We start from the raw sequence: 112,525 nt of genomic DNA on the forward strand, positions 1-112,525 counted from the left end.
ACAAAGGCATTGGGTACTTTGGTGGCCTTTTCCTGATTCTTCAGCAGGAAAATGTCATCACGGGTAACCGGGGTGTTCAGGGGGGCGCCTTTCTCTTTCCAGTCCGGGAAGAGTTCGTTCAGGGCCGTGGGCTCGAATACGGTGCCGGCGAGGATGTGCGCGCCGATCTCAGAACCTTTTTCAACCACACAAACGGTCAGTTCTTCGCCGGCTTCCTGCGCCAGTTGCATCACGCGGCAGGCTGCCGACAGGCCCGCAGGGCCGCCGCCGACGATCAGAACATCAAATTCCATCGATTCGCGTTCCACGTTGGTCTCCTCAAACAGCTTTTTTTAGTGGGTGTTGTATGCCCGCAGGCCTAACTCAATTCATTCAGGGGCGACATCATACCGATAAAAATGCCTATAGACGACAGCCCCGAGCCCTGAATACGGGCCCTTTGTCCCGAAAGGATAACGTATTTCAGGAATCAAACAAACGTTTGTTTGAAATTTGCGTTTACCTTTGGCATTGTACGTATACACCGAAATGTCGTGTGTTTTGAGTCGATTTTTAGTATCGTCTCATTGCCAGGCCGGGTCAACCCGGTCTATTGGCTGTGAAGGCAGTCCTGATGCGTCGAATGGGGCTATTGACCCTGTAGACAGTAGCCTGCAGTATTACTGCGCACTATCCAGCAGGCTCCCCGTTAAGGATTGCGAGTCATTAAACCCATCGTAGAAGAACGAGGAATCTATGAAGGTTCTGGTCGCTGTAAAACGAGTTATCGACTACAACGTGAAGGTGCGCGTCAAGCCGGACAACACCGGTGTTGACCTCGCCAACGTCAAGATGGCAATGAACCCGTTCTGCGAAATCGCTGTTGAAGAAGCGGTTCGTCTGAAAGAGAAGGGCGTTGCCAGTGAAATCGTTGTTGTATCCATTGGACCGAAAGCTGCTCAGGAGCAAATCCGTACTGCTCTGGCTCTGGGTGCTGACCGTGGTATCCACATCGAGACTGACGAAGAAGTTCAGTCCCTCGAAGCGGCCAAGCTGCTGAAGGCTGTCGTTGAGAAAGAAGAGCCGAAGCTGGTTATTCTTGGTAAACAGTCCATCGATTCCGACAACAACCAGACCGGCCAGATGCTGGCTGCTCTGACTGGCATGGGCCAGGGCACTTTCGCTTCCGAAGTGGTTGTTGATGGCGAAAAGGTAAACGTAACCCGTGAAGTAGACGGCGGTCTGGTGACTGTTGCTCTGAACCTGCCTGCGGTTGTTACCACTGACCTGCGCCTGAACGAGCCGCGCTACGCTTCTCTGCCGAACATCATGAAAGCCAAGAAGAAGCCGCTGGACTCCATGTCTCCGGCTGATCTGGGTGTTGAAATCGCCCCGCGCCTGACCACACTGAAAGTCGAAGCTCCGGCTGCACGCCAGGCTGGTATCAAGGTGGCTGACGTAGCTGAGCTGGTGGATAAACTGAAGAACGAAGCGAAGGTGATCTAAATGAGCATCCTGGTAATTGCTGAACACGACAACAGCAGCCTCAAGCAGGCTACCCTGAATGTTGTAGCGGCTGCCAAGGCCATCGGTGGTGACATCGACGTGCTGGTTGCCGGTGAGAACGTAGGCGCCGTCGCTGAAGCCGCTGCCAAGGCAGAAGGCGTGAACAAGGTACTGGTTGCCGACAACGCTGCCTACGGTCATTTCCTGGCCGAAAACCTGGGCGAACTGGTTGCCGAAGTAGGTAAAGGCTACAGCCACATCCTGGCGGCTGCCGGTACTACCGGTAAAGACTTCATGCCGCGCGTTGCTGCGCTGCTGGACGTTGCTCAGGTGTCTGACATCGTGCGCGTTGAATCCGAGGACACTTTTGTTCGTCCGATCTACGCGGGTAACGCCATCGCCACTGTTAAGGCAAACGACGCCATCAAGGTTATCACGGTACGCCCGACCGGTTTCGACCCGGTAGCTGCCGAAGGTGGTTCCGCATCCGTTGAGCAACTGGACGTTGTAAAAGACGCCGGCCTGTCTTCCTTCGTTGGTGAAGAGAAAGCCCAGTCTGACCGTCCGGACCTGGCTTCTGCCGGTATCGTTATCTCCGGTGGCCGCGGCATGCAGAACGGTGACAACTTCAAGATGCTGGAGCAGGTTGCTGATCTGATGGGCGCTGCCGTTGGTGCATCCCGCGCCGCGGTTGACGCTGGTTTCGTACCCAACGACATGCAGGTTGGCCAGACCGGTAAGATCGTCGCTCCGCAGCTGTACATCGCGGTCGGCATTTCCGGCGCCATCCAGCACCTGGCCGGTATGTCTGATTCCAAGGTGATCGTTGCGATCAACAAGGATGAAGAAGCACCGATCTTCCAGGTTGCTGATTACGGCCTGGTTGCGGATCTGTTTGAAGCCGTACCGCAGTTGGAAGAAGAGCTGAAGAAAGTCCTGTAACTTTCTGATAGTTGGATCAAAAAAGGCGCCTCAGGGCGCCTTTTTTGGTTTTGACGCAATGCGCTTTTCCGCTTTGCTGATAATCAGTGTGTCTGCCAGGATGTGCAGGGCGCGATTGGTGGTTCTCACCGCCTGATAAACCTGCTCACTTTTCTGGTGATGGGTTTGCCGGGCTTTGCGGGTGCTGTCTTTGAACTCCTCATCCTTGGAGAACATGTCGATCAGACCGAAGGTGGTGTTGGCTATCGCCTTATGAACCTTCTCAACCGCAGAAGCGCCGCCAGAGACGGTATCTTCGAGAAGTCGGGCCCGGTTGCGCACTTCCGCCAGGTCCATCCTGCTCTTCTGGATGGCGCTGCGGGCCGCAATTCGATGGGCATTGAGGATCAGTAACCGTTTTCGGGTTTGGTTCGACAGACGGAACCCCGAAAAAAGAAGCGTTGCAGCGCCGGCGAGGCAAATGATGATTAGAACCTGAGAGACCATAGCCGTGCTCCTCAGCGATACTCAATGTGCATTTCGACGTCGATATCCCGCTCAAACAGCTCGCTTTCCAGTTCTTTCATGACTTCCTGATAGACCATTTTCCGGGTCATAACCGGCAGTTTGTCTGCCAGCGCCCGGCCGGTTCGCGATTCGCGCTTTGCCAGGGCAATCGGATCCAGCACCCTCAACGTAAGCACCAGTTCCGGTTCGCGATGGATATCACTGATATCCTCGTTCTCGAGCATGTTGTTGATCATTTTGCGCTGTTCAAGCAGTTGCCAAAGCAGCAGACCGCTGATGGCCAGCAATATCAGGCTTGTGATGGTCAGAAAGATGATCAAGGGATGCCTCCACACTTGTGTCATTATGCGCCACAGTGTGCAACAAGCTGTATGACAAACGATTGGCCGGCCGGACGCCTGTCATGGTGTATCCGGGAAAGTCGTGCCGGTTTTAAACCTGTTACCATCAATTCAATGAAACTCGAAAGGAATCCAATATGGTCTGGATAAAGGCGTTTGTTGCGGGCTTTCTGGCAACACTGATTTTCCATCAGGGGCTATTTGCCGTGTTTTACCTGGCAGGTGCCGTACCCGCAGCGCCATTTAACCTTACTCCCGTGCCGCCATTGGGGGTACCATCGGTGATCTCCCTGGCATTTTTCGGCGGGTTATGGGGTGTCGCGATATGGGCCATCGCCGGCCGCCTGAAAGGAGCGTTGTATTGGCTCGGCCATGTGATACTGGGTGCCGCTGGCCCAACCGCCGTAGCGATGCTGGTTGTCTTTCCGATGAAGGGTTTGGCAGTATCAGCCCAGACTTGGGTAGGTGGTCTCATTCTTAACGGCTTCTGGGGGCTGGGAGTGGCCGTATTTATGGTGCTGATGGCAGCAAAAGCGTCTCGCCAACCCTGACCGATCCGAGATATTCGTATACGCAAACCAAAAAGGACATGTAATGACGAATTCCAAGCAGGCAGACTATGATCTGGTGGTATTTGGTGCCACCAGCTTTGTGGGCCAGATTCTGACCCGATACCTGGTAGAGAACTATGGCGCGGCCGGCAAGGTGAAGTGGGCTATCGCTGGCCGTTCAGAGGGCAAACTGAATGCCCTCAAAGCCGAACTGGGTGCGCAGGCTGCGGACTTGCCGGTTCTGGTGGCTGACGCGGCCGATGATTCGGCACTGGCGGGCATGTGCCGGCAGACCCGCGTGGTGATCTCCACCGTTGGCCCATACGCCCTTTATGGTGAACCGCTGATCAAGGCCTGCGTGGACACTGGCACCGATTATTGCGACCTGACCGGTGAGGTGCAGTGGATTCGCCGGATGGTCGAGGGCTATGAAGCCCAGGCCAGGAAAACCGGTGCACGAATTGTCCATTGCTGCGGTTTCGACTCAATACCGTCCGATATGGGCGTCTGGTTCCTGCAGCAGCAGGCTGAGAAAGCCTTCGGCAAGACCTGCCAGGACGTGCGCATGCGGGTTAAGGTCGCCAAGGGTGGTTTGTCCGGTGGCACCGTGGCATCCATGATTAACGTGGCCAAAGAAGCCGGCGCGGATCCGAAACTGCGCAAGGAGCTGGCCAATCCCTTCTCGATCTGCCCGGAGGGCCACCGCTCCAAGGTACGCCAGCCCAGCCTGAAAACCGCAGAGTACGACAAAGACTTTGACGTGTGGCTGGCGCCGTTCGTGATGGGCGCCATCAACACCCGCGTGGTGCACCGTTCAAATGCGCTTCAGAAGGCCCGTTACGGTCAGGAGTTCACGTACGACGAGGCCATGATGACCGGAAAGGGCGCCAAAGGCCGCCTGACCGCTTACGGCATCACCGCCGCACTCGGCGCTTTCTTTACCGCTTCCGCCATCAAGCCTACCCGGTGGGTGGTTGAGAAGCTGGTGCCCAAGCCTGGTGAGGGCCCGAGCCCGGAAGACCAGGAAAACGGCTTCTATGACCTGCGTTTTGTGGGGCGTACCACAGACGGCAAGACCATCATCACCAAAGTCACCGGCGACCGGGATCCGGGTTACGGTTCCACGGCCAAAATGCTTGGTGAGGCGGGGCTGTGCCTGGCGTTTGATTTGTCAGACGATGACCAGGGCGGTTTCTGGACGCCGGCTTCCATGCTGGATGGCAAACTGCTGGAGCGACTGACCAGCAAAGCGGGCCTGACCTTCGACGTGCTGGAAACCCGCTGAGGGTCAGTTCAGGTGCAGGGTATGGCCGGAGGAAGGCAATAGCGCCTCCGGTCCATGCCCCAGGCAGATTACCGCCCGATCTTCCAGCCATCGATTGATCTGGGGAGCGATGCGCTCCCTGGTGTCTGTATCCACGCCGGTAAACGGTTCATCCAGAATCACCAGAGGCGCCGTGCTCAACAGAACCCTCGCCAGCACCAGCCGCCTTGCCTCACCACCAGAAAGCCGGTTACCGGCACTGCCCAGCCAGGTGGATAAACCTTCCGTTTCACGGGCAAACCTGTCTGCCAGCTCTACCAGTTCCAGAACACGCCATAGATCGCCATCGGTAGCATTGGGGTTGCCCAATAACAGGTTGGCTTTAACCGTGTCTTCGAACACCACCGTTGCCTGTGTGAGATAGGCGCAGGGCAGGGAGGCGAGCTTCCCTTGCCGGGGCGGAATGACGCCGGCGAAGGTATCCGCCAGGGTGGACTTACCGGAGCCCGAGGCGCCAACAATACCGAGGCGTTCTCCCGCGCCAACCTTGAGGCTGAAATGGGTCAGAACCGGCGGCAGCCCTGGGTGGCCAACCGAGAGATCCCGCACTTCCAGTGCATTAGCGGTGGTTTCTGCCGGCTGCCTGCCAAGGGCTGGAGAATACTCGGTTCCCGGAGCGGGCTGCACCTCCTGGTTCAGACGCCGGGCTGCAGACAGAGTGGCGCCGAGCTTGGCGAAGGCATCGGGCAGCATGGCATAGACCTCCAGCAGTCCCATCAGAGCGATGGGCAGCAGAACCAGCACGGGACCGGTTACCGATCCCTGGTCAAACAGGGTAATACCAACCCACAGTGTCACCACAACCGCCAGATTCACGATTAACTGTGTGGCTGCCTGGTGCCATCCGGCATGGCTATCCACCCTGGCCTGGGTTCTGGACATTGACAGCGCTTGCCTCATCAAACGGCCGGAGTGCTTGCCCGTGCGCCCGGCCGCAGTGAGTTCGGCAAAGCCTTCCAGGTGTTCAATAACATCGCCACGGAGTTTCTCCTGCTGGTCACTTAGCTGGCCTGATAGGTGTTTTGTACCGGCGAACACTCGCCAGCTGGAAAGCAAGAGAGCCGTCGCCATCATTACCAGAAGCATCAGGGCCAATGAACCCGAGAACAGCAGCCAGGCGGAGAGCACCAGCAACACGCTGACGACCCCGGCCAGGGCCGTGGGCGCTATCACCCGAAGGTACAGGGTATCCAGGGCATCCACATCTGCCGTTAGCCTGGATAACCACTGGGCGCCAGATTTCTGGCCCCGATCACGGTGGCCGGCTTCGGCCATTCGGTTAAACAGGGCAACACGAATATCGGTTAGCAACTGCAGTACCGTGTTGTGGTTGTATACCCGTTCAAGATAGCGGGAGACCGTGCGGGACACCGCGAAAAATCTTATGCCGCCGCCCGGAACGTACAGGTTGATGTAGGCTTGTGTGCCAGCGGCCAGCAGCAGGCCCACCAGTGCGGTCTCGGTCAGAAACCAGCCCGACAAGGCCAACAACCCGATACCGGAGAGCAGGGTAGCCAGTAACAACAGGGCACCAACCACCAGGCGGCCGCGCCGCTGAAGAATCAGGTCCAGCCAGGGCTTGAGCTCACGCATGGCGAACCTCGCCGTCATTGACAATCAGCACCTGGTCCGCGAGGGCCAGCAGGGCCTGGTGGTGTGTTGAGAAAACCAGCGTTTTGCCTGCTTCCGCCAGTTTGTGAAGCGCTTCCAGAACCAGAATCTCGCTTGTCGCATCGAGCCCGGCTGTGGGTTCATCCAGCAGGATCAGGTCGTAATCCGCCAGGAAAATACGTGCCAGGCTAAGCCTGCGAGCCTGCCCGCCGGACAACCCCTGGCCATCTTCTCCAATCAAACTGTGAATACCCTGGTCCCGGCTTTCAAGCACACTGCCCAGGCCCACCAGGCGCAGCGCGTTCTCAATGGCAATGTCTGAGGCCTCCGGACTGGTCAGGCGGAGGTTGTCTGCCCAGGAGCCCTGTATCCAGAACCCGCGCTGGCCAAGCCAGCCAAACGGGCACTGGCCGGGTGCCTGGCCGAACACACTGATGGTACCGCTATCTGGCTGGATAAACCCCGCCATCAAGTGTAGCAAAGAGGACTTTCCGCCTCCGGAGGCCCCGGTCAGCGCAACCGCCTTTCCACGCTCGATGGTCAGGTCAAGGTTGGCGAGTACCGGCTTGCCGCCCTGGTAGCTGAGGGTGACGTTTTCCAGGCTAAGACCATGATCCGGCAACGATGCGGGCTTGTCGGATGCAGGCTCCCCGCCAACGGGGGTTGCCAGCCGAGCAAGGATTTCAGCGCCGGCGCCAAGAGCAGCGGCCCGGTCGTGGTAGTGTTGGGACAGCGTTCGCAGCGGCTGGAAGAACTCCGGCGCCAGCAACAGAATCAACAAACCGGAAAAAAGTGTGAGGTCCGCGCTGGGACCGTAAGTGATATAGCCCAGCAAACCAAAACCAATGTAGATGGCAATAACGGCAATGGCGACGGAGGCAAAAAACTCCAGTACAGCGGAAGAAAGAAAGGCCACCTTGAGGGTTTTCATGGTGATCTTGCGGTATTGGTCAGACCGCCGATGCAGGGTGCGGGAAGCATCCTCCGTCTGACGAAACAATTGCAGGGTTGTGAGGCCGCGGACCTTGTCCAGAAACTGGCCTGATAATCGACTGATGGTCTCGAAATGCTGCTGGTTGACCTTCTCGGCACCCATTCCCACCAGTGCCATGAAGATCGGAATCAGCGGCGCGGAAAGCAGCAAAAAAATGCCCGCAAGCCAGTCCAGCCAGAACACCAGAATCAGAATGGCCAGTGGCACAATCACCGACAACGACATTTGCGGCAGGAAGCGGGCGAAATAGCCATGTAATGCTTCCACATGGTCCAGCCATTCCCGGGCCAGGGTGCCGGCGGAGCTGTCGGCGAGCGCTACCGGGCCGGCATCCCGCCAGTGGCGGTGAATCTGTCGTCGGGCATCGCGCCGCACCTGTTCGCTACAGCGCGCCGCAAATTGTGTCTGGAAACCCTGGCCCAGGGTGCGAACCAGCAGTGTGGCCACCAGGGCGACGAACCAGGGTGCGAGAGTAGGCGCATTCTGGCCCTCAATGACGATTTGATGCACCAGCCAGGCCAGCAGAGCCATCTGAACGATGGTTGCCAGCCCGACCAGTGCTCCGGCTACGACCGTGGCGCGAATCCACCGCTGGTTTTTACGGGCTAGCCCGGAAAGCCATTGGCGAATATCAGCCTGAGCCGGTTCCGCCACTCAGTGGTACCCCTCACCAGCACGGACCTTGCCGCGGAATACCCAGTAGGTCCAGGCGGTGTAAGTCAGCACGATGGGGATAACGAATAGCAGCCCCAGCAGCAGGAACAGCTGCGATTCATAGGCGGAGGCGGCATCCCACAGGGTGTACTCCGGGGGAACCACATAGGGCCAGCGGCTGACAATCAGGCCAAGATATGTGGTGATAAACAGCCCCATGGTCGCTACAAAGGGCATGCCCTCGAATCGATTGCGCACCGAGCGCCAGATCTGGAACGCACAGAGCAGAGTCAGTGCCGGCAGAACCCAGATTACTGTGATGTGATCAAACCAGCGCTCACGCACCATGTCATCCACGAACGGGGTCCATACGCTGATGATGGCGAAGATCACGAGCACCGCGATCAGCAGAGGTGTAGTAATACGGTATGCCCACTCCTGCAACCGGCCTTCCGTCTTCATGATAAGCCAGGTGGAGCCCAGCAAGGCATAACCGGCAAGCAGGCCAAGACCGGTCAACACCGTAAAGGGTGTCAGCCAGTCAAGAGCGCCACCGGAGTAGGCACCGTTGGTAGTTTCAAAGCCCTGGATATAGGCGCCAACCACAGCACCCTGAGCAAAAGCAGCGATGGTGGAGCCGCCGGCAAAGGCCCAGTTCCAGAGGTAGCGGGAGGTCCTGGCCTTAAACCGAAACTCGAAGGCTACACCCCGGAAAATCAATCCGGCAAGCATCAGAAATACGCCAATATAGAGCGCAGGCAGGATGATGGAATATACCAGCGGGAAGGCTGCTAACAAGCCGGCGCCACCAAGCACCAGCCAGGTTTCGTTGCCATCCCATACCGGAGCTACGGTATTCATCATGGTGTCTCGGTCGGTCTCCGTTGGGGCGAAGGGGAACAGGATGCCCACACCCAGATCGAAACCATCCATCAACACATACATGATCACGCCGAAGCCAATAATGAATGCCCAGATCAAAGACAGGTTAAAAAGTTCCATGATCAAAGACCTCCTTTATCAGCGGCCGGCCGGGCATGACTAACGGCACCTGAGCCGGATTCAATTTCAAACGGCACATGGGCGGCAGACAGGGGCCGTGCAGGGCGGTCAGATTCGTGCTCACCTTCGTCTTCGTCTTCGTCTTCCAGGCCTACATAGAGCACCCGTAGCAGATAGTAGACGCCGGCGCTGAAGACAAGTCCATACACCACGACATAGCCAATCAGGGTGAACAGAGCCATGCCCCCGGTAAGCGACGGTGTCAGTGCCTCGGCCTGGTTCATCATGCCATACACCAACCAGGGCGAACGGCCTATCTCAGTCACAAACCATCCTGCAATCACCGCAATAAACGGGGTGATACTCATGAACCGCAAACCCTGAAGGAACCAGCGCTTCTGGTAATAGGCGCCATTGCGTCTGAGCAACAGACCAGCGAGGGCAAAGGCAATCATCAACAGTCCCAGGCCAACCATCACCCGGAAAGACCAGAACACGACACCCACTGGCGGCTGCTCTTCTACCGCAACCTCGTTCAGGCCAGGCACCTCACCATCCCATTCGTGGGTCAGGATAAAGCTGGCCAGGTTAGGAATACCAATCTCGAACCGGTTGGTCTGGTTTTCCTGGTCGGGAATAGCAAACAGCAGCAGCGGCACGTTTCGAGAGGTTTCCCAATTACCTTCCATGGCTGCGACTTTGACCGGTTGATGCTCCATGGTATTCAAACCATGAAGATCACCAATCACCGCCTGGATCGGGGCCAGGAACAACAACATCCACAGGCACATAGACAAGGCCTTGCGGTTTGCTTCCACCTCTCGCCCACGAAGCAGGTACCAGGCGCTGACGCCAGCTACCACAAAGCCACCAGTCAGGAACGACGCCACAACCATGTGGGCGAACCTGTAGGGGAAGGAGGGGTTGAATATCGCCTGAGACCAGGAGGTGACATGGAATACGCCGTCTCTCAATTCCACACCCGCGGGTGTGTGCATCCAACTGTTGGCAGACAAAATCCAGAACGACGAAATAAAGGTGCCAACCGCCACCATAATGGCTGCGAACAGGTGAACGCCCGCCGGCACCTTATGACGACCGAAAAGGAGCACACCCAGAAATGCGGCCTCCAGGAAAAACGCCGTGATCACCTCATAGCTAAGCATGGGGCCGAGGAAGTTGGCTGAGGCCTGGGAGAAGTTGCTCCAATTGGTACCGAACTGAAACGACATCACGATGCCGGATACCACTCCCATCCCGAATGCCACGGCAAACACCTTGGTCCAGAAGGCGGACAGTTTTTCCCACAGCGGATTGCCGGTTTTGAACGCCAGGCCTTCAAGGACAGCAATGAAAGACGCCAGACCGATGGAAAACACCGGAAAAATGGCGTGAAATGACACCACAAATGCGAACTGGATTCGCGATAGGATGAGAGGATCGAGCTCCATAGTACCTCCGGTAACTCAAACATAGTCAAAAAACGGGTCAGCGCGCCCGTTCAGCCGCTGCCTTGGCTCATCTTGTCTATTGTTATTACCGGCAGTTCATTACGATGCTACGCAAATTGTAGCAATAATGGATGGGGCAGTTTGTCGCACCCGTTGATCAAAAGCAATTATGGTGAGCCGCATGAGCTTTTACGAGGATAGAGTGTTACCTCACATTATCGACAAGGCATGCTCTATGGGGCAGGTAATGAAACTCCGCAGCGAGATTGTACCGAGGGCCCGTGGCAGAGTGCTGGAGGTTGGTATGGGCTCCGGAATCAACCTGGAGTTTTATGACCAGAGCCAGGTTGAAATGGTCTATGGCCTGGAGCCCTCGGAAGGGATGAGGCGCAAAGCATTACCAAATCTTAACCGCTCGCCCATCGCGGTGGAGTGGTTGGACCTGCCCGGTGAAAAGATTCCGCTTGAGGACAACTCCGTGGATACGGTATTGCTGACGTTCACGCTCTGCACGATCCCGGACTGGCATGCGGCTTTGCTGCAGATGAAACGGGTACTGAAGCCCGGCGGCGACCTTTTGTTCCTGGAACACGGGGAGTCTCCCCATGAAACCGTCCGAAAATGGCAGCATCGCATAACCCCGGGCTGGAAAATGTTCGCGGGTGGTTGCCACCTTAACCGACAAATTGCAGATCTTATTCGCCACGCCGGCTTTGAGATTCAGGAGCTGGAAAACCTGTACATGCCCAATGCGCCGAAGATAGCCGGGTTCATCTACAAAGGGCGCGCCATCAAGCCGGTTTGATTCAAGTTGGCGGGAAAGTGAGCGATCAGGGCTGAGGTAGTGGAACAGAATTGCGTTACGCCATCGGGCCTTATACAATTCCGCCCTTCAAGAATCTCCCCTCCGATGCCCGGATGGTGAAATTGGTAGACACAAGAGACTTAAAATCTCTCGGCCGCAAGGCCGTGCCGGTTCGATTCCGGCTCCGGGCACCACTATTATTTCTCTTTGCTTAAATCCGGACACAAAAAAACCGCTACATCAGCAATTGGAGTGCCTGGGCTTGAAATTCCTTGGATTAACGAAAGGAAAGCGGGAAGTTGCCACTCAATTCATCACTGATCCTGCTCAGCTCTTTCCTCGGGCTCCTGGTACTGTGATTCCTGGGCAGGCATTACCGGGCGTATCTGGTTGATATCGCCGGTGGGCACCCTGGGGTCATCTTTTATCAATACTATGAGGGCGCCACCCAGGATCAGGACCAGAAGTGCTATTTTGATCAGTACATTGCGAGACATAGATTCTCCTGTTTGCGTTCGCCTCCTATTACCCTGAGGGCTCTGGCGGTAATTACAAGCATTGTCCGAAGGTCGGTTCGACACAGGCGCAGGGTTTGGTGATACTGCCCGGAAGTGTTTTGAGGGAGGAGCAGGCTATGACACAAGCAACCGGTAATCTGGTGCGACAGCGCACAGAGAATGGCATCACCACCGTAACGCTGAGCCATCCGGAGCGGCGAAACAGTCTGTCGATGGCCATGCTGGAGGCATTGTCAGATGTTTTTACAGCCATAGAACAGGATTCCGAAACCCGTGTGGTGGTACTAGCTGCCGAGGGGCACGTATTCTGCGCGGGGCATGATCTGCGGGAGATGCGTTCGCAGTTCGACAGCCATGAATTTCAGCTGGCACTGTTTCAGCAATGTAGCAAGGTAATGCAGCAGATCGTGAACCTGCCGCAGCCGGTGATCGCCAGGGTGGCCGGGGTAGCCACGGCGGCCGGTTGCCAGTTGGTTGCCAGCTGTGATCTGGCCGTGGCGGAGCAAGGGGCCCGGTTTGCCACTCCCGGCGTGAATATTGGCTTGTTCTGTTCCACGCCAATGGTGGCGTTGTCCCGAAACGTTTCCCGCAAGCACGCCATGGAAATGCTGCTGACCGGGGAGATGATTGATGCGCCCAGGGCGGAAGCCATCGGGCTGGTCAACCGGGTGGTCGCTGCCGACGTTCTGGATGAGACGGTGTACCGAATGGCGGCAACGATTGCCAGTAAGTCCGGGCATACCCAGAAAATTGGCAAATCTGCGTTCTATCGCCAACTGGAAATGCCGTTATCGGAAGCCTATGAATACACCGCTGAGGTGATGGCGGCGAACGCCTGCACGGATGATGCCCGGGAAGGGATCTCGGCCTTTCTGGAAAAGCGCGATCCGGACTGGAAGCACCGATAACCCTATCCTGCCTATGGCTGGCACGCCTCTGCTGCTGGCCAGAGCAGTTGGTCGCCCGGAGTTATGTTCCGGGCGGCGAAGTACCCCTCGTTCATTTCCACTGCATTCCAGAACGGTTCCCCTGAGGGATAAGTGGGGCAGTTCCGGCCTTCGGATGAGGGGCAGGGAGTCATGGTTCGGATGCTCACGATAACGCCCTGTTGATCAAGATACGCGATGTCCAGGGGAATCAGGGTCTGGTACATCCAGAACCCATGGTTGGCTGAGCGTTCAGCCTGGTAAGTGAACAACATGCCGGCATCCTCTGGCAGTGTGGCTCTGTTCATCAGCCCCCGTTGCCGTTGCTTGTCCTTACTGGCCACCTCAAGCACCACTGTATGGTGTTGGCTGTCTGAGAGAAAGCAGGCCTCAAGCGTGGGTAGTGTTTCTGGCGCGTCAGCCAACCCTGCCGGCGCCCAGCCTGCCGCCACCAGCGTGACGACAGCGGCAATCCGCCACGTGTTCATGTGCGCAACCGGTAACCGGTTTTGAAGATCCACCACACGGCGACCATACACAAAGCCAGGAAGACCAGGGTCATACCCACGCTGATCGCCACATGCACATCTGCCACGCCATAGAAGGCCCAGCGGAAACCGCTGATCAGGTACACCACCGGGTTGAACAGGCTGATGGTTTGCCAGATGTCGGGCAGCATGTCGATGGAGTAGAAGGTGCCGCCCAGGAACACCAGAGGCGTGACAATCATCATGGGTACAATCTGCAGTTTTTCAAAACCGTCCGCCCAGATGCCGATGATGAAACCGAACAGGCTGAAGGTAATGGACGTCAGTACCAGGAACGAGAGCATCCAGAATGGATGCAGAACCGAGTAATCCACGAACAGCCGGGCGGTGGCCAGGATGATAAGGCCGAGGATGACAGCCTTGGTGGCGGCGGCGCCCACGTAGCCGAGCACAATCTCGAAATACGAGACTGGCGCAGACAGCACCTCATAGATAGTGCCGGAGAACTTGGGCATATAGATACCGAAGGAGGCGTTGGAAATGCTTTGCATCAAAAGTGACAGCATCACCAGCCCTGGGATGATGTAGGCGCCGTAGTCGATACCGCCGATCTCGCCCATGCGAGAGCCGATGGCTGAGCCGAACACCACGAAATACAGGCAAGTGGAGATCACCGGCGACAGCACACTCTGCATGACGGTGCGTTTCATGCGCGCCATCTCGAACTTGTAGATTGCTTTTACACCGTACAGATTCATTACGCTCTCCATTCGTACCGGCGGCTATTCGTGCACCAGGCCAACAAATATTTCTTCCAGCGAACTTTCCCGGGTTTGCAGATCCCGGTATTCAATACCCAGATCCCCGAGGGTGCGAAGCAGGCGGGCAACGCCGGCCTGCTGTTGCTGGGCGTCGAAGGTATAGATCAACTGGTAGCCGTCATCGGATAACTCGACCGGCTCCAGGGTAAGCTCGCCGGGAATCTTGTCCAGCTTGTTCTGGAGGTGCAGGCGCAACTCTTTCTTTCCGAGCTTGGACATCAGGCGATCTTTGTCTTCCACCAGGATGATTTCACCCTGGCGTATCACCCCGATGCGGTCCGCCATTTCTTCGGCTTCTTCAATGTAATGGGTGGTGAGAATGATGGTGGTGCCGGTCTCACGAAGTTTGCGCACCATTTCCCACATGTCACGGCGCAGTTCCACATCCACCCCGGCTGTGGGCTCGTCCAGGAACAGGATACGAGGCTCGTGAGACAGCGCCTTGGCAATCATCACCCGTCGTTTCATGCCGCCGGAGAGAGACATGATGCGGTTGTTGCGTTTGTCCCAGAGTGAAAGATCCTTCAATACCTTTTCGATGTGGGCGGGTTTGGGTGGTTTGCCGAACAGCCCACGGCTGAAAGACACCGCATGCCAGACCGTCTCAAAGGAATCGGTATTCAGCTCCTGAGGCACCAGGCCGATGGCCTCCCGGGCTTTGCGGTAGTCTTTCACGATATCGTGGCCGGCGGCTTTTACTTCGCCGTCGCCTTTGTTGACGATGCCGCAGATGATGGAGATCAGGGTGGTTTTGCCGGCACCGTTGGGGCCAAGCAAGGCGAAAATCTCACCGGGGTAGATTTCGAGGTTGACGTCTTTCAGGGCTTGAAAACCGTCGCCGTAGACCTTGTTCAAGTGCTTTACGGAAATGTCCGGTTGCACGGGCGTGTCCTGTTTTTTTGAGTGACTCAGACCAGAAAGCCCGACATTTTCTCATGCTGGCAGCAGTTTAGAAACCTTTGCTATGTCGGGATTTATCCCCATAATGCCCACTTCGGAACAACTGGGGGCGGAGAATGGTACGAGCCATCGTGATTGCAGGTTTAGTGGCGGGAGTAATTGTTTTTGCCCTGTTCGGTTCACGCCTGCTCGATACAGCGGCTGACACCACTGACCATCCCGAGTGCGATCTTCTGGCAGGTGAGTGTGGCTGGACCACCGAGCAGGGGGAATGGCAAGTGAGGTTGCAGGAGGCAGAAGAGGGCGCCCAAGGCATGGAATATGTTCTTCAGGTTTCCGTCCCGAAGGCACCTGACCGTTTTCTGGCTGTCCTGAAAGGCCAGTCGATGTACATGGGGGAGTATCCGGTGCCACTGGTACGGGAAGCTCCGCTTGAGTACCAGGCGAGGTTTGCCGCACCGTTCTGCACAACCGGCGCCGATATGATCTGGCGAATCGATTTTCAGGATGGTCAGGAAAGAATGGAAAATGTGCCCTGGACACTGGTGTTCAAAGCGCAAAAATAGTTAAATTCTGCAAAATTACAGTTATTTCCAGGGAATAGTGATGGATTACGGGGAAAGTGTTCAGAAGGTTCTACTGCGCAAGATTACGAAAGCCGAGCAGGACCTGTTACAGCTTAAACTGGATTACTGCCGGTTTGTTTTTGGCTTGTCTCATCGCGCCCGGGTAACCGCCAAGGGTAAAACCTGGCTTGTGCGCTCAGTAGACGTGCAGTCCATGACCTACACAGACGATGGCACGTTCACCAAGCCGACTGTCAGCGGCACTCCTGAAGAAGATGATACCGGGCGGGAGGTCGTTACCCTCGGCACCGATTGGGAATTGGCAACGGTCAAATAAACGCGTTGCCGGTCACCACCTCATAGAGGCTGAACGCCGGTGGTACGAACTGATGCTCCGCCCAGAACTCTGCTCCTTCCAAACCTGCACGATAACAGGCCAGCAGTTCGCAGCTTGAGGTAAGGGTGGCGATGGCCTGAACGGCCGCTGGCTGACGAATCCCGGTTTTCCGATGCACAATTCTGGCAACCAGCCCTGCAAGCGTGTCGTTATGGCGATTGGTACGTGGACTGAGAGCGCAGGCGGCGCCGTACAGCCAGGCAGCCATGTAGGCGCGCACCACCTCTGGAGCCTCTGTTAGCGCAAGTCCTTTGACCCGGCAGTCACGCTCTTGCAGTGCGGCCAGGATATGCAACTTGGTAAACAGTTCCGTTTTGTCGGAAGACTCCACTGATGGTGATTCCGACTTCGGCCGGGCAGGGTGTTCCGGGGCGGGCGATGGAGTAAACGGTGCTCCCTCAATACCGCCACCATTTCCGATAACGCCACCCTGAACCAGGGATTCCTGCCGAATGAGCGAAAACATTCGCAATCCCAGCAACGCCATCAAAATTACGAGCCCAACTTGGGTAATAACGACCAGTCCATTGACCATCATGGGTGTGCCTGCCTTTCAAACATTCGGTTAACTGCTGATGCTGCAAATTGTAACAGTGTGTAACTGAATGGCGAGCCAACTGGCCAGCAGAATGGATAAAAGCTCGTGACATACTCTGAAATTGTGAACGGTATCCCAGCGCTTTAGCAGGTGGGCATGGTTTGCAGTGCCAGTTTGCGACGTATGTAACGGCCGAGGATATCGACGCCAATGTTCAGCAAGGCCGTGATCAGAATGAGGATCATGGCGCGGTCAAACTGAATGTTCTGGATGGCGGAATCCACATAGAATCCCAGGGTGTAGATACCCAGAATGCCCAGAATCGCGGTTTCCCGCATGATGATTTCCCACCGGTAGAACAGAAACGCCAGGAACGATCGATAAACCCGGGGCACCAGTTCCCAGCTGTAGCGGGCGAAACCCTGTGGGGCGTCCGGGCGCAGGTGGATGGTGTTGGTCTGGCGGCCAATCAGGTGCCCGATGATGCCGCCGTTATGCAGCGCCAGGGCCACCACGGCTGGCAACATGGATGGCCCCCACAGCTGCAGCAGGATGTAAGCCAGAATGTATTCCGGGGTGGAACGGGCGATCACCAGGAACACGTGGCCGGAGGTGCGGCGCACCGGCCCGCCAAAGTGTTTCGAGATCAGCGGGAATGCCAGTAGCGACAGGATACCGGTGGCCACCAGGGCGATCTGGGTGAGTATCACCGTGTTCCATATTCCAGGCAAGGCCTCGCTGACCATTACATCACCCAGCCAGCTGGAGAAAGCCGCCAGGCCTTCGCCATTGCGCAGGGGGGCCGGCACTATGTCTTCGGTAAAGAAACGCTCTACATTACCCCAGACAATCGGAAAGCCTTCTCCCAGAAAGAACGGGGCGGCCAGTATATAGACAGGCAGCACTTTGGGCCTTACCCAGAGCGGCATGGTAGCGATCAAAACGTAAAACAGAATAAGCATCGCCCCGGCATCGGAATACATACCCTGGGAGAAGGATGACTCAAGATAGAAGCCAAGGGTAGGCAGCCCAACAAACCCGAGGATCGCGGAAGACCGCAATCCGCATTCAAGGCGATAAGCTGTGTAGGTGCGCAACTGAACCCAGCAGTCCGGTATCCGGGCGTACAGGAATGCGGCCACGGCATGGGTACCATTAGGCAGGAGCTGCGCCGGTTCCGGGTCAGACTCATCGAGTATTTCTGAATACACCTTGGCAAAGATGCCGGAGTAGGGAATGGCAATCGCCAATACCCCGGTCAGCGGATGAAAGCCAAAGAACTGCAGGAAGATCAGCGCCCAGAACAGTTCATGGATTGCCCGGATGAACGCGCAGAAAATCCGCACTGGCATAAAACGATACAAAAGCGCCAGCAGAAAGCCGAAAAAGCTTCCAAGAGTGACGCCTACAAAACCAAAGGCAACGGTGCGCAGCAGCGCGGTTAACAGGCCTTCGGTACTGAAAAAATTGGGCGTAACCACACCCAGAAAGAACTGCCCCAGGTCCCGCCATGGGTTGGCGGTGGTAATGGCAATGTCGGCAACCAGCAGACCTGCCAGGGCGATGGCAAGAAACAGAAAGCTGGCGCGAACGGTGGGGTACGAGAACATGTGGGGTGCCGGCGCTGCCTGTCAGTAAAGCGTCATGATATCAGACGCGTTCAATTTGCTGGCCGGTTGGTCCAGTGCTACCTGACCATCCTGAATACCCACTATCCGATTGCAGTAAGCAAGTGCCATATCCACATCGTGGAGTGCGATCACACTGGTGTTGAAGCGATCGATCAACGCATTCATAACCAGGTGAGCCATGGGGCCATCCAAAGCGGAAATGGGTTCATCGGCGAGCAATATCGGAGCATGCCGGTACAGGGCTCTGGCAATGGCAACCCGCTGGCGCTGGCCGCCAGAGAGCGAGGCCGTGGGGGCCCACTGCTTTTCAGCAATACCGAGCTGATTCAACAGTTCGCTGATGATGGCTCGGTCCTTGCGGAACGGCCGTAGCAGAGTGAGGGTGTTGTACCACAGCGGGTGTTGGTCCAATTGGCCCATAAACACATTGTGAAACACCGGCAGCGCATTGACCAGCCCAAGCCCTTGGGGCACCAGGGAGGCGTCACGGGTCAAACGTTCATACAGCAGTTTGATCAAGGTGGACTTGCCGGCACCGCTCTTGCCCACCAGGGCGACATGCTCTCCCTCATTTACCTTCAGAGACAGCGGGCCTATCACCCGCTTGTCTCCAAAACTTGCACTTAGCTGATCAAATGAAAAGCCTGACATCAATCGATGATTCCAATGTCTTTGGCAACGCTGCGAATGGGCTCATAATCGTCGTTGGAGGCGGGAATAAAGCCTTCACGGGGGAAGCTCTCCAGTAGCGCGGGGTCGTCCAGATCAAGCAGGGCCTTGCGAACCCTGTCCTTGAAGCCTTCTCCAAAACGGGCATCAACATCGCCACGGATCGTCCACTGGTAGTTGGGGAAGCCAGGGGTTTTCCAGATAATCCGGACGTCATCTGTGTTGACGTTGCCGTCCTCCAGTTCCTTCTCCCAAACTTTGTAGTTAAGGGCACCCACTTCATAGGTGCCGGATTCGACCAGCCTTAATGTGCGGGTATGGTTGCCGCTATAGCCAACACGGCTGAACACAGTTTCCGGCGCTTCGCCGAAACGCTGGCGAATGTGGTACTCGGGAATCAGGCGGCCGGAAGTCGAACCCTTGGAGCCAAACGTGAAAGTTTTGCCGCGAACGCCCTCGGGCAATTCGTCACCGCGCTCAAGACCGGTGCTCTTGTGGGCGATGAAGTAGTTGTAAAACGCCTGGTCTTCAACGCCCTGAGCCAGGGCTTCTGAGCCTGGAACCAATGCCCGGGCCTGAACACCCGACAACCCGCCAAACCAGGCCAGCTGTACCTGGTTGTTGCGGAACGCTGAGATGGCGGCGGCGTAGGACTTAACCGGAATATAGCGTACATCTACCTCCAGTTGCTCCGACAGGTAATCCGCAATGCCGCGGAATCGCTCCACGAGTTTGGTTTCGTCCTCATCGGGAATCGCGGTAAAGACAAATGTTTGTGCAGACACAGTGCCGGAGGCAAGCAGGATCAGGAAACCGGAAACAAGCCATTTCCGTATTTGCTTGGTGATCATAATCTTTCCTTCTCAAAGAGGGTGATGATGTTGCAGTGGAATGCTACCTGCAGAGGATAACGTGATTACGGTCAAGTCTGAACCGATATACGGTAGAACTCTTTACCTGGAGCATCCCGGGCGACAGAATTGTACGAAAACTTCCTGGCAGGCCTATGAATATTAGCATTCTTACCCCGGCGGGGCCGGACTCAAAAGCGGGGAACCGCGCAACCGCCTTGCGATGGCAGCAGTTGCTGGAGCAGGCTGGCCATCAGGTAACGGTGGTGACCGGTTATGATGGAGAGCCAACAGAATTGCTGATAGCCCTGCATGCCTGGCGAAGTGCAGACGCGATCCAACAGTTCCACACCGAATGGCCTGAAAAGCCACTGATCGTCGCCCTGACCGGCACCGACATCTATCACCATCAGTACGAATACCCGGAACCAACCCATGCCTCTATGGCAGCGGCATCGGTATTGATTGGCTTGCATGATCTTGTTGCCCAGGACATTCCTGAAACCTTCCGGCACAAGCTGCTGACCTTGCGGCAGTCCGCAGCCAAGCCTGCGGTTCGCGGTGGGTCCCGGTCAGAGCCCGGGCAGTTCAATATCTGCGTTATCGGGCACTTGCGGGCTGAGAAGGATTCCCTGCGAGCTGCCTGGGCCAGCCGGCTATTACCGGAGGAGTCTGCCATCATTGTGTCCTGTGCCGGAAAGCCTCACAACGATGAGTGGCGGGAACGGGCATTGAGCGAAAGCAAGGATAACCCCCGTTTCCACTGGCTGGGAGAACTGGACAAAGCACAGCTGGAAAACCTGATGGCGGTGAGCAGCCTGATGGTGATCAGTTCTGTGATGGAGGGTGGCGCCAATGTAGTGTCTGAAGCCTGCAGGGCAGGGTTGCCGATTCTGGCTTCGGATATTCCGGGTAACCGTGGTCTGCTGGGTGAGCACTACCCCGGGTATTATCCGGTCAAGGATGAGGTCGCGCTGGCCCGGCTGATGCGCAAGGCCGAAACCGAACCGGAATTTCTGGCACAACTGACGGCCTGCGTGAATGAGCTGGCAGAAACCTTTACCCCGGAGCGCGAACGCCAGAGCCTGGAACAGGCCGTGGCGCTGGCGCTCGCTGCGGTTAATCCCGCAGGGTAATGGGTTCTATCGGGCCGTTTTCATCCTGAGCGAGTACCCGGCCGATAATCACGGTGTGGGGATAACCCAACGCCTTGAGCTCCCGGACGCAGGCTTCCGCGACATTGGCGGGCACACTGGCTAGAAGTCCTCCCGCGGTTTGCGGATCAAAGATCAAGGGATAGCGGGGGTGGTTAACCCAATCTCCCTGGTCCCGGATACCCCGGCGCAGCCTCACGTTCGCCGGCTGCAGTGAGCTCAGGATGCCCGCCGCCACGGTTTCTTCCGCACCGGGCAGAATGGGGATAGCGGTCAGGTCCAGCTCGGCATCGACACCGGAAGGCCTGGTCATTTCCACCAGGTGCCCGAGCAGGCCAAACCCGGTGACATCAGTGCAGGCCCTTGCCCCGTGGCGCAGCAAGCACTCAGCCGCCGCTTTGTTGGACTGGACCATGGAGGCCAGCGCAGCGTCAATCCAGCGGCCCTTGGCTGCCAGTCGGGCATGGGCTGCAAACAGGGTTCCGGTACCAATGGGCTTGGTCAGCAGCAAGACATCTCCGGCCCGAAGGCCGCCCTTACTCATAACTTTGTCCGGATCGATCAAGCCGTTCACGGCAAACCCGAGTGCAAGCTCCTTGCCCTCGCCGGTATGGCCGCCAACCAGCGCACAGCCCGCATCGTTCAGAACTTCCACCGCACCCGACATCATCTGGAACACGGTATCTTCCACTTTTGATTCGATACCGTACGGGACAGTCGCCACCGCCGTCGCGCTCTGGGCTTCCGCTCCCATGGCAAATACATCCCCCAGGCTGTGATTGGCGGCTACCTTTCCGAAGATGTAGGGGTCATCGATAAACGCGCGGAAAAAGTCCACCGTGTGGACCACGGCCTTGCCCGGTGGCACTTTCAACACCGCAGCATCATCCGGGGCGTGCAGGCCAATGAGGATGTCGTCGCGCTCAATCGGACGCAGCTCACCCAGTGCCCTGGACAGCACCGTGCTACCAACCTTGGCGCCACAACCGCCGCAACGCATGGCAACGGCCGATATGGCCTGGGAGGCTTCCTCGGGATTCTGGGCGGCCGAGGTGTCTGGCAGTGTTGCGCTGTCTTCCATGGCCGGCAGGTCAGTGAATTTCTTCATGAACCGGCGGTCAATCCAGTCTTTCCAGCGCCAAACCCAGGCACCCGAGAACCCGTAATTGCCTTTGGAGGCGACGGCGAACTGGTCACCGGTGCTGATCAATGCCAACCAGGTTTTCTGGGGATTGAACGGCCTGGGTGGTTTGCCCAGGGCCATGCGCTTGAGGTTATCCGCAAGGGGTGGCCCTTGGCGCACCGCAAACACCCCGGCTTTTTCACGGGGATGGTTCACCACGTTGGCGATGTCGCCGGCAACAAAAATGTGGTCGTCGTTCGCCGTCTGCAGTGTGTCCCTGGCCCGGATAAACAGGCCGTCATCCAGCTCCAGGCCGGTGGATTCCAGCCAGGCCGGGCCACCGGCACGGGTAACCCACAGCACTTCGTCGGTTTGCAGTGTCTGGCCGGACTCGGTGGTCAAAAGCCCTGCGTCCACCTGGGAAACCGCGTCGCCCAGATGCAGCTTTACGCCCCGGCGAACCAGTTTGTCCCGGAATACGGCACGGACCTTGGCGTTATGGGTGGGCAGAATCTCGTTTGCGGCGTCGAACAGATGGAAGTGCAGTTGGTCCGGGTCTTTGCCCCGATTTGCAAGTTCATTGCGCAAGCGGAACTGCATGGCCAGGGTGAGTTCCACCCCGCCGGCACCGGCACCCACAACGGCGATGGTCATGGGGCCATCGTGGTTCTCGATGCGTGACAGCAGCGATAACCATCGGTTATTGAACCCGGTAATGGGCTTTACAGGTACCGCATGTTCCGCCGCACCGCTTACCTCAGAAACCCGAGGAGAGGAGCCGATATTGATCGACAGGATGTCATAGGGAACATTCGGCCGGCCTTTGCAGATGACGCGTTTTGACGCTCGATCAATGCCGGACACTTCCGCTCGGTAGAAACGGGCGCCGGCATACTCTGCCAATCGGCTCAGATCAATGTGTACATCGTCATAGCTGTAATGGCCCGCTACATAGCCGGGAAGCATGCCGGAGTATGGGGTGTGGGTATCACGGCATATGAGCGTGAGCCGAACGCCGGGGACCGGATTCATGGCGAATCGTTTGAGGACCCCGACGTGGCTGTGCCCGCCACCTACCAGGACAATGTCCCGTAATACAGGTTGATCGGGTGTTTGCATCAGATGACTTTCTTGGCTTCAGCAGACAGCTCATTGAAACCCTTGATGCTCTTGAAGGCTTCGAGTTTCTGTTTATCGGCATCGCTCGGGTTGGCGATTTGGTCAATGGACGTAATGCCGGCCTCTTTCATCTTCTTGGCCGTAGCCGGGCCAATTCCCTTTATGCGGGTCAGGTCAGACTTGTCTGCCGGCTTAGCGGCTTTGGCGGCCACCGTTTTCTTTGCCACTGGCTTTTTGGCGGCGGCAGGCTTGGCCTTGCTGGCGGTCGGTTTTTTCGCAGCCGGTTTCTTGGCCGCAGGCTTCGCAGTGGTTGCCTTTTTAGCGGCAGCCGTGGCTTTCTTGGCGGTGGTATCTGCGGCTTTCTTGACGTCTTTGCCAGATTCCTTGGCAGCAATACCCAGCTTATCCAGCAATGAGCTCTGCAGTTCGTGGAATTCGTTCATCCGGCGTTCGAACTCTTCATTGAAGCGCTTTACCTCACGCTCACGGAGTTCGTCCATTTCCTTGAGCAGTTTACGAACCGGGTCCTGTACCTGGTGCTGCAGATGATCGAACTGTTTCAGGGCATCATTAATAAGGGTTTCAATCTGAGCCGTGGTTTTCTCGAACTCTTTGTTCACTTTTTTGACAATCTTATCAACACTGGGTTTGGCTTTCTTTGCCATAGGGCGTCTCCTTACAGAGGGGGATAGAAGGGTGGAGCGGTTATCAGGCCAATTGCCTCATTCCGTTAGTCGTATTCGAGCTTCGTCTGGATTTGAGGCTTTGCTTCTTCAGAAGTACTTCACGAATACGGCGTAGCTTGTCCGAAAGAGGGGAGTTATCTCCGGATTCAAGTTGAAAGAAATCAATAGAGTAGAAGAAATTGCTACAGTGCTTTCTCTTTTCGGTAACGAGTCCGGTAACCCCCTCTGCACGGATTTCTTCAAACGGCATGTCCATGATGAGGTCGAGCGTAATGGTATCGCCGGGGTTGAACAGCTTGTCGGTTTTCATCACGCAACCATAGCTGTCGAGCTCATAGAGGCGAGCTTCCACGGTTTCTTTGCGAAACAGGCCGCGGCGCACGCGGAAACGGGCAACAAGATCCGGTAGTTCTTCGTTCATGAAATGCTTTCTCTGCCTCTGAGATCAGCCAGATTAGTTGAGCATAAATTAAACAATAGACGGGCTATTTAATTTTGGCAATGCCATCAGCTGTCTACCGTAACCCTTTCATGGAATAGTTCAACATCCGCCCCCCCGCAAAGGGGGCCAGATGCGGTCGTTATCTGGTTTTCAATTCGTACAGATCAACACGACGATCTTTCAGGTTGGTGACTGAGCCTTCGTTACGCACCAATTTGAGTTTCTCCAGGTCCATATCCGAGAACATGATCATCTCGGTGTTCGGCGTGGTCTCCGCCATCACCGCATCGTGCGGGAATGCGAAGTCAGACGGTGAGAATACGGAGGATTGCGCGTATTGGACGTCCAGGTTCTCCACCTTGGGCAGGTTGCCAACACTGCCGGTGATCACCACATAACATTCGTTTTCGATGGCGCGGGCCTGGGCACAATGGCGAACCCGCAAGTAGCCGTTTTTGGTGTCGGTCCAGAAGGGTACACAGATGATGTCGACATCCTGGCTTGCGGCGACGCGCCCGAGCTCCGGAAATTCGATGTCGTAGCAGATCATAATGGCAACCCGGCCGGCATCTGTATCGAATACCTGGAACTTGTCACCGCCTTCAATAACCCAGTCGCGGCGTTCATGGGGCGTGATGTGGATCTTGCGTTGCTCATCCACGCGGCCATCCCGGTGGCACAGGTACGACACGTTATAAACCCGGTCGTTCTCGATCAGCGGCATGGAGCCGGTGATAATGTTGATGTTGTAACTGACCGCCATTTCCGACATTTCATTACGGAACTGCTCGGTAAACCCGGCAAGAAAACGAATGGCGCGGGTCTGGTCCATCTGGTCGGTCAGGCCCATCAGGGGAGCGTTGAAGAATTCCGGGAAGAGGGCAAAGTCACTTTTGTAATCAGACAACGCATCCACGAAATACTCTACCTGCTTGAGTACTTCCTCCACCGAAGTGAACTCCCGCATCTGCCATTGTACGGCGCCCAGGCGAACCTGGGTTTTCTTCACGTTCAGCACCGAAGACGGCGGGGTGTACAGGATGTTGCGCCATTCCAGCAGGGTGGCATAACCGAGTGACTTTTCGTCCTCCGGAAGATACTTGTGCATCAGCCGGGTTACCTGGAAGTCGTTAGACAACTGGAAGGTGAGAATCGGATCGTAGATCTCTTTGCGGTCGACACGATGGATGTACTCTTCCGGCGTGTACTGGTCGGCATACTTGAAGTAGTTGGGAATACGCCCGCCGGCCAGAATCGCTCGCAGATTCATGGAGCGGCAAAGTTCCTTTCGGGCCTCGTAGAGCCGCCGGCCCAGCCGGTAGCCCCGATACTCAGGATGGATAAACACATCCAGGCCATAGAGCGAATCGCCGTTGGCGTTGTGCCAGATCTTCTCGTTGCGCAGGATCAGGTCGTCATAGGCGTGGGGGTTACTGAAGCGTTCGTACTTCACGCAGACGGTCAGAGCCACGGCTACCAGATGGCCGCTGTCTTCAATGCAGATCTGGCCATCCGGAAACTGCTCAACCAGCGCCTTGATGGTTTCCTTTGGCCATGCACCACCGATATCGTCGTAAACCTCGTCCATCAGCTCCTGGAGCTGGCTGTAGTCTTCAAGCGTCAGGTTCCGCAGATTCAGGTGGAGCTCTTCATGGGCCATTGGGTGTGTCTCCTTAGGTTTGGCAGCATTTCACGCCTGTTTGTCCATTCTATCAAAGAGTTCTAAAGACTTCGCTCAAATTGCCGTTAGTCAATTAATTCACATCTATAATGGATGAGAAGCTGATCGAAACAACCTCAGTCTTATCGGAGGGACTCCCCTTGCAATTCTCATTTTCCCAGAAACTGCTCGTTGCCGTGGGCGCTCTCATCATAATGTTGATGGCTGCGTTGACTGTAGTAACGGATATCAGGCTTAGATCAACAACGGATCGTTATGTCGAGGCCCTGATGGCCGACGCGGTGGAGCAGAGTACGTCCAGTATTTCCGATTGGCTCAACACTCGCCTGGATATGGCTGAGGCAACAGCCAGCGCCCTTGAGGGCATACGCACCGACAATATGGCCCGTACCCTGATGGAAGCAATGACGCGCGGCGGCAATATAATGGATGTCTATGCCGGCACTGAGGACGGACGGATGCTGATGCGAAGTCCAGAGGTGGAAGCGACATTGCCACCTGACTACGACCCACGCACCCGGCCCTGGTACCAGGGCGCCCAGCGGTTAGGGCGTTCATCATTCACTGAGCCCTACCAGGATGCCAGCACTGGCGCGACCATTATCTCCGCCATGGCCCCAATCAAGTCCGGTTTGTATAAAGGAGCTGCCGGCATGGATATCGGGCTTGGCACGATTGACCGCATGCTGTCGACCATTACGCTGGCCGATACCGGGTTCGCTGCACTGGTAAACGAGAAGGGTACTGTGCTCTTTTACCCGGACTCAGAGGTGGTCGGAAACTCCATTTCGGATGTTATCGGTCAGCGGCCCGCTTTTGATGGCAGCCAGCATCAGTTTGAGATGGACGGTGCCCGCTGGAGTGTCAGTTTTCATCCGATAGCCGATGCCCGGGCTGTGGAGTGGTACCTGGTAACGTTTGTGAACGAGGACCTGATCAACGCTCCGATTGTTGAGGCCCGGGTAGGCGGCCTGGTCATTGCCGCTGTGGGTTTGATTGTTGCCCTGGTGGCGCTGTATTTCGGAATACGAGTGCTGATGGTGCCGGTGCGTCGCCTGAACAGCGCCATGTCCAGTATTGCTTCGGGTGACGCAGATCTTACCCGGCGGCTGGACGATTCCGGCTCGGACGAGTTTGGCGCACTGGCGCAAAGCTTTAACCGATTTGTAGAGAATATTCAGCAGGTTGTCCGCGAAGTTAAAGAGGGTAGTGATGACCTCGATGAGAATGTAACCGCCCTGCGCAAAACCTCCAGTACCAGCCGTTCGAGTGTTGAGAGCCAGCAGAGCGAGATCGACATGATTGCGACGGCCATCAACGAAATGTCTGCTGCTGCCGGGGAGATTGCCCAGAACGCACAGCAAACAGCGGAGGCGGCTGAGAATGCCGATCAGGAGAGTCGCGAGTCGTTGCTGACGGTGACGGCGTCGCGGGATGCGGTGCAGAAACTTTCCAATGAGGTTAACGCAGCAGCTGAAGTCATCGACACTCTGGGTAAGGATGTGTCGTCCATCACCACGGTGCTGGAGGTTATTCAGGGCATAGCAGAACAGACCAACCTGCTGGCACTGAACGCCGCAATCGAAGCCGCAAGGGCAGGGGAAGCAGGGCGTGGCTTTGCGGTGGTGGCAGACGAAGTACGCAACCTGGCCCAGAGAACCCAATCTTCCACTGAGGAAATCAATAACATGATCGAGCGTCTGCAGAAAGGCGCCGGCGATGCGGTGGAAGTGATGAAGGCGTCAACGGCAGTGTCTAATGTCAGTATGGAAAAAGCCCAGGACGCCATGGAATCCCTTAACCGGATTGCCGAGGCCATCACCGCCATCAGCCAGATGACGTCTCAGATTGCCACAGCATCTGAGGAGCAAACCTCGGTTACCGAAGAGCTGAATGCCTCCATCACCCGGATTGCGGACCAGGGCCAGGAAGCAGCCAAAGCCGCCAGTGAAAACGATGTGTACAGCGGGCACATTGAAACCATTGGCAGAACACTGAATGAAAAAGTGACCCGCTTCCGCGTATAGCGGAGGCTGGCCATGGACGGCCAGCGGGTCATAACCTTTCAATCAGGTGAGGCAATCTGGCTCAGATAATCGAGCCGGCGACGCAGGTTTTCCAAAGTGTGCCGCCCCACATACATGGATTCCTCGCTTAGGTACGGGTTGTCCAGAATGATCACCGTGCGCTTCTCCAGCCCGAGCTCTGTGACTGCGCGACCAAACCAGCGCTTCAGGTAAACTGCAAAACTGCCATCTTTGATCGCGCGTTCTATTCCTAGCTGTAACCGATGGGCGGCCTCCTGGTCATTGGGCGCCACAAAGAGATAGGAAGGCATGTGGTAGGCGAACAGAATATTGGGCTCGATGACCAGATCGTCTGCCCGATTGTGTTCAACATCAAACAGCACTTCTCCGATGCCACGGGCAAAGCACTCAAAACGTTCGTTACGCAGCATGCCAAACAGGATTTCATAGCGGGTGTGGGTAACCACCTGAAGGCCGTTGGCTTCAAGAATGGGTGTGTCTGGCCAGTGAGAGCCCTGGCCAATGCGGATTTTCCTGGAAATCAGGTCATCAATGTTCTGGACGCCTTCGAACTGGGGCAGGTGCTTTGGCAACACCAGACACACCCGAAAGCCCAGCAAGCCGCCGTCTACCGGCAAAGGAATAGGATTGAGAAACTCCTCCCGTTCAGCGGTGGTCGCAACATTGGCAATATCCACCAGCCGGTGATTATTGTTGGCCAACTCTCGCAGTACCCGGCCCTGGCTCAGTTCCTCACTGCGAACGAGCTTGAAGTCGCCGTATTCTGAGGTTTTGGCCAGGGCCAGTTCCACCAGTGATCGAATGGCTGGGTTGTCGTAATTCCGGTACCACAGAATGAAGGTGCGTTCGTCTTCCGATTCGACTGACATGGCTGGCGCGGGCAAAGACAAACATAGGGCCAGAACAAACCCCGGCAGATAACGATGAATGAGACGAATTCGTGCAACCAATGCCTTGTTCCTTAAGTGGCGCGCCCTCTAACTGTAGAACAGAATCTGGTAATTAAACCGGACAACTTTCAAAAATACTGTAAAAGATTCTTGAAGCACGTGCGTTCGGCTGCAATTATCCCGAAAACACATTCTCTGGAGCCCTAAATATGGCACTTATTGATACTCTTATCGGCACCGCCGGCCAGTGGGTAACCGCGAGCGACCCGAAAGCCACGCTTCTGCAGCCCGTTGAATGGCTGAAGAAAACCGGCAGCTATGCCACGGTTAACCGGCTGATTGGACTGGCCATTCCCTTCGCGCCGCGAAACGGCTTCAGTGTCGAAGAGATGCGCCCGGGGTATGTTCGGGCAAAAATAAAGCTCAAGGGCAACAAGAACCATTTTGGCAGCCTGTACGCGGGTGCCTATTTCCTGGTGGCGGAGATTCCCGGTGGTGTGCTGTCGCTGTTTGACCTGGGGCCGGCCTACACGCCCATCCTCAAGGAAATGACCTTGCAGTTCCTGCAGCCGGCCAATTCGGATGTCACGGTGGAGTTCTCACTGGCGCCAGAAGAGGTTACCGCCATTCTGGCGGATGCCGATGCCACCGGCCGGGCCAAGTTCACCCTGGAAGGCAAGCTGAAAGACAAAGAGGGCAACCACGTGGCCACCTCGCTGGCCCATTACCGGGTGCGCAAGAAGGGTTTCAAGCCTCAGGACTGAGCAATTTCCCGCAGGGTTTGCAGGAAGACCTCGCCATATTTCTCCAACTTGGCGGCCCCTACGCCGCTGACCTCTGCCAGTTGCTCCAGGGTTTCCGGGCGACGTTCCAGCATATCGAACAGGGTGGTGTCGTGGAAAATCACGTAAGGCGGCACGCCCTGTTTGTCTGCCAGTTCCTTCCGGCACGCCCGTAACGCATCCCAACCGGCCTGGTCGGTAATTTGCTCCCGTATTGCCGGGCCCGCACGTTTGCCAGCAATTCTGGCCGAAGAGGTTTTTTTGGCCACCGGGTCTTTGCGCAACTCGATAGCCTGTTCACCCTTCAGCAGCGGGCGACACTGCTCCGTCAGCTGTAAGGCACCATAGCCCTCCGGATCTGCCCGCAGGTAGCCGTTGGCAACCAGCTGGCGGAACACCGATTTCCACTCGTTAGCGGTGAGTTCGGTACCAATACCGTAGGTGGAAATGGCCTGATGGCCAGATTGAAGAATACGTTCGTTCTCGGAGCCACGCAGCACGTCAATCAGGTAGTTAACGCCAAAACGCTGCCCGGTACGATACACGCAGGACAGCGCCTTTTGCACGGCCACCGTGCCATCCCAGGTCTCAGGGGGCGTGAGGCAGGTATCGCAATTACCACAGGGCTGCTCCAGTTCATCACCAAAATAACGCAACAGTACCTGGCGGCGGCAGCGGGTCACTTCGCAGAGGCCAAGCATGGCATCGAGCTTCTGGCGTTCTACCCGTTTAAACTGGTCGTTGCCCTGCGATGCCTCAAGCATCTGTCTCAACTTAATGACATCCTGCAGGCCGTAAACCATCCAGGCGGTGGACGGCTTACCGTCCCGGCCTGCACGGCCCGTTTCCTGGTAATAGGCCTCCAGGCTTTTGGGTAAGTCCAGATGGGCCACAAACCGAACGTCTGGTTTATCAATGCCCATCCCGAAAGCAATGGTCGCCACGATGACCACGCCGTCTTCGCGCAGGAACCGTTCCTGATGGCGGGCCCGGGCTGTGGCATCCAGCCCCGCATGGTAAGGCAGGGCGGTGTAGCCTTTGTCCGCCAGCATCCTGGCGGTGGCGTCTACTTTGTTGCGGGACAGGCAATAGACAATCCCGCAATCACCTTCATGTTCTGCTTTAATAAAATCCAACAACTGCTTGTTTGCATTTGTTTTTGGTGTGATTCGATACTGAATGTTCGGGCGATCAAAGCCACTGACAAAGTGCCGGGCATTGGTCAGGGACAGGCGCTCGGCAATCTCTTTGCGGGTTCGTTCATCCGCCGTTGCAGTGAGTGCAATTCTTGGGATACCCGGAAACTCCCGGGCGAGCATGCTTAACTGAAGATAGTCGGAACGGAAGTCATGGCCCCACTGGGATACACAGTGGGCTTCGTCAATGGCAAATAACGATAACGACGCGTTGTGCAGCAGGTCGATGGTGCGCGGCTGTATCAGCCTTTCCGGGGCGCAGTAGAGCAGATCAAGCTCGCCGGTCATCAATGCGTATTCGGTTGCTCGGGCATGCTCATAATCCATGGTGGAGTTGAGGAATGCCGCTCTCACACCGAGTTCCCGCAACGCAGCCACCTGATCCTGCATCAGTGCGATCAGGGGCGAAATAACAATGGCCGTGCCGGGGCGGACCAGCGCGGGCACCTGGTAACAGAGCGATTTACCACCGCCGGTGGGCATCAGAACCAGGGCATCGCCGCCATTCACGACTTCCTGAACGATTTCACCCTGTAGCAGGCGGAAACTCTCATACCCGAAAACCTCATGCAGTACCTGCTCCGGGCTGCGGTTAGCGGAGGAAGGCGGTTCGCGGGTCAGTTGCTCGAAGTCCTGGTCCGGATACATGGTGCTTGTCAGCCTTTGGGCGGGTGAAGTCAGGGGCGGAATGATACCAGATACTGCCGCTGGATTGGTCAATACGCCTTTTGGGATGGAGGCAAAGCGACAAGAGAAAGGATACAATAGCGCCCCTTCAGAGACTGTGATTAACCATTTCGAAAAACAACAGGGCATGCATGCAGGAATTTGACGCGATCCGACCCTATTCGGATGAAGAAACCGCCCCCGCGATTCAACGCCTGGTTAACGACTCGGATTTCCTGGATATGGTCGGCCGGTTCAAATCACCGGTTGCGGCCAAGTGGGCGCCTGCCTTGCTGAGGGTATTTGTGAAGCGCTGGCTGGTTCGAAATTTCGGCCACTACCACCGGGTGGATGACCTGCAGGCTGGATTGTCGGGCTACGTGGGCGACCTGGTTGAAAGTACCACGTCCAGAGTGACCCACAGCGGTCTGGAAAACCTGAGCAAGAACACCGCGCACCTGTTTATTTCCAACCACCGGGACATTGTTTTTGACCCGATGGTGGTGAACTATCTGCTGTTCCAGAACGGCTTCCACACCACCCGCATTGCCATCGGTGACAACCTGCTGGCAAACCGCGTGTTCGCGGAGATGATGCGGCTGAACAAGAGTTTTGTGGTGCGCCGAAACATGACCAGCCCCCGGGAAATGCGGGATGCCTATCTGACCCTCTCTGGCTTCATCAATCACAGCATTGATACCAACCACAGCATCTGGATTGCCCAGCGCGAAGGCCGCGCCAAAGACGGCATTGATGTGACAGACCCGGCCATCATCAAGATGTTCTACATGAGCCGAAAAAAATCCGGACTGGAATTTGGCGAGGCCATGAATCGGCTGCACATCGTTCCGGTTTCCATCGCCTATGAATACGACCCATGCGATGCGGACAAAGCCCGGGAACTGGAAGTACGCGCCCGGACGGGCAGCTACCGGAAAACAGAGGGTGAAGACACGAATCAGATCATGAAAGGCCTGACCGGGTACAAGGGGCATGTTCACGTGCATTTCGGCGCGCCGATCACGGATGCGGAAGATAACCCTAAGGCGTTCGCGTCACGGATCGATCATGAAATGCATGCCAATTATCATCTGCACGCGTCTAATCTGGTGGCCTATCAGATGCGGGGTGTTCATCCTGAAGCCCACGAGACACCGGGCAGTGTGAGTGAGACCGTTGTGACGGCGGAAACCTGGTCACCGGCCGACCTGGAAGCTGCCAAGGCGGAAATGGAGCGGCGGCTTGAGGCGTGCGATGCGGCCATCCGTCCATACCTGCTGGATATGTACGCCAACCCGGTGGTGAATGGCCTCGCCGCGAACAACATCGGCGAGGCGGTTCTATCGCCGGCGGAATGATTCACGCCCAGAGCATGGCGCCCATCTCCAGAGGATGGGTTAGGGCGTCATGGTGCGGGTACATACGCACTCTGAGGGTCTGCAGGCCTGGGTAGGGCGGCTGTACCCGGGTTTTAAACAGAGTCTGGCCATCTTTTTCGCCACCCGGCTCCAGAATAAACCGATCTGGCCCGGGTTCAGCGTGAGTACCGGCACATTCCGGTGTGACCAAGCATTCCACCCGAACGTCCCCGGGCGCCAGGCCATTCAGGCTAACGCCGATGCTCAGTTCCACGGATTCATCCCAGGCACACCGGTCCTCCACGCAGCCCCGGACGTGAATCGACACACCATCCCAGGCGGCCCTGACTCGTGCTTTCCATTCGGCCAGCTCGGTGGCCAGGTTAAAGCCATCGGCAGTCAGGCGTTTACCTTGCGCTGTGGCGGGCTGGTAATAGTTGCGAACGTAGTCCATCACCATGCGCTGGGCGTTGAATCTCGGCGTGATGGTCTTCATGGAGGCTTTTGAGCGGGTTACCCAGCCTTTCGAATAGCCTTGTGACGCACGGTTGTAGTAGAGCGGGATGATGTCCTGCTCCAGCAGATCGAGCAGGTCCCTGGCTTCTTCCCGATTACGAAACTCCTGGTCCAGCCCGGTATCCCTTGGGGTAATCGCCCAGCCATTGGTTTTGTCATAACCCTCGCCCCACCAGCCGTCCAGAACACTGAGGTTGAGGGCACCATTCAGCGCGGCTTTTTCTCCGGAGGTGCCGCTGGCCTCTTTCGGATACTCGGGCGTGTTCAACCAGACATCCACGCCGCTGAGCAGCCGTCGGGCCATGGCCTGGTCATAGTTTTCCAGCAGGATGATGTGGCCCATCAGGGAGGGCTGCATGGATAGCCCATGGATGACCTTGATCAGTTGCTGGCCGGGTTGGTCCTGGGGATGGGCCTTGCCCGCGAACACCAGTACCACGGGGTGATCTGGATTGGTCAGCAGTCGTTCCAGCCTGGCCAGGTCGGAGAAGATCAGGGTGGCCCGTTTGTACGTGGCGAAGCGCCTGGCAAAGCCGATAACCAGGGCGTCTTTTTCAGGCGAGGCCAGCTGCCGGGCCATGCGCTCGGTCACCGAATGCCCGGTGCCGTTTCGTTTGTGCTGGCGCTTGAGCCGGCGCACGGTGTATTCGGCCATCTGTTGTTTAAGCGCCTTGTGAACGCTCCAGTAGTGATAGTCCGGAATCTTGTCGATGAAGTGCCAGAAGTCCGGGTTCAGCAATTCGCTCTTCCAGGTTGGGGCGTGCATGTCGAACAGGCTCGCCCACTCCGGAGCCAGGAAGGTTGGTACATGCACGCCATTGGTGATGTACTGGATTGGGTTGTCCCTGGCTGGCACCTGGGGCCAGATATCCCCCTCCATCTCCGAGGCCACCCCGCCGTGAATGCGACTGACACCATTGTGAAAGCGGGAGCCACGCAGCCCCAGACTGGTCATGTTGAAGCTGTCGTCGCCATTTTTTGAGCCCAGCGCAAACACTTCTGCAAAGTCCAGCCCTGACTCCTCTAGATAGGCCCCAAGATGATGGGCAACCAGATCCCGCGGGAAAATGTCGTGGCCAGCGGGTACGGGTGTATGGGTGGTGAACAGGGTTGACCCTGCAACGGCTTCCAACGCCGCACTGAATGGCAGACCTTCCGCCATGGCCATACGGCACCGTTCAAGAATCTGGAACGCGGCGTGGCCTTCGTTGATGTGCCAGGCTGTCGGTTTGATTCCGAGTTCAGATAGCACCCGCACACCACCGATCCCGAGCAGCATCTCCTGACTTACGCGTGTGCTGAAGTCGCCACCGTAAAGCTGCAGCGTCAGCGCCTGGTCGTCTGCGTTGTTTTCCGGCGTGTTGGAATCCAACAGGTACAGGCGAATATGCCCGACCCGCGCCATCCAGACTTTGGCGTGGACATCGCGGCCAGGGAAGGGCACGGACACCGTCAGCTGTTTTCCGTTTCCTTCCACCGGGGTAATGGGCAATTCATCGCTGGAATGGCTCTGATAGCGCGCGATTTGTTGACCCTGGGCATCAATGGTCTGGATGAAGTAACCTTGCTGATACAGCAACCCGACGGCCACGAACGGCAGCCCCAGATCACTGGCAGCCTTGCAGTGATCGCCGGCCAGAATGCCGAGCCCGCCGGAATAGATGGGAAAGCTTTCATGGAAGCCAAACTCTGCGCAGAAATAGGCCACCAGGCTGGTCTCTGGGTCGAGTGACTCCAGAACACCGGCCCCGGGCTCGGATTCAAGGTAGGCATCGTAACTGGACAGCACCCGGCGGTATTCCGCCATGAAGGCTCGATCTTCTGATGCCTCATTCAGCCGGGTCTGAGACACCCGGCGGAGGAACAGTTTCGGGTTGTGCTCAACCTTTTGCCACAATCGAAGATCGATACGGGCGAAGAGGCTACGTACCCCATGGTCCCAGCTATAGAACAGATCGTTAGCCAGAACCTCAAGCCCTTCAATAGCCTCCGGAATATGGGGGCGGGCTTCCAGCCGGAACTCCGTTGCCTTGTGCATGATCATGACCTCCTTGCGGCCACTGGCACTGTCTCAGTCGTCGTGTATCCGGCCATTGCCGGTCAACAGGTTCTGATAGAGCGTTGCGTAATCCCTGGCGCGCTGTTTCCAGGAATAATCTGCGCTCATTCCGTTTTCCTGCAGTCGCCGCCATGTCTTCCGGGTGCCAATAGCCTGCAGGGCGCGCTCGATCGCCTGGAATAGCGCATCGGGAGTGGGCTCCCGGAACACGAAACCATTGGCTTGATCGGCAGTGACTTCTGTCGGGTCGAATACGGTGTCGTTCAGGCCGCCTACGCCGTGGACGACCGGCACGGTGCCATAGCGAAGGCTATACATCTGGTTCAGCCCACAGGGCTCGAAGCGTGATGGCATGAGAAACAGGTCTGCACCGGCGGTAATGCGGTGAGCCAGGCCCTCGTTGTAGCCCAAGGTCAATGACAGCTGCCCGGGCCATGCCCTTGCCAGTTCCTGCAGCCGCACCTGGTAGTGGCTTTGGCCCGACCCCAGGATGGCAAACTGGCAGCCGCGTTCCAGCAAGGGCACCATAACGGCTAACAGCCAATCGAGCCCTTTTTGTTCCACCAAACGACCTACAAAACCAAACAGTGGAGCACTGCTGGCCTCAAGCTTGAGCTCCTGGGCCAAGCGCGCCTTGCACTGTTCTTTGTTTTTCAGGTGGCCGGGGCCGTAATGAAAGTCCAACCATTGGTCCTGTTCCGGGTCCCAGGCGCGGGTGTCAATGCCATTAAGAATGCCGTGCAGGTGCCGGGAACGATGGCGCAGTAGGCCATCGAGTCCGTAGCCAAACCACGGTGTCTGAATTTCCTCGGCATAGCCGGGACTGACCGTGGTGATGACGTCACTGAACACCAGGCCGCCTTTGATGAACGATAGCTGGCCGTGGAATTCAAGCAGCTCCAGGCGCCAGAGAAAATCCGGCAGGCCCAGGGCCCGATAGGTTTCATGACTGAACAGCCCCTGATAAGCCAAGTTATGAATAGTGAACACGCTCTTGGGCGGGTGTTGGGCGTTCTCCAGAAACACTGGGATCAACCCTGCTTGCCAATCGTTGCAATGCACTATATCGGGTTGCCAGGACAGCCCGAGCTGTCCCAATGCCATCATGGCACCTATTCGGCCAAACAGATGAAAACGGTGGGCGTTATCCCACCAGTCTTCTCCATCATCGTTCTGGTAGGGGCTGTCTCCGGGGCGATCAAACAGCGCGGGGCAGTCCACCAACCACAGGCTGACCGCTGTTCCTGGCAAACGTGTTTGCCACAAGGCAACATCGTACTGACCACAGCGAAAACGGGCTTTTCGGCGCGAACCGGCCTCCCGGGCCGCTTTCAGCGCTACCGGATAACCCGGCAACAGTATCTGGCAGTCATATCCGAGCTTGCACAAAGCCTCCGGAAGGCTTGCGGAAACATCCGCCAAACCACCGGTTTTCACCAGGGGATAGACTTCGCTGGTAGCGAACAGGATTCGGGTCATGGTTCGGCCCTCAGAATGACCAGACCCAGCGGAGGCAGGGTGATCTCCAGTGAGCACGGGCGTGCCATCCACGGCTGGTCATCAGCATGCAAGGGCAGGGGATTGCCAAGATTGCTGCCGCCATAATACGTAGAGTCGGAATTAAAGATTTCCTGCCAGCATCCGCCGTTGGGAACTCCAATGCGGTAATGGTGCCGCGGGATTGGGGTGAAGTTGACGATCACAACCAGAACCTGCCCCTGCTGGCCACCCCGGCGTAAATAACTGATCACCGATTGCGGCGAGTCGTGGCAGTCAATCCACTCGAACCCCGAGCTGGTGAAGTTGCGGCCATGCAGAGCCGGCTCCCGGCGATACAAACCGTTCAGATCCTGAACCAGCGTTTGTATGCCCCGATGCCCTTCGTGTTCAAGCAGGTGCCAGTCCAGTTCCCGCTTCTCGCTCCACTCACGGCGCTGTCCAAACTCCCCGCCCATGAACAGTAATTTGGCGCCGGGGTAGGTGTACATGTAGCTGAACAACAACCGGAGTGAGGCCCGCTGCTGCCATTCATCGCCCGGCATTTTCTGGATCAGGCTGGATTTGCCGTGGACCACTTCATCATGGGACAGGGGTAGCAGGAAGTTCTCGGAGAACGCATAGAGCAGGCCGAACGTGAGTTTTTCGTGGTGATACTGTCGGTACACCGGATCTTGCTGGAAGTAACGCAGGGTGTCGTGCATCCAGCCCATGTTCCACTTCAGGTTGAAACCCAGCCCGCCAATTTCCGGCGGCCGCGTTACTCTGGGCCAGGAGGTGGATTCCTCCGCCATCATCAGGGTACCGGGGAAGCGGCTTTGGCACACCCGGTTGAGATCCTTCAAAAATTCGATGGCTTCGAGATTCTCGTGGCCGCCATAGTCGTTGGGCAGCCACTCACCTTCCTCGCGGGAATAGTTCAGGTACAGCATGGAGGCGACGGCATCCACCCGCAACCCGTCCAGGTGAAAGGCGTCTAGCCAGAACAACGCGCTCCCAATCAGGAAATTACGGACTTCGTGGCGGCCGTAATTGTAGATCAGAGTACCCCAATCCTGGTGCCGGCCACGGCGTGGGTCTTCATGTTCGTAAAGTGCGGTGCCATCGAAGCGGGCGAGGGCGTAATCATCGTCGGGAAAATGCCCGGGCACCCAGTCCAGTATCACGCCTATGTTGTTCTGGTGACACTGGTCTATCAGGTAACGCAGATCGTCCGGGCTCCCGTACCGGCAGGTCGGGGCGTAATAACCGGTGGTCTGGTATCCCCAGGATTCGTCCAGTGGGTGCTCGGTAATCGGCAATAATTCGATGTGGGTGAAACCGGTCTCCAGAACATAGGGGATAAGTTGCTCTGCCAGCTCCCGATAGGTCAGCCAGCGGCCAGAGCCATGATGGCGCCAGGAGCCAGGGTGTACCTCGTAGATACAGATGGGGCGATGCTGCCAGTCGAACCGACTCCGATTATCCTGCCAGTCACCATCGCACCATGGATAGCGACCACGTTCGGTGACCACCGCCGCGTTGGAAGGCCGAAGCTCGAACGCCTGGCCGTAGGGATCGGTTTTGATCACCTCGCCCCGAGCAGTTCTGATGGCGAACTTGTACAGGGCTCCGGGTCGTATTCCCGGCACAAACAGTGACCAGACACCATAGCCGTCGTTTGGCTGCATCACATGTTGGTTGGCATCCCAGTTATTGAAATCGCCGACCACACTGACTGAGCGTGCATTAGGGGCCCAGACTGCAAAGCGCACACCTTCTTTGCCGCGAACAGTGATGGGGTGGGCTCCCAGCACGTTGTAGATGTGCCAATGGCGGCCTTCGGCAAACAGGTGGAGATCAAACTCGCTCAGGGCAGGGCTTTCCATAGACCTCGGGTTCCCGATCAGAATGGCAGTGTGCTTCAGCACCATTGAACGCCGTCGCGCCTGTATAAAAAATGACCCAAGACAATCTTACGTCATAATCTCGTGCTAGTGTTCTAATATTAGTATCGGTGTCAAATTGATGTCGTTTCCCCCTGCATCTTTAGCAACGGGGGCGGAAGACCTCACAGGTTTTCAGGGAAGGTGTCATGCATACAGCGAAGCGTTTTGTCAGCCGCCTCACGCGGCAAACCCTCGCCCTCGTGCTTGCCGGTGGGCGAGGTTCCCGGCTCCATGATCTCACCAAGTGGCGCGCCAAGCCGGCGGTGCCCTTCGGTGGAAAATTCCGGATTATTGATTTCCCGCTGTCTAACTGCATTAACTCCGGGATATCCCAGGTGGGTGTGATTACCCAGTACAAATCCCACTCCCTGATTCGCCATATCCAGCGGGGGTGGGGCTTCATGCGTGGCGAACTCGACGAATTTGTTGAATTGCTGCCAGCTCAACAGCGCATAGAAACCTCCTGGTACGAAGGAACTGCAGATGCCGTGCTGCAGAACCTCGATATCATTCGCAGCCATGAGCCAGAGTATGTGCTGATCCTTGCTGGCGACCACGTTTACAAAATGGACTACGGCACGATGCTGGCCGCCCACGTAGAGAAAGAGGCGGACATTACCGTCGGCTGTATCGAGGTGCCGATAGAGGACGCCTCGGCCTTCGGCGTTATGTCAGTGGACGATGAGTTCCGGATTACCGAGTTCGAGGAGAAGCCAGCGGCGCCGAAAGCCCTGCCCGGACAACCCGGAAAGGCACTTGCCTCGATGGGCATCTACGTGTTCAGCACCAAGATTCTCTTCGACGAATTACTCAGGGATCATCAACTTAACAGTGATTCTTCACATGATTTTGGTAAAGACATCATTCCCTCGGTCATCCGGCGACTCCGGGTATGTGCCTTCCCGTTCCGGGACCCGGTCAACAAAAAACCGGCCTATTGGCGTGACGTAGGCACCATCGATTCACTCTGGCAAGCAAACCTTGAACTGATTGACGTCAGCCCTGAACTGAATCTGTACGATGCCCACTGGCCGATCTGGACCTATCAGGAGCAGCTCCCGCCTGCCAAGTTCATATTCGACGATGAGGACCGCCGGGGAACCGCCGTAGATTCCATGGTCGCCGGCGGCTGCATTGTATCGGGGGCCCGAATTCGCCACTCGTTGCTGTTTTCGCAGGTACGGGTACATTCGTTCACTACCATTGATGATTCGGTGATCTTTCCGGATGTGGATGTCGGCCGCAACTGCCATATTCGTAAAGCAGTCATTGACCGGGGATGCAGAATCCCGGACGGCACCCGCATCGGATTTGACAAGAAAGCAGACGAAAACCGTTTCCATGTCTCGCCCAAAGGCGTTGTTCTGATCACCCCCGAAATGCTCGGGCAGGATTACCCCCATGGACTCTGACCAACGCACACCGGTTGTCCTTTGCTGGCACATGCACCAGCCCGTCTATCAGGACCAGCACACAGGCGAATTCCTGTTTCCCTGGGTTTATCTGCATTGCATTAAGGATTATGTCGATATGGCCGCGCACCTGGAGGCTCACCCGGAGGCCAGGGCCGTGGTCAATTTTGCTCCGGTTCTGCTGGAACAGATTGAAGAATATCTGCTGCAGATTGAGCGCTGGAGACACAAAGGCACGCCTGTTGGCGACCCGGTGTTGGCAGCCATGGTGTCTGATTCGTTGCCTGAACCGGGCTCTCCTGGCTTTCTGGAACTGATGGAAAAATGCCTGAGAGCCAACGAAAACCGCATCATTAAGCGGTTCGCGCCCTATCAGCGGCTTTCGGAGCTCGCCCGCTTCTACCGCACCCGACCGGATCTCCAGCGTTACATCTCACCGCAATTTCTGGCCGACCTGCTGGTTTGGTACCACCTTGGCTGGATGGGAGAAACGGTGCGCCGTAAACACCCCGTGATTCAGGCGTTGCAGGAAAAAAGCCATCATTTCAGCATGGAAGACCGAACCGCGTTATTAGACGTCATCGCAGACCTGATGGCTGGCCTCGGCCCCAGGTATCGCCATCTGTCCCAAACCGGACAGGCAGAGCTCGCCATGAGCCCCTGGGCACACCCTATCGTACCGCTGTTACTGGATTTCGGTTCCGCCAGGGAGGCAATGCCCGATATCGGCATGCCGGAACACGCCCTCTATCCTGGCGGCAAGGAACGGGCGGACTGGCACATTCATATGGGGCAGCAGGTATTTCAGCGGTTCTTTGGTGAGTTGGCCACAGGCTGCTGGGCGTCTGAAGGCGGCTTGAGCCAGAATACGCTGGCATTGCTCGGGGAACACGGCTTTAAGTGGACGGCGAGCGGCGATTCCGTGGGCCACAATAGCTTACGCCTGGCCACGGAGCAGGGAACCCTCAAGAAAGAGCCACCGATTCACCGCCCCTTCCGGTTTTCGGAACTGCCAATCACCGTGTTTTTCCGGGATGACGGCCTATCTGACCTAATCGGCTTCAACTACGCAGACTGGCATGCGGAAGATGCCGTTGGTGACCTTGTGCACCACATGGAGAATATTGCCAGCAACAGCGAGCCAGGGCAGCGCCCGGTCATTTCCGTGATTCTGGACGGTGAGAATGCGTGGGAGTACTACCCGGAGAACGGCTACTACTTTCTGGATGCGTTGTATCGGGTACTGAAAAACCACAAGACCCTGCGGCTGACCACCTACCAGACATTGCTGAGCGAGCCCGTTTGCGACCCGGTGAAGTTGCCACACCTTGTCGCCGGAAGCTGGATTTACGGCACCTTCTCAACCTGGATTGGCGACCCGGACAAAAACCGCGCTTGGGATCTACTTTGCGAGGCCAAGCAGCACTTTGATCGTGTTATGGACAACGGCAGCCTGACTGTCGAACAGAAAGAAAAAGCGAGTAACCAACTTGGCGTTTGCGAGGGGTCGGACTGGTTCTGGTGGTTTGGTGACTACAACCCGGCACCGGAGGTGCGTGATTTTGAGCACCTTTATCGCCGGCATCTGACCAACCTTTACGACGACATTGGCTACCCGCCGCCTGCTCGCCTGTTCCAGCCACTCAGTCAGGGCGGGGGAGAGCCTGCCCGCGGTGGCGCCATGCGACCAGGACATGAGGCTGGGGGGCAGGAATGAGTGCTGAACTGACTCCCGCTCCGGTTTTCTGCCGCCGCCGGACGGGTGTGCTGCTTCACCCAACCGCCTTACCCGGTAACGCCGGCAAGCTCGGCCAGCACGCCCGACACTTCGTGGACTATCTGGCAGAAGCCGGCGTGACGGTTTGGCAAACCCTGCCAACAGGCCCCACCCATGCAGATTTATCGCCTTACCAATCGTTGTCCGCCCACGCCGGTAACCCTGAGTTTATCGACCTGTCGGAGCTTGTTTACCTGGGCTTACTCAGTACGGATGAACTTGCCTTCGAGCCCAGAACCCGTGCTCTTGAAATCGCCGCTGGGCGATTTCTGTCAGTTACCGACCAAACGTCTGTAACCGCTAATCAGGACACCTGGCGACAGTTCCTGTCTGACCACAAGGCGTGGCTGGATGACTTTGCTTTGTTTATCGCCATCCGAGATGCCCATGGCGGCATTCCCTGGTACGAATGGCCAATGCCGTTACGATGCAGAGAGGCACAAGCCCTTGACGCTTTCCGAACCCGGCATGGGAGCGCCATCGAACAGGTCTGTTTTGAACAGTTTGTATTCCACCTGCAATGGCAGGCCATGCGCCGCTATGCCCGGGAACGGGGTGTGCTGTTATTCGGGGATATCCCCATTTTTGTCGCCCACGACAGTGCCGATGTCTGGGCCCATCCTGACATGTTCAAGCTGGATGCGCAGGGCCAGCCTCTGGTCGTCGCTGGTGTGCCACCAGACTACTTTTCTCCCGATGGCCAGCACTGGGGTAATCCACTGTACGATTGGCAAGCCATGGCCGCTGATGGTTATCGATGGTGGATTGACCGGCTGGCCAGCCAGCTGGAAAAGTTCGACCTTCTCAGGATTGACCATTTCCGGGGCCTACAGGCGTTCTGGGAAATACCTGCGGCAGATGCCCGGCCGGTGAATGGGCACTGGGTGGCGGGCCCGGCCGATGCTTTTCTGTCAGCGTGCTTTGAGCAACTCCCGGAACTGCCGCTGGTTGCGGAGAACCTGGGCATCATAGGGGCGGATGTTGAGGCACTGCGGCAACGGTTTAACTTGCCCGGTATGACGGTCATGCAGTTTGGTTTTGACGGCAGTGCAAGCAATCCTCATTTGCTTCATAACCATAAAGAGCACGACCTGGTGTACACCGGCACCCACGATAATGACACCACCCTGGGCTGGTACCAGAGCCTGGATGAAGGTACCCGGAATCATGTAAACCAATACCTTCGCCTCTGCGACGACAACCTTCCCAGGCAGATTATCCAGGCGGCGCTGGCGTCTGTATCGGGACTGGTGATGATTCCAATGCAGGACCTCCTCGGGCTGGACTCCAGTGCGCGATTCAACACTCCTGGCACAACCTCCAATAACTGGATCTGGCAGTTACCGGTGAACTATCAATCACTGGCGCAGCCAGAATCCTTGAGGTCGCTGATTAACCTTTACGGGCGTTAAATTGGGCAGCTGGTCATTAATTGATCAGAGTCAAGATGATTAATCCTTGACCAGCTATAACTAATAAAAGCGGGTGTATATACCGAGGAGATGTTCTACGTTGAGTGAATACAGGGGGATATCATGGAGCATCGGCTTAGTCAGCGGATTGAAGGCGAGCTACCCATACTTGTCTACAAAAGGGGAATGCCCGTAGCCACCGGGCAAATCCAGGACGCCTCCCGGCGAGGTTTGTTTGTGGCAACCGATTACGCCGACATCCGGTTGAACCAGCCTATTCAGCTGGCCTTCAAGTTTCCGGACCAGCGGCACGACTGCCACCGGGTCTTGAACGCGCACGTTGTTCGCAGGTCTTCCGGTGGGCTGGGTTTGGGGGTTGATGTAACAGACAACGACGCCAGTGTGATCGCAGAGTTAGTGAAGTGGCTGCAAAGCCAATCTTTGCTCACTGAGTTCAACGTTGGGGGCAGTACAGAACGCACTAACAGAATAGCCGCAGGGAGGAATGGATAACATGGCACGATTGGCAGGCAAGGTAGCAGCAGTGACTGGAGGAGCCGTTGGCATTGGCAAGGCTGCGGTTCACCGTATGGTGGAGGAGGGCGCAGCAGTTGGCATACTGGATGTCCTTGACCAGGCCGGTGAAGCACTCGCCACGGAACTGGCCGCCAAGGGTTACAAAGTGGCCTATTGGCATTGCGATGTAGCAGACGAAGCCCAAGTAAAAGAGGCTATCAATAACGTTGCGGAAAAATTCGGCAAGCTCGACGTATTGGTGAACAACGCCGGCATATCCGGCACCAACAAACCGACCCACGAACTGACAGAAGAGGAATGGGACAAAGTGCAGGCGGTTAACGTTAAAGGCGTTTTCTTCTGCACGAAGCACGCAATTCCGCATATGAAAAAAGCGGGCAGCGGCAGCTTGATCAATCTCTCATCCATTTACGGCCTGGTAAGCGCACCAGATGTTCCGCCTTACCATGCGTCAAAAGGCGCCGTAAGATTGATGACCAAGACCGATGCGATGATATATGCACCAGATCGGATTCGTGCCAATTCGATTCACCCGGGGTTTATCTGGACGCCCATGGTTGAGAATCACCTGAAAACCACTGGCATGGACCCGGAAGAAGCCAGGCAGGCGACTGCCGCCCTGCATCCCCTGGGACACATGGGGGAGCCGGACGACATCGCCTGGGGCATCGTTTACCTGGCGTCTGATGAGTCAAAGTTCATTACCGGCAGCGAACTGGTCATCGACGGCGGCTATACAGCGCACTGACACCGAGCCAAGATCATGACGCTCGCTGCATACACCATGCGGGCCCTGCCAGCCCAGCTGTCGGGGCTTATTTCTCTGGCGCTGGATTTGCGCTGGAGCTGGCATCATGGCAGTGATCAGCTCTGGCGGTTACTGGATGAAGATGTCTGGGAGTCCACCCAGAACGCCTGGCTGGTGCTCAATAGCGTGTCTTCTGAGCATTTGCAGGCCTTGGCGGAAAATCCGGCTTTCCTCGAGGTTTACCAGGCCCAGATAGGTCATCACCAGGCGCTCAACACGGCGGAAACCTGGTATTCCGACACCTGCGACGGCCAACTGGGCGAAGGCGTTGCCTGGTTCTGTATGGAATACGGGGTTTCTGAATCGTTGCCGTTGTATAGCGGCGGGCTGGGGGTATTGGCCGGGGATTACCTGAAAGCGGCCAGTGACCTCGGAGTGCCGGTGATGGCCGTCGGCCTTCTTTACCAGCAGGGTTATTTTCGCCAGGCCCTGAGTGCTGACGGCGAACAGCTGGAGTTTCACCCCTACAACGACCCAACCATGCTGCCGGTGGCACCTGTAAGAGACCCAAATGGAGAGTGGGCGAGGGTGACGGTGCCCTTTCCCGGCCGGGCTGTTCGCCTCAGGGCCTGGAAAGGTCAGGTTGGCCGATGCGAGTTGTTGTTATTGGACAGCAACGACCCCCGCAATGAACCCGGCGACCGGGGCATCACCAGTGAACTCTACAGTGGCGATCCCGAAAAACGTATTCAGCAGGAAATGGTGCTGGGCATAGGCGGTTGGCGATTGCTGGAACTGTTACAACGCAAACCCACGGTGTGTCATATCAATGAGGGGCACAGTGCGCTGGCATTGATCGAAAGGGCCCATTACTGGCAACGGGCAAACCAATCAGATTTTCCAACAGCCAGGCTGGCGACCCGAGCCACCAATCTTTTCACAACCCATACGTCCGTGGCTGCCGGTTTTGATCGATTCGCCCCGGGGCTGGCAGAACTCTACCTGACACCTTGGCTTTCCGAAAACAACAACTCACTGCAAAATCTATTTCAACTCGCCAACGGTGGCAGCCGCGACCTGAACATGGCCGGTTTGGCGCTTGGTATGAGTGGCCGCTTTAACGGTGTAAGCCAGATCCACCGCAAGGTAACCCAGGCGATTTTCCAGCCCTGGTTTGGGCGCTGGCCTGCTGACGACATCCCGGCCGAGTTCGTGACTAACGGCGTGCACACCCCAAGCTGGGATTCACCCGAATCCGACGCCTTGTGGACCAGGGCCTGCGGCCAGGAGCGGTGGCGCAGGCCGTTAACGCAATCCTGCCCGCTGCAGTCCATCACGGACAACGAGCTTTGGCAAATGCGGCGAAACCAGCGCAAGCGTTTGGTCAGTTACCTGCGCAAACGCTTGCAAAGCCAGCACTGCGAACACAAGGTTGGTTCCAGTGTCGAGGCCGCATGCGGCCTGCTGCTGGACCCGGAAACCCTCACGCTCGGGTTTGCCAGGCGATTTACCAGCTATAAACGCCCGGATCTCCTGCTCAAAGACCCGCAAAGGCTTCTGGCGTTGCTGTGCTGCCGGGACCGGCCACTTCAGATCGTCTTGGCGGGAAAAGCTCACCCCCACGATGCCGCAGGCAAGGCGTTGATCAAGCGTTGGAAGGAGTTTTCCCGGCGCCCAGAGGCTGAGGGCCGGGTGGTGTTCATTGAAGACTATGACCTTGCCGTGGCCAACCAGCTTATTCAGGGGGTGGATGTGTGGCTCAATTGCCCGAGACACCCCTGGGAGGCTTGTGGAACCAGTGGTATGAAAGTGCTGGTGAACGGTGGCCTGAACTTGTCTCAATACGATGGTTGGTGGGCAGAAGCCTGGAACGAGAACGTGGGCTGGGCCATTCGGCCTGGCGCCACGTTTGAAGAACTCAGCCATTCCGACCAGCATGATGACGCCGACGCAAACGAACTTTTCGCATTGCTGGAGGAACAAGTGATACCCGAGTTCTACCAGCTCAACAGCGAGGGCCTGCCGGCGAGCTGGTTGCAACGGGTGCGGGCCAGCATGGACCAGTTAACGGCCAGCTATTCCGCCAATCGCATGGTTCGGGAATACGTTGATGCCTTCTACCTGCCGATGATCGCCAAGGGCAACCAGAGGAACCCCGAAACCGCCAGGCAATTGCTCCAATGTCAGCAACAAATTGCCCAGCATTGGTCAAGATTACGCTTTGGAAGACTCACCAGCCAGCAGGAAGACGGCACGCGGGTGTTTACCCTGGATGTGTACCTGGACGGACTAAGCCCAGAACAGGTGGAGATAGAGCTGGTGGCGGAAGCTTCGGAATACGGTGGGCGCATAGTTCAGCCCATGACGCTTGAACGAAGCCTGCCCGGTGCTGAGGACAGCTACCTGTTTTCAGTATCGGTGCCAGACCGGCCGGAGGATCACTACACTCCAAGGATTCGCCCACACCACCCGCTGCTCCATATCCCGTTAGAGGATCAGCACGTGCTCTGGTATCGCTAATCGGTGTTAGCCGCGCCAGAACCCGGGTGAAAGCACGATCACCACACTGAGAATTTCCAGCCGGCCCATCAGCATACCCACCGACAGAATCCACTTGGCGGCATCTGGCAGGGGAGCGAAGTTACCCGACGGACCAATAATGTCACCAAGCCCCGGGCCAACGTTGGTCAAAGAGGTGAGGGCGCCAGACAGGGCTGTCACGAAATCGAGCTGAAGTGACGCCAGCAGCACCGTGATAATCAACAGGCACAGCAGGAAAATGAAAGTGTAGGCAATCATCGATGAAATAATCTCGTCGCTGACCGCCCGCCCGTTGTAGTTCCGGGTGAACACCGCCCTCGGGTGTAACAGTCGCATCAGCTGCTCCCGAAGAATGATCAACGACAGTTGGAAACGGAAAATCTTCATGCCGCCAGAGGTCGAGCCGGAACAGCCACCTACAAACATCAAAAAGAAGAACACCACAAAGGCCAGCGGCCCCCAGGCGGCATAGTCTTCTGAGGCGTAACCGGTCGTGGTCACCACAGACGTTACGTTGAACAACGTCGCCACGTAATTGTGTAGGGGATCAAACGGAATCGGCGAAACCCACCAGCGGTAGAGTGTCAGCAGTGCCGGCACGGTGAAAAGAATGGTCAGAAACAGTCGGACTTGCTGGTCTTTGAACAGAACACCGTGTTGCCCGTGCAATTCCCGTACGAACAGAAAAAACGGCAAACTGCCGATGATCATGAACAACGTGGCTTCCATCAGGATCAGATCGCTGAACTTGCCCATCGACAGATCAGAGGTGGAGAAACCACCGGTGGCGATGCTGGTCAGGCCATGGTTGAAGGCATCAAACAGACTCATGCCTGATAGCCAGTAGGTAACCACCGCAATCACGGAGAACACCAGGTAAACGAACAGAAGGCCACGACTGAGGGTTTTCATTCGGGGCAACGCTTTGTCTGTCCATTCGGAAGATTCTGTTGCGAACAACCGCATACCACCAACACGCAGAAACGGAAGCACCGCAACGAACATACCGATGATGCCGATGCCGCCGATCCACTGAAGAATGGACCGCCACAGCAGCAGATCCCGATCCATGTCATCAAGACCACTGAGCACCGTGGCACCCGTTGTGGTTATGCCGGAGGTACCCTCAAAAAAAGCATCTGCCGCGGAAATCCCGTTATCACTGAGATAGAAGGGTATTGAGGAGAGCAGGGCGATGATAAACCAGCTGGAAACGGTAAGAACGAACATGTAGCGGGGCTTGAGATCCCTGGGTTGCCGATACATTGACAACACGCCGACAGCACCAAGCACAAATACGATGCCGGCCGATTCGGCGAAGGCCACCGCGTTTGGTACGTCTTCCCCCGCAAGAGCGAGAAGTACAACAGGTAAGGTCATGAAAACACTAAGAAGTATAAACATGACGCTGATAATAAATATGACAGGGTAAAGGTTTCTCAAGGTGCGCCCGCGCCAGCTGACAAAGAGACGGCGTCAGGATACCCCCGGTACCGGGCTTCCGCAAGGAAACAGGCGGACGCACGGGCCATTAACACCAAATTAAATCCCTGTAAAAGCAACGTAAATTCGGAACCTGGCTATGGCAAACATCGTCTGTGTGGTGCAAGTTGTTAAAAGGAGCGTTACCCATCAGCTCCCCAATAAGGAACAAGGAGAACCGGTTATGAACGTAAAAAAGACTCTGTTACTCGCGTCCGTTGCGTCTGCAGGCATCGCTTTGGTTGGGACGGCATCTGCACAGGATATGTATAAGAGCGGTGTGGGTGGCCTTTATGCCGGGTTGAACTATACGTTTATGGATCTGGATTATGACGGCGTTTCAAGCGCTGACGTTGGAACGCTGTCCGGCAAAGTTGGTGTGATGGCCAACGAATTCCTGGGCATTGAGGCCCGCGCGGGTTTCGGTGTGGATGATGATCGGGTGTTTGGCCAAAAGGTCAAACTTGATAACTTCTTTGGCGGGTATGCCACCATCAACATGGCGAACCAGAGCCCCGTAACACCCTATGCCGTGGTTGGTTTCACCCGCATCGAGGCCGAGTTTGGTCCTGTATCTGACGATGAATCGGACTTCTCATACGGCGCCGGCGTCAACTTCAAGTTCGCCCCGAATCTGTCGGGTAACCTCGAGTACATGCGCTACTACGATGACAGCGACCTGACGGTCGACGGCATTGGTCTTGGTGTTCAGATAAACTTCTGATTCCGGAACAAAGACCTGAAACGGACCCCGCTGGCGCTAAAGGCGCGAGCGGGTTTCGTGGCTTTGATAGAGTGGTAAATTAGACCAAAACCAGTAATCCAGAATAATGTTTAAGTCGTATTATCACCATCTCCTTGATAGGTGAGAAAGCGATGAAAAAGTCCCCCCTGCAAACCGTCATATTTGTTGGCGCTCTTTCCTGTTTTGGATCAGTAAATGCGGCTGAGTCGAGAACCGCTCTCGTTCCACTTCCTTCCATCGACGATTTTACAAATGGCGATGGTTGGGGATTTGGGCTTGGGTTAGGCGTTGAGTACGAGACTGCCTACGAGGGGTCCGACGAATTTGCATTTGAGGTCGACCCAGCGGGCGGTGTTCAGTACCGGACCGGTGATCACCTGCTTTTCTGGGCAGGTGAATCAATTGGCTGGCGGACACGGGTAAAGGATACCTGGTTGTTTCAATCATCCATCGGCTACGAAGAAGGCCGTGAAGAAAGTGACTCAGACGATGGCAGACTGGACGGTTTAGGTGATTCACGTTCCGGAGTCACAGTGCTGTTGGAAGTGCGCCATGCGCTCACGGAAGACTGGCGTTACTTTCTTGATGGCCGGGTCTTAACAGGTGAGGTCGGTACACTGGGCATTTTCGGGGCAGGAACCTGCCTGGCCTGCAAGCCCGACGGTACTGGCTGGGAAGTGGGTGCAGTGGTTACGTTCCACGATGGCAAGCTTGCCAACCGTGACTTTGGTGTGACCACACAACAATCCATAGATTCAGGCCTTCCTGCAACCGACGTTGATAGTGGGTACAGATCAACTGGGTTCAATGTTAGCTACCGTAATTACTTGCACAAGAACTGGCAGATCTTCGGTGAGGCTCTTTACGAAGCATTTGGGAGCGAGGTTTCAGACAGCCCGATCACGCTCAACAACTACGAGGCGGAGATTGGTGTTGGCTTCATTTATGTTTTCTAGTTTTGGCTGAGGGTGACGTAAACGATTGTGTGTCTCCACTAAAAGCGTAATGGGGGGTTTATACCGTATTTAACATAATATACATTATGCGCAGTGGCCAACATCAAGAACGGGGCGGATTTTACCAACTTGGACGACCACACAAAGTACTAAACAAACGCCACGTAAAGTGCTAAACCTCCACATAAAGTACTAAACTTGTTGTCCAGATCGGTAACTCCATGTATTTATTTAGCAATTCGAATTTCGCTGGGAAAGTCGTGTTTCACGTTAAAAAGAGCTACTCTTCCGAAAAAGAACGTCAGTTGAAGCGACGCTATGAGCACCAAAGCACCGATCACTAGCGGTGAGCGACACTTTCTCTATCGGTAGGAGTATGGGCTCTGATCAGATGAATGTTTTCTTCGAGCTCACCTGGCCCCGCGAATTCTCAATTTCGAAAGGGATAACGCGAGATGGCGTTATCGATAACCTAGCCGTGAAGATTCCGGCCGATTTTATGGATGACATTGCGATCGCCTGGATAAAGAAGCGGAAACTGCAAGTCGCTGTCGGCGGTCCCGTTGGGAATGAATGTGGAAGCCCAGACTGCCCCTTGGGAGTGAGAGTTCTCTTTCTACCTTTAAATCCGTTAAAATAACATTATTACGGATTTTATTTCCGCTCCCCCTTCTATGCCAGCGCATTACCAGGAGCCTCTCTAAATGAGTAAAACTGGCCAGGCACGCGTGTTGACGCCCGAACAGTTCGGCCACCTCTTGAGCGTGATCCGGGAACATCGCTATCCTGAAAAGAATACGGCCCTGGTTCAGATCAGCTTCAAGCTCGGGCTGCGAGTCCAGGAAATCGCGCTTTTACAGATCAAAGACGTTGCCGAACTCGGCCCTGACACTACTGGCCAGCGTTCGTTCAAGCTCAAAGAAATCCTGGCGTTGCCTGCGGCTTACACTAAAGGTGCCGATGCGCTGAGGCGATCCAAATCAACTTATCAACGCCGTCGGATCAGTTTCAGTGTTCACGATTTTCACCAGCTTGTTCAGCGAATTGAAACCATGGCTAAGGCCGGCGCCGAGATCAAACCGGAGGATTTTTATCCTGAGGTGAACAAGCACCGTGGTAAATCGCGCGATCTTCCGATGAATGACGCAGCACTGAGAACGGCTATCGAAAATTACCTTGCGATCCGTCTGGCAGCAGATCCTTCGGTGAAAAAGACTGATCATCTATTCCTGACTCAAAAAGGGGGCCCCTACTCTCCCAACACTCTCCAGGAACACTTAGCTCTGATGCAGAGGCATTGGGCAGGTATTGAGCGAGCCAGCTCCCACAGTGGCCGGCGGACGTTAATGACAAATATCATTCATGACCAAAAGAAGTCAGTTAAAGTTGCTCAAAAAATCGCTGGCCATGTGTCACCGTCAACAACGCTCATATACGAAGAACCTCCTGAGGAGTCACTGAAGGAAGCGTTGCAGGATGCCGGGTACAAATATGTTGGTTAGTACGGCAACCGAATCAACTTTAAAGGGCAGTCGTTATTATTTTCAACCACCCCAGATGCACCCCGGTTTGCGTACCTATCAGGTTAAAATTTTCAGCGCACTTGTTATGTGTCTTGTTGATAGCGCCGGACACCGACAGCTGCCCTGCCCCCTCCAGATCACGACTCATATGTCGATTCTCGCCAACCAAACGCGGATTTCATGACGATTGGGGATGTATCGGTGCCTGAGTGCGAAGTTGGGTTTGGTCGCAAAGCGAACATTCAGCTTGGAAGATAGCGCCAGCCTAACGGGCCGATTCGTGGAATTGCACTGGAACACTCTGGTCCAGTTGACGGACTTTTTGAACTCGGAGCATCCCTTTCGCACCATCAAGCGGCAGTTAAGTTATGCCAAAGTCCGCGATCGCAGCCTGTCGAAGAACACCAACCTGTTCTACCTGTTCGCGGCGCTCAGCAACATGCGGAGTGACAGGTTCGCCGTTTTTAAGCCATTTTATGCGTCCTTCACCGCAGTAGTTCTTGTACTCTTCCGCCACGTCGGGGCGGCGGCTGCTTCGAATGCTTCTTTGGTCTTCGTGACACGCGCATGGCCCTGTTCTTCATGGAGCATCCATTGGTCGTCGCCGTAGATAATAGGCAGGTCCATGAAGGTCTTAACCCTCCATTAACCACCTCCTAGATAGTCTGTATCCCGTCGTTTACCGCAGATTTGACCGCGCCCGAATGGACTTTACCTATGTATCGCTTGCCCTGCTCGAAAGTAGTGCTGACTGCTTTATGCTGCCTGGTTATTGCAGGCTGCAGTTCGTTGTCCACGAGAACGGACTATCTCGCTCAGGCCGATTCCGAGCGTCAGAACGTCGTCTCCAAGTTTGAGATGGAGGTTGGTCTCGAAACAGCCTACCTGAATGAGCTGGTCAACAGCCATGACCTGGACGCGCTTATTGTCGAAGCGCGCGCGGCCAATCCTGATTTCCAGCAAACACGGCTTTCACTCCAAATTCTCCGTGCTCAATACCGAGCGACTCAGGCGGATCAACTCCCCGACGTCGAGGCTGGATTCGTCGCGAATAACACTGACGGTCTAGATACTGCCTACACCGGCACCGTCAGCATCAGCTGGGAGCTGGATTTGTGGTCGAAGATTTCTGATGAGGCGTCGGCTGCCGCCAGTGACGTTGCTGAACAGCTGGCTCTCTACCAAGCTGCGCGGGATACGCTCGCAGCCGAGGTCATGCAGGGCTGGTTGAAACTGGTGAATCTGAATCGCTCCGTTGCCATCGAAAAGCAACGCGCGGAGCTATTGGAAAAAAACGAACAGTGGATTCTTCAGCGTTACCGCTCGGGACTGGGTGACCTTGAAGATCTGGACAGCGCCCAAAGCTCTGCGGCCAGTGCCAGGGCGACATTGATTGCAGTTCAGGAATCCCTGCAGCAACAGCAAAGGGCGTTGAACCTGTTGCTCGGGCGAAGCCAGGCTAGCACGGTCATTTCCGCCGACTATCCGCAGGTTCTTTTACCCCTGTCCGACCTTGCAGAGCAAACATTGCAGCGTCGCCCGGACCTTAAAGCGGCCTATATGGCTATCAGGGCAAATGATTTTCGAACGTCCGTTGCCTACAAGGACATGCTGCCATCCATCAACCTGGAAACAGCGCTTAGCGAAACAGGCACATCGCCCAGTGACGCCCTATTGCGCAACCCGGTGTGGTCATTGCTCGGTCAGCTACCGCGTTGTGCCCTGGATCGACGAATTGATGGCAACGCATCCAGGTTTGAATCTCAGAGTTCAGATTACTGACACCAACGTGGACTTTTACCGGGATTCGGTCGACATGGCGCTTCGCTACGGCGCGCCCAGTGACACCAACCTGTATGGCTTCAAAATTTGCGATGTGCCGCGCCTGCTTTGCGCATCTCCTGATTACCTTTCGCGTCATGGTCGCCCCATTCATCCTGATGACCTTGAGAACCACAACGGACTGTTCTATCAGTTGCAGGACATCCCATTTGACCTCTGGACGTTCAAACGGGGAGACGAGGAATATCGAGTCAAAATGACGGGCGATCGCGCCTCAAACGATGGCGATCTGGTTCGCCGGTGGTGCGTCGCTGGTCGCGGTCTTGCGATAAAATCGTGTCTTGATATGTCGGATGATCTGCTTGCAGGCCGTGTCACCACAATCATGCCGGACTATGCGCCGCCGGTATCCGAGCTGTGGCTGATTTGTCCTACCCGACAGTCAATAACGCCGGCAATGAGGTTGTTGAGGGATGACCTGCGTGCAAAAGTAGGCGAACTGATGAATGCAATGATTGCCGGAGGCTTTTTTCCTCCGGATCGCTTGTCCGGAGGAAAAAAAGACGCCTGAAAAACAGCGGGTGCGTTATTGATGATAAGAAATTCTCATTAACGTGCAGTACACCACTGGCAGCACCACTAACGTCAATACCGTTGCAACACCCAAACCGAACACGATAACCAGCGCCATGCTCGCGAAGAAGGCATCGCTGAACAGAGGAATCATTCCCAACATGGTGGTTACGGCCGCCATAAGCACAGGTCGTACCCGGCTTACCGCGGCCTCAACCACCGCAGTGAATGCATCATCCTGCTGTTCTAACTGAATATTGATCTCCTCAACCAGCACAATGGCATTCTTCAGTACCATACCGATCAGACTCAGAGTCCCGAGCAGCGCCATGAATGTAAAAGGCGCGCCGAGCAATACCAGTCCACCAATGATTCCAATCATCATGAGAGGAACAATCATCCAGATAGACAGAGCCTGTCGGAAGCTACCGAACAACAGCATCGAAATAATGAACATCCCCAGCAGTCCAAGAGGCAGCGAGGAGAAAAGCGAAGTCTGAGCTTCGGATGAGGTCTCGTACTCTCCACCCCACTCAATCGAATAGCCGTGGGGAAGCTCCAGCGCGTCGACCTGCGGGCGGATCCTCTCCAGCACACTCGCCGCCGTCTCCCCCGACAAAGGCATGGGTTCGGCATAAACCGCCAACATCCGCTCCCTGTTTCTGCGTTTTATCAACGGATCCCGCAGTTCCGTATTGATGGCATTGATGACGTTGCCCGCGCTGACATAGCGGCCCTGCTCTTCACTCCAGACATTGATCGAGGTAAGGTTTTCGATGTCAAAACGCTGCTCCTCTCTTGACCGCATAATGATCGGAATGAGGTCGCTCCCCTCACGGTACACTCCAACCTGCTGCCCCTGATTATTCAGCAACAACGCCTGGTGCAGTGATTCGCGAGATACGCCAAGGCGCCGGGCCTGTTCTTCGAGGAACTCCGGTACGATCACGGCTTCCCGATTACCCCAGGACAAGCGCACGCTGTCGGCCAGAGGTTCATTTTCAAAAATTGCCTGCACGCGCACACCGATTTTCCGGAGTTCTTCGGGATCTTCTCCAAAGATACGAGCTTCAAGACTGGCTTTGGCTGAGGGCCCCACCTGCAAAGCCTGCACTTTGTAATGCACGTTCGGGAAGTCTGTACGCAGTTGCTCAATGACTTCCTCCATACGGGCCTCTCTCGACGCCTTATCCCGGGTCTCTACGATCAATTGGCCAAAACTGGCGTATCGCTGCTCCGGTGAATACGTCAACGTAAAACGCTGGGCTCCGCCACCGGTGACACTGGTCACCTGAACGACCTGGTCCATGTCATTCACGCGCGATTCCAGCCGCTTTACGGTCTCTTCGGTTTGCAAGATGTCGGCGCCCTCGGGCAACCAAAGGTCAACAAAGAAGAGTGGCGTTGTGGCATTCGGGAAGAAAGCATTCTTAACCTGTCCCGAGAACGATAGAACCCCAGCCAGAAGCGCGATCGCAAGTGTTAATGTCACGAAGCGATAATGAATCGCGTAGGTCAGCAGGCGGCGGAAGACGACGAAAACAATTCCCTTATAGGGGTCGTTATCGGATGACTGCCCGACACTCTCGAGCTTGTCGGGATAGAACATATCAAAGAAAAACGGGGTCAGAGTGAGTGCCGTCAGCCAGCTCAGGAAAAGCGAGTAGCACAGAACCCAGAACAGGGAGCCAATGAATTCTCCGGTGGTGTCTGGTGAAAGGCCGATAGGAGCAAAGGCCGTAATGGCAATCACGGTAGCGCCGAGCAGCGGGTACCGGTTCTGCGAGACCACTTCTTTGGCTGCCTGCCTTTTGGACTTGCCCTTGGAAAGGCCAATCATCATGCCCTCGGTGACGACGATGGCATTATCGACCAGCATCCCCAGCGCAATGATCAGCGCACCCAATGAAATCTTCTGGAGCTGAATACCGTGTATTGCCATAAGCACGAATGTACCCATGATGGTAATCAGCAGGATCAGCCCCATGAGCAGGCCACTTCGCAGCCCCATGAACAGCAAAAGCACAATAATGACAATGCCCACCGCCTGAGCAAGGTTCATGAGAAAAGCAGATACTGCCTCCTCGACTACTTCAGGCTGGTTATACACTGTGTTCAGTGTCATGCCGATGGGTTGCTGTTTTTCCAGGCGTTTCAAAGCCTCATTGAGACTCTCACCTACATCAACAACGTTGGTGCCCTCTGCAAATGACACGCCGATGGTCAAAGCAGGCAATCCGTCAGAGTGGTAAAGCAAGGCGGGTGAGTCATTGGTCACCCTGCGAACTTCGGCCAGATCGCTGAGCCGGATAATACCCGAATCAGCGCTTCCAACTGCCAGTTGCTCAAGTGCCTGAACGGAATCAAGCTGACCGGTTGGCTGAACGGATAACGACAGCCCTTCACTGCGCAGGTGGCCAGCGTTGCCCACCGTATTCTGCGCATTCAGAAGGCTTGCCAGGTATTCTGGCGAGATGCCAAGAGCACGCATACGGTCACGGTCCAGTGACACGATCATCTGCTCGTCGACACGACCACCGATACTGACTTTTGCGACGCCCTCCAACAATCGCAGTTCTCGCTGAATGAGATCCGCATGGTCACCAAGATCTTTCAGCGAGTAGCCGTCACCACGCAACGTGAGCAGCAGGCCGAAGACATCGCCAAAGTCATCGTTCACGATGGACGTGTTCACGCCTGGTGGCAGACCAGGCTGGGCATCATTAATCTTTCGCCGAAGGATATCCCAATACTGGTCTAACTCCCCTTCTCTGACCGTCTTCTTGAGTTGGACAGTAATCTGCGACAAGCCGTCCGAGTTCACCGAAGTAATGTCATCGATGCCCGGCATCTGCTGGATCGCTTTTTCCAGAGGCAGCGTAACCTCCTCCTCGACTTCAAGAGGCGTTGCTCCGGGATATTGGGTGGTCACCAAGGCGGAACGTAACGTGAACTCCGGGAATTCAAGCTGGCCAAGACCCAGAAACGCGAACATGCCCCCAACCCCAAGCAACAGCGTGACCATCCAGCTGATGGACTTCCGATCAAGAAAATAATCGACCATCTCAGAGCCCGCCCTCTTTTTCCCAGGGACGGACCGAACGATCCCTGTTCATCCGGTGAGCGCCGGCAACCACGATTCTGTCGCCCGGGCTGAGCTCTCCCCGAACAAGCACGCCATCGTTCATTTTCTTACCCGGCTCGACATCCACCGGCTCGACGCTGCCCGTGTTATCGCCATTCTCACCATCGGCAGCAGCCACGTATCGCCAAACCACGCTAGTGCCGGGTTCTGCGTCAGGTGTTACAAGCGCCGCGGTTGGTATCAGCCACGACGGGGCGCTCTCTCCAGCCAATGTGCCGTAATCAAGCAGAACGGTCGCGCTCATCCCCGAAAGCACTGTGATGTCCTCGGGTTCAGGGAGCGTTACGGTAACCTCATAACTGAGCGACCCCTGAGAGGCATTGCTGTCATGCTCTTTGTAGCTCGCGGCGTAGCGTTTATCGGGAAGCTCGGGAAACTGTACCCACGCGATAGTGTTGCCATTGGCGCGAACGTTCCTGGATCTCTGTGGTTGAAGGCGGCGGACCTGTTGTTCAGGCATCTGGAACGAGACGTCGATAGAGCCGGGCCGTTGCAGTTCGGCAATGGCCTGCTGCGCTGATACAACCTGAAAGACATCCACCGGCACCCGTGAAATGACGCCATCAAATGGCGCTTTGAGAACGGTATAGGAAAGTTGGTCCTCCGCGCTGGCCAGTTGCGCTCTGGCAGAGAGGTACTCGGCCTCGGCCTCATCGAAACGGGCCTGACTGATGGCCTGGCGCTCCAACGATATTCGCATTCGCTCGAAGGTGGCCTGTGCCAGATTGAAATTTGACCGGGCGTTTTCCAGGCGGGTTCTTGCGTCCCGATCGTCCAGGCGGGCAACGACCTCCCCTTTTTCCACAGTGTCGCCTGCTTTAACGGCCAGCTCCGTCAGCTCTCCTCCCACTCTGAAAGAGAGTTCTGAATGGTCAGACGCCGAGACTCTGCCCGGATACTGATTGAGCGTGCCTGACTGCGCCTGCTCCAGCGTCATGAGCTTTACCGGGTAGACAGTTTGCTGTGTCAGAGGGGGCGCCTCCGCCGAACATCCCATCACCAGGAGGCTCGAAAGCATTGCAAGCGCTTGTAGGCCTCTCAAGGGCATGGCGGTACTGACCATCTTGAATTTCATAACGCGTCACTCTCCAGAAAAAATTAGGTATTCCGACGATCGGCAACCGCATCCCAAGCCATATTAAACGCTAATTCGATATGCTCATCGGTACCTTCGAACGACCCTTGCAGGCATCGTTGAACGAGGTGGTAAATCGGGCGGAACATAAACGTTTCGAGAAGTGGAAAAGGTACCGGTTTGATCAGCCCGGATTGCTTTCCCTGATCAACTGCATTCAAAAGATTTGCGGCTCGGCTTTCGTTTCGTGCCTGGATCTCGGGAGTCATCCAAGCAGAATGCGTGAACGTCTCGTGGTAGCGGAATAGTTCCGGACGCTCAAGGCCGATCCGGAACAGTGTGTGCCACTGGCGTCGCAGTCCTTCACGCAGATCTTTCCCGCGAGAAAAACTGTCCAGCGCCGCATCAATGACCTGATCGCTGACGTAATAAAATGTCGCCAATAAAAGCTGTTCTTTATCTTCGTAATAGATGTACAGCGTGGCTGGTGACAAACCCGCAGCCTTGGCTATCTTGCCAACCGAGGTTGCTGAAAAACCGTGATCTGCTACTTCCCTCACGGTAGCTTCCAGGAAGGCTATTCGTTTCGAGTCGTCTCTTTGCCGCATTTGTCTGCTCAACGCTTCAAATTGGTCGGCCTAAAATAAATGAACGTTCACTTATTTTCAAACCAAAAATTTAGGCGTATACCGAAGTAGGTGCCCTACTGAATTCCTGGACAGAATGGCCATTGGGGGCTCCATCAGGCATCTGTCTCCAAACCTGGACTGTAGTTTTCATGTCGTCACGAAGTCTCTTGAGCTCCTTTAACTCCTGATCCAGTCTGCAAAGGCGGTCTGTGAATAGCTCCTTCAGGTCGCTGCCAGCCAAGCCACCCTCCGTCCCATGACTTAGAATGACTTTGACTTCACGCAGGTTGAATCCCAGCTTGTTTGCCACGCGAACAAACCGTAAGCGCCACAGGTCTTCCGAATTATACAAGTTGTAGCCATTTCGGGGATCTTTTCGTGGCCGAAGTAACCCTTCACGGTTATAGAAACGAACGGTGTCCGGAGAGACATCCGCCAAGTTTGCAATTTCATTGACTTTCATCGTGCCCACATCGCTCGCATGAAACAGATCCCGATATATCAGAGGAGAAAACGCCAGCATGACCACTCTGAAACTCTCTCAATTTGTTATTGCATAAATGAAGTCGACCTTTATCCGCCCGTCGCCACCTTTACGTTATTGATCGGTTGGCTTTTCGACCAAGCGACTAACCCAAGGCCTCCAAGGATCATCGGCAAGGTCAACAACTGCCCCATGGTCACCCAGTCAAGGGCAATGAACCCCAGTTGCGGGTCGGGGAGGCGAACAAACTCGACCGCAAAACGGAAAATTCCGTAGAGCAACAGGAACAGGCCGGACGTTGCGCCCATCCGACGAGGGTGGCGTGAGAACCACCACAGCACCACAAACAGCACAACACCTTCCAGGGCAAACTCGTACAATGACGACGGGTGACGTGGCGCCGACCCCATATTCGGGAACACCATGGCCCAGGGCACGTCGCTGACCCGCCCCGGGAGCTCGTGGTTGATAAAGTTGCCAAGGCGCCCCGCCCCCAGGCCAATTGGCACCAGTGGCGCTATAAAATCCGTGAGTTGGAAAAAACGCAGGTTCTGCTTGCGGGCGAAGACCAAGGCTGCAATCAGGACGCCGGTCAAGCCGCCGTGAAAACTCATGCCCCCTTCCCAGACCTTGAACAGCCAAAGCGGATTGTCTGCCAGCTTGTCAAAACCGTAGAAGAGCGCATAACCGACGCGGCCACCGAGAATGACGCCCATCGCGCAGTAGAAAATCAATGTTTCAACAGCGTCTGCGTTCAACCCGAGTCGATGAGCCCGACGACGCCCCAGCCACCAGGCCGCGAGAAAACCGACAAGGTACATCAGGCCGTACCAATGGATTTTCAGTGGGCCCAGTGCAATGGCTACCGGGTCGATTTGAGGATACTGAAGCATAAGCTTCCCTGATTTCGTGTGTGAACGTGCGTTAGGGTTTCAATCAGTAACACGTTCCGCTCCATTGGCTGTCTCCTCCAATCGTTGCCTGGCAACAGCGATACCTTTACGAATGACCTCTGCGGAGGCGGAATCCTCGAAGCCAGCCAACGCTCGGCGCCAGTAACCGATCGCCTGTTCATAGCGGCCATCGTCGAAAGCCTCAACCCCCAGCATGCCCAACACTGTCGGCTGACGCGGATCCTTATCGAGTGTTTCATCTACCAGCGCCTGAACTTCATAGGTCAGGCTGCCTCCGGCCACATAGAATTTCAACTGAGCCAGTTGGGCCAGAAGATCGGCTCGGCGGCCTTCCAGTTCGATCAATCGCTCCAGGGCGCGAATCGACCGATCTGGCTGACCGACCTTCTGGTACAGCGGAAACAACAAAGCCCAGACCTTGGGATTATCCGGCTGACTCTCGGCCTGCTCTTCGAGCCGGACAATCAGGTTCTCCGGTGAGGCACCGGGAGAGTTAAGAACCTCCTGCACCACGGCATACAGAGCCAGATCGCCATTGGCGCCCACCCATCGATAGCCGGTTACGGTGGCGGCAATCAATGCCGTTATCACCAGAGGGATTACAAAACGTCCTGCCAGCGGGTTCCTGAGAGGCACGCGACGACGGGCCTCGGTGTCCTCCAGAAGATTGCGTTCAAGCTCGTGACGGCTTTCTTCAAAGCGTGCGACGTCAACCTCGCCGCGCTCGCAGGCGCTTTCCAGTGCCGCAAGCCGACGCTCATACACGGCCAGATTCTGCTCCTCCGCGCGGTCATCCGTTTCAAACCCTTGCTGCCAGTCATGGATCGCCCTTGCTCGCCGTAACGGTAGACTCAGGAACCACAGCGCTATAAGCAACAGTGTGCCGATACTTAACCAGAGCATAGTCATTCCGACCTCTCACGATGACGATGAATCAAAGAGGACAGGCGGGTACGCTCCTCCTCGGAGAGCGGCCGCACTCGCCGGTGCCTGCGTGCCCGGACAAAGGCAATCACAACCAGGGCGCCTCCTGCTACCAGCGCTGCCGGCAATGCCCAAAGCAGCCACGTGCGCCCGTCAAGGCGCGGATTGTAAAGAACGAACTCGCCAAAACGATTAGCCATGAAATCAAGAATTTCCTTATCCGCACGCCCCTCATGAAGCATCAGCGCTACCCGCTCCCGCATGTCCGCCGCCACCGGCGAATCGGAGCTGTCGATGGCTTGAGCATCACATTTAGGGCACCGCAATGACGCCGTAAGGTCGCGATAACGCTCCGCCATCACCGGATCCTCGAAATGACGCGCATCAATTGCCGTATCCGCCATCGACTGGAACGAGGCCATCAAAAGCACGATGACCACACAGCAACGGATCTTCAGGGTTAGCGCCATTTCTCTACCTCCATCATGACTTCATCCACCTGGGCGGGCGTTATGTACCCAACGTGCTTGTATCGAACGATACCGTCTGCGTCGACCAGGAAGGTTTCGGGCACGCCATACACGCCAATTTCAAAACCCAGGTCACCGGCAGGATCGAAGATGTTGACCTCGAAAGGTTTTCCGAACTCTTCGAGAAACTGTCGCCCCAGGTCACGGGCGTCTTTATAGTTGATGCCCACCATCTGAATGCCGCGCTCGGAGAGCGCCAGTAGCTGGGGCATTTCCTCCTTGCAGGTCGGGCACCAGGATGCCCAGACATTGACCAGAGATATCTGCCCGCGAAGCAGGGATTCATCCACCTCGGTATCAGGGTCCTCCAGCGTCGGGAGCGTGAACGCGGGAAACGCCTGGCCTATCAGGGCTGACTCGCGAGCACTGGGATCCAGCGAAAGCCCCCGGTACAAAAAGAAGGCCAGGCCAAGGAACACCACAAACGGAAGCAGCAGCAACAGGCGACGCATCATGCGCGAACCTCGCGTGCCGGCCTCATCGATTCGCGGTCAGCTGCGGCTGCACGGCGGCGACGGTAGCGACGGTCTGCCACGGCCAGCACGCCCCCGGAGGCCATCAGCAGCGCACCCAGCCAAAGCCAGCGTACAAATGGCTTGACCTGTAGGCGCATTGCCCAGCTGCCGTCGTCCAGTTCCTCCCCCATGGCCACGTAAAGGTCCCGCAACAGGCCGGGGTCGAGTGCGACATCGGTCATCGGCTGCCCTCGGGCAATGTACAGGCGCTTCTCCGGGTACAGGGTGGTGACAATCCGGCCTTCACGGGCAACCTCGATGGTCGCCGTATCGGCGAGGAAGTTGGGCCCCCGACGCTCGCCCAGTTCGGTCAGCGTAAAATCGTACCCGCCCAGATTCACCTGCTCACCGATATCAAGCCGCACATTACGCTCCATGGCGTAGTTCGACACCATCACCACGCCCACGATGGTGACGGCCAGGCCCACGTGGCCGACCACCATGCCCCAGTATGAAGGGGTCAACTTACGCAATCCGGACAGCGCAGAGGACGCATTGCGGACTTTATCAAACAGGTCGCGCACCAACGCCAGTACTACCCACAGGGCCGCCACCATCCCCAGCGCCACGGCGACATTCCACTGGCCGTTGTAAAGAAACGGTATCGATATCGCAATCGCCAGTGCGGCCAAGCCCGCCCCCAGTAGTCGCCGGAACAGCTCCCGACCGGGCATCTGCTTCCAGCGTGAGACCGGCCCCAGCCCCATAAAGGCACACAGCATGACGGTCAGTGGCACGAACAGGCTATTAAAGTAAGGCGCGCCGATACTGACCTTGCCCAGCCCGAGTGCATCCAGGATCAAGGGGTACAGGGTGCCCATCAGGACCGTGATCGTCATGATGACCAGCAAAATATTGTTGATCAGCAACAGAGCATCCCGGGAAAGCCAGCTAAAGCCCGCATTGGCGCTCATTCGCGGCGCCCGTAGCGCAAAGATCAAAAGCGAGACGCCGACCGTTATTCCCAGCAACGCCAGAATGAAGAGCCCCCGAGATGGATCATTGGCAAAGGCATGAACCGAGGTCAGTACCCCTGAGCGCACCAGGAAGGTGCCCAGTAACGAGAGTGAGAACGTGAAAATCGCCAGCAGTGCCGTCCAGCTCTTGAACGTGCCGCGTTTTTCCGTGACCGCCAGTGAATGTATCAGCGCTGTCCCGCTCAGCCAGGGCAGGAGCGATGCATTTTCCACCGGATCCCAGAACCACCAGCCGCCCCAACCCAGCTCATAGTAGGCCCACCAGCTACCCAGAGCGATGCCGAGGGTCAGAAAGGCCCAGGCAATGTTGGTCCACGGCCGAACCCAGCGCGTCCAGGCCGCATCGAGACGCCCTTCGATCAGCGCAGCGATGGCAAAAGCAAAGACCACTGAAAAACCCACATAGCCCATGTAAAGCATCGGCGGATGGATGATCAGGCCAACATCCTGCAACAACGGATTCAGATCGGCACCGTCGGCTGGCATGCCCGGCAACAGGCGATCAAAGGGACTGGACGTAACGACGATGAAAAGCAGGAACCCTGCGCTGACGACACCCAGAACTCCCAGAACCCGTGCCAGCATATCCCGTGGCAACTGGCGGGAAAACAGACTGACGGCAAAGCCCCAGCCACTGAGAATCAGACTCCATAACAGCACCGAGCCTTCATGAGAGCCCCAGACGGCGGTGAACTTGTAGTACCAGGGCAGCATCGAGTTGGAATTACGGGCCACATAATCCACGCTGAAATCATCCAGAAGAAAACTGGCGGTCAGGCTGGCATAAGAAACCAGTAGAAAAACAAATTGCCCCCATGCCATGGGCTCTGCAAATGCCATCCACAACGGGCGCCGGGTGGCGGCTCCCAGCAAGGGCACGGTCGCCTGAAGCAGCGACAGGCAAAGTGCAATCAATAACGCGAAGAGACCAACTTCAGGGATTGTCAGGGTAAGCATTTCGGGGCCGTGTTCGGTTGCGGGTTCGGCGATGACCGAACCTATCGGTGAAGGTTTCTCAGGTATTGCTTCGTCAGCCAGCCACAAGGCCAGCTGACGAATTCTCTATTACTTCCGACCAGGTTGGCGGGTAACGCGCAGATACGGTGTCTGCTCATCCCATCCGTCGGGGAAGCGCTCTTTGGCCTCTTCGTTGGAGAGCGACGGAACGATGATCACATCCTCGCCATTCTTCCAGTCCACCGGCGTGGCCACTTTGTGGTTGTCGGTCAGTTGGAGCGAATCAATGACGCGCAGGATCTCGTCCAGATTGCGCCCGGTGCTGGGCGGATACGTCAGCATCAGACGGATTTTTTTCGCGGAATCGATAATGAATACCGTTCGAACAGTCACCTTGGGATCGGCTTTTGGATGGATCATTCCGTACTGGTCGGCAACCACCTGATCCTTGTCTGCCAACAGGGGAAAATTGAGCCCCTTGCCCTGGGTTTTCTCGATATCCTTCGCCCAGTCTTTATGGGAGTCGAGCGGGTCGACGGAGACCCCGATCAGCTTCACACCGCGACTGGCGAACTCGTCCTTACGCTTGGCGAAGGCGCCGAGCTCTGTGGTACAGACAGGGGTGTAGTCGGCGGGGTGTGAAAACAGCACGGCCCAGTCGTCTCCCAGCCACTCATGAAACTGAATGTTTCCCTCGGTGGATGCGACGGTGAAATCGGGAGCGGTTTCTCCAAGTTGCAATGTCATCGTTTCATTCTCCTTTGCTTTGGCTGTCGTTCTCGGTTCGTCAGTACAGACGATATCTTTAAAGTCAACTTTAAGGTCAAGGCGTTTGTCAGATGTTTTTTAGCCTGATCCATCGAGCTCGACGTTCGTGCCCGATTTTTCGGGTATGAAACTGACATAGAGGAAAAGCACGGTGCCCAGCACAATGGCGATATCGGCAAGGTTAAAGGCTGGCCAGTGCCAGGATTGCCAATAGACATCAAAGGAATCCACAACATAGCCGCGGAATATCCGGTCAATCAGGTTGCCCATGGCACCGCCAAGAATAAGACTGTACGCGATGGCTTCTCCCCTGCGGCGGCACTGAAGAATCAACCTGATCAGTACGATCGAGACCACTACCGCGATTGCGATAAGAAAGTAGCGCTGCCAGCCTCCACCATCGGCAAACAGACTGAATGCGGCGCCGGTGTTCCAGACATGAACCCAGTTAAAGAACGGGGTCACCGGAATCGATTCGCCATACGCCATTGACTGCTGGACCAGCCATTTTACAACCTGATCAGACGCCGCAATCAGGCCCGAAATAGCCAGCAGGCCATACGGCAAGTGTTTTTTGGCAACGATGGACATTGTTTAACCCTTAAGCGCGAGGATGCGCCTGGCCCCGTTGAGTACGATAACCCCCGCAATGCTGCCGATGATCAGGTCCGGGTAGTTGGAGCCAGTCCACGCGACCAGGGCGCCAGCGGTAATGACCCCCAGATTGATCACCACATCGTTGGCTGAGAATATCCAGCTCGCCTTCATGTGCGCCCCACCCTCCCGATGTTTGGATATCAGCAGCAGACAGGTGGTATTGGCGATCAATGCAATGAACGCAATCCCCATCATTACCAGCGACTCCGGCTCACTGCCGAAGACAAAGCGCCTCACCACCTCTGCAAGTACGCCTACAGCCAGTATCAGTTGGAGTACGCCCGCGAGATGCGCCGCACGCACCTGCATTTTCACGCTATGCCCAACCGCATACAGCGCGAGCCCATACACGGCCGCGTCGGCAAAATTGTCCAGGGATTCTGCAATCAGGCCGGTGGAGTGCGCGATCAGGCCGGCCGTCATTTCCACCACAAACAGGACGGCATTGATACCGAGCAACCAACGCAGGGTGCCGGACTCCTGCTCGGCAGAGATAGCCGTATCCCCGACCGCCTTAATTGACTCAGGGTCGGCAGCGGCCGTTTCCTGAAGCGAAGCTCCCAGCCCGAGGGTCGCCAGCTTCGCGGTGATAGGCTCAGCCTCGCCATCGTGCACAACCTTCAACTGCCGATCAGACAGCTCAAAGGACAGCCCGCGAATGTCTTCAAAACCGTTCAGGGCCAGGCGAATCATCCGTTCCTCCGAAGGACAATCCATCTTCGGTACGGTATACACACTGATCCAGTTGCCGGACGCTTCAGAGGCCTTCGACCCGGTGTTACCCTCTGCGGGTGTTGTGTCGCAGCCACAGGCGTCTTCACAGGATTTACTCATGATACGGCTCCACTTGCGTATTGTCGGATTATGATTTAAAACCATATAGCCACTATAAGGTCAATAGAGCAGATACCATTTGTTGAGGAGACACCCGATGCGCATTGGTCAGTTGGCGCGGTCCGTAGGGGTTGACACCCAGACCATCCGTTTCTATGAGCGAGAGGGCTTGTTACCACCGCCGGATCGTCAGGACAACGGCTACCGTATTTACACTGAACGGCATGTTGAGCGACTGGCCTTCATCCGGCGCTGCAGAATACTTGAGCTGTCACTCGCTGAAATTCACGAGTTACAGCGTTATCAGGGCGCGCCCCATCAGCCTTGCAGAGCCATCAACACCTTGCTTGATGATCACATCGCTCAGGTACGGTCTCAGATAACCGATCTGCAGGTACTGGAGAAACAACTTGTGTCGCTGCGAGCAAGTTGTAACGATGATCGGGAAATTGAGGCCTGTGGGGTTCTCGAAGGGCTCAGCGAAGGAAGCATGCAGTAGTAGCCTGAAGCAGGTATGCTCAGTATTAGGGTAGCCAGCGTGGAAAGATCAATATACTTGCGTAGGTGCTGAACATCCGCTCCCTGGCGGAGTTTTTCGACAACACGGAGCCTGAGTAGTCGGCAGATAGAGCAAGCACTTCATCATGTCTTGTTTCGTTGAAAAGGCTGCATCAACTGTTGCCAGTAGTTCATTGGTAATTCGGCGCTGAAACAATACCAAGATCCTTAGTGCTGATCGCTCGCTCGGAATCGTAGTAAGCCGTGCCGTGCAAGGATCTTAGCGGCAATGGGTGAAGTGATCATTTGTATCACTGCAAAGAATGCGGCAGGAATCGCAATTTCTGAAGGTAAGCCAGATGCGGCGACAAAAGCAGCAGCAATGCTAAATTCTTTTTTGCTCACGGTGAAGAGATAGGTAATCACTTCTTTCCGGTCAGAGGTTAGCAACCGTGAGGACATTCCTATCAGGTAGCCAATCAGATTAAGACTCAGGGCTGCTCCAGCAATCAAAAAAGCGTACCAGCCATAACCAATGATAGTTTCTGCGTTTGGGCCTACTACAGCCAGTAGTATCAGAAGATATATGATTGATCCAATTCCCGCGTACGTTGAATCATGGCGTGCAAAAAAATCTGGAAATCCTGTGCGTAAGCTCACTCCAACAACAGTGGGAACGAGAACGATCAAGGCTAATTCAAAGATGATTGCCCCGAGAGGAACTTCCAGCTGTATTCCAGTCAGCCATAAAAAAACGAATGGAACAATGAATGGCGATAGTGCTGTATTGACCGCATTAAAAACGGCTGCTAAGGCAACATTCCCCCGCGCCATTAATACCAGCAGCGGAGACGAAACATCTGTCGGCAATGTGCCAAGCAACGTTTGACCTGCTGCAAGAGGTCCGTTCCCGAAAAATAAACGGCCAGTCAGAAAACCGGCAATCGACATCGGACCATAGACCAGACCTAGTGCTAAAAATTGCCTTGAAGGTTTGCGAAAGACCACTCGAACGGCATGTGCGTCGAAGGTAAGACTGATGACAAGCATCAGCAGCGCGAGCAGTGGACCGATAAAGGGCTCTAGGTGCGTTCCTAACCCTGGGAATACTAAGACCAAACCAGCTAAAGTGATAACGAACCAAACAAGATTAGACTCCACAAAATAGATGAATCTGATCATATCTTGGAGTCCACCGTGCCCGATGAGGTTGGGCGACCTTCACACTGCGCGAACAACTCGATGGCTTTGTCGCAATAAGCACAGTGCCCATCGCAGCAGTCGTGCATCAGAAACGCTATGAGATCAGCAAGTACAGGAAAAATAGCACTGTCTTCGATCAGAAGAGCGTCGTCGGTGAAAATACGGTCGTCCAGACGGTATGCGAAATGGCCATCGGTATGGCCCGGCGTGTGAATCGGCTGGAAGCTGAGCCGACCGACCTGAAAGGGCCTCCCCTCCTCAACTCCTACGTCCGTGCAGGGCAGGCAATCCATGGCAGGCGCCGCGATTTTACTGCCCGCTTTCTGCTTTAGCTCGCGGGCGGAAGTGATGTGATCGGCGTGGATATGGGTATCCAGAGTGTATTCCAGCTTGAGCCCCAGCTTTGATACCTCTGCCAGGTCGCGCTCGACCGAGTTGATAACCGGATCAATCAGGACCGCTCGTCCGGTTTCCTCGCAGCCCAGAAGATAGGTGTAAGTGCTGGATACGGGTTCATACAGTTGTCGAAAGATCATGTGTTGTTCCCTGTCTGCGTCGGCGCTTCCATCCGCAAATGCTACCATCAACCTGCATGCTGCATGGGCAACCAACCCGGCTTGCTGTGTGCTTTATGAGAAAGAAGCTGCGTATATCTGGGATAGGATCCAAGCGTGCGTCAGCGAAAACTCTAGCCGATTCCGCGGCGACGGCTGCCTGGCTGATGTCGTATTTCGGCCCAGATAAAGAGGGCAGCACCGAGGACGATCCATACGTCCGCCAGGTTGAACGATGGCCAGTGCCACTGGGCATAATGAAAATCGAGAAGATCCTCGACGTAGCCCAAGCGTAAGCGATCTGCGACATTGCCCAACGCACCGCCGAGGATAGCGCTGAGTGCGAGCCGATAACTCAGTACGCTCGGTGAACGCCAAAGCCAGTACACCAGTAACGTCGAGATAACCAAGGCCAGCCCGATGAAAAGCGGCTACTGCCAACCGCCGGCATCCGCTAGAAAGCTGAACGCCGCCCCCGTATTGTGGCGGTGGACCCAATTGAAGAAGGGCGTGACCGATACACTTTCTCCATACATAAGCATGGTACTGGCAAGGTACTTGCTAGCCTGATCCGCCAGCAGTAACAGGAGCGAGAGCCACAGCCAGCGCATCGTTTTTCTCGGCTCGTGGGCTTTCTCTGCGAGCCAATTGCCATAAGTAGACAAATTCCTTCCTCCTCACCCAATTGAAAATCTGCTCGCTATAGAGTGGCGGGCGTCATGTACCCAGCCGATGATACTGGCGAATTCGAAGAAGCAGGAGCAAGCCGAGTCCGAGTGCGATCACACCAAGGACAGGCCAATCCCTCCAGCGCACATAAGGGGTCGCACCAGTTCGCGGTGTCACCTCGACGCTGAGGCTGGCTACGCGGAACTGAGGAGCGCGCTTGAGGATCTTTCCCTCGTAGCTGACAGCTGCTGTGATACCCGTGTTCGTGGCTCGCAGTAGGTCACGTCCGGTTTCGATGGCACGCATGCGGGCCATCTGGAAGTGCTGGAGAGGGCCGAGCGAGCTGCCGAACCAGGCATCATTACTGACATTCACCAGCACCTGCGCTTCGGGCAGAAGTTCCGTGACTTCAGCACCAAAGACCGCCTCGTAGCAGATGAGTGCCCCTACGGGCACCCCTGCTGCATTCAGGACGTGCGCGTCCCGTCCCGGTGTAAAATCGGACATGGGCGCCCCGAGCACGTCGAGGGCCGAACCCAAAAACTCCCGAAACGGAACATATTCACCGAAGGGCACCAGGTGGCGTTTGTAGTAGAAGCCTGAGGGATCGGAGAGGCTTACCACTGCATTATAGGCGCGGCCATCCGCCTCGCGTACCGGGACGCCAATCATTAACAAGGTGCCTGCCTGATCGGCTAACGCCTCAAGCTCAGCAAGATATTCTTTGGCCTGGTCATGCCACATCGGGATTGCCGCTTCTGGCCAGATCACGATGTCGGCCCCGAGATGCTGCTTCGTAAGCGCCTGATAGCGCTCAATTGTGATTTCCCGGTAATCCGGGTCCCATTTCTTGTCTTGCGCGATGTTTCCTTGCAAGAGGGCGACATCGATAGGGTCAGCGGCTGGCTGCGTCCACTCGCGGTCCAGGAGCTGCAAGCCAGCGAGAGTAACGATTAACACGGCACCGGCTACCGCTGCACGGCGCAGGCTTGGGCCTAAGATAACCCACGCAAGACCGCCGGCGAACAGTGCCACCAGAAAACTCACGCCAAGCACACCAAAGACAGGAGCGATAGTGGCGAGTGTGGTGTCGGTCTGGCTGTAGCCGATAAAGAGCCAGGGAAAGCCGGTCAAGAACCAGGTGCGCATCCATTCACTCAACACCCATGCCGCCGGTAGTCCTAGCCAGAGCGCCATCGCATCCATCTCAGGTCTCAGGCGGCGCACGAGATAGGCGACGCCCCATGGGAAGAGGGCGAGCAGCGAGACAAAGGCCGCTGTGGCTAACCCCGCCACCACAGGGCCATTGCCGTACTGGCTGATGCTGATGAAGACCCAGGAGACACCTACGCCGAAGTAACCAAGGCCAAAGAGGTAGGCCGACCATAGCACCTGACGCTTTGAAGATTGCGCGGTCAGGGCAAAAAATGCAGCCAGAGCGATCATTGCAAGCCATGCCCAGCCCACAGGGGCAAAGGCAAGCGGCATGGCGCCTCCGGCAAGTAGAGCTATCCCCCTTGTTAGAAGCTCCTTGTGGCGCATGCCCGTGGAGGGTAGCGCGTACTTATCACCCAATGCTCTCGCCTCCGAAGCCAGTATCAACCCTGTGGCTCATGCTTTTTTGCTCCGCTCAATTCAGTCCGCAGCCACAGGCGTCTTCACAGGATTTACTCATGATACGGCTCCACTTGAGTATTGTCGGATTATGATTTAAAACCATATAGCCACTATAAGGTCAATAAAGCAGATACCATCTGTTGAGGAGAAACCCGATGCGCATTGGTCAGTTGGCACGGTCCGTAGGGGTCGACACCCAGACCATCCGTTTCTATGAGCGAGAGGGCTTGTTACCGCCGCCGGATCGTCAGGACAACGGCTATCGTATTTACACTGAACGGCATGTTGAGCGACTGGCCTTCATCCGGCGCTGCAGAATACTCGAGCTGTCACTCGCTGAAATTCACGAGTTACAGCGTTATCAGGGCGCGCCCCATCAGCCTTGCAGGGCCATCAACACCTTGCTTGATGATCACATCGCTCAAGTACGGTCTCAGATAACCGATCTGCAGGTACTGGAGAAACAACTTGTGTCGCTGCGAGCGAGTTGTAACGATGATCGGGAAATTGAGGCCTGCGGGGTTCTCGAAGGGCTCAGCGAAGGAAGCATGCAGTAGTAGCTTGAAGCATTACGCACCTGCCTTTTCAATTGCGTAAATCCAGTCAGTCCGGAACCCCTTCAATGGTGCGGGTCATCAAATCCACCATGGCCGGGCTGTCCCATTCCGCGGCACCGACCAGGCGGCCAATTTCGCGACCGTCATGATCAAGCAGCAGCGTTGTAGGAACACCTTCTATGCCCAGTGTTGAGGTCGCCAGTGTGGACGGATCAATATACTGGCGAAGATGCTGAATGCTTGTTTCCCGGTAGAATTTTTCAACAACGCTGATGCCTACGTGGTCAACGGACAGCGCGACCACTTCAAATTGCTCGCCGCCCAGTTGAGCCTGGAGTGAGTCAAGCGTCGGCATTTCCTCACGGCAGGGTGCGCACCAGGTCGCCCAGATATTGAGCAAAATCGCCTTACCCTTAAAGTCAGCCAGTGTCAGCGGCCTGCCGTCTTCGTCTTCAAAAGCCAGCTCGGGCAGAGTGCGAGGGGACTCCCAGATCAGGAAACCCTGGGGCCCCACCGACTTCGGAACCTTCCCTGCAGCCATAACTTGAGCGGCTATGGAAATAGCAAGCGCGAAAAGGACTACGGCGATTCCCCGGGCGGCAGATATGCGCTGGTGACTCATTGGACATTACTCCTGATTACAGTGGTCGGTTTGTTGCCGGCATGGTGCCCCACGCGTTACTCACTCTGTAACAGCTCTTCAATTCGCCCGTGCAGTCGGCCCCAGAACCCATCATCGGCTGCCGCGTTGGGGCCTTTGGCAATGGCCGTCAGGTAGGTCACCAGGTGTTCAGGCTTGAATTTCAATCCATGGAACCGGGCCCGCATCTGCCCTTCCGGGTCAATCACGTGGGTTACCACACCATGGACCTGTACACCCTCACCCGTATCCCTGAACTGAACGCCGTAGGCTTTAGCAAGTTCTGGTGTCAGTTCAGGTGGTTCCATCCTGGCTCGGTAGAGGAATTGCCAGTTGCGGGGATTCAGATCGAAATTCTCGCCGTAGGCACGCATGTTTCTCCGGGTGCCTGCAACATCTTCCCGGTCCGTGGCAATGGTGATGAACACCACCTCTTCACTCAGCCCTTCTTCTTCAACCCCGGTTTGCAACTGCCGGATCAGGTTCATATGCAAAGGGCAGGCCTCGGTACAGCGCGTGTAGAGAAAGTTAAGCACAACGGTTTTGCCGTTTAAGTCGGCAAGGGCAAGGGTATTGCCATCAACGCCTGTAAGATCAAATTCAGGGGCCGGCTGATCCACAAACTGGGCATACCGCTCTTTCTCGTTCAACGAGGCCTCCACATCTTCCATGGAATGGGCCATGGCATTGGTGCTGACCTGGGCAACCATGGCAATCAGCAATTCTGAATACACTGTTCACAGTCATTCTCCATTTGAGTTGTTTTCCGAAGGGAGTCCCGGTTTATTGTGGCTTGATATCGTCCAGATTCAGCGCAACGGGCAGGTCAGCTGGTGCCAGGCAAACGCCCTCGTCACTGCAGGCCTGTACCCGTACCGTCATGTCTAGCTTGCCTGCCTCTTTCAGCGCGGCGGTCTGTTTTTCATCTGGCAGCAGCCGGATGCTCGCACCGTCGTCGTACACCTCCAGGGCGGTGTCACCCAGCACAATGTCACTGACCCGGCCGCGCGGGTACTCCGTCGGAATATCGAGCGACTGGCCGCCAGCCGAAGACTTGGCGACGGTGGGGATCAGAAACTCCATGGAGGCTGGATTCGCATTCACGTGCCAGCCCGGTTCAATGTCCAGTGTCAGAACGATTTCACCGGTCTCCCCTATCAGGGCTTTGCCGCCTTCCGCAAGATTGAGGCGGACCTTATCGGAAGAATCTGCCAACCCCGTGCGGGCAACTGGCGCCTGGGGGTCGGAACTGGCTTGTTCAGGCTGGGCTGAGCCAGGGGCCTTTCCGGAATTGGTACCGATCAACATGAACGCCGCGATCGCGATCAGAAAAACCGCTATGCCGGTCAGCAATACTTTGGCTTGGGTTGTCATGGTTCATCTCCAGTATCTAGGGTTGTGAATTCTCGGTGCGGTTGATCGCCTCGACCAGGCTGTCGGTATCAAAGAGCCCAGTGAAACGGGCGACAACGGTGCCGTCAGCGTCAAAAATCGCCGCAAAAGGCAAAGCTTGCCCACCCGTCGCGGTTAACAATGCGTCTTTTTCGGGATCGCTTGCTGTCACATCCACCTGAATCGGCACCATGCCGGCCCGCGCTACGGCTTCAGCCACAGCGGGCTCTTTATACACGGTGCGCTCCAGGACCTTGCAGTTGATGCACCAATCGGCAGTGAACTCCAGCAAATACGGCGTGCCACGGGCTTTTGTGTCCGCCAGGAGTTCTGCGGAGTAGGGCTGCCAGACAAGTTCGTCTTCGCCGCTGCCCAACGGAGATGCGAATACCACTGTCACCGCAAGGGCAAGGCCTGTCGCCGTTGCAGTGATCACGCGAACGGCACCGCTCCCCTGAACGAAACGACGGAGACCCCAGACCAGCACCAGCGCCAGCCAGGCCCACCACAGCCAGGGGTATACCGCTTTGGGCACCAGGCTCGCGCTGAAAAAGACGGCGGCGGCCAGCAATATCAGCGCGAGCACTTCACGAATGGCCAGGGTCCAGGGGCCCGCCTTGGGCAACCGGCTCAGCCACTCGGGCCTGAGCATCAGTACCGCGTAGGGCAACGACAGCCCCAGCCCGATACTGCCGAATATCCCCATGATGACCGGTGTCGGCTGGGTAACGGCAAAGGCCAGAACGCCACCGAGGAATGGTCCTGCGCAGGGCGCGGCCAGAATCGCACTCAACAGCCCGGATACATAGGCTTCAAAGTAACGCCGGCCATGCGCCGAGGCGGCGAATGTCGGGACGGGGATGGGCAGATCGAGCCAGGTAATCACCGCAAACCCGACCATTAACGCAACCAGGACGGCCACGAATAGCGTTGACTGGAACAATGTGCCCCAGTTCCACTGCAGCAGTGCGGTCAGGCCGCCCAGCGTCAGGAAAAAGGTGAGTGTTCCGGCCGTGAATGCCAACGCGGCCAGCACCCGATGGGACCTCTGGCCGCCCGCCTCCCGCAGGATGGTCCGGACCTTGATGGGGATCGCGGGCAGCACGCAGGGCGTCAGGTTCAGCAGTAGACCTGCCATAACCGCCATCATGATCTGGCCGGCAATGAGTAATGAGGGCAGCTGATCCATTACTCAGTGACTCCCAGCATCCTGCCGAGCGCTTCCTGGCTGGGCACACCAGTCTGGCCCCGCCATTGTCCGCTCGTGTCCTTGAACAGCAGCCCGGGCGTCCCGCTGAAACCCGCCTCGGCCATCCACTGACCGTGTTGTTCGAGGGCCTGTTGAAGGTCGGCCGGGATCGGAGTGAGTTCAGAAATGCCGCGGCCGTCACCGCTTTTTCCGAAGTTTTCCTCAAACACCTGGAGCGCCGCGGCTCGATCCTCTGCGTTCATGATTGCTGCAGAAAGCCCCAGGCTGGACGGTTTGAGAAACCCAACCATGACCCAGTGCAACCTGACTTTCCCCTCCGCAACCCAATCCCTGGTTTGCTGCCAGAATTTGTGGCAAAAAATGCAGTTGGGATCCGCGAAGATATAGACCTCAGGGGCATCTTTACCGCCCTCGCTCACCAGATGGGGGTCCCGGGAGAGCTGCTCGGCAACCGACGCATACGTCGGCTTCGGTATATAACGAGCGGAATATTCGCTGGTCAGATCGTTGCCATCACTCTCCAGAAGTGCGCCGGAAAAAGTGAGGTCACCGAGACCATAGAGGATTCCGGTTTTCCCGTCGCCGGTCTTTACAACATAGCCGGTCACGCCCTCGGCTGGCGTGGAGAAGCGTTCAGTCACCGTAAAACCGATTCTCTCCTGCAGTGCCTTGATTCCCGGGTCCATTGGTGGTGACGCCGAGGCCAAGGCAGCGAATAAACTCAAAAAAAGTGCCATCGAAAGCTTATGGCAGAGCACGGTCATGCCGCGCACCGGGTATTCCAGATAGAATGACATCACAGATACGTTCCCGTTTTCATGTATTCATCAGTCGATAAAATCACCAGCAAAGCTGCCTACGTGGTGGTCTACCGCGCAAGGCCAAACGACAGGCACTCGAAGCGAAAGCCTCTGGTAATCAAAGGTTCAGGAGACTGTTGATTACTTGGGAGGAAAAGGGTCTGGGCCAGAAAGTACACGGCCGGAATGAGAAGAATAGCCTTTCGGGCAGGGGGAAGATAACAGCACTACCGAGTCTCTAATTGCAGATTTCCCGACACGGGACGTTGAACACGGGCTACTGCAGCTGCCCTCGGCATTGAGCCCGGCGCAGTCATGCATCACCTGGGTGTCTGGCAACATGACACAAGCCTCGGCCATGGGTTCCGCTTCAAAAGAGGTCGCGGCAACTCCCTGTGCAACGGGGAGAAGAGCCACGAGCAGTAGTACTGCCAGTCCCATAAGCCGTGTGGTCATCGCACTGATATCCTGATTACAGAACAGCTAAAACATCTTCCGCGTGGGAAGATAGTCGCCCACTTTAACCTACATTGGCGGAAGTGCAAACAGACACGCTCCATCACCGTATCCGCCAATTCGGCTACCAGAGTAAGATGTTGGCGGCGCACATAAGTTCCTCAGAAGCTTGGGTGTGGGGACTATCCGGGGATAAAACATCCGCTCTCCCTCGAGCCCTCAGTCGAGTGAAAATCATGTTCTTTCACGTTGATCGTTCCCCCCCACTGCCCCCTCATGCAATGATGCAATCAATGGGCAGGTAATATTGTACGGATGGGCATGGCACTGCTCAACCATCTCGCCCAGTACCTTCTCGATTCTCCCCAGTTGGTCGATTTTCTCACGCACGTCCCGCAACTTGTGCTCGGCCAGAGCGCTGGCCTCCTGGCAGTGAGCGCCATCTTCAAGTTGTAGCAGGTCACTGATTTCGACAAGACTGAAGCCCAGCTGCTGAGCCGTTTTCACGAACATTAACCGCTCGATATCAGCTGGACCATAGCGCCTAATACCACCTGGAGGACGTTCCGGCTCCGGTACTAGACGTCGCCGCTGGTAATAGCGGATTGTCTCGACATGGACGTTGGCAGCCTTAGCCAGGCCACCGATGGTCAATGAATTCGCTTTATCCGGCATACCCCTTGACTCCGTAGCTGACTACGGAAGTAATCTTATCTCATCGAATGAAACCATGAAAGGTGTCAGCGTTATGCCGAATTCCAAATCGGGGCGTGTCCCCTTGGCTGCGGGAGGTATTGCGGGCCTTTTGGCTTCGGCCTGCTGTCTCGGACCGCTGGTACTTGTCGCGCTGGGTGTCTCCGGTGCCTGGATGGGCAACCTCACGGCTCTTGAACCTTACCGCCCGATTTTCATCGGCGTTGCATTGGTGGCCATGTTCTTCGCCTGGCGTCGAATCTTCCGGCCAGTGGAACAGTGTCAACCCGGTGAAGTGTGTGCCGTACCACGGGTGCGAACGACTTATAAGGTGATCTTTTGGGCAGTAACGGCACTGATACTGGTCGCCCTGTTGTTTCCCTATGCCCTTCCTCTGTTTTATTGAAAGGAGATTGTCCCATGAAAATGCGCTTTGCCATGACGTTGCTTTTCGCCCTGCTCAGCATGCCCTCGTGGGCCGCCATGCAGACAGTGACGCTTTCAGTTCCGGGGATGACCTGTTCCGCATGCCCCATTACCATCAAGCTGGCCTTGAACAAGGTGGACGGTGTTTCACAAGTCGACGTGAGCTATCCGGATCGAGAAGCCGTGATTACCTTTGACGACACACGAACATCGGTGGAAGCCTTAACCCAGGCAACGGGCGATGTCGGCTATCCCTCCACCCTGAAATCCCTGGAAACGGACAGTAAGTGAGTTGTTATAAAGGACTCCAGGCGCCCTCTGTTACACGCGACTCGGCGCCTGCCGTGACAATGCCCCAGTAATACAAGGAACTCGGAATGAATAGTGACAATAACCTGCATATCGCTGTGATTGGTAGCGGCGGCGCAGCCATGGCGGCTGCCCTGAAGGCCGCGGAGCGCGGTGCCCGCATCACCCTGATCGAGCGCGGCATTATTGGTGGTACCTGCGTGAATACCGGCTGCGTGCCGTCGAAAATCATGAGTCGTGCCGCCCATATCGCGCATCTGCGCACGGAGAGCCCATTTGACGGGGGCGTCAGCGCCCAGATACCGAAGGTGGACCGGGCGAAACTGCTTCAGCAACAGCAGACGCGTGTCGAGGAACTGCGCGACGCCAAGTACGAAGGGATTCTGCGCGACCAGACGGCAATCACGGTCCTGAACGGTGAAGCCCGGTTTGTCGATGCCAATAACCTGGTGGTCCAGTTGAACGAGGGCGGCGAACAGAACGTCCATTTCGATCGCGCCTTTATTGGCACTGGCGCCCGTCCCGCAGAGCCGTCGATACCGGGGCTGGCTGAGACGCCTTATCTCACCTCCACCAGTGCGTTGGCATTAATTACTGTGCCTGAACGGCTGATCGTGATCGGCGCCGGTTTTGTTGCCCTGGAATTGGCCCAGGCGTTCGCCCGGCTGGATAGCAAGGTCACCGTGTTGGCCCGCAGCCGCCTGCTATCCGATGAAGAACCCGCCATCGGTGAGGCCATAGAGGCGGCGTTCAGGCGCGAGGGCATCGAGGTGCTCAAGCAGACCCAGGCCAGCCGTGTGGACTATACCGACAATGAATTCGTTATAGAGACCAATGCCGGTACCTTACGAGCTGATCAACTGCTGGTGGCGACCGGCCGGATACCCAATACCGAAAACCTGAACCTGGCGGGCATCGGTGTGGAAACCTCCCGTGGCGCGATTCAGGTGGATGGGCAACTGCAAACCACGGTCCCCGGTGTCTATGCCGCCGGTGACTGCACCGATCAGCCGCAGTTTGTCTACGTCGCCGCTGCCGGGGGCAGCCGGGCTGCGGTCAACATGACGGGAGGCGAGGCCACCCTGGATCTCAGCGCCATGCCGGGGGTGATGTTTACCGACCCTCAGGTCGCCACAGTTGGCCTGACAGAGGCCGAAGCGCTCAAGCAGGGCTACAATGTGGACACCCGTCTGCTGGATCTGGAAAACGTGCCGCGAGCGCTGGTGAATTTCGACACCCATGGCTTTATTAAGATGGTGGCCGAGCGCGATTCGGGACGCTTGCTGGGGGTGCAGGCGGTAGCCGGGGGAGCCGGTGAACTGATCCAGACGGCAGTCATTGCACTTCGGTCACGGATGACCGTGCAGGACATCGGCGATGAACTGTTTCCTTATCTGACCATGGTGGAAGGCCTCAAGCTCTGCGCGCAAACCTTCACCAAAGACGTGAAACAGCTGTCCTGCTGTGCGGGATGAGTATTTGCCAAGGCGCCTTCAACCCAACCTCTATCATGCAAGTTCGGACGCTTTCTGGTGCCTTCGGCGAGCCATGAGCAGCTTGGCAACAATCGGTAACAGGGTAATGCCACTGACCAGAATCAGAAGCACCGTCACCACCCCGGACTCAGAGGCCATGAGCAAGCCACCAAACGCAGTGATCAAATACGCTGTCGGAATAACACCGGCCAGCGTTGCGACCACGAAGCGCCAGAACGCGAGTGGTGTCAAGCCCGCTGCATAGCTGACCCCATCGAAGGAGATAAAAGGCACCAACCTTGATGTAAAAATGACAAGCATCAATGCGCCCTGAGAGCGTTCCTTGCCAAGCCAATTCAATACCGGACGTAGTCGCTTCCAGCGATGGATAACGTCGTACCCCAAGGATCGAGCAATGGCGAAAGCGATCAGTGCGCCGGCCTCAGCACCGATAACCACGATGACTGTTCCCCAAAGCGATCCATAGACTGCACCGGCAACCATGGCGATCGGGGCGCTGGGGATCGGGCTCAGGACAATGGCCGTGATCATCAGGCCAATGATACCCACCGGCCCCCAATACCCCAGTTGGTCAATCCATTCCGACAAGGCCGCCTTGTTGGTCACGGTGGTCAATGCTCCGGTCTCCAGCATGACCCAATAGATCGCAGCCAGTGCAGCCAGCAAGAGCATAACCCCGACTATTTTTGCTTTTGCGTTCGGTCTAACTCCCATGCTTGCCATGGGTACCCGATGAAATTCATGCTTCAGGGTGGTAGTCATAATCTCCTCTGGCGTTCTTACTCGCGCGTCCAGAATCGTCCCTGTTTTTCGAAAACAGGTACTTGCCGAGGGCTGCGACGCCAAGTACCAGGGCGACGATGAGCAAAAGGGATATCAACCCCATTCCCGCCATTCCAAACATGCATGCCTCATTTGTCATCATGTCAATCTCCTGATTCTGTGTGCCAGGTCTCTCATGAGACGCTGGCCTGTGCGGTCCCGCTTTCGTTCAGGTGGCTCGCCGAGGAGCGGCCGCTATCGGGTTTAAACCGGCCCAGCCGCAAGGAATTGGTCACCACGAATACACTGGAAAGACTCATCGCGCCGGCGGCCAGCATGGGGTTAAGCAGATAACCGGTAAACGGGAAAAGAACGCCCGCCGCCACGGGGATCAGTGCCAGGTTATAGCCGTAGGCCCAGACGAAATTGCCGAGGATCGTTTTGCGGGTGCGCCGGGAGAGCGCTGCAGCATCCACGATGCCCCGGAGGTCGCCGCGCATCAGAACCACGTCCCCGGCCTCGATGGCAATGTCGGTGCCGGTGCCGATGGCGATACCCACATCGGCTTGCGCCAGGGCCGGTGCGTCATTGATACCGTCACCCACAAAAGCAACCCGGGCACCTTCTTCCTGCAAGCGCTTCACTTCGGCCGCTTTCTGGTCCGGCAATACCTCCGCAAGCACCCGTTCAATACCGGCCTGCCGCGCAATCGCCTCGGCGGTGGCGCGGTTGTCACCGGTGAGCATGGCCACGCTGAGCCCTGATGACTTGAGCGCAGCAATCGCCTCCACCGAACCGTCCTTGAGCGGATCGGCGACGGCAATCAGCGCGGCTAGACGTCCGTCGACGGCAACATACAACGGGGATTTGGCTTTTTCAGCGAGTGACACCGCATCGTCGGCGACGCTGGCCAGGTCGATACCGAGGCGGCGCATATAACGGTCCGCGCCCACATTGATCCGGCGTCCTGCCACCTGTGCCTGGATGCCATAGCCCGGCTCCGCCTGGAATTCACTGATCGCGGGTAACGTGAGGCCCCGGTCCCTTGCGCCCTTGACGATGGCTTCCCCGATGGGATGTTCACTTTCGGTCTCCACAGCCGCGACCCAGGCCAGGACCTCATCCTCGCGGCCTTCCACCAGGATGAGATCTGTCAGCTCAGGCTGGCCCCGAGTCAGGGTGCCGGTTTTATCGAGGACGATGGTGTCCATCCGAGACAGTGTCTCCAGGGCCGCCCCTTTGCGGAACAGCACGCCCATTTCCGCGCCCTTACCGGTTCCGACCATAATGGCTGTTGGCGTCGCCAGGCCCATCGCGCAGGGACAGGCAATCAGCAGCACGCTGACCGTCGTGACGAAGGCAAAGGACAGGGCCGGCTCGGGCCCGAAGCTGAACCAGGTGATGAACGTCAGAATCGCCAGTACGATCACCACGGGAACGAAAATTCCCGCTATCTTGTCGGCCAGTGCCTGGATCGGGGGTTTATCAGCCTGAGCCGATTCCACCATTCTGATGATCTGTGCCAGAACGGTGTCCGCACCCACCCGGGTAGCCCGGAACGTCAGGGAACCGTTCTTATTAATGGTTCCACCCACCAGCTCGGCGTCTTTTTGCTTGGCCACGGGAACGGGCTCGCCGCTGATCATGGACTCGTCCACGTAGGATTGGCCTTCTTCCACCACGCCATCAACAGGAACCCGCTCTCCCGGGCGCACCTGGATACGGTCGTCAGGCACCACGGCTTCGATGGGCACTTCGACGGCTTCCCCGTCCCGAATGACTCGGGCGGTCTTGGCCTGCAATTGCAGAAGCTTTTTGATTGCCTCCGACGTCCGGCCTTTGGCGATGTGCTCAAAGTAGCGGCCCAGCAAGATGAGCGTCACGATTACTGCCGCTGCCTCGAAATAGCTTTCGGCGGTACCGGCGGGGAAAAATCCTGGAACCAACAGTGCTGCGACGGAGTAGAAATAGGCAGCGCTGGTGCCGATCATAACCAGGCTGTTCATGCCAGGATTGGCATGGCGCAATTCAGTGTACCCGGACCGGAAGAACCTCAATCCGGCATAAAACAACACCGGCGTGGTCAGGAGCCACTCAATAGCCATCCACCCCCGATGGGGTAAGACACTGACATACAAAGCCTCAAGAGCAGGGACCATCTTACCCATGGCAATCAGAACTACCGGGATAGTCAGCGCTGCAGCGAAAATCACTTTCCGGCGGAGGTCGATGCCCTCCCTGTCCTGCTCTTCCGTTTCGCTACTGGCGTCCGGCTCCTGAGGTTCATACCCCGCATCGCGGATAGCCCGATGAATTCGCGGCACTGACAAGGTGTCAGGCAGGAACTCCACAAACGCTTTCTGGGTGGTCAGATTGACGCTGGCCTTAACCATACCGGGTTGCTTATTCAATGCCCGCTCAATCCGGGATACGCAGGAGCCGCAGGTCATGCCGATGACCGGAATGTCGGCGGACTGTACCCGTGGCTGGTAACCCGCCTCCTTAATCGAGTCGATTAGCATGGCCGGCGTGGCGGGCTGATCAAATTCCACGGTGGCTTTTCCGGTCGCCAGATTCACCTGGGCTTCCGCAACGCCGCGCTGACCCATGAGCGCCTTTTCAATCCGCCCGACGCACGAAGCGCAAGACATTCCATCAACACGAGTCTCTATTCGTTGCATACCCGTTTGGCTCCTCAGCACGGCTAACTCTGTGCTTTTAAATCAGTTCATCCGCAGGCGACTGGCAGCGTCACCCTTGCTGGGCTATGGCTTCGACAATCGGGCAGCCGTCCATTGGTCCTTCACCGGAACATTCCTCCAGGGTTTCAGACAGGACGGCCTCGATGCGGGACAGGCTCTGAATCTGATGCCGGATTTTTTCCAGTTGCTTCCTTGCAATTCGCTTGGCCTCAGCACGATCGCCATTGGCGTCCTGAAGCATCAGGAGTTCACGAATCTCATCAAGGGTGAAACCCCATTGCTTGGCGTGAATGATGAACTGCAGCCTGGCGATCGCATCCTCGGGGTAACGACGATAATTCGATTGGGTTCGGGCAGGCTCTGGCATGAGATTTTCCCGCTCGTAAAAGCGAATGGCATGGCTGGCCACGCCGCTTTTTTCAGAGAGTTCGCCGATATTGAACGTTTTCATTCCTGCACCTCAAAACGAGTGGTCAATGACTTATCCTAACCATAACCTTAAAGTAGACTTTAAGGTCAAGGTATTTTTCATGCATTGTCAGATCGGGGGCGATGCACCAAACTGGGCCAAGGTCCCCCGTTTTTTAAATCAAGTGGGGCAAAAATACGGAGACACACTGTAATGAAGGTATTTGAGAGGCTATCTACGCTGGTTGTTGGACTTTTCCTGTCCCTTTTTGCATTCGCTGATGAGCCCGGGCGCATGGGAGAAGGCATGATGGGGGGCAACATGATGCAGGGCATGGGAGGTATGGGGCTATTCATGATGATTATCATGATTCTTTTGGTTGTGCTCCTGATACTCGCGATTCTGGCACTGATTAAATATCTGAGGAATAAGTGATGAACCGGAGTAAAAGTGTCCATCGGCGAACAGTCCTTCAGGCTGTGGCGGGCACCGGCGTCCTTCTCACGCTGTCGCCGGGACTTCTGCTTACCGGGTGTGATGGAGGGGTAAAAGCGGTTGAATCGGAAACGCTCGGCCTTGATTCAGACGAATACGATGTTGAACTGAATCTTCACGCCATGCCAGATTCGGTGCCCATACTTCCGGGCGCCCCCAGTGAAGTGTGGCGCTATAGGGCGGAATTGCTGAAAGGTCCAAAAAACACAGTCTCCGAAAATCCGGACAGTTACCTCGGCCCAACGATCCGGCTACGCCACGGCCAAACCGTCAAAATCCATATTCACAATGAGCTGCCAGAGGACACCACCGTCCACTGGCACGGGCTTCACGTGCCGTCCGACGTAGACGGACAGCCAAGACTACCGATCCGCCCAGGCGAGACAATGACTGTTGGCTTCGAGGTATTGGACCGGGCCGGACTGTTCTGGTACCACTCTCATGCCCACGGCAAGCAAGGTGGTCGCGTAGGATTCCAAAGTTACGCAGGGTTGGCCGGACTCCTGATCGTTGAAGACGAGGAAGAAGCGGACCTCAAATTGCCGTCGGGCGATAACGAGCTGTTACTGGTGCTTCAGGACCGCACCTTTGCTGGTAACAATGAACTGGTTTACATGGGCCGTGGCATGGGGTCCATGATGGACCGTATGCACGGTTTTCTGGGGGATAGAGTGCTGGCTAACGGGGCGCCTCCAACCACCCGCAAGGTTGCCACCCGCCCATACAGAATTCGAGTCCTCAATGGCTCTAACGCTCGCATCTACAAACTGGCCTGGAGCGACGGGCGACCTGTCACCGTTATCGGTGCAGATGGCGGCCTTCTTCAGGAACCGGAAGACAGGCCTTACGCCGTGCTGGCTCCGGCTCAGCGGCTTGATATCTGGGTCGACCTTTCCGAGTCCCAGCCAGGTGATACGCTGGAGCTTATCAGTGACCGTTTCCAGGCAGGCATGATGGGCGGAATGGGAATGATGGGCAGCAACGCCCTGCCCCTCGGCAGCCGATTTCCCCTGGCCAGGCTGGAGGTGTCCAAGTCAGTAGAGGCCAGCGAACCTTTACCGGCACAGCTAGGTGTGCAGCGGCAAAAAATACCGGTAAACAGCAATACGCGAATCCGGTCGTTCGAGTTAAGCCCGGTTATGATGCGGGGATTTGCCATGAATGGCCGGCGGTTTGACGGAACGAATGTTGCGGATGATGAAAAAGTCCGCCTTGGTGACACGGAAATCTGGGAATTCCACAACAACACACCGATGCCTCACCCGATGCATATTCATGGCTTGCAGTTCAACGTTGTAGGGCGACGAGGCGGCAGTTCGGATAGTTTACAGCAGGGCCTGGTAGACAGTGGCTGGCACGACACGGTTCTGGTTATGCCTCGTGAAACGGTTCAGCTGGCGATGAAATTCGAGCGCTTTGACGGCCTTTACATCTACCACTGTCATAACATGGAACATGAAGACGCAGGAATGATGCGCTATTTTCAGGTGCGAGGCTGAACGCGACGACATCCCTCTTAGCGCACATTCACTGTCAGAATGCTCTCGTCGAGTGTGAAGCATCCGAGACCTTGGGCTGAGGAGCCATCGACTGGACATCACCAGCCTCGCTCGTCTGATCAACTGCGGCCACTGAGCCTTTCTTGTCCTTACATTTCATCATGCAGAATCCAAGACCACACATGATCAGACAGGGTAGAAGGCTGATCAGTATTGGAGCAATCCCGAATAACACCAGTTGCTCCCATCCGAAAGTGAGTCCGGCGATGACCCCGATGGCTCCAAACAACCACCAACGCCACGGCCCTGTCAGCAAGCCCACCATTCCTCCTCGGCCTTGATCGGAATTCATCTTTCCCTTGTCTCCGTTACTCGTCTTCTTGTCACAACAATTCATCTTGCCTCTCACTCTTACTGGGGTTAGCCCGACCATCGCTGACGCGTTAGATAGCTCTGCTATTGAGCATTTCGAACGAACATAACGTTGAAGCAAGGTTTAAGATCAAGGGTTTTATCAGAGTGGCCAGAGGGAGTTCATCCTGGGCCTTCGGGAATTGACGGGTTGTGTTACTGAAATAAAAAAATGCTAGGATTATTGGAACAGATAGAGGGGTTGTCTGTCACACCCCGTATCCCCACAGCTTGGTGCTTGAAATCAGGATGTCCGCAAAGAACCGCCCAATCATCTCCGTTTTGCTATCACTACTTCTGGTGATCAGCGGGCCGGTGTTGGCTATGTCAAAAGTGGCGGACAGCCAGGCGAAAGCTTCAATGCTGGATTGCGGGTCCATGTCCATGATGATGGCCCAGTCTGATAGCGCCAACGCCTCAACAGAGACTGGAACTGATTGTGTCTCAGCCCCTGACATGGCCTGCCCGAGTACCAGTGGGCTGATCAAATGCAGTGTTAGCGTGAGTTTTGCCCTCTTACCGGGGAACTCCATCGATTTTACCGATACCGGCTCCCACCCGGTATTGACCGCGCGAGCAACCCTTTACCAGGATCCGTTCCTGGCCTCTATCACACCCCCTCCAGAACAGCACTCCTGAGTTTTAACCCGGGTTTTGCCCATCGCGGCACGCCCATTAACGTTAATTCTTGAATCGAAGTCCCGTGCCTTGAATCCAATAATCACGGGCTTTTAACCGGAGTGAATCCTATGCGTAATTCAACCATCAAAGTCACGGTTCTAGCGGCAGTCCTGGCAGGCAGCGCTGCTACCCTGTCAGCTTTTGCCCATGAAAGCGAAGACCAGGGAATGATGTCCTCAGAAGGCATGCACGGAATGGGCGGCATGATGCAGATGATGAACATGATGTCCGAAATGGATCCCGAAGACCGGAAGGCCATGACCGAAGCCTGCATGAGCATGATGCAGAGCCATGGTGATCAGCCGATGGACGGCGACAAGGAAGACGCCAACTGACATTTTCGGCAAACAGTCTGAACTGACATCAAATGCCCGGGGAAAACCAAAGTGCCCCGGGCACTTCATTGCAATCTACTACCCTTTGCCTATTGATACTGAGGACTACCATGAACATGAAAAAACTTGCCCTGTCGGTCGGCCTGTCCGGCATCGTTCTTGCTGCTGGCGCAACCACGCTGGCGATCCAAGCCAATGAGTCGTCGCAGCCAGCGACTGCCCAAACCTCCAACAGCAGTGCCGGAACGGCCATCACGGTCTACAAGAGCCCCAATTGTGGCTGTTGCCAGTCCTGGGCTGAACACCTCGAAGCCAATGGCTTTGAGACCACGATTGTAGAAACCGACGACCTTAATGCCATCAAGCAGCAGCACGATGTGCCGCGCGACATGGCGTCCTGCCACACCGCGTTAATTGGTGACTTGGTGATTGAGGGACATGTGCCGGCCAATGACATCGTCGCCTACCTTGAGGACCCGCAGTTCAACACGATTGGTCTATCAGTGCCTGGCATGCCCCATGGTACCCCCGGCATGGAAACAGGCCGAAAGGACGACTACCAAGTCATCGCCTTCAACGCCAATGGCCAGCAACGGGTTTTCCGTGAGCACAAGGATTACTGAGGTCCGTCCTATGAAAGCCATTTTTTACCATCTGAGTTCTGGCGCCTCCGGCCTTTTCCTGTTGGCGTTGGCGGTCTTCATGCCCGCCCTGGTTCAAGCCCAGCCTGCGAGTGATGGCCAATCAGTGAAGGCGTTGACCACCAACGCCTCGGGAGCTCTGGTGGTGCTTCGCGGCAGTGGTCTGTTTGCCCTTGAAGGGCAGACTGCCGTCGAGATGCCGCTACCACCGTCTGATTCTGGCAGTCAGCCTAACACTCTGGCCAAGGGTGCAGACTCAAGCCTGTACCTGGCAGGGCCTGGCCTTGGCATCTGGCGCTACGACAATGCCAACGAGAGCTGGCAGCCCCTGAACGACACCCTGCCCGATCTCGGGATCACAGCGATCGCGGCACACGCCACACAACCGGATACGCTCTACGCCTATCTCGGTGACGATGGCATGTTCCGTTCCAGGGACGGCGGTGAGGGCTGGGTAAAAGTTGACAGTGGCCCCCGAGAGCCGGTGCAGGCGTTCCTGCACTCGGATATGCCGGGCAGCATGGAGAGTGGCTGGCTTTTCGCTGGTACCACCCGCGGTGTTTCACGTTCCATGGACTGTTTCTGCTTCTGGGGCGATGCCGGCGAGTTGCGGGGCACTGTTGCCGCCATTGATTACGATCCGTCGGCCCCGGAAAACGTCTATGCCGTGACCGAGGGTCGACTTCACCATAGTTCCGACGGCGGCGAAACCTGGGCCAACCTTGAATCAACCCAGGCGGTGACCGCGCTGACATTCTCACCTACGGAAGGTCTCGTGGTAGGTACCGAAAACGGTGATCTGCTGACGCGGGACGCCTCTGGCGAATGGGTGCCTCTTTATGAATAAATGGTCATTCCCGCTGGTCTTGCTCGTTGCCCCCGCCATTGTGATGGCGGGGGGCGCACCAACGAACAGTGACAGCGTGCCGGCCGAAGTGGCCGAGGGCCGTCAGATTTATGAGCAGTACTGCGCCGCCTGCCACGGACGGCAGGGCGAGGGCACTGCCGACTGGAACAAGCCGGATGAGAAAGGCGAAATGCCGCCACCACCTCACGATGAGACAGGCCACACCTGGCGTCACAGCGACTCCATGTTAGTTAGGATGATCGCAGAGGGGTGGCGGCACCCCTTCAACAAAACGGACCGACTGACCATGCCGGCGTTCAAGGACATTCTCACCGACCAGGAAATTCGATCGGTGATCGAGTATCTGAAAACTCTATGGACGGAGGACCAGCGTCGCTACCAACAGAACGAGAGTCCGGACTCTAATCAGGCTGCAAGTCCTTCCTGATTCCTCAAGCATGACAGACAGCACTCACGTCAGATCTCGGGTAACTCAAGGATGTCATTGAAACAGCACTTCAAGCAGTGGTCATGGTTATTCGGTATCGCCGGTTTCGGTGCGGTAGTTGCGGCAATTTTTGTGTTGCCGCAGTACTTGAAGCCAGATCTGGATACCGGCATCACTTATTATCCCACCGAAGGATGCGCGCCTTTTGACGGTCAGTGCATCGGGCAAAAGGGCAATCAAACCATCACCGTGGATCTGCGTGACGAGGTCATCGAATCGATGACAGAAATCCCCATTCGTGTGCGCCTAGACAACATGACGGGCGATTCCCTGATCGTGGATTTTGAAGGGCTTGAGATGTACATGGGCGTGATCCGCACCCAACTGGTTCCAAACGCCCAGGGTGTTTACCAGGGAACCATTACCCTGCCGGAGTGCGGTACTGGCAAGATGCTATGGCGGGCGCGTGCCATCATCGATAACGGCACGTCCAGGGAAGGCATCAAATTCGATTTTTGGGCAATTTGACGGAATCACCTAACTTGGGGGTCTAAATGCCTGATCTTGCAACCTGGGGCATCATGGCCGCCTTTATGGGCGGCCTGGTGTCCTTCTTTTCCCCGTGTACGCTGCCCCTGGTCCCTGGTTACCTGTCTGTGGTAACCGGCGGGGCGATCAATGACAGCGCCAATCGCCTGAAGGCGTTCTGGCTGAGCCTTTGCTTTGTGTTGGGTTTCAGTCTGGTGTTCGTGGCCCTCGGCGCGAGTGCGAGTCTGGTGGGTCAGTGGCTCATGGGCTACCGGCAGCAGGCCAACCTGGTTGCCGGCGTGCTCATTGTGCTGATGGGACTGTTCATGATGGGCTGGTGGAGTATGCCGGCCCTGCAACGGGACTGGCGCCTTGGGCAGGCCCTGGAAGGGGGGCGCCCGACGGCATCCTTCCTGCTGGGTGTGGCGTTTGCCATCGGCTGGACACCCTGCATAGGACCAATCCTGGGGGCCATACTGGCGCTCAGTTCTACTCACGCCAATGCCGAAGCCGGCATGTTGTACCTGGCGGTCTATTCACTGGGGCTGGCTGTGCCATTTCTGGTCACCGCCCTGTCGATCGAGCATTTCCGTAAGCGCGTGCGCTGGTTGAGCCGCTGGAGCCGTCACCTGCGGGTGCTCGCGGGTGTGGTGCTGGTTATCATGGGCGTGATGGTGATTACCGGTCAGATGACACGCTTTGCGTCCTGGATGTTATCGGCATTTCCCATGCTCGGAGAGCTAGGCTGAATGGAGATATGATGACTCGCGCGAAGGCACTGTGCCCTGGCTGGATTCTGGTCCTGATGTTCTGGTCCGTCAGTTTCTTTTTGCACTTCTTCTGGGAGATGATCCAGGTACCCTTTTTTGAAGGCATGACGGAAGCGCCTCACGGTGCTGTCATCTGGTTATGCACTCGGGCCGCCGTCGGCGATGCCAATATCGCGCTTTTTGCCTATGGGGTTGCAGCATTGGCGGTACGAAATCTGTTCTGGATACAAGGGCCCTGGCGGAGCCTCGCCCTGGGGAGTTTTCTGGCTGCGGGGTTGTTGGTCACCGTGCTGTTTGAAGCCTGGGCTACCGGTGCCGGCGAACGCTGGCAATACAGCGAATCAATGCCTGTATTGCCACTGCTTGGCACCGGGGTTACTCCGATATTACAGTGGGTATTGATTCCCCTGGTTTCGTTTTATTCCACGCGCTGGATGTACAGAGGATGGCTCAAAAAGGAACAATAACCTGCCTACAGGTTTCCTTCAGCTTTCCGCCATCGCTGTACAAACAACAGGCTGACGCCTGGACCAGCCAATCAAGCCGATGCCCGCTATGATCATTGGTAATGTCAGCAGCTGCCCCATGGTCATCCAACCAAAGGCCACAAATCCCAGCTGCGGGTCCGGAAGGCGGACAAACTCGACGGAGAAACGGAACGCGCCGTAGAGCAACAGAAATAAACCGGACGCAGCGCCATTTCGCCGGGGGTTACTGGTAAACCACCACAGCACCACAAACAAAACGACACCTTCCAGCGCCAACTGATACAAAGAAGACGGGTGCCGGGGTTCTGGCCCCATATGAGGAAAGGCCATGGCCCACGGCACCTCGCTGACTCTGCCCGGCAGTTCGTGGTTTATGAAATTACCCAGGCGCCCGGCACCCAGACCGATCGGAACCAGCGGCGCGATGAAGTCGGTAAGCCGAAGAAAACCCAGGCTGTACTTGCGCGCAAAGACAACAACGGCAACCAGCACCCCGGCAAAGCCACCATGAAAACTCATGCCGCCCTCCCAGATTCTGAACAGCCAGAGTGGGTTGGCCAACAACTTGTCGAAATCATAGAACAGCACGTAACCGAGCCGCCCGCCAAGTATTACGCCAACTGCACAGTAGAAAACCAGCGTTTCGATGGCGTCGTAACTCAACCCCAAGCGGTGAGCCCTTCGGCGCCCAAGCCACCAAGCTGCCAGAAAACCAACAAGATACATCAGGCCGTACCAATGAACTTGCAATGGCCCCAGAGAAATTGCCACGGGATTAATGTTTGGGTATGAAAGCATTCAACCTCTTCCTGGCGTGGTTACTAGTCCGCTACGCTAAGTATCGATGTGGCATTTTAGGTTTATCATCCCAAAATATATCGAATCTATACCTGCGAAAGGTTTTTCAATTATGAAATTAGCTTCGCGTGGATGCCTTTTTCCCGAGAAGTTGGCGTCAATCATCATAGCTCGACTGACGCCAAACATAATTTACTTAAAAATATTTATATTGGTTATCTTTCGTGATGGGAACGATTTATCGCGTTTTTAGTAGGTACATGCATTTTGGCATGAAAATTCTCATGTCTGACATGGATCTCATCGTGCATTTCATGCATTTTTATATGTTCCATTTTCAGCTCCGTTGTTCGACCTTCAGGGCTTTGTGCTTGAGCAGGGAAACTGCGAGCTTCATTGAACCTGTCGGCCAGCCCCCCCGCATTAGCGGTCATTGAGACTGTGAAAGCAAGGATTATGATTACAAATAATTTATTCATGTCGCGTCTCCATAAATTCGGATGGGTAATTCAGGCTGAATTCAGTTTCGAATGATTTAATGCATCTGTCAGTGGCTTTATTGATGTTCATCAAGCCCGGCCATTGTCTTCTTGAGTTAACTTTGCCACAGACACCTCTGTGGCTTTTTTTAATTCGCACTCGATAAAATAAATTTCGCTAATAAATTATTTTTTATAATCCTCAAGAAGGTGTCATCCTATTTAACTATATCCTGAATCCGTGACTTCAACGAGCTGAACTCACGCCCAAAGACTGCAATAACAAGGCTTAGAGCGATATAATAGCATCTGACACCCATTCACCCAGTTAGTGCTTTCGGCTCATGCGTACCTTCACTCTCCAGCAATCCCGAACCGAAGTCTATACACCCAACGGCGGGCTGGCCCTGGTCGGTCATTGCCTGAACCGGCATACATCGCTCACCAAAACCGCCCGCACCGTCGTCAAGCGGCACGGTATTCCGAACATTGAACTGATCCGGACCTATCTTGGCCTGATCACGCTGGGCAAGAGTGACTTCGAGGCGGTCGAGCCGGTTCGAACGGACCCATTTTTCAAATCTGCCCTGGGCATCAGGCAATCGCCATCGTCGGCCCGGTTGCGCCAGCGATTTGATGAAGACGCTCAAGGCCTGACACCCCTGCTGGACGATGCCAGCGTCGAGTTTCTTCAGTCCGTCGAAGCTCCGGTGTCACCTCTGGCGATGGGCCACGTTGCGCTGGATATGGATGTCTTTCCCATGGACAACAGCCAGACCCATAAGGAGGGTGTCAGCTACACCTACAAGGGCTACGACGGTTATGCACCGCTGGCCGCCTACCTGGGGCAGGAAGGCTGGTGCCTGGGTTGCGAGCTGCGCCCTGGCAGCCAGCACGCCAACAAGGGATTTCTCGATACCCTCAAACGGGTGTTACCCCGGGCTCGATCACTGACGGATAAGCCCATTTTGTTGCGCCTGGACAGCGCACACGATGCCCGTGCCAATCGCGATTTCCTGCGCGAGCAGGACCAGGTCGACTTCCTGATCAAGTGGAACCCTCGTAAAGAGAATCCGCTCGTCTGGGCGGACAAGGTCCAGGCCCGGAAAGCCTGGTCACTGGAGCGCGATGGCAAGATGGAAGCGGTTCTGTCGGAAGCGATTCCGGACGAGCCCGGTCTGCGCCGCATCGTGAAGGTCACCGTTCGTACCAGCGATGCCGAAGGCCAGCTGTATCTCGAACCGGAAGTCAGCCTCGAAGGCTGGGTGACCTCGTTGCCGGCCGAAGTAGCCGACGAGCAACACATCATGGCGCTGTACAGCGATCACGCCACCAGTGAGCAGTTCCACAGCGAGTTCAAGACCGACCTGGACCTGGAACGACTTCCGTCCGGGAAATTCGACACCAACAACCTGGTCATGGCCTTCGCGACGATGGGTTACAATGTGTTGCGCTGGATGGGTCTGCGACTGACCGGCCCGGATGCACCGGTTCGCCACCCGGCCAAGCGTCGCCGCCTGAGAACCGTGATGCAGGAAATCATGACCATGGCCTGCCGCCTGGTGCACAGCGGCCGGCAATGGATACTGAGATTTGGCCGACACTGTCCAGGCTTTACGGTTTACCGCGACCTTTATCGGGGCCTTGCTTCCTCTGGATAGGCCAACTCAACCACTGGAAAAAAAACAATCATCCCGGAATCCTCTGCCGGGACAGCCCGCTATTGCCTGAACGCTGCCTTCTGGTTGTTTATTGATCAACCCAGGGCCGTCGCCCCCTTCCGGCCTCAGCTTCCCGGCCCTCAAAAACCAGCATTTCACCAGATTCCCGTTCAAGTTGGCACTTGGGGCCACCTGACGGGTATGTTGGCAAGCGGAGTCACTGATTCAGGTATATTAGATCACGCAGAGCTGAAACTGACCTGAAATTCTCAAAAAACTAAACAAAGAGTTGATAGATTGCTGTGGTTTTTAATTGAACCAGCTTTCAATAACCTTTCGTTTTCGAAATGACGACAATCGACTTGCGTTTCAGGCATTAAAGGTCGTCCATTCGACCTATCTGACGGGCCAGACGCATAGATTCGTTCTTCTCCATCTCCAGGAGTGCTGCCAGCAACTCCCTGGCCTCCGGGATTTCCGCTTTCTCCCACAGCGTTTTGTACAGATCCATCACTTGCCCATGAAAATCCATAACCTCACGGTAGATCCCCTGAAAATCCAGTTTGGCATAGGGCTGGTCACAGGTGCGGTGGGTTTCTATCGGATTGTGTTTAAGGTAATCGTAGACCCGGGTCTCAAGCGTATTGCGGGCACTTTGGCGTTCAAACTCATCAACAATCCGGGCCAGCTCCGCTTCGTGAGCCGAGAGATACTCCAATAGCGCCTTTGTTCTCTCCTCTTCATTAGCCGTCGCACAATGCCCCAGACAACTTGCCAGGTTCTGGTGCAGGTCCCGGGTCCAGTCAATCAATTCACCGAACGTTCTGATGTCCATATTGATACCCTCTTCTGGCTCAGTGATCTATTAAAGTCGCTGTTTCAGATCCCGAAGGTTCGGGATAAAGCGCGGTGTGTTAGCGGCATACTGTCGCCACGTGTCTCCGAAGACCTTTTCGACCTCCTGCTCCTCATGAACGGACAACCGGGAATACATCCAGAGAAGCACCGGGAACATCGCCAACGTGAGCAGTGTCAGCCATTGGAGAAGAAACCCAAACATGATCGACACAAAGCCAATGTACTGGGGATGACGAACCCAGGCGTATAGCCCTGTCGTTGCCAGTTTGCCCTCTTTCTGGGCGGCATAGAGAGTTCGCCAGCCAGCCGCAATCAGATAGAATCCCCCGACAATGAAAGCCGTGCTCAGCAAATGAAACGGCCCGAAATGTGGAGAGCCCTGCCACCCGAACAGCATTTCCAGCAAATGCCCGCTGTTGTGGGAAAACCAGTCCACATCCGGATAGCGAGTCTGCAACCAGCCCGCCAGGAAATAGAGTGTCAACGGGAACCCGTACATTTCCGTGAACAGCGCGACGAGAAAAGCACTGAACGCCCCGAACGAGCGCCAGTCCCGCTTCGTTTGGGGTTTAAAAAAGCTGAATGCAAAAAAGATAAAGACAGCAGAGTTCAGAATAACGAGGCTCCAAAGCCCATAATCCGTCGCCTCGCTACTCACGGTCGTCGTCCTTTTGTTGGGCGTGTTGATGCGTGCCATGACCGCCATGCATAAAAATATGCATCAACGGGCAAATCAGGAGAATCAACCAGGGTAAGGCCCCGAGTATATGAACTTTATGCTCGCCCCAAAGGAGCACCAGGGCGATCACACCGAAGACAGATAAAGTGATCCAGTACCGACGATTAAATTCCATACCCATCGCTCCAATAATTGAAAGTCTTGGCTTTGGGGTCTGGCGACCTGCCAAAACACTTCTTCTTGGAGTTAATCACGGTGAGCTGAATTCAAGCTGAACGGTCTGGATACACCCTGTGTAACTTGATCGAGGTCAACTGATCACGATCTCAAACAACCGATGGCGCCGCCTCAGATACCTGCTATAACCTCGGACAGTGCCTCCCTGACCTTACCGGCAACCTGTTTCAGTTCGCTGTTTTCAATCGCCGTCATTGAAGCTACGGGATCTATCGCGCTGACTTCGATACCTTCAGACGTTTCCCGCAGAATGACATTGCACGGCAACATGGCCCCTACCCGGGGCTCTACACCAATGGCTTCCCACGCCATAGCAGGATTACACGCTCCAAGGATCCGGTACGCGGGCATTTCCTTGTCAAGCTTCTCCTTCATCGTGGCTTTGACATCAATTTCTGTCAGCACCCCAAAACCGTGATCTGTGAGGGACTGACGCGTTCTTTTGTCAACCTCGTCAAAATCAGCGTCTTCTATGATTCGATCAATCGTGTACCGCATAATCGTCTCCAACAAATCCAACGTTTATTACTTAGCGCCAAGCTTAATCACTCGCAGGCGCAGCGCATTCACGATCACGCTGACCGAAGACAGCGACATAGCCGCCGCCGCAAAAATCGGTGACAGCAGGATGCCGAAAAACGGGTATAGAACGCCGGCCGCTATCGGCACACCCGCAGAGTTATAGACAAAGGCAAAAAACAAGTTCTGCCGGATATTGCGCATAGTTGCCAGCGACAATCGACGTGCTTCCACAATGCCCATGAGATCGCCGCGCAACAGGGTGATGCCGGCGCTTTCGATGGCCACATCAGTGCCCGTGCCCATGGCTATGCCTACATCGGCGGTTGCCAGAGCCGGAGCGTCGTTCACCCCGTCACCAGCCATCACCACAACACGGCCCTCATCTTTCAGGCGCTGAACGATCTTGCCCTTATCCTCCGGAAGCACTTCCGCTTCCACTTCATCGATGTGCAATTTACGGGCAACCGCCTCGGCCGACGTCCGGTTGTCGCCGGTGAGCATGACGACTCGGATGCCGTCTTTCTGCAGTGCAGAAATAGCCGCTTCAGTGGTTTCTTTCACCGGATCAGCGATGGCAAGCAAACCGGCCACTTTGCCGTCTACGGCCGCGAAAATAACAGTCGCCCCATCCTGGCGGAGCTGGTCGGCTTCGCTTTCAAAGTCCGCGGTGTCCACATTTTCCGCTTCGATCAACAGCCGGTTTCCGAGCAATACCCGTCGTCCATCAATCCTGCCGGTGACGCCCTTCCCATTGGGTGAATCAAAATCTTCCGCGTCCGGTAGTTTCAAGCCCATGGTCTTTGCTTTATCGAGAATGGCGTGGGCCAGCGGATGCTCACTGCCCTTTTCCAGACCGCCGGCAAACCGCATGAGCTCATCCTCGCTGCCCCCCTCAGCTGTCACCAGTTTGATCACCTGAGGTTTGCCTTCAGTCAGCGTTCCCGTCTTGTCCACCACTACGGTGTCCACTTTCTCCATGCGCTCCAGTGCTTCGGCATCACGAATCAGCACACCGCTTTGAGCACCCCGCCCAACGCCGACCATAATCGACATGGGCGTTGCCAGCCCCAAAGCACAGGGGCAAGCAATAATCAGCACGCTCACCGCAGCAATCAGCCCGAACGCCATAGGCGGCGTGGGCCCGAAGAATGACCAGGCGATAATGGCGATCACGATCACCGCAGGCACAAAATAACCCGCCACCTTGTCGGCCAGGCCCTGAATGGGCGCGCGGCTGCGCTGGGCGCTCGCCACCATCTGCACAATCTGGGACAGCATGGTGTCACGGCCAACCTTGTCGGCCCGCATGATAAAGCTGCCCTGCTGGTTGATACTGCCGCCGATCACCTGGTCGCCGGATTTTTTGCTGACTGCCAAAGGCTCACCGGTCACCATGGATTCATCCACGTTGGAGCTGCCTTCAAGCACCTCGCCGTCCAACGGCACCTTGTCTCCCGGACGTACCCGCAAGCGGTCACCGACCTTGACCTGATCCAGCGATACATCGGACTCACGGCCATCATCGTCCAGTTTCCTGGCCGTTGCCGGCGCCAGATCTAACAGAGCCTTGATGGCCCCGGAGGTTTTCTCCCGGGCGCGCAATTCCAGCACCTGTCCAAGCAGCACCAGCACCACAATGACCGCTGCCGCCTCAAAGTACACTGCCACTGAGCCGTCGGCCTGCCGGAAAGCGCCCGGGAATACCTGGGGCGCAAGTGTGGCGACCAGGCTGTAGATCAGGGCCACGCCGGTACCAATGGCTATCAGCGTGAACATGTTCAGGTTACGGCTAACCACGGATTTCCAACCCCGGACGAAGAAGGGCCAACCGCACCAGAGCACCACAGGCGTTGCCAGCACCAGTTGAATCCAGTTGGACATCTGCGGGGCTATAATGTGATCGAGTCCGGTGAGGTGCCCACCCATCTCCAGTACCAGTACAGGCAGGGCCAGCACCAGGCCGATCCAGAATCGGCGGGTCATGTCTTTGAGTTCTTCCGAGGGCCCGTCGTCCAGGCTTACCTGCTCGGGCTCTAGGGCCATGCCGCAGATTGGGCAGTCCCCTGGCCCTTGCTGCCGAATCTCGGGGTGCATGGGACAGGTATACATAGTGCCCGGCGCTACCGGCTCTTGCTGTTTCTTTTCCCAATCGAGGTACTGCTCAGGGTCCTCGTCGAATTTCTACTATGAGCTACGGATCACCTTTGCCTGTTCCCCGACAGCGGAACCGCTTGTTGTTTTCCGAGGCGCTTTGACAACGATCACCAAGCCGACAATTGTGATTCCTATCCCGATCATCTCCAGTGATGTGAAAGTTTCGCCGAACAAAAGCATTCCGATAGCGAGACCGAAAACAGGCGTTAAAAAGGTAAACGAATTGAGGCTGTTCAAGGGCGCGCTGGCGAGCAAGGCATACCAGAGCACAACCATCATTGCCGTTGCCGGAATGGCCAGAACGAACATGGCAGTGGTAAATGACCAAGTCCAATCAATCTCGAAGCCCTCGCCCAAGGTCACAGATGCTATTCCCAGAAACACTGAACCTATGACAAGCTGAATGCCCATCGACCAATAGATATCATCACTGCCGGCCTGGTATTTAAGCAGCACGTTTCCAATGGCGGTTCCAATGGCACCACCAAGAACATAGACGGCCCCTGAAAATCTGGCGTTACCAAATTCCATCTCTGGCATCGCTAGCACCACAACACCAATAAAACCGATCAAAAGGCCTACAAACACACGCCCGGTCACAACCTCTCGGACGATAAAAAATGAAAGAACCGCCGCAAACAGCGGTTGCGCATTAGCCAGAACGGTTGCAAGTCCTGGCCCCAGTTTGCCAGCTCCTAAAAACATCCCTCCAAGCCCCATGCCCGTGTAACTGAAGCCAATTGCGGCCAGTATCAGGAGCTGGCGAAGTGAATAACTGGGCCGGCCACCTTTTGTAAAAGCCAGCAGAATCAGACAGAGCCCTGCCAGCAATGCGCGTAAAGCGGCAAAAAGCAAAGGTGGCGCGTCCGGCAACCCCACCACAATAAAAGGAAAGCAGATCGCCCAAAGAAAGGCGACAAGAACCATCCCAGCGACTGCACGTATCGAAAGTGATTGGTTCACCAACGGCTCCTTTATCTACCCATCAAATGAGTAGAGCTTTTGTTCAAGCTTGCCGCCCCAATCCGCGCAATCGCGGCAAAAACCTGGGAGTGTTGTCTGCATAGTGTCTCCAGGCTTCCCCGAACGTTTCTTCGGCTTCCCGTTCCTCACTGATCGATAACCGTGAATACATCCAGAGCAAAACCGGGAACATCGCCAGGGTTAACAGAGTCGGCCACTGCAGCAGGAAGCCAAACATTATCAAGACAAAGCCGACATACTGTGGATGCCGAACATACGAATAGAGACCTGTCGTAGCCAGCTTTCGCTCTTTTTGCGCCGCGTACAAGGTTCGCCACCCGGCGGCAATCAAGTAAAAACCTCCACCAATAAACACCGTACTCAACAAGTGGAAGGGGCCGAAATGGGGAGAACCCTGCCAACCAAAAAGCATTTCAAGCAGGTGCCCGCTATCGTGGGCAAGCCAATTTACATCGGGGTATTGAGTCTGAAGCCAACCGGATAGAAAATAGAGTGTCAACGGGAACCCATACATCTCAGTGAATAATGCCACGAGAAACGCGCTGAACGCGCCGAAGGATCGCCAGTCTCGTTGGGTCTGTGGCTTAAAAAAACTGAAAGCGAAGAAAATAAAGATCACCGAGTTAAGAACCACCAGCCCCCAAAGGCCGTAGTCGGACGAAGCATCAGTCATCGCGTTGGCCTCCGTTTTTGCCTTCTGGTTGATCGTGGTGGTTGTGGCCACCGTGACTCCCATGCCCTCCGTGCATAAACATATGAATAAACGGGCATGCAAGAAGGATTAACCACGGCAGAGCACCCAGAAGGTGAACCTTATGTTCGCCCCAGAGTAAAACCAAAGCGATAACCGCAAAAATTGCCAACGTAATCTTAAAACGCTTATCCATATAGAATCCCTTTGGGAAAAGCTTATCAGTGGGGCTTACTGGCTAGTAAGCCTCAAGCGATATTTGGTGACCTATCCCGTCCAAAGAAACGTCATCGATAATTTCCAGAGAGCCCGGATCAAGCACCCAGAGCCTGGCTTCGGCCCGACTGGTGATTAATAGGCTGCCATCGACGGGAGAGACCGCCAGGTGGTAAGGGGCCGGCGCCAGAGGCATGCTGTCGCGGGTTCCGCTGGCCAGCTCGATACGGACAACTTGGTTGCCGCCCTCGCTGGTCGCATAAAGTATCTGGCCATCTGTGCTTAGTCCCACGCCGTGGGGTTGCGGCCCAACATCGTATCTTGCCAGCACCTCACCTCTGGAAAGCCCAAGGACAGCGACTTCCCCCGAGGCCCCGTCATTCACATACACCCTCTCGTTGTCAGGGGAAAGCACCATGTGCTCAGGCCCACCGCCGACGCGAAGATTACGCTTGACGAACCAGTGCCGAGTATCCACTTCGCTGACGGTCCCGTTACCAGTATTGCTGACCAGTAAAGACTGACCGTCATCGGTCGCCACTACGTAGTTTGGCGCCGGGCCCGTGGCCAGGGTTTCAACAAGCTGTCCGGACTCCAGGTCAACCACACTGATCCCACCGCCCATAGGATGAGTGGAGACAGCGAATCGACCGTCAGGGGTCACCAGCACATGGTGCACGGGCCCTGGCACCTCTACAGTGCGAGTAATCGCGCTCTTGGCGGTATCCACAACGTAGATCCGGCCGGTATTGGCGTCTTCCGGAGCCGCGGTAGCTTCACCACCGTGGTGGGCCGCGTGCTCGTCCTCCGTCACGCCCTCCGGGCGACTGATCGGCTCTTCGCTGTCGTGCGCGGTCAGACTGCCAGCAACCAGATAGTGACCATCCGGAGTCAGGGCCGAGCCATGGGTGTTGATTGTCCCCATAATCGACGGCATTACCTGACGACTTCTCAGATCAATAATGCCAACAGAATCAGCTGTCCCCATGGGTACAAACGCTCGACGGCCATCTGCAATTGCAATAGTCGATAAACCTATCAAAGCGGTGATCGCGAATCCGGTAAACCACCCTTTTTTTGATCTATATTTCATAGTTCTGCCGCCTGAATCATCGTGTAGTACCAGTCTGCTACCTATCGGGAGAGTCTAAGATGGGTAGAGAGAGCCAACTTACCTAGCGATAGTTCAACACGCGGAACTGAAACAGACCTGAAAACAGATCTGAAGTATGAATCTATTTGACGTAGATCACACATGGGAGATAGGTTTTTTTGAATTTCAAGTATGCGATTACAATCAGTGAAACTCTCGACCAACGGACTCCTGATGCCCGAACCTATCCACAAAAACCAACGATTAGCCGACAGTCGAGCCTACAAGCTCAATCGCCATTGCTACTGCATCACTCTCGACCGTAAAGCGCTCAACAAGAGCCTCAGAAGCATTCTTATCGATGCTGGAAGTGGACCGTCAGAGTTCGCCGAGTTCGACCAGCTTTTTTCAAACACACCGATTTTTGTTCCCAGATCCGACATAGCTGCGATGGAAAGGATCGTCCAAGCGATCGAATCGGCCACCGAACTTCCGTCGTTTCGTGAACGAGTTCTGTCCTGGGCACCAAAAATCGCACAGTTCAATCCGGGCCCCATTGGGGCATTCATGGGTTACGACTTTCACCTGGGTCCCGACGGCCCCCGGCTGATAGAGATCAACACCAATGCCGGAGGTGCCTTCCTGAACGTTGTGCTGGCGAGAGCCCAGCATCGCTGCTGTAACCCATCTCAACAGACCGCAGTAACCCGTAGCGAGCTCGACGGATTCGAGGATGCAGTGTTGACGATGTTCAAACAGGAGTGGCAAAGACAGCATGCCACTTCGGTACCCAACTGCCTGGCGATAGTTGATGATGCCCCGAAGACCCAGTTTATGTTTCCCGAATTCCAGTTGGCCCAACAACTTTTCCAGACCAAAGGAATTGAGACGTTGATACTCGATCCCTCAGAGCTTGTGTATGCCGATGGGCGACTGACAGCCCGTGGTAAGCCCATTTGTATGGTTTACAACAGGCTGGTGGACTTTTCACTGGACGCCACGGCTCATGCGGCATTAAGACGTGCGTATCTGGACGGCGCCGTGGTTGTAACTCCCAACCCCCGAGTTCATGCCATTCTGGCCGATAAGCGAAACCTGACCTTGTTGTCAGCCCCGCAGACTCTACTCGACTGGGGACTGAGCTTAGCGGATGCGGGCTGCCTGGAAGACGCCGTGCCGAAGACCCGGCTGGTTTCGAGTGAAGATGCTGCGGCGTTGTGGAGCGCTCGGCGCCAATTGTTTTTTAAGCCGGTTGCAGGTCACGGCAGCAAGGGTGTCTACCGGGGCGACAAGATGACCCGGCGTGTTTTCGAAAACATTCTGGATGGCGGCTATATCGCACAAGATCTCGTCCCCGCTGGAGAACGAACTCTACGAATTGACGATGCGGTGACCACCAGAAAGGTCGACATTCGCCTGTATACCTACGCCGGCAAAAGTCTGCTGGTTGCCGCGAGGATATATCAGGGCCAGACAACCAACTTTCGCACGCCAGGAGGCGGGTTTGCACCGGTCTTCCAAGTGTGACTATTCACACTACGGGCAGATACTGCCAGGTGATGTTCATGCTTGATCTGCTCCTGTCCATGGCTCAGCAGCCCGATGTTGCTTACAACCTTCTCTGGGTGCTACCAGGGGCTCATGATGCAGCGCCTTCAACAGGCCGGCAGTCATAGCAACAATAACCAGTGAGAACGGCAAAGCCGCAAGTATGACCGCATCCTGAAGGACGGCAATCCCTCCAGCCACCAGCAGCACAGCTGTCAGCACCCCATTGGCAATGGCCCAACCGGCTCTTGACGCTTTCGGAGGCTCAAGTTTTCCTCCCGACAAAATGATATTGACGACCAATGCGCCCGAGTCCGCAGACGTTATAAAGTAGATGCCGATGAGGAGGGTTGCGACCAGACCCATGACAAATTTAAGTGACTCAGGAGCTCCCAGATGCTCGATGGTGGCAAAGAGTGCATAGGCGATGTCTTTGTTGACCGCGTCAACGATCCCGCCGCCACTAAAGAGTTCGCTGTGGAGCGCAGCCCCCCCCATCACCGCGATCCAAACGAAGGTCACCAGCGTTGGTAAAAGAAGAACTCCGAAAACAAACTCTCTCAAGGTGCGCCCGCGGGATATCCGGGCGATAAACAGCCCGACAAAAGGTGACCACGCTAACCACCAGCCCCAGAAAAACACCGTCCAGGTCGATTGCCAGTTCCCCGGTTCATTGGCGCCAACATAGAATGTCATAACTAACAGGTTATCGAGGTATCCGCCGATTTCCTGAACCAACAACCCAGCCATGTAATCAAATGGGCCAATCACCATAAAAGCTGCCAGCAAAACCAGCGTTAGCCAAAGATTCATCTCACTCAATATCTTGACGCCTCGCCTTACCCCGGACACCACCGAAATCGTCGCGATCATGGTAACCACTGTCACCACTGACAACTCTACCCAAAGGGAGGCCTCCACAGAAAAAAGCCACTTAAGGCCAGTGCCAGTCTGACGGGCCCCCAGCCCCAGCGTGGTCGCCAGACCAAAAACGGTAGCAAAAACAGCGAGGGCGTCCACCAAATGCCCCCAGAACCCAAAGATTTTCTCGCCAATAAACGGAAACAACGCAGAACGAGGGGCGAGCGGGAGGTCTTGCCGATAACTGAAGTATCCGAACGCAATAGCGACCATTGCAAAAATAGCCCACCCGTTAAGCCCCCAGTGGAAAAACGACAATTGAATTGCGGTGGACGCTGCGGAGGGGGTAAAGCCCTCTGGAGCAAAAGGGTTACCCTGGAAGTGCATGATCGGCTCGGCAATGCTCCAGAACAGGAGTCCTACCCCGATTCCAGCCGCAAACAGCATCGCCAACCAGGGAAAAAGCCGATATTCGGGTTGCTCATAATCTTTACCAAGACGGACGTTCTTATAGCGGCCCAGTCCCAACCACAATACAAATGCCGTCAGAAACGCAACCAGTGCCACATACCACCAGCGCAGCAGACCATCGACGGACGAAGAAACGTAAGCGAGCGCATACGCAAACTCAGACTGCCAGATCAGCGCGCCAGCGAGGGTCAAACCAATGGCCCCAATGCTAAATAGTGACGGCAAAATGGGTTATTGGAGATGGCTATTGCCTATAACGTTCCGCATGATGATTAGCCTTTTGTTATACCCTACTCTGCCAATAGCGATGCTCGTAGAAATTACTCCAAAGTGCGCCTAACGTGGCGGCAAAGAGCAGCTCCTCGACCGGGACCCCGAAAACCCTGAACCCGCTGATCGCTTCGTTGTTCCAGTAAAGATCAACAAAGTTTGGGTGTGACCAGTTCATCGCACTGAAAAAAACGAAATAAAACAGCGAAAATATTGCGGCACCTTTTATCGCACCATCGAGAAGATCGACTCGACAAATAACAGTGCTGATGGCCCCAGCCAAGAGCCCCATAGAGGCGGTATATATTGAGTTGAGACTGGTGGTCAGTTCCAGGAAGGCAAACACTAAAACCGGGGAGCTCAGAGCCAACGCATGAAACCGATGCATCCTCCCCAGTTTATAGTCACTCGGTATTGACTTTGCTTTCGTGGTCGATCCGAGCTCATAAAGCGTACTGGCCAAGCCTCCCACGGCGAAAGAGAACAGAATACTCTCGACATCAAAGCCGTAGTTTTCCCCCCAATCCGAACAACGTTGGAGGGCTCCAGTATTCCGGGTAAAAAAGCGGCTCCGTTAACCCCAGGGGAGCGGTACCAAGACTCATTGTCAGCATTTCCTTCTTGTTGCGGGTAAAGACGAAAACCACACTCCACAGAAGCACCAACAACACGCTCCAGATCAAATAGGTATAGAGCATCGGCATAAAAAACCATCCTGGCTCAGTGTTTATTCACAAGATTGCGGGGGGCACCCTCGATGAAGCCAACAATGTTTTCGCCAGTGGTCTTGAGGATTCTTTCGACAGCCTCTTTCGTATTGAACGCACTGTGGGGGGTGACGATGACGTTTCTCATGTGCTGAAGAACATGGTTGGCAAACAGCGTTTCCAGATCATGTTCCTTGTCAAAAAAAGAGCGGATCAATTCCACCTCTTCCCTGATGGAGGGCTCATCCGGCAGTACATCAAGACCGGCAGCCGACACCTTCCCATCCGCCAGCGCGTGCAGCAAAGCCTGGGTATCAACAATGGAGCCGCGAGCGGTATTAATCAGGACAACCCCGCGCTTCATCCGGGCGAACTCCCTGTCCGACAGAAGATGCTTGGCCGATTTGCTGCCAGGAACGTGCAGCGTCACAACATCGGACTGCTCAAGAAGACCATCCAAATCGACGTAAGACACGTTATATCGGTCCGCGAATACGTAATCCGGCTTGGGATCGCAGGCAAGAACGTTCAGACGAAACCCTTGCGCGATTTCCACAACACGCTTACCGATAGCACCGGTACCGATCACTCCAAGGGTTTTGCCTTGCAGATCGAATCCCTGCAGGCCTTTCTGCGAAAAATCCCCCTTGCGAGTGCGATTGATCGCCTCTGGAATCTTGTGGCTAATAGCAAGGAGCAGCGCAAAAACATGCTCCGCAACAGTCTGGTCACCGTAGACGGGCACATTGCTGACTGGAATCGCATTTCTGGTGCAATACTCCAAATCGATATGGTCGTATCCCGTCGACCGGGTAGCAATGAACTTCAGATGCTCAAAACAGTCAAGGACCGAGTGGTCCAGGACCGAATGAACGAAAGGGGAGATGATATCGGCGTCCCTGTATAGCCCAACGTTGTCTATTCCGAGTTCCTCGTCCGTGAAAACAACCTCATGATTGCAGCAGGCCTGCTGCAGAATATCGCACTCCCACTTCTCTGCCTCAAAGAACACAATTTTCATTATCTCTCCTTAGCCATGCCCATTCTTACTCTGGCCAACCCACTAAGAGCCCCGGAACAGGAGTATCAGTGGGAGGTCCAGCGTTCTATCTGTCTATCTGTCCATTTCGTGCCTAAGACTTTCTCTCGACGCTGACGCAGAGCGTTCATCACCGCCGGCAACGAGGATGCACTCATTGCAAAAGTGGCAAAGGAAGGTCCTATCAGGATGCCAAGGAATCGGTAGAGCACACCGGCAGCCACAGGCTCAGCCGCACTGTTGTAGACTAGGGCAAAAAACAGGTTCTGCTTGCCGATGGTTTCATACCACTCTAGCCTTTCAAGGATCGACCTAGTCACAATCAATATAGTTGCCTTCTACTGCACTCCATTCCACTACGCCCGGATGAACTGAACCTGAAAAGCATTTCTGTGCTTTGCATTTTTTTGATCACCATCAACTTTTCGGTAAAGCCATTGCCCTGAGCTACGCGTCAAATCGGACTTTCAGCTGAAATTCAGTCTTTGTCTATAATCTGGTCACTTAAGCAACATAACAGTTCGCTCGCCCCTTTTCAGAAGCTGGAGATACAAAAGATGGTCGGTCAGAGAATTATTCGCGTCGCGGTCAACGGTTATGGCGTTATCGGCAAGCGGGTAGCACAAGCCGTTGCGGTACAAAAAGACATGGTCATAGCAGGTGTAGCTGATGTCGCGCAGGACTGGCGAGTGAGGGCCGCGCTGAGTAGAGGATATGCCCTGTACGGCGCGACTGAAGAGCACGCCGTTGCTATGGGCGCAGCCGGGCTCGATGTTTCCGGCTCTCTAGATGACTTACTTGGAGCCGCGGATATCGTGGTGGACTGCACACCGAAACACCTGGCCAGCAAGAATATCGAAACCTACCGGCGGCTTGGCATCAAGTACATCGTTCATGGCGGCGAGAAACATCAAAGCACGGGCCATTCATTCGTTGCCGAGGCCAACTACGCCAGCGCTGTCGGCCGTGACTGCACGCGCGTCGTATCGTGCAACACGACGTCGATCATTCGTACCCTGTCAGCGCTCAAACGCCACGGCTTGCTGGACCGGGCACGGGGAACCCTTCTGCGCCGGGCCACCGATCCCTGGGAGAGCCACCAGGGCGGGATCATGAATACCGTCGTGCCAGAGCCGGAGATTCCCAGTCACCAGGGCCCGGACGCCCAAAGTGTCGACCCGGACCTGGATGTGGTAACCATGGCGGTCAAGGTTCCGGAGACACTGGCCCACCTGCACTACTGGTCCGTTCAACTGACACGTGAGGCGAGCAAGGACGAAGTGCTCGATGCGTTCCGCACCTCCTCCCGCATTGTTTTCCTCCGGAACAGCGACGGGCTAAGCGCGATCAACAGCGTCAAGGAGTTGATGGCCGACCTTGGCCGACCTCACGACAGCCTGTATGAAGTCGCGCTTTGGGAAGACATGCTCAAAGTGCAGGGCAATGAGCTGTTTTATGCCTATATGGTCGACAACCAGGCGATTGTTGTTCCGGAAACCATCGATGCCATACGCGCACTGACCGGGGCCGAACCCGATGCGGAAACGTCGATCAGAGACACCAACGACAGCCTGGGTATCGGCTCTTTGGGGTTATAGATATGGACGGCAACCCCGGCGACGTCGCCTGTGAACCCGAGGGCGGGGCCGTGAAGGGTGTGTTCAGGCTGTTCGGTGAGGGAGACGAACTCTATGCGGAGATGATTCGCTCGGTCCGTGCTGCCACCCAGCGTATCTTTCTTGCTTCGTATATCCTCGCGGCGGACGAGGTGGGGACTGAACTGCTTGATGAACTGATGAAGCAGTCCCGCCACGGCCTCGACGTGCGCATTCACGTTGATGCGCTGGGCTCAAGCAGCGTTCTTACCCGAAAGCACCGACGCCAGCTCAGAGCCGCCGGCATCCGTCTTCAGCGCTTTCACCGCTGGAGTTGGCGGCAACCGATGCGTTACAACCGTCGCGACCATCGCAAGCTGCTGGTCATTGACGGCAAAACAGCGTACCTCGGCGGCTTCAACATTCATCGCGAAGGCTCGAGGCGCTATTACGGCCCAAAGCGTTGGCGCGACGTGCATGTGTGCTTCGAGGGGCCTCTGGCGGCGGAGGCTGACGCTCTGTTTGACGCCTTCTGGTGCGGTCACCCTGACTGGAGCCCACAGAGTCATACCATCGGTGACAGCCGGATCACTCCCAATACCACACGCGCCTGCCGCATCCAGCTGCGGTGCTCCATCAAAGACCAACTGGCTGGAGCATCCGACAAAATCTGGCTGGCGACGCCCTATTTCGTACCGGACCGGGGATTACGCAAACAACTTGCTCTCGCGGCCCGCCGTGGAGTCGATGTGCGGATCCTGACCACCGAAAAGACCGACTCGACCCCCGCACAATGGGCGGCCCGCGCCATTTACGGAGAACTGTTGGAACACGGCGTTCGCATATTCGAGTACACGCCCCGGCTAATGCATTCCAAAGTGCTGGTCGTTGACGATGTCTGGGGAAGCATAGGGACAGCGAACTTCGACTACAGAAGTTTGTTTATTAACTATGAACTGACGCTGATTTCCACAAACGAAGCCTTGAATGGCCAGTTAAGAAACGAGTTCGTAACTGATTTGCTGGATGCCAGTGAAATCACTGGCATCGCCTGGAAACACCGCGGCTTCATGAAAGGCGTGTATGACACGCTTGGCCTGTTGCTACGCAAGTGGCTTTGAACGGGCCCTTGATGCCAATGCCCGACTCCCTCAGAACCCATAGCGCGCCCCGAGATACAGGTTATTGTTACCCTGAAACTGACCGAAGAAGGTTTCCTCCCGCGCGCCGAAAAACAGGTTTCCGCCGGCTTCAACAGAGAGATGGTCATCAACCTGATAGCCCACCCGGGGGCGCAGGTACGCGTCCCGGTCCGAGGGCGAGTAGAACAGGAACAACGACCACTCCAGATTCTGGCTGTGTGTCAGCCATGTCAGCCGCTGGGTGAGGACGTGGCGATTCTCGTCCCGCACCGGGGCACCCGGGGGCAAGGCCCGCCGGTAGGCCTCAAACTCGCCCATGCGCTCAAGGTAGTATTGCAGGCCCAGGGTCAGGTTACGGGCAATTTCCTGCTCATAGCCGAGCAGCAGGCGCAGCTCGCTGTTGCGTACTGTGGGATCGTCGCCATCGCGGTCTGCGCGGGAATCGTAATAGCCCAGCTCGACGTTGCCGATGCCGGCCCCCACCGGCCCGCGCAGGCTGGCGCCGAGCACCGACAGCGGAGGAAACCTGGCCCGACCGCTGGCCGGATCAGCCCCGGCCGGGCTCTTCCAGAAGCCGTCGTAGCCGTAGAGCGCGACCTCGTAGGCGCCAAGGTTACGGTACAGCCGGGCGGCCCACTCGTCGTCTTCGAACGCGTCCGCCGGGCGGCCCGCCAGTACAACCGCATTGCGCCCGGTCAGCCGCCCTTGCCCTGTGTTGAAGAAAGAGAGACGGCGACCGTCGATGAAGCGATCCGCGTCAAACCGGGGGGTGTAGACAAGGTCAAGATTGGCCCAGCTGGAAAAAGCCGAAACCTTCAGCGCGTCCGAGGGCGCCTTGAGGTACTCCACATCGCGGCCGATAAAAAACGAGACCCAGTCCTTGGGAAACAGATCGTTGATGAATACCAGGTCGCCGGTTCCCCAGGTTAGTATCTGGCGCCCCAGCGTGATTGAACGATTCATTCATAGCATGATTGACCTGTATGTCGGGCGGCTAGCTGAATCGGTTGCCGCCTGGATTGTTTTAGTGTGAGAATCAGCACGGTGATCACCAACGCTTTACTTTTCCCCGTAAAGACTGTTGTAAATCGATCCTCGCGCTCCATCGCTACAATGTCGCCTTATCAGCGCCTGAGGAGCCACTTTTTGACAGGATCGCCTGCACTATCGAATGTGCATCACATTTGTTGGCCTGCAGCAGCCCCGATGTATCCAGGGTGCCACCATGGTTTTCATAACCAAACGCCAGCGTCCGGTCAGGTCCGAGATCGAGAGGACGGCAGATTCCCAGCAATGCCTCTGGGCGCATATGGCAGACGAACACTCTGAGTTTTGTATCGTGGGGAAACAGCTCGGCCCTGTAAGAAGTACCAGACTGATGTCCTGACTCGATTGGATCCCGGGGACTCCGGAATCGACCGGGCTCGAGAAGGCAGACCACACCACTCGAAAGCCCTCTCTGAGCCAGCGCTTCGGCAACCTCAAGGCAAACCCGGAGTTGATAGGCGCCGACAGCGATCAACTGCACATCACCGGCTTCACCAAGAGCGATGGCACCATTCCGGAGCAATTGCACAGCCTGACGGCCGTCAAAAACGGCAGGCAGTTTTGCCTTGGGAACCGTCATGGCCCAGAACTGCCCCTGGGTTCGAAAACACTCGTTAAGGCACGCCACAGCACTATTGCAGTCGGGAGGATAGACAACGCGGGCAGTGTCACTCATTTCTCCCATCAGGACTTCGCCGAAGGCCGGATCCTGATGAGACTGCTCGTTCTTGCCGTTTTCCCAGAGGTGCGACGTCGCAATGACCGGCACGGATAACCATCGGGCGGGCCGACCGAGACTTTTCTGGTGTCGCGCAAAAATAATTTCCTGCCGAAGAGCGCCAATCATTTTCATGGCAAACGCTTCGTAGGACACCACCAGATTCATACCTCCCTTATTACCCAGAGCGGCGCTGACAACGGCCTCCTCATTCAGGGCTGTGATTACCGAGCCGTGAAGGGATTCCGCAAGGCCGGGCTCGGGCGTCAGGGTGCGATGCTTCAGAAGGTCAAGCGACTGGTTCATCTGATTACTACGCAATTCATCCGGGTTCCCCAGACGAATACGAAGCGCCGGGTTGGCCTTTACAAGGGCAACAAACTGCCGATCAATCGCCACCATGGGCGACTCTGATACCGCCGTTTGCAACCAGACCGGTTCGGGTACAGTTTGCAGCTTGACGTCACGACAATTCAGCGGATGATCCTTTTCCGCAGGCCGATCGTCTGCCCGGTGAGTTGCCAGCACGTCGCGGGCGCCGTGAATCTCGATCTCGGGCACAAACAAACGGGCAATGGATTCGTTAAAGTGCCTGCGCGAGACCTCATCAAATCTCGGTATTGCCGGAAGCGGGGTACCATGCGCCGCGTTTGAACCAGCACCATAGAAACCATAGCCTTTGACCGTCTCGGCAATCAGATAGGGGAGCTTTACAGGGTACCTCATGTGGCCGGCGCTGACCTGTTCGCTGCACGCCTGAAGCCTCGATTCGGCCTCGAAGATGCCCCAGATAAAGGCCGCAGGATCGCGGCCATCAATGAGTATGGGGTAAAAGCCATTGAGCTCCAGGTGCTGCCGGAACCAGTCCGTCCCCCCTTGCAGAAAAATGGTTGACCGTTGATCAATGCGGCGCCCGTTAGCAATCATCACCGGGGTCACCAGGCCACAGTCCTCGGCTCGCCACCAGCGGCTTGCCCAGTCGCTGCCCCGCTGCTCCTCAAATGCCCCATCACTGAGAAACGCGACCAGACGCTCCCCCGGCAGCGGCATGTGGGTGTATTGCAGTTCAGCGAAGCCCAGATATCCGCCCTCGATCAGCCCGCCGGCAGTGTGGGGGTTGACGTGACTGCCCAGGGGAACCCCCGGTGTGCCATCCGGAGTGACGGCGTAGCTGTAAAAGTCACTCACCAGCCGGGACAGCCCCACCTCGTCGAGCGTGTACCGAGCCTGCTGTTCTGGATGCAGATTGCCGAGCAGTATGTTGACGCTTTCGATAGCCGCCACACAGTGCCCCTGCCCCATCAGCCAGCTACGGGTCAGCCCCGCCAACGCGTTGGCGGCCGTGTAGCCAAGATAGGCAGGCACCATGTTCAGCGAACCACCGGTATGCCCCTGAGGATTTTCCTTGAAGTCATCCGCCGCCAGCGGCTGTCCGGACAGGTCCACTCTGCTGGCATAAGTCATGTGGGCTACCAGCCACATGGCCGCGTTGGTGAGGGTGTCTGCAGCCTCGAAAATAATCAGGGCATCGTCGAGCGAGTCATAACGCCCGGCACAAACGAGTTCCTGGCACAGGTCGAACACGCGCACCTGGGTCAAATCGGTATGTTCGATCACCCCGCGCCCTTTTGCCCAGTTGGCAAACTGGGGGTAACGCTGCCGGTATTGGACAGCACGCTGCTGGATTCGATGTGAATCCTCAATGGAATAGCCGTTCATGATCTCTCCCTGATAACTCTACTGACGTTAATGGTGGCCTACTAGAAATCCTCGCCGTAAATATCCGGATTACCCCGGGTATTTGCCCGGTCTCACATCATTCTTAGTGGCGCAGTGGGACAGGCATCTTGCAAGATGAGCATGCAGGTCCCGTGTCCAGTTAATAAGTTCTCCGAAGGTTTTAATATCCATCTTCCCTTTCCCTTATGTTGTTTCGTTTTGCCAATTACGCCAGCAGACAGCCATTACCTACCACTAAAACTCATGAGCCTGAATTCACGCTGAAAAAATCCAACAAAAGATGAAAAAAGAGCCTCTCTATAATGAGGAATTGATACGCATCAAACTTTCCACTTTGGCAATTCTTCAGCACCGGAGAATCCGATGGGAACCACCTTCCGCCCCTATTCACCTGATCAGGAACTGCTTCTTCCCCCGAGCCTGAACGAGTGGCTGCCCGAAGGGCATCTGGCCTATTTCATCAGT

109 protein-coding genes, 1 tRNA gene and 4 pseudogenes (2 of these 114 cut by a window edge) are annotated in these 112,525 nt (G+C 56.0%); 44 read left to right on the forward strand and 70 right to left on the reverse strand.

Annotated features, from left to right (window positions below; all coding sequences use genetic code 11):
- Positions 1-308 carry the 5' portion of an electron transfer flavoprotein-ubiquinone oxidoreductase gene (locus ASQ50_RS01050; RefSeq protein ID WP_058089789.1) on the reverse strand. The gene continues 1,345 nt to the left of window position 1, outside the view, so 308 of the gene's 1,653 nt are visible here — the first part of the coding sequence; it begins with the start codon at positions 306-308; the stop codon falls past the left edge of the window.
- Positions 309-735: 427 nt separating this feature from the next.
- On the opposite strand from ASQ50_RS01050, the gene ASQ50_RS01055 reads away from it, so the two are divergent.
- Together ASQ50_RS01055 and ASQ50_RS01060 are read left to right on the forward strand one after the other, a co-directional pair.
- On the forward strand, positions 736-1,485 hold the full coding sequence (locus ASQ50_RS01055; RefSeq protein ID WP_058089790.1) for an electron transfer flavoprotein subunit beta/FixA family protein: 750 nt from the start codon (positions 736-738) through the stop codon (positions 1,483-1,485).
- On the forward strand, positions 1,486-2,427 hold the full coding sequence (locus ASQ50_RS01060) for an electron transfer flavoprotein subunit alpha/FixB family protein (RefSeq protein ID WP_058089791.1): 942 nt from the start codon (positions 1,486-1,488) through the stop codon (positions 2,425-2,427).
- A 30-nt stretch (positions 2,428-2,457) separates the two neighbouring features.
- Here ASQ50_RS01060 and ASQ50_RS01065 read toward each other — a convergent pair whose 3' ends face one another.
- The gene (locus ASQ50_RS01065) at positions 2,458-2,913 is read right to left on the reverse strand and encodes a hypothetical protein (protein ID WP_058089792.1); all 456 of its coding nucleotides are present in this window, start codon (positions 2,911-2,913) and stop codon (positions 2,458-2,460) included.
- Between the two features lie 11 nt (positions 2,914-2,924).
- Complete coding sequence (locus ASQ50_RS01070; protein ID WP_058089793.1) at positions 2,925-3,254, reverse strand: hypothetical protein; 330 nt, start codon at positions 3,252-3,254, stop codon at positions 2,925-2,927.
- Positions 3,255-3,412: 158 nt separating this feature from the next.
- Between ASQ50_RS01070 and ASQ50_RS01075 the strand changes: the two genes are divergently transcribed.
- Both ASQ50_RS01075 and ASQ50_RS01080 read left to right on the forward strand, forming a co-directional pair.
- Positions 3,413-3,826: a hypothetical protein gene (locus ASQ50_RS01075; protein WP_058089794.1), complete on the forward strand. Its 414-nt coding sequence runs from the start codon at positions 3,413-3,415 to the stop codon at positions 3,824-3,826.
- A gap of 43 nt (positions 3,827-3,869) precedes the next feature.
- Complete coding sequence (locus tag ASQ50_RS01080) at positions 3,870-5,111, forward strand: saccharopine dehydrogenase family protein (protein WP_058089795.1); 1,242 nt, start codon at positions 3,870-3,872, stop codon at positions 5,109-5,111.
- Positions 5,112-5,114: 3 nt separating this feature from the next.
- Here the strand turns inward: ASQ50_RS01080 and cydC are convergent, their stop codons facing one another.
- Genes cydC through ASQ50_RS01100 form a run of 4 tightly spaced genes read right to left on the reverse strand, consistent with a single transcriptional unit; the run spans position 5,115 to position 10,862 of the window.
- Positions 5,115-6,761: a thiol reductant ABC exporter subunit CydC gene (cydC, locus tag ASQ50_RS01085; protein ID WP_227513233.1), complete on the reverse strand. Its 1,647-nt coding sequence runs from the start codon at positions 6,759-6,761 to the stop codon at positions 5,115-5,117.
- Positions 6,736-8,409, reverse strand: a complete 1,674-nt coding sequence (gene cydD / locus ASQ50_RS01090; RefSeq protein ID WP_058089797.1) for a thiol reductant ABC exporter subunit CydD — start codon at positions 8,407-8,409, stop codon at positions 6,736-6,738. Before cydD ends, cydC begins: the two co-directional genes overlap by 26 nt.
- Positions 8,410-9,411, reverse strand: a complete 1,002-nt coding sequence (gene cydB / locus ASQ50_RS01095) for a cytochrome d ubiquinol oxidase subunit II (protein ID WP_058089798.1) — start codon at positions 9,409-9,411, stop codon at positions 8,410-8,412. It abuts the gene before it with no gap.
- A 2-nt stretch (positions 9,412-9,413) separates the two neighbouring features.
- Positions 9,414-10,862, reverse strand: coding sequence for a cytochrome ubiquinol oxidase subunit I (locus ASQ50_RS01100; RefSeq protein WP_058089799.1), 1,449 nt, complete (start codon positions 10,860-10,862; stop codon positions 9,414-9,416).
- A 181-nt stretch (positions 10,863-11,043) separates the two neighbouring features.
- Between ASQ50_RS01100 and ASQ50_RS01105 the strand changes: the two genes are divergently transcribed.
- Positions 11,044-11,667, forward strand: coding sequence for a class I SAM-dependent methyltransferase (locus ASQ50_RS01105; protein WP_058089800.1), 624 nt, complete (start codon positions 11,044-11,046; stop codon positions 11,665-11,667).
- Positions 11,668-11,774: 107 nt separating this feature from the next.
- Positions 11,775-11,861: transfer RNA gene (locus tag ASQ50_RS01110), tRNA-Leu, on the forward strand.
- A 120-nt stretch (positions 11,862-11,981) separates the two neighbouring features.
- On the opposite strand, the gene ASQ50_RS01115 is transcribed toward ASQ50_RS01110, so the two are convergent.
- Positions 11,982-12,164, reverse strand: coding sequence for a hypothetical protein (locus ASQ50_RS01115; RefSeq protein WP_058089801.1), 183 nt, complete (start codon positions 12,162-12,164; stop codon positions 11,982-11,984).
- Between the two features lie 137 nt (positions 12,165-12,301).
- Between ASQ50_RS01115 and ASQ50_RS01120 the strand changes: the two genes are divergently transcribed.
- Positions 12,302-13,093: an enoyl-CoA hydratase gene (locus tag ASQ50_RS01120; protein ID WP_058089802.1), complete on the forward strand. Its 792-nt coding sequence runs from the start codon at positions 12,302-12,304 to the stop codon at positions 13,091-13,093.
- An 11-nt stretch (positions 13,094-13,104) separates the two neighbouring features.
- On the opposite strand, the gene ASQ50_RS01125 is transcribed toward ASQ50_RS01120, so the two are convergent.
- From ASQ50_RS01125 to ASQ50_RS01135, 3 genes are read right to left on the reverse strand one after another with little or no spacing between them, the layout of a single operon-like run.
- A complete protein-coding gene (locus ASQ50_RS01125; RefSeq protein WP_058089803.1) occupies positions 13,105-13,599 on the reverse strand; it encodes a DUF192 domain-containing protein in 495 nt (164 codons plus the stop codon).
- On the reverse strand, positions 13,596-14,357 hold the full coding sequence (locus tag ASQ50_RS01130; RefSeq protein WP_058089804.1) for an ABC transporter permease: 762 nt from the start codon (positions 14,355-14,357) through the stop codon (positions 13,596-13,598). Before ASQ50_RS01130 ends, ASQ50_RS01125 begins: the two co-directional genes overlap by 4 nt.
- Positions 14,358-14,381: 24 nt before the next feature.
- The gene (locus tag ASQ50_RS01135) at positions 14,382-15,302 is read right to left on the reverse strand and encodes an ABC transporter ATP-binding protein (protein ID WP_058089805.1); all 921 of its coding nucleotides are present in this window, start codon (positions 15,300-15,302) and stop codon (positions 14,382-14,384) included.
- A 134-nt stretch (positions 15,303-15,436) separates the two neighbouring features.
- Here ASQ50_RS01135 and ASQ50_RS01140 point away from each other — a divergent pair, with 134 nt between their 5' ends.
- Both ASQ50_RS01140 and ASQ50_RS01145 read left to right on the forward strand, forming a co-directional pair.
- Positions 15,437-15,886: a hypothetical protein gene (locus ASQ50_RS01140; RefSeq protein WP_058089806.1), complete on the forward strand. Its 450-nt coding sequence runs from the start codon at positions 15,437-15,439 to the stop codon at positions 15,884-15,886.
- Between the two features lie 40 nt (positions 15,887-15,926).
- Entirely contained in the window at positions 15,927-16,223 is a 297-nt protein-coding gene (locus tag ASQ50_RS01145) for a hypothetical protein (protein WP_058089807.1), read from the forward strand.
- Here the strand turns inward: ASQ50_RS01145 and ASQ50_RS01150 are convergent.
- From ASQ50_RS01150 to ASQ50_RS01165, 4 genes are all read right to left on the reverse strand, one after another.
- Complete coding sequence (locus ASQ50_RS01150) at positions 16,216-16,749, reverse strand: hypothetical protein (RefSeq protein WP_227513234.1); 534 nt, start codon at positions 16,747-16,749, stop codon at positions 16,216-16,218. The genes ASQ50_RS01145 and ASQ50_RS01150 overlap by 8 nt on opposite strands.
- Before the next feature lie 215 nt (positions 16,750-16,964).
- Positions 16,965-18,431 (reverse strand): PhnE/PtxC family ABC transporter permease, encoded by a 1,467-nt coding sequence (locus ASQ50_RS01155; RefSeq protein ID WP_058089809.1) that lies wholly within the window; start codon positions 18,429-18,431, stop codon positions 16,965-16,967.
- 21 nt (positions 18,432-18,452) lie between these two features.
- Entirely contained in the window at positions 18,453-19,103 is a 651-nt protein-coding gene (locus tag ASQ50_RS01160; RefSeq protein ID WP_058089810.1) for a phosphonate ABC transporter ATP-binding protein, read from the reverse strand.
- On the reverse strand, positions 19,103-19,972 hold the full coding sequence (locus ASQ50_RS01165) for a putative selenate ABC transporter substrate-binding protein (RefSeq protein WP_058089811.1): 870 nt from the start codon (positions 19,970-19,972) through the stop codon (positions 19,103-19,105). Before ASQ50_RS01165 ends, ASQ50_RS01160 begins: the two co-directional genes overlap by 1 nt.
- 155 nt (positions 19,973-20,127) lie before the next feature.
- On the opposite strand from ASQ50_RS01165, the gene senB reads away from it, so the two are divergent.
- On the forward strand, positions 20,128-21,108 hold the full coding sequence (gene senB / locus ASQ50_RS01170; RefSeq protein ID WP_058089812.1) for a selenoneine biosynthesis selenosugar synthase SenB: 981 nt from the start codon (positions 20,128-20,130) through the stop codon (positions 21,106-21,108).
- Here the strand turns inward: senB and selD are convergent.
- The 4 genes from selD to ASQ50_RS01190 all read right to left on the reverse strand — a co-directional run bounded on the left by selD (position 21,092) and on the right by ASQ50_RS01190 (position 26,156).
- On the reverse strand, positions 21,092-23,368 hold the full coding sequence (gene selD, locus ASQ50_RS01175) for a selenide, water dikinase SelD (protein WP_058089813.1): 2,277 nt from the start codon (positions 23,366-23,368) through the stop codon (positions 21,092-21,094). The two genes, senB and selD, sit on opposite strands and share 17 nt — an antisense overlap.
- Positions 23,368-24,033, reverse strand: a complete 666-nt coding sequence (locus ASQ50_RS01180) for a helix-hairpin-helix domain-containing protein (RefSeq protein WP_058089814.1) — start codon at positions 24,031-24,033, stop codon at positions 23,368-23,370. The genes selD and ASQ50_RS01180 overlap by 1 nt, the downstream gene beginning before the upstream one ends.
- A 43-nt stretch (positions 24,034-24,076) precedes the next feature.
- Positions 24,077-24,475 (reverse strand): hypothetical protein, encoded by a 399-nt coding sequence (locus ASQ50_RS01185; RefSeq protein ID WP_058089815.1) that lies wholly within the window; start codon positions 24,473-24,475, stop codon positions 24,077-24,079.
- A gap of 160 nt (positions 24,476-24,635) precedes the next feature.
- Positions 24,636-26,156 (reverse strand): GNAT family N-acetyltransferase, encoded by a 1,521-nt coding sequence (locus tag ASQ50_RS01190; protein ID WP_058089816.1) that lies wholly within the window; start codon positions 26,154-26,156, stop codon positions 24,636-24,638.
- Between the two features lie 221 nt (positions 26,157-26,377).
- Here ASQ50_RS01190 and ASQ50_RS01195 point away from each other — a divergent pair, with 221 nt between their 5' ends.
- Positions 26,378-28,204, forward strand: a complete 1,827-nt coding sequence (locus ASQ50_RS01195; RefSeq protein WP_227513235.1) for a methyl-accepting chemotaxis protein — start codon at positions 26,378-26,380, stop codon at positions 28,202-28,204.
- 38 nt (positions 28,205-28,242) lie between these two features.
- On the opposite strand, the gene ASQ50_RS01200 is transcribed toward ASQ50_RS01195, so the two are convergent.
- Positions 28,243-29,094 (reverse strand): hypothetical protein, encoded by an 852-nt coding sequence (locus tag ASQ50_RS01200; protein WP_227513236.1) that lies wholly within the window; start codon positions 29,092-29,094, stop codon positions 28,243-28,245.
- Positions 29,095-29,324: 230 nt separating this feature from the next.
- Between ASQ50_RS01200 and ASQ50_RS01205 the strand changes: the two genes are divergently transcribed.
- A complete protein-coding gene (locus tag ASQ50_RS01205) occupies positions 29,325-29,879 on the forward strand; it encodes a PaaI family thioesterase (protein ID WP_058089819.1) in 555 nt (184 codons plus the stop codon).
- Here the strand turns inward: ASQ50_RS01205 and recQ are convergent.
- The gene (gene recQ / locus ASQ50_RS01210; RefSeq protein WP_058089820.1) at positions 29,870-31,741 is read right to left on the reverse strand and encodes a DNA helicase RecQ; all 1,872 of its coding nucleotides are present in this window, start codon (positions 31,739-31,741) and stop codon (positions 29,870-29,872) included. The genes ASQ50_RS01205 and recQ overlap by 10 nt on opposite strands.
- 170 nt (positions 31,742-31,911) lie before the next feature.
- Here recQ and ASQ50_RS01220 point away from each other — a divergent pair, with 170 nt between their 5' ends.
- A complete protein-coding gene (locus ASQ50_RS01220) occupies positions 31,912-33,117 on the forward strand; it encodes a 1-acyl-sn-glycerol-3-phosphate acyltransferase (protein ID WP_058089822.1) in 1,206 nt (401 codons plus the stop codon).
- 1 nt (position 33,118) lies between these two features.
- Here the strand turns inward: ASQ50_RS01220 and glgP (ASQ50_RS01225) are convergent, their stop codons facing one another.
- The 3 genes from glgP (ASQ50_RS01225) to glgB are packed head-to-tail and all read right to left on the reverse strand — an operon-like array spanning position 33,119 to position 39,057.
- Positions 33,119-35,671 (reverse strand): alpha-glucan family phosphorylase, encoded by a 2,553-nt coding sequence (glgP, locus tag ASQ50_RS01225; RefSeq protein WP_058089885.1) that lies wholly within the window; start codon positions 35,669-35,671, stop codon positions 33,119-33,121.
- 33 nt (positions 35,672-35,704) lie between these two features.
- Positions 35,705-37,171 (reverse strand): glycogen synthase GlgA, encoded by a 1,467-nt coding sequence (gene glgA / locus ASQ50_RS01230; RefSeq protein WP_058089823.1) that lies wholly within the window; start codon positions 37,169-37,171, stop codon positions 35,705-35,707.
- Complete coding sequence (glgB, locus tag ASQ50_RS01235; RefSeq protein WP_058089886.1) at positions 37,168-39,057, reverse strand: 1,4-alpha-glucan branching protein GlgB; 1,890 nt, start codon at positions 39,055-39,057, stop codon at positions 37,168-37,170. The genes glgA and glgB overlap by 4 nt, the downstream gene beginning before the upstream one ends.
- A gap of 206 nt (positions 39,058-39,263) precedes the next feature.
- Between glgB and glgC the strand changes: the two genes are divergently transcribed.
- The 6 genes from glgC (at position 39,264) to glgP (ASQ50_RS01265) (ending at position 47,523) form a co-directional block, all read left to right on the forward strand.
- Entirely contained in the window at positions 39,264-40,529 is a 1,266-nt protein-coding gene (gene glgC / locus ASQ50_RS01240) for a glucose-1-phosphate adenylyltransferase (protein ID WP_058089824.1), read from the forward strand.
- Complete coding sequence (locus tag ASQ50_RS01245) at positions 40,519-42,246, forward strand: glycoside hydrolase family 57 protein (protein WP_058089825.1); 1,728 nt, start codon at positions 40,519-40,521, stop codon at positions 42,244-42,246. The genes glgC and ASQ50_RS01245 overlap by 11 nt, the downstream gene beginning before the upstream one ends.
- Complete coding sequence (malQ, locus tag ASQ50_RS01250; protein ID WP_058089826.1) at positions 42,243-43,718, forward strand: 4-alpha-glucanotransferase; 1,476 nt, start codon at positions 42,243-42,245, stop codon at positions 43,716-43,718. Before ASQ50_RS01245 ends, malQ begins: the two co-directional genes overlap by 4 nt.
- 123 nt (positions 43,719-43,841) lie before the next feature.
- On the forward strand, positions 43,842-44,231 hold the full coding sequence (locus ASQ50_RS01255; RefSeq protein WP_058089827.1) for a PilZ domain-containing protein: 390 nt from the start codon (positions 43,842-43,844) through the stop codon (positions 44,229-44,231).
- A 1-nt stretch (position 44,232) separates the two neighbouring features.
- Positions 44,233-45,003, forward strand: coding sequence for an SDR family NAD(P)-dependent oxidoreductase (locus tag ASQ50_RS01260; RefSeq protein WP_058089828.1), 771 nt, complete (start codon positions 44,233-44,235; stop codon positions 45,001-45,003).
- A gap of 15 nt (positions 45,004-45,018) precedes the next feature.
- Positions 45,019-47,523, forward strand: a complete 2,505-nt coding sequence (gene glgP / locus ASQ50_RS01265; protein ID WP_058089829.1) for an alpha-glucan family phosphorylase — start codon at positions 45,019-45,021, stop codon at positions 47,521-47,523.
- 6 nt (positions 47,524-47,529) lie between these two features.
- Here glgP (ASQ50_RS01265) and ASQ50_RS01270 read toward each other — a convergent pair whose 3' ends face one another.
- Complete coding sequence (locus ASQ50_RS01270) at positions 47,530-48,948, reverse strand: TrkH family potassium uptake protein (RefSeq protein WP_058089830.1); 1,419 nt, start codon at positions 48,946-48,948, stop codon at positions 47,530-47,532.
- Between the two features lie 262 nt (positions 48,949-49,210).
- Between ASQ50_RS01270 and ASQ50_RS01275 the strand changes: the two genes are divergently transcribed.
- From ASQ50_RS01275 to ASQ50_RS01305, 6 genes and pseudogenes are all read left to right on the forward strand, one after another.
- On the forward strand, positions 49,211-49,750 hold the full coding sequence (locus ASQ50_RS01275) for a porin family protein (RefSeq protein ID WP_058089831.1): 540 nt from the start codon (positions 49,211-49,213) through the stop codon (positions 49,748-49,750).
- Positions 49,751-49,902: 152 nt separating this feature from the next.
- Positions 49,903-50,727: a MipA/OmpV family protein gene (locus ASQ50_RS01280; protein WP_058089832.1), complete on the forward strand. Its 825-nt coding sequence runs from the start codon at positions 49,903-49,905 to the stop codon at positions 50,725-50,727.
- Positions 50,728-51,431: 704 nt separating this feature from the next.
- Positions 51,432-52,229, forward strand: coding sequence for a tyrosine-type recombinase/integrase (locus ASQ50_RS01290; protein ID WP_058089834.1), 798 nt, complete (start codon positions 51,432-51,434; stop codon positions 52,227-52,229).
- A gap of 352 nt (positions 52,230-52,581) precedes the next feature.
- A pseudogene (locus tag ASQ50_RS21755) lies at positions 52,582-52,692 on the forward strand (IS5/IS1182 family transposase); the annotation flags it as partial.
- Positions 52,693-52,967: 275 nt separating this feature from the next.
- On the forward strand, positions 52,968-54,032 hold the full coding sequence (locus ASQ50_RS01300) for a TolC family protein (RefSeq protein ID WP_014420759.1): 1,065 nt from the start codon (positions 52,968-52,970) through the stop codon (positions 54,030-54,032).
- Positions 53,989-54,603, forward strand: a complete 615-nt coding sequence (locus ASQ50_RS01305; protein WP_227716182.1) for a substrate binding domain-containing protein — start codon at positions 53,989-53,991, stop codon at positions 54,601-54,603. Before ASQ50_RS01300 ends, ASQ50_RS01305 begins: the two co-directional genes overlap by 44 nt.
- 15 nt (positions 54,604-54,618) lie before the next feature.
- Here the strand turns inward: ASQ50_RS01305 and ASQ50_RS01310 are convergent, their stop codons facing one another.
- The 12 genes from ASQ50_RS01310 to ASQ50_RS01365 form a co-directional block, all read right to left on the reverse strand.
- Positions 54,619-57,669, reverse strand: coding sequence for an efflux RND transporter permease subunit (locus ASQ50_RS01310; protein ID WP_014420757.1), 3,051 nt, complete (start codon positions 57,667-57,669; stop codon positions 54,619-54,621).
- A 1-nt stretch (position 57,670) separates the two neighbouring features.
- Positions 57,671-58,825, reverse strand: a complete 1,155-nt coding sequence (locus tag ASQ50_RS01315; protein WP_008172291.1) for an efflux RND transporter periplasmic adaptor subunit — start codon at positions 58,823-58,825, stop codon at positions 57,671-57,673.
- Between the two features lie 23 nt (positions 58,826-58,848).
- A complete protein-coding gene (locus ASQ50_RS01320; protein WP_014420756.1) occupies positions 58,849-59,385 on the reverse strand; it encodes a TetR/AcrR family transcriptional regulator in 537 nt (178 codons plus the stop codon).
- Between the two features lie 118 nt (positions 59,386-59,503).
- Positions 59,504-59,977 carry a MerR family transcriptional regulator gene (locus tag ASQ50_RS01325; protein WP_058089836.1) on the reverse strand — a complete coding sequence of 158 codons (474 nt, stop codon included), beginning with the start codon at positions 59,975-59,977 and terminating at the stop codon, positions 59,504-59,506.
- Between the two features lie 50 nt (positions 59,978-60,027).
- The gene (gene lgt / locus ASQ50_RS01330) at positions 60,028-60,831 is read right to left on the reverse strand and encodes a prolipoprotein diacylglyceryl transferase (protein WP_053115065.1); all 804 of its coding nucleotides are present in this window, start codon (positions 60,829-60,831) and stop codon (positions 60,028-60,030) included.
- A gap of 39 nt (positions 60,832-60,870) precedes the next feature.
- A complete protein-coding gene (gene ccmI / locus ASQ50_RS01335; RefSeq protein ID WP_225316802.1) occupies positions 60,871-61,755 on the reverse strand; it encodes a c-type cytochrome biogenesis protein CcmI in 885 nt (294 codons plus the stop codon).
- Positions 61,756-61,757: 2 nt separating this feature from the next.
- The gene (locus ASQ50_RS01340) at positions 61,758-62,246 is read right to left on the reverse strand and encodes a cytochrome c-type biogenesis protein (protein WP_011784903.1); all 489 of its coding nucleotides are present in this window, start codon (positions 62,244-62,246) and stop codon (positions 61,758-61,760) included.
- Positions 62,237-62,761, reverse strand: a complete 525-nt coding sequence (locus tag ASQ50_RS01345; protein WP_011784902.1) for a DsbE family thiol:disulfide interchange protein — start codon at positions 62,759-62,761, stop codon at positions 62,237-62,239. Before ASQ50_RS01345 ends, ASQ50_RS01340 begins: the two co-directional genes overlap by 10 nt.
- A complete protein-coding gene (locus ASQ50_RS01350) occupies positions 62,758-64,755 on the reverse strand; it encodes a heme lyase CcmF/NrfE family subunit (protein ID WP_058089887.1) in 1,998 nt (665 codons plus the stop codon). Before ASQ50_RS01350 ends, ASQ50_RS01345 begins: the two co-directional genes overlap by 4 nt.
- Before the next feature lie 108 nt (positions 64,756-64,863).
- A complete protein-coding gene (locus ASQ50_RS01355) occupies positions 64,864-65,502 on the reverse strand; it encodes a peroxiredoxin (RefSeq protein WP_058089838.1) in 639 nt (212 codons plus the stop codon).
- Positions 65,503-65,601: 99 nt separating this feature from the next.
- On the reverse strand, positions 65,602-66,114 hold the full coding sequence (gene lspA / locus ASQ50_RS01360) for a signal peptidase II (RefSeq protein WP_058089839.1): 513 nt from the start codon (positions 66,112-66,114) through the stop codon (positions 65,602-65,604).
- A 3-nt stretch (positions 66,115-66,117) separates the two neighbouring features.
- Positions 66,118-67,014, reverse strand: coding sequence for a cation transporter (locus ASQ50_RS01365; protein WP_058089840.1), 897 nt, complete (start codon positions 67,012-67,014; stop codon positions 66,118-66,120).
- Positions 67,015-67,111: 97 nt separating this feature from the next.
- Here ASQ50_RS01365 and cadR (ASQ50_RS01370) point away from each other — a divergent pair, with 97 nt between their 5' ends.
- Positions 67,112-67,513 carry a Cd(II)/Pb(II)-responsive transcriptional regulator gene (cadR, locus tag ASQ50_RS01370; RefSeq protein ID WP_008173755.1) on the forward strand — a complete coding sequence of 134 codons (402 nt, stop codon included), beginning with the start codon at positions 67,112-67,114 and terminating at the stop codon, positions 67,511-67,513.
- Positions 67,514-67,740: 227 nt separating this feature from the next.
- Here the strand turns inward: cadR (ASQ50_RS01370) and ASQ50_RS01375 are convergent, their stop codons facing one another.
- From ASQ50_RS01375 to lnt, 4 genes and pseudogenes are all read right to left on the reverse strand, one after another.
- Entirely contained in the window at positions 67,741-68,694 is a 954-nt protein-coding gene (locus ASQ50_RS01375) for a bile acid:sodium symporter family protein (RefSeq protein WP_058089841.1), read from the reverse strand.
- A complete protein-coding gene (locus tag ASQ50_RS01380; protein ID WP_011784895.1) occupies positions 68,691-69,251 on the reverse strand; it encodes an MBL fold metallo-hydrolase in 561 nt (186 codons plus the stop codon). The genes ASQ50_RS01375 and ASQ50_RS01380 overlap by 4 nt, the downstream gene beginning before the upstream one ends.
- A gap of 152 nt (positions 69,252-69,403) precedes the next feature.
- Positions 69,404-69,880 (reverse strand): annotated as a pseudogene (lspA, locus tag ASQ50_RS01385) (signal peptidase II).
- 106 nt (positions 69,881-69,986) lie between these two features.
- Positions 69,987-71,426, reverse strand: a complete 1,440-nt coding sequence (gene lnt / locus ASQ50_RS01390; protein WP_011784893.1) for an apolipoprotein N-acyltransferase — start codon at positions 71,424-71,426, stop codon at positions 69,987-69,989.
- Between the two features lie 284 nt (positions 71,427-71,710).
- On the opposite strand from lnt, the gene cadR (ASQ50_RS01395) reads away from it, so the two are divergent.
- Positions 71,711-72,112, forward strand: a complete 402-nt coding sequence (gene cadR, locus ASQ50_RS01395; RefSeq protein ID WP_008173755.1) for a Cd(II)/Pb(II)-responsive transcriptional regulator — start codon at positions 71,711-71,713, stop codon at positions 72,110-72,112.
- Positions 72,113-72,158: 46 nt separating this feature from the next.
- On the opposite strand, the gene ASQ50_RS01400 is transcribed toward cadR (ASQ50_RS01395), so the two are convergent.
- The 6 genes from ASQ50_RS01400 to merR form a co-directional block, all read right to left on the reverse strand.
- Entirely contained in the window at positions 72,159-72,734 is a 576-nt protein-coding gene (locus ASQ50_RS01400; protein WP_011784892.1) for a TlpA family protein disulfide reductase, read from the reverse strand.
- 56 nt (positions 72,735-72,790) lie between these two features.
- The gene (locus ASQ50_RS01405; RefSeq protein WP_011784891.1) at positions 72,791-73,486 is read right to left on the reverse strand and encodes an SCO family protein; all 696 of its coding nucleotides are present in this window, start codon (positions 73,484-73,486) and stop codon (positions 72,791-72,793) included.
- Positions 73,487-73,535: 49 nt separating this feature from the next.
- On the reverse strand, positions 73,536-74,126 hold the full coding sequence (locus tag ASQ50_RS01410) for a protein-disulfide reductase DsbD domain-containing protein (RefSeq protein ID WP_011784890.1): 591 nt from the start codon (positions 74,124-74,126) through the stop codon (positions 73,536-73,538).
- Positions 74,127-74,142: 16 nt separating this feature from the next.
- On the reverse strand, positions 74,143-75,333 hold the full coding sequence (locus ASQ50_RS01415; protein WP_011784889.1) for a protein-disulfide reductase DsbD family protein: 1,191 nt from the start codon (positions 75,331-75,333) through the stop codon (positions 74,143-74,145).
- Positions 75,333-76,151, reverse strand: a complete 819-nt coding sequence (gene dsbG / locus ASQ50_RS01420) for a thiol:disulfide interchange protein DsbG (protein WP_011784888.1) — start codon at positions 76,149-76,151, stop codon at positions 75,333-75,335. The genes ASQ50_RS01415 and dsbG overlap by 1 nt, the downstream gene beginning before the upstream one ends.
- A gap of 693 nt (positions 76,152-76,844) precedes the next feature.
- On the reverse strand, positions 76,845-77,285 hold the full coding sequence (merR, locus tag ASQ50_RS01425) for an Hg(II)-responsive transcriptional regulator (protein WP_011784886.1): 441 nt from the start codon (positions 77,283-77,285) through the stop codon (positions 76,845-76,847).
- 73 nt (positions 77,286-77,358) lie between these two features.
- Between merR and merT the strand changes: the two genes are divergently transcribed.
- From merT to merA, 3 genes are all read left to right on the forward strand, one after another.
- Entirely contained in the window at positions 77,359-77,709 is a 351-nt protein-coding gene (gene merT, locus ASQ50_RS01430; protein WP_011784885.1) for a mercuric ion transporter MerT, read from the forward strand.
- A 14-nt stretch (positions 77,710-77,723) separates the two neighbouring features.
- Entirely contained in the window at positions 77,724-78,020 is a 297-nt protein-coding gene (gene merP / locus ASQ50_RS01435; protein ID WP_011784884.1) for a mercury resistance system periplasmic binding protein MerP, read from the forward strand.
- 86 nt (positions 78,021-78,106) lie between these two features.
- Positions 78,107-79,513 (forward strand): mercury(II) reductase, encoded by a 1,407-nt coding sequence (gene merA, locus ASQ50_RS01440; RefSeq protein WP_058089842.1) that lies wholly within the window; start codon positions 78,107-78,109, stop codon positions 79,511-79,513.
- Positions 79,514-79,546: 33 nt separating this feature from the next.
- Here the strand turns inward: merA and ASQ50_RS01445 are convergent, their stop codons facing one another.
- The 4 genes from ASQ50_RS01445 to ASQ50_RS01460 form a co-directional block, all read right to left on the reverse strand.
- Entirely contained in the window at positions 79,547-80,296 is a 750-nt protein-coding gene (locus tag ASQ50_RS01445) for a TVP38/TMEM64 family protein (protein WP_058089843.1), read from the reverse strand.
- Positions 80,274-80,459 carry a hypothetical protein gene (locus ASQ50_RS01450; RefSeq protein ID WP_041334534.1) on the reverse strand — a complete coding sequence of 62 codons (186 nt, stop codon included), beginning with the start codon at positions 80,457-80,459 and terminating at the stop codon, positions 80,274-80,276. Before ASQ50_RS01450 ends, ASQ50_RS01445 begins: the two co-directional genes overlap by 23 nt.
- A 31-nt stretch (positions 80,460-80,490) precedes the next feature.
- Positions 80,491-82,977, reverse strand: coding sequence for a heavy metal translocating P-type ATPase (locus ASQ50_RS01455; RefSeq protein WP_058089844.1), 2,487 nt, complete (start codon positions 82,975-82,977; stop codon positions 80,491-80,493).
- Between the two features lie 70 nt (positions 82,978-83,047).
- The gene (locus tag ASQ50_RS01460; protein WP_058089845.1) at positions 83,048-83,449 is read right to left on the reverse strand and encodes a MerR family transcriptional regulator; all 402 of its coding nucleotides are present in this window, start codon (positions 83,447-83,449) and stop codon (positions 83,048-83,050) included.
- Positions 83,450-83,620: 171 nt separating this feature from the next.
- Between ASQ50_RS01460 and ASQ50_RS01465 the strand changes: the two genes are divergently transcribed.
- Both ASQ50_RS01465 and ASQ50_RS01470 read left to right on the forward strand, forming a co-directional pair.
- Positions 83,621-83,842: a hypothetical protein gene (locus ASQ50_RS01465; protein WP_058089846.1), complete on the forward strand. Its 222-nt coding sequence runs from the start codon at positions 83,621-83,623 to the stop codon at positions 83,840-83,842.
- The gene (locus ASQ50_RS01470) at positions 83,842-85,401 is read left to right on the forward strand and encodes a multicopper oxidase family protein (RefSeq protein WP_058089847.1); all 1,560 of its coding nucleotides are present in this window, start codon (positions 83,842-83,844) and stop codon (positions 85,399-85,401) included. The genes ASQ50_RS01465 and ASQ50_RS01470 overlap by 1 nt, the downstream gene beginning before the upstream one ends.
- A gap of 34 nt (positions 85,402-85,435) precedes the next feature.
- Here the strand turns inward: ASQ50_RS01470 and ASQ50_RS21135 are convergent, their stop codons facing one another.
- A complete protein-coding gene (locus tag ASQ50_RS21135) occupies positions 85,436-85,753 on the reverse strand; it encodes a hypothetical protein (protein WP_058089848.1) in 318 nt (105 codons plus the stop codon).
- Between the two features lie 268 nt (positions 85,754-86,021).
- Positions 86,022-86,345 carry a hypothetical protein gene (locus ASQ50_RS20920; protein WP_058089849.1) on the reverse strand — a complete coding sequence of 108 codons (324 nt, stop codon included), beginning with the start codon at positions 86,343-86,345 and terminating at the stop codon, positions 86,022-86,024.
- 216 nt (positions 86,346-86,561) lie between these two features.
- Between ASQ50_RS20920 and ASQ50_RS01485 the strand changes: the two genes are divergently transcribed.
- The 7 genes from ASQ50_RS01485 to ASQ50_RS01515 all read left to right on the forward strand — a co-directional run bounded on the left by ASQ50_RS01485 (position 86,562) and on the right by ASQ50_RS01515 (position 90,529).
- Positions 86,562-86,828 (forward strand): hypothetical protein, encoded by a 267-nt coding sequence (locus tag ASQ50_RS01485; protein WP_058089850.1) that lies wholly within the window; start codon positions 86,562-86,564, stop codon positions 86,826-86,828.
- A gap of 110 nt (positions 86,829-86,938) precedes the next feature.
- Positions 86,939-87,451, forward strand: a complete 513-nt coding sequence (locus tag ASQ50_RS01490) for a DUF411 domain-containing protein (RefSeq protein WP_058089851.1) — start codon at positions 86,939-86,941, stop codon at positions 87,449-87,451.
- A gap of 10 nt (positions 87,452-87,461) precedes the next feature.
- Complete coding sequence (locus tag ASQ50_RS01495; RefSeq protein ID WP_058089852.1) at positions 87,462-88,316, forward strand: WD40/YVTN/BNR-like repeat-containing protein; 855 nt, start codon at positions 87,462-87,464, stop codon at positions 88,314-88,316.
- A complete protein-coding gene (locus ASQ50_RS01500) occupies positions 88,309-88,764 on the forward strand; it encodes a c-type cytochrome (RefSeq protein ID WP_058089853.1) in 456 nt (151 codons plus the stop codon). Before ASQ50_RS01495 ends, ASQ50_RS01500 begins: the two co-directional genes overlap by 8 nt.
- A 51-nt stretch (positions 88,765-88,815) precedes the next feature.
- Positions 88,816-89,292: a hypothetical protein gene (locus ASQ50_RS01505; protein ID WP_058089854.1), complete on the forward strand. Its 477-nt coding sequence runs from the start codon at positions 88,816-88,818 to the stop codon at positions 89,290-89,292.
- Between the two features lie 26 nt (positions 89,293-89,318).
- Positions 89,319-90,041 (forward strand): cytochrome c biogenesis CcdA family protein, encoded by a 723-nt coding sequence (locus ASQ50_RS01510; protein WP_058089855.1) that lies wholly within the window; start codon positions 89,319-89,321, stop codon positions 90,039-90,041.
- Positions 90,042-90,097: 56 nt separating this feature from the next.
- Positions 90,098-90,529, forward strand: a complete 432-nt coding sequence (locus tag ASQ50_RS01515; protein WP_058089888.1) for a hypothetical protein — start codon at positions 90,098-90,100, stop codon at positions 90,527-90,529.
- Between the two features lie 18 nt (positions 90,530-90,547).
- On the opposite strand, the gene lgt (ASQ50_RS01520) is transcribed toward ASQ50_RS01515, so the two are convergent.
- Both lgt (ASQ50_RS01520) and ASQ50_RS01525 read right to left on the reverse strand, forming a co-directional pair.
- A complete protein-coding gene (lgt, locus tag ASQ50_RS01520; protein WP_058089856.1) occupies positions 90,548-91,348 on the reverse strand; it encodes a prolipoprotein diacylglyceryl transferase in 801 nt (266 codons plus the stop codon).
- 215 nt (positions 91,349-91,563) lie between these two features.
- Positions 91,564-91,827 carry a hypothetical protein gene (locus tag ASQ50_RS01525; protein ID WP_058089857.1) on the reverse strand — a complete coding sequence of 88 codons (264 nt, stop codon included), beginning with the start codon at positions 91,825-91,827 and terminating at the stop codon, positions 91,564-91,566.
- A gap of 344 nt (positions 91,828-92,171) precedes the next feature.
- Between ASQ50_RS01525 and ASQ50_RS01530 the strand changes: the two genes are divergently transcribed.
- On the forward strand, positions 92,172-93,488 hold the full coding sequence (locus ASQ50_RS01530) for an IS1380 family transposase (RefSeq protein WP_058089858.1): 1,317 nt from the start codon (positions 92,172-92,174) through the stop codon (positions 93,486-93,488).
- A gap of 376 nt (positions 93,489-93,864) precedes the next feature.
- On the opposite strand, the gene ASQ50_RS01535 is transcribed toward ASQ50_RS01530, so the two are convergent.
- The 9 genes from ASQ50_RS01535 to ASQ50_RS01570 form a co-directional block, all read right to left on the reverse strand.
- Complete coding sequence (locus tag ASQ50_RS01535; RefSeq protein ID WP_058089859.1) at positions 93,865-94,323, reverse strand: hypothetical protein; 459 nt, start codon at positions 94,321-94,323, stop codon at positions 93,865-93,867.
- A 30-nt stretch (positions 94,324-94,353) separates the two neighbouring features.
- Positions 94,354-95,004, reverse strand: a complete 651-nt coding sequence (locus ASQ50_RS01540) for a methyltransferase family protein (RefSeq protein ID WP_227513238.1) — start codon at positions 95,002-95,004, stop codon at positions 94,354-94,356.
- The gene (locus tag ASQ50_RS01545) at positions 94,997-95,200 is read right to left on the reverse strand and encodes a DUF2933 domain-containing protein (protein ID WP_230715835.1); all 204 of its coding nucleotides are present in this window, start codon (positions 95,198-95,200) and stop codon (positions 94,997-94,999) included. Before ASQ50_RS01545 ends, ASQ50_RS01540 begins: the two co-directional genes overlap by 8 nt.
- Before the next feature lie 173 nt (positions 95,201-95,373).
- Complete coding sequence (locus ASQ50_RS01550; protein ID WP_058089861.1) at positions 95,374-95,760, reverse strand: DUF302 domain-containing protein; 387 nt, start codon at positions 95,758-95,760, stop codon at positions 95,374-95,376.
- Between the two features lie 27 nt (positions 95,761-95,787).
- A complete protein-coding gene (locus tag ASQ50_RS01555) occupies positions 95,788-97,878 on the reverse strand; it encodes a copper-transporting P-type ATPase (protein ID WP_413772117.1) in 2,091 nt (696 codons plus the stop codon).
- A gap of 90 nt (positions 97,879-97,968) precedes the next feature.
- Positions 97,969-98,901, reverse strand: coding sequence for a DMT family transporter (locus ASQ50_RS01560; protein WP_082888424.1), 933 nt, complete (start codon positions 98,899-98,901; stop codon positions 97,969-97,971).
- Between the two features lie 43 nt (positions 98,902-98,944).
- Complete coding sequence (locus ASQ50_RS01565) at positions 98,945-99,595, reverse strand: methyltransferase family protein (protein WP_058091979.1); 651 nt, start codon at positions 99,593-99,595, stop codon at positions 98,945-98,947.
- The gene (locus tag ASQ50_RS20325; protein WP_076657107.1) at positions 99,588-99,809 is read right to left on the reverse strand and encodes a DUF2933 domain-containing protein; all 222 of its coding nucleotides are present in this window, start codon (positions 99,807-99,809) and stop codon (positions 99,588-99,590) included. Before ASQ50_RS20325 ends, ASQ50_RS01565 begins: the two co-directional genes overlap by 8 nt.
- Before the next feature lie 42 nt (positions 99,810-99,851).
- Entirely contained in the window at positions 99,852-100,817 is a 966-nt protein-coding gene (locus ASQ50_RS01570; RefSeq protein ID WP_227513239.1) for a YncE family protein, read from the reverse strand.
- A 339-nt stretch (positions 100,818-101,156) separates the two neighbouring features.
- Between ASQ50_RS01570 and ASQ50_RS01575 the strand changes: the two genes are divergently transcribed.
- The gene (locus tag ASQ50_RS01575; protein ID WP_058091976.1) at positions 101,157-102,449 is read left to right on the forward strand and encodes a hypothetical protein; all 1,293 of its coding nucleotides are present in this window, start codon (positions 101,157-101,159) and stop codon (positions 102,447-102,449) included.
- 36 nt (positions 102,450-102,485) lie between these two features.
- On the opposite strand, the gene ASQ50_RS01580 is transcribed toward ASQ50_RS01575, so the two are convergent.
- The 3 genes from ASQ50_RS01580 to ASQ50_RS01590 form a co-directional block, all read right to left on the reverse strand.
- Positions 102,486-104,027: a BCCT family transporter gene (locus ASQ50_RS01580; protein ID WP_227513240.1), complete on the reverse strand. Its 1,542-nt coding sequence runs from the start codon at positions 104,025-104,027 to the stop codon at positions 102,486-102,488.
- 58 nt (positions 104,028-104,085) lie between these two features.
- Positions 104,086-104,535, reverse strand: a complete 450-nt coding sequence (locus ASQ50_RS20730; RefSeq protein ID WP_156509968.1) for a lycopene cyclase domain-containing protein — start codon at positions 104,533-104,535, stop codon at positions 104,086-104,088.
- A 257-nt stretch (positions 104,536-104,792) separates the two neighbouring features.
- Positions 104,793-105,800, reverse strand: a complete 1,008-nt coding sequence (locus ASQ50_RS01590) for a hydroxyacid dehydrogenase (RefSeq protein ID WP_058091973.1) — start codon at positions 105,798-105,800, stop codon at positions 104,793-104,795.
- A gap of 575 nt (positions 105,801-106,375) precedes the next feature.
- Here ASQ50_RS01590 and ASQ50_RS01600 point away from each other — a divergent pair.
- Together ASQ50_RS01600 and ASQ50_RS01605 are read left to right on the forward strand one after the other, a co-directional pair.
- Entirely contained in the window at positions 106,376-107,416 is a 1,041-nt protein-coding gene (locus ASQ50_RS01600; RefSeq protein WP_058091971.1) for a type II glyceraldehyde-3-phosphate dehydrogenase, read from the forward strand.
- 2 nt (positions 107,417-107,418) lie between these two features.
- On the forward strand, positions 107,419-108,534 hold the full coding sequence (locus tag ASQ50_RS01605) for a phospholipase D-like domain-containing protein (RefSeq protein ID WP_058091970.1): 1,116 nt from the start codon (positions 107,419-107,421) through the stop codon (positions 108,532-108,534).
- Positions 108,535-108,564: 30 nt separating this feature from the next.
- Here the strand turns inward: ASQ50_RS01605 and ASQ50_RS01610 are convergent, their stop codons facing one another.
- From ASQ50_RS01610 to ASQ50_RS21760, 3 genes and pseudogenes are all read right to left on the reverse strand, one after another.
- On the reverse strand, positions 108,565-109,518 hold the full coding sequence (locus ASQ50_RS01610) for a hypothetical protein (protein ID WP_197492715.1): 954 nt from the start codon (positions 109,516-109,518) through the stop codon (positions 108,565-108,567).
- Positions 109,519-109,663: 145 nt separating this feature from the next.
- Positions 109,664-112,039 carry a xylulose 5-phosphate 3-epimerase gene (locus ASQ50_RS01615; RefSeq protein ID WP_058091969.1) on the reverse strand — a complete coding sequence of 792 codons (2,376 nt, stop codon included), beginning with the start codon at positions 112,037-112,039 and terminating at the stop codon, positions 109,664-109,666.
- Between the two features lie 96 nt (positions 112,040-112,135).
- Positions 112,136-112,231: pseudogene (locus ASQ50_RS21760) on the reverse strand (ATPase); the annotation flags it as partial.
- Positions 112,232-112,423: 192 nt separating this feature from the next.
- On the opposite strand from ASQ50_RS21760, the pseudogene ASQ50_RS01620 reads away from it, so the two are divergent.
- A pseudogene (locus ASQ50_RS01620) lies at positions 112,424-112,525 on the forward strand (transposase) (its annotated part continues 195 nt past the right edge of the window); the annotation flags it as partial.

Source organism: Marinobacter sp. LQ44 (assembly GCF_001447155.2).
Taxonomy (GTDB): domain Bacteria; phylum Pseudomonadota; class Gammaproteobacteria; order Pseudomonadales; family Oleiphilaceae; genus Marinobacter.

What these genes read in the sequence shown, in the direction of transcription:
- ASQ50_RS01055 (WP_058089790.1), top strand. Translation starts at nt 736, where the DNA reads ATGAAGGTTCTGGTCGCTGTAAAACGAGTTATCGACTACAACGTGAAG.
- ASQ50_RS01060 (WP_058089791.1), top strand. Translation starts at nt 1,486, where the DNA reads ATGAGCATCCTGGTAATTGCTGAACACGACAACAGCAGCCTCAAGCAG.
- ASQ50_RS01065 (WP_058089792.1), bottom strand. Translation starts at nt 2,913, where the DNA reads ATGGTCTCTCAGGTTCTAATCATCATTTGCCTCGCCGGCGCTGCAACG.
- ASQ50_RS01075 (WP_058089794.1), top strand. Translation starts at nt 3,413, where the DNA reads ATGGTCTGGATAAAGGCGTTTGTTGCGGGCTTTCTGGCAACACTGATT.
- ASQ50_RS01080 (WP_058089795.1), top strand. Translation starts at nt 3,870, where the DNA reads ATGACGAATTCCAAGCAGGCAGACTATGATCTGGTGGTATTTGGTGCC.
- cydC (WP_227513233.1), bottom strand. Translation starts at nt 6,761, where the DNA reads ATGACGGCGAGGTTCGCCATGCGTGAGCTCAAGCCCTGGCTGGACCTG.
- cydB (WP_058089798.1), bottom strand. Translation starts at nt 9,411, where the DNA reads ATGGAACTTTTTAACCTGTCTTTGATCTGGGCATTCATTATTGGCTTC.
- ASQ50_RS01100 (WP_058089799.1), bottom strand. Translation starts at nt 10,862, where the DNA reads ATGGAGCTCGATCCTCTCATCCTATCGCGAATCCAGTTCGCATTTGTG.
- ASQ50_RS01105 (WP_058089800.1), top strand. Translation starts at nt 11,044, where the DNA reads ATGAGCTTTTACGAGGATAGAGTGTTACCTCACATTATCGACAAGGCA.
- ASQ50_RS01115 (WP_058089801.1), bottom strand. Translation starts at nt 12,164, where the DNA reads ATGTCTCGCAATGTACTGATCAAAATAGCACTTCTGGTCCTGATCCTG.
- ASQ50_RS01120 (WP_058089802.1), top strand. Translation starts at nt 12,302, where the DNA reads ATGACACAAGCAACCGGTAATCTGGTGCGACAGCGCACAGAGAATGGC.
- ASQ50_RS01125 (WP_058089803.1), bottom strand. Translation starts at nt 13,599, where the DNA reads ATGAACACGTGGCGGATTGCCGCTGTCGTCACGCTGGTGGCGGCAGGC.
- ASQ50_RS01130 (WP_058089804.1), bottom strand. Translation starts at nt 14,357, where the DNA reads ATGAATCTGTACGGTGTAAAAGCAATCTACAAGTTCGAGATGGCGCGC.
- ASQ50_RS01140 (WP_058089806.1), top strand. Translation starts at nt 15,437, where the DNA reads ATGGTACGAGCCATCGTGATTGCAGGTTTAGTGGCGGGAGTAATTGTT.
- ASQ50_RS01145 (WP_058089807.1), top strand. Translation starts at nt 15,927, where the DNA reads ATGGATTACGGGGAAAGTGTTCAGAAGGTTCTACTGCGCAAGATTACG.
- ASQ50_RS01150 (WP_227513234.1), bottom strand. Translation starts at nt 16,749, where the DNA reads ATGTTTTCGCTCATTCGGCAGGAATCCCTGGTTCAGGGTGGCGTTATC.
- ASQ50_RS01155 (WP_058089809.1), bottom strand. Translation starts at nt 18,431, where the DNA reads ATGTTCTCGTACCCCACCGTTCGCGCCAGCTTTCTGTTTCTTGCCATC.
- ASQ50_RS01160 (WP_058089810.1), bottom strand. Translation starts at nt 19,103, where the DNA reads ATGTCAGGCTTTTCATTTGATCAGCTAAGTGCAAGTTTTGGAGACAAG.
- ASQ50_RS01165 (WP_058089811.1), bottom strand. Translation starts at nt 19,972, where the DNA reads ATGATCACCAAGCAAATACGGAAATGGCTTGTTTCCGGTTTCCTGATC.
- senB (WP_058089812.1), top strand. Translation starts at nt 20,128, where the DNA reads ATGAATATTAGCATTCTTACCCCGGCGGGGCCGGACTCAAAAGCGGGG.
- selD (WP_058089813.1), bottom strand. Translation starts at nt 23,368, where the DNA reads ATGCAAACACCCGATCAACCTGTATTACGGGACATTGTCCTGGTAGGT.
- ASQ50_RS01180 (WP_058089814.1), bottom strand. Translation starts at nt 24,033, where the DNA reads ATGGCAAAGAAAGCCAAACCCAGTGTTGATAAGATTGTCAAAAAAGTG.
- ASQ50_RS01185 (WP_058089815.1), bottom strand. Translation starts at nt 24,475, where the DNA reads ATGAACGAAGAACTACCGGATCTTGTTGCCCGTTTCCGCGTGCGCCGC.
- ASQ50_RS01190 (WP_058089816.1), bottom strand. Translation starts at nt 26,156, where the DNA reads ATGGCCCATGAAGAGCTCCACCTGAATCTGCGGAACCTGACGCTTGAA.
- ASQ50_RS01195 (WP_227513235.1), top strand. Translation starts at nt 26,378, where the DNA reads ATGGCTGCGTTGACTGTAGTAACGGATATCAGGCTTAGATCAACAACG.
- ASQ50_RS01200 (WP_227513236.1), bottom strand. Translation starts at nt 29,094, where the DNA reads ATGTCAGTCGAATCGGAAGACGAACGCACCTTCATTCTGTGGTACCGG.
- ASQ50_RS01205 (WP_058089819.1), top strand. Translation starts at nt 29,325, where the DNA reads ATGGCACTTATTGATACTCTTATCGGCACCGCCGGCCAGTGGGTAACC.
- recQ (WP_058089820.1), bottom strand. Translation starts at nt 31,741, where the DNA reads ATGTATCCGGACCAGGACTTCGAGCAACTGACCCGCGAACCGCCTTCC.
- ASQ50_RS01220 (WP_058089822.1), top strand. Translation starts at nt 31,912, where the DNA reads ATGCAGGAATTTGACGCGATCCGACCCTATTCGGATGAAGAAACCGCC.
- glgP (WP_058089885.1), bottom strand. Translation starts at nt 35,671, where the DNA reads ATGCACAAGGCAACGGAGTTCCGGCTGGAAGCCCGCCCCCATATTCCG.
- glgA (WP_058089823.1), bottom strand. Translation starts at nt 37,171, where the DNA reads ATGACCCGAATCCTGTTCGCTACCAGCGAAGTCTATCCCCTGGTGAAA.
- glgB (WP_058089886.1), bottom strand. Translation starts at nt 39,057, where the DNA reads ATGGAAAGCCCTGCCCTGAGCGAGTTTGATCTCCACCTGTTTGCCGAA.
- glgC (WP_058089824.1), top strand. Translation starts at nt 39,264, where the DNA reads ATGCATACAGCGAAGCGTTTTGTCAGCCGCCTCACGCGGCAAACCCTC.
- ASQ50_RS01245 (WP_058089825.1), top strand. Translation starts at nt 40,519, where the DNA reads ATGGACTCTGACCAACGCACACCGGTTGTCCTTTGCTGGCACATGCAC.
- malQ (WP_058089826.1), top strand. Translation starts at nt 42,243, where the DNA reads ATGAGTGCTGAACTGACTCCCGCTCCGGTTTTCTGCCGCCGCCGGACG.
- ASQ50_RS01255 (WP_058089827.1), top strand. Translation starts at nt 43,842, where the DNA reads ATGGAGCATCGGCTTAGTCAGCGGATTGAAGGCGAGCTACCCATACTT.
- ASQ50_RS01260 (WP_058089828.1), top strand. Translation starts at nt 44,233, where the DNA reads ATGGCACGATTGGCAGGCAAGGTAGCAGCAGTGACTGGAGGAGCCGTT.
- glgP (WP_058089829.1), top strand. Translation starts at nt 45,019, where the DNA reads ATGACGCTCGCTGCATACACCATGCGGGCCCTGCCAGCCCAGCTGTCG.
- ASQ50_RS01270 (WP_058089830.1), bottom strand. Translation starts at nt 48,948, where the DNA reads ATGTTTATACTTCTTAGTGTTTTCATGACCTTACCTGTTGTACTTCTC.
- ASQ50_RS01275 (WP_058089831.1), top strand. Translation starts at nt 49,211, where the DNA reads ATGAACGTAAAAAAGACTCTGTTACTCGCGTCCGTTGCGTCTGCAGGC.
- ASQ50_RS01280 (WP_058089832.1), top strand. Translation starts at nt 49,903, where the DNA reads ATGAAAAAGTCCCCCCTGCAAACCGTCATATTTGTTGGCGCTCTTTCC.
- ASQ50_RS01290 (WP_058089834.1), top strand. Translation starts at nt 51,432, where the DNA reads ATGAGTAAAACTGGCCAGGCACGCGTGTTGACGCCCGAACAGTTCGGC.
- ASQ50_RS01300 (WP_014420759.1), top strand. Translation starts at nt 52,968, where the DNA reads ATGTATCGCTTGCCCTGCTCGAAAGTAGTGCTGACTGCTTTATGCTGC.
- ASQ50_RS01305 (WP_227716182.1), top strand. Translation starts at nt 53,989, where the DNA reads ATGGCAACGCATCCAGGTTTGAATCTCAGAGTTCAGATTACTGACACC.
- ASQ50_RS01310 (WP_014420757.1), bottom strand. Translation starts at nt 57,669, where the DNA reads ATGGTCGATTATTTTCTTGATCGGAAGTCCATCAGCTGGATGGTCACG.
- ASQ50_RS01315 (WP_008172291.1), bottom strand. Translation starts at nt 58,825, where the DNA reads ATGAAATTCAAGATGGTCAGTACCGCCATGCCCTTGAGAGGCCTACAA.
- ASQ50_RS01325 (WP_058089836.1), bottom strand. Translation starts at nt 59,977, where the DNA reads ATGCTGGCGTTTTCTCCTCTGATATATCGGGATCTGTTTCATGCGAGC.
- lgt (WP_053115065.1), bottom strand. Translation starts at nt 60,831, where the DNA reads ATGCTTCAGTATCCTCAAATCGACCCGGTAGCCATTGCACTGGGCCCA.
- ccmI (WP_225316802.1), bottom strand. Translation starts at nt 61,755, where the DNA reads ATGCTCTGGTTAAGTATCGGCACACTGTTGCTTATAGCGCTGTGGTTC.
- ASQ50_RS01340 (WP_011784903.1), bottom strand. Translation starts at nt 62,246, where the DNA reads ATGGCGCTAACCCTGAAGATCCGTTGCTGTGTGGTCATCGTGCTTTTG.
- ASQ50_RS01345 (WP_011784902.1), bottom strand. Translation starts at nt 62,761, where the DNA reads ATGATGCGTCGCCTGTTGCTGCTGCTTCCGTTTGTGGTGTTCCTTGGC.
- ASQ50_RS01350 (WP_058089887.1), bottom strand. Translation starts at nt 64,755, where the DNA reads ATGCTTACCCTGACAATCCCTGAAGTTGGTCTCTTCGCGTTATTGATT.
- ASQ50_RS01355 (WP_058089838.1), bottom strand. Translation starts at nt 65,502, where the DNA reads ATGACATTGCAACTTGGAGAAACCGCTCCCGATTTCACCGTCGCATCC.
- lspA (WP_058089839.1), bottom strand. Translation starts at nt 66,114, where the DNA reads ATGTCCATCGTTGCCAAAAAACACTTGCCGTATGGCCTGCTGGCTATT.
- ASQ50_RS01365 (WP_058089840.1), bottom strand. Translation starts at nt 67,014, where the DNA reads ATGAGTAAATCCTGTGAAGACGCCTGTGGCTGCGACACAACACCCGCA.
- cadR (WP_008173755.1), top strand. Translation starts at nt 67,112, where the DNA reads ATGCGCATTGGTCAGTTGGCGCGGTCCGTAGGGGTTGACACCCAGACC.
- ASQ50_RS01375 (WP_058089841.1), bottom strand. Translation starts at nt 68,694, where the DNA reads ATGATCAGATTCATCTATTTTGTGGAGTCTAATCTTGTTTGGTTCGTT.
- ASQ50_RS01380 (WP_011784895.1), bottom strand. Translation starts at nt 69,251, where the DNA reads ATGATCTTTCGACAACTGTATGAACCCGTATCCAGCACTTACACCTAT.
- lnt (WP_011784893.1), bottom strand. Translation starts at nt 71,426, where the DNA reads ATGCCGCTTGCCTTTGCCCCTGTGGGCTGGGCATGGCTTGCAATGATC.
- cadR (WP_008173755.1), top strand. Translation starts at nt 71,711, where the DNA reads ATGCGCATTGGTCAGTTGGCACGGTCCGTAGGGGTCGACACCCAGACC.
- ASQ50_RS01400 (WP_011784892.1), bottom strand. Translation starts at nt 72,734, where the DNA reads ATGAGTCACCAGCGCATATCTGCCGCCCGGGGAATCGCCGTAGTCCTT.
- ASQ50_RS01410 (WP_011784890.1), bottom strand. Translation starts at nt 74,126, where the DNA reads ATGACAACCCAAGCCAAAGTATTGCTGACCGGCATAGCGGTTTTTCTG.
- ASQ50_RS01415 (WP_011784889.1), bottom strand. Translation starts at nt 75,333, where the DNA reads ATGGATCAGCTGCCCTCATTACTCATTGCCGGCCAGATCATGATGGCG.
- dsbG (WP_011784888.1), bottom strand. Translation starts at nt 76,151, where the DNA reads ATGTCATTCTATCTGGAATACCCGGTGCGCGGCATGACCGTGCTCTGC.
- merR (WP_011784886.1), bottom strand. Translation starts at nt 77,285, where the DNA reads ATGCCGGATAAAGCGAATTCATTGACCATCGGTGGCCTGGCTAAGGCT.
- merT (WP_011784885.1), top strand. Translation starts at nt 77,359, where the DNA reads ATGCCGAATTCCAAATCGGGGCGTGTCCCCTTGGCTGCGGGAGGTATT.
- merP (WP_011784884.1), top strand. Translation starts at nt 77,724, where the DNA reads ATGAAAATGCGCTTTGCCATGACGTTGCTTTTCGCCCTGCTCAGCATG.
- merA (WP_058089842.1), top strand. Translation starts at nt 78,107, where the DNA reads ATGAATAGTGACAATAACCTGCATATCGCTGTGATTGGTAGCGGCGGC.
- ASQ50_RS01445 (WP_058089843.1), bottom strand. Translation starts at nt 80,296, where the DNA reads ATGACTACCACCCTGAAGCATGAATTTCATCGGGTACCCATGGCAAGC.
- ASQ50_RS01450 (WP_041334534.1), bottom strand. Translation starts at nt 80,459, where the DNA reads ATGATGACAAATGAGGCATGCATGTTTGGAATGGCGGGAATGGGGTTG.
- ASQ50_RS01455 (WP_058089844.1), bottom strand. Translation starts at nt 82,977, where the DNA reads ATGCAACGAATAGAGACTCGTGTTGATGGAATGTCTTGCGCTTCGTGC.
- ASQ50_RS01460 (WP_058089845.1), bottom strand. Translation starts at nt 83,449, where the DNA reads ATGAAAACGTTCAATATCGGCGAACTCTCTGAAAAAAGCGGCGTGGCC.
- ASQ50_RS01465 (WP_058089846.1), top strand. Translation starts at nt 83,621, where the DNA reads ATGAAGGTATTTGAGAGGCTATCTACGCTGGTTGTTGGACTTTTCCTG.
- ASQ50_RS01470 (WP_058089847.1), top strand. Translation starts at nt 83,842, where the DNA reads ATGAACCGGAGTAAAAGTGTCCATCGGCGAACAGTCCTTCAGGCTGTG.
- ASQ50_RS21135 (WP_058089848.1), bottom strand. Translation starts at nt 85,753, where the DNA reads ATGAATTCCGATCAAGGCCGAGGAGGAATGGTGGGCTTGCTGACAGGG.
- ASQ50_RS20920 (WP_058089849.1), bottom strand. Translation starts at nt 86,345, where the DNA reads ATGGAGTTCCCCGGTAAGAGGGCAAAACTCACGCTAACACTGCATTTG.
- ASQ50_RS01485 (WP_058089850.1), top strand. Translation starts at nt 86,562, where the DNA reads ATGCGTAATTCAACCATCAAAGTCACGGTTCTAGCGGCAGTCCTGGCA.
- ASQ50_RS01490 (WP_058089851.1), top strand. Translation starts at nt 86,939, where the DNA reads ATGAACATGAAAAAACTTGCCCTGTCGGTCGGCCTGTCCGGCATCGTT.
- ASQ50_RS01495 (WP_058089852.1), top strand. Translation starts at nt 87,462, where the DNA reads ATGAAAGCCATTTTTTACCATCTGAGTTCTGGCGCCTCCGGCCTTTTC.
- ASQ50_RS01500 (WP_058089853.1), top strand. Translation starts at nt 88,309, where the DNA reads ATGAATAAATGGTCATTCCCGCTGGTCTTGCTCGTTGCCCCCGCCATT.
- ASQ50_RS01505 (WP_058089854.1), top strand. Translation starts at nt 88,816, where the DNA reads ATGTCATTGAAACAGCACTTCAAGCAGTGGTCATGGTTATTCGGTATC.
- ASQ50_RS01510 (WP_058089855.1), top strand. Translation starts at nt 89,319, where the DNA reads ATGCCTGATCTTGCAACCTGGGGCATCATGGCCGCCTTTATGGGCGGC.
- ASQ50_RS01515 (WP_058089888.1), top strand. Translation starts at nt 90,098, where the DNA reads ATGTTCTGGTCCGTCAGTTTCTTTTTGCACTTCTTCTGGGAGATGATC.
- lgt (WP_058089856.1), bottom strand. Translation starts at nt 91,348, where the DNA reads ATGCTTTCATACCCAAACATTAATCCCGTGGCAATTTCTCTGGGGCCA.
- ASQ50_RS01525 (WP_058089857.1), bottom strand. Translation starts at nt 91,827, where the DNA reads ATGAATAAATTATTTGTAATCATAATCCTTGCTTTCACAGTCTCAATG.
- ASQ50_RS01530 (WP_058089858.1), top strand. Translation starts at nt 92,172, where the DNA reads ATGCGTACCTTCACTCTCCAGCAATCCCGAACCGAAGTCTATACACCC.
- ASQ50_RS01535 (WP_058089859.1), bottom strand. Translation starts at nt 94,323, where the DNA reads ATGGACATCAGAACGTTCGGTGAATTGATTGACTGGACCCGGGACCTG.
- ASQ50_RS01545 (WP_230715835.1), bottom strand. Translation starts at nt 95,200, where the DNA reads ATGGAATTTAATCGTCGGTACTGGATCACTTTATCTGTCTTCGGTGTG.
- ASQ50_RS01550 (WP_058089861.1), bottom strand. Translation starts at nt 95,760, where the DNA reads ATGCGGTACACGATTGATCGAATCATAGAAGACGCTGATTTTGACGAG.
- ASQ50_RS01555 (WP_413772117.1), bottom strand. Translation starts at nt 97,878, where the DNA reads ATGCACCCCGAGATTCGGCAGCAAGGGCCAGGGGACTGCCCAATCTGC.
- ASQ50_RS01565 (WP_058091979.1), bottom strand. Translation starts at nt 99,595, where the DNA reads ATGACTGATGCTTCGTCCGACTACGGCCTTTGGGGGCTGGTGGTTCTT.
- ASQ50_RS20325 (WP_076657107.1), bottom strand. Translation starts at nt 99,809, where the DNA reads ATGGATAAGCGTTTTAAGATTACGTTGGCAATTTTTGCGGTTATCGCT.
- ASQ50_RS01570 (WP_227513239.1), bottom strand. Translation starts at nt 100,817, where the DNA reads ATGGGGACAGCTGATTCTGTTGGCATTATTGATCTGAGAAGTCGTCAG.
- ASQ50_RS01575 (WP_058091976.1), top strand. Translation starts at nt 101,157, where the DNA reads ATGCCCGAACCTATCCACAAAAACCAACGATTAGCCGACAGTCGAGCC.
- ASQ50_RS01590 (WP_058091973.1), bottom strand. Translation starts at nt 105,800, where the DNA reads ATGAAAATTGTGTTCTTTGAGGCAGAGAAGTGGGAGTGCGATATTCTG.
- ASQ50_RS01600 (WP_058091971.1), top strand. Translation starts at nt 106,376, where the DNA reads ATGGTCGGTCAGAGAATTATTCGCGTCGCGGTCAACGGTTATGGCGTT.
- ASQ50_RS01605 (WP_058091970.1), top strand. Translation starts at nt 107,419, where the DNA reads ATGGACGGCAACCCCGGCGACGTCGCCTGTGAACCCGAGGGCGGGGCC.
- ASQ50_RS01610 (WP_197492715.1), bottom strand. Translation starts at nt 109,518, where the DNA reads ATGAATCGTTCAATCACGCTGGGGCGCCAGATACTAACCTGGGGAACC.
- ASQ50_RS01615 (WP_058091969.1), bottom strand. Translation starts at nt 112,039, where the DNA reads ATGAACGGCTATTCCATTGAGGATTCACATCGAATCCAGCAGCGTGCT.